This is a genomic window from Alteromonas sp. KS69, from assembly GCF_003989595.1.
GTDB lineage: Bacteria > Pseudomonadota > Gammaproteobacteria > Enterobacterales > Alteromonadaceae > Alteromonas > Alteromonas naphthalenivorans.
On the sequence record NZ_PYHU01000006.1, the window covers coordinates 1 to 115,267 of the forward strand.

Annotated in this window: 106 protein-coding genes and 1 pseudogene; 60 read left to right on the plus strand and 47 right to left on the minus strand. The window is 45.4% G+C overall.

Going from position 1 to position 115,267, the window contains the following annotated elements; translation table 11 throughout:
• Positions 1–213: 213 nt before the first annotated feature.
• Positions 214–2,541: a hypothetical protein gene (locus tag C7Y69_RS05735; protein ID WP_126872087.1), complete on the plus strand. Its 2,328-nt coding sequence runs from the start codon at positions 214–216 to the stop codon at positions 2,539–2,541.
• A 115-nt stretch (positions 2,542–2,656) separates the two neighbouring features.
• On the opposite strand, the gene C7Y69_RS05740 is transcribed toward C7Y69_RS05735, so the two are convergent.
• The 4 genes from C7Y69_RS05740 to C7Y69_RS05755 form a co-directional block, all read right to left on the minus strand.
• Positions 2,657–2,962: a hypothetical protein gene (locus tag C7Y69_RS05740; protein WP_126872088.1), complete on the minus strand. Its 306-nt coding sequence runs from the start codon at positions 2,960–2,962 to the stop codon at positions 2,657–2,659.
• A 204-nt stretch (positions 2,963–3,166) separates the two neighbouring features.
• Entirely contained in the window at positions 3,167–4,807 is a 1,641-nt protein-coding gene (gene groL, locus C7Y69_RS05745; RefSeq protein ID WP_013786600.1) for a chaperonin GroEL, read from the minus strand.
• Positions 4,808–4,847: 40 nt separating this feature from the next.
• Positions 4,848–5,138, minus strand: a complete 291-nt coding sequence (locus C7Y69_RS05750; protein ID WP_013786601.1) for a co-chaperone GroES — start codon at positions 5,136–5,138, stop codon at positions 4,848–4,850.
• 219 nt (positions 5,139–5,357) lie between these two features.
• Complete coding sequence (locus C7Y69_RS05755; protein ID WP_013786602.1) at positions 5,358–5,888, minus strand: FxsA family protein; 531 nt, start codon at positions 5,886–5,888, stop codon at positions 5,358–5,360.
• Positions 5,889–6,089: 201 nt separating this feature from the next.
• Here C7Y69_RS05755 and C7Y69_RS05760 point away from each other — a divergent pair, with 201 nt between their 5' ends.
• The 7 genes from C7Y69_RS05760 (at position 6,090) to C7Y69_RS05790 (ending at position 13,531) form a co-directional block, all read left to right on the plus strand.
• A complete protein-coding gene (locus C7Y69_RS05760) occupies positions 6,090–7,988 on the plus strand; it encodes a protein-disulfide reductase DsbD (protein WP_126872089.1) in 1,899 nt (632 codons plus the stop codon).
• Positions 7,989–8,164: 176 nt separating this feature from the next.
• Positions 8,165–8,869 carry a M23 family metallopeptidase gene (locus C7Y69_RS05765; RefSeq protein ID WP_126872090.1) on the plus strand — a complete coding sequence of 235 codons (705 nt, stop codon included), beginning with the start codon at positions 8,165–8,167 and terminating at the stop codon, positions 8,867–8,869.
• A 286-nt stretch (positions 8,870–9,155) separates the two neighbouring features.
• Positions 9,156–9,596, plus strand: coding sequence for a type II 3-dehydroquinate dehydratase (aroQ, locus tag C7Y69_RS05770; protein ID WP_013786605.1), 441 nt, complete (start codon positions 9,156–9,158; stop codon positions 9,594–9,596).
• A 14-nt stretch (positions 9,597–9,610) separates the two neighbouring features.
• Positions 9,611–10,078: an acetyl-CoA carboxylase biotin carboxyl carrier protein gene (gene accB, locus C7Y69_RS05775; RefSeq protein WP_126872091.1), complete on the plus strand. Its 468-nt coding sequence runs from the start codon at positions 9,611–9,613 to the stop codon at positions 10,076–10,078.
• Positions 10,079–10,092: 14 nt separating this feature from the next.
• Complete coding sequence (gene accC / locus C7Y69_RS05780; RefSeq protein WP_057795338.1) at positions 10,093–11,436, plus strand: acetyl-CoA carboxylase biotin carboxylase subunit; 1,344 nt, start codon at positions 10,093–10,095, stop codon at positions 11,434–11,436.
• Positions 11,437–11,997: 561 nt separating this feature from the next.
• A complete protein-coding gene (locus C7Y69_RS05785; RefSeq protein WP_260563429.1) occupies positions 11,998–12,837 on the plus strand; it encodes a hypothetical protein in 840 nt (279 codons plus the stop codon).
• A gap of 250 nt (positions 12,838–13,087) precedes the next feature.
• On the plus strand, positions 13,088–13,531 hold the full coding sequence (locus C7Y69_RS05790) for a hypothetical protein (RefSeq protein ID WP_126872093.1): 444 nt from the start codon (positions 13,088–13,090) through the stop codon (positions 13,529–13,531).
• Positions 13,532–13,547: 16 nt separating this feature from the next.
• Here the strand turns inward: C7Y69_RS05790 and C7Y69_RS21790 are convergent, their stop codons facing one another.
• Together C7Y69_RS21790 and C7Y69_RS05800 are read right to left on the minus strand one after the other, a co-directional pair.
• Positions 13,548–13,778, minus strand: a complete 231-nt coding sequence (locus C7Y69_RS21790) for a TIGR03643 family protein (protein WP_256771113.1) — start codon at positions 13,776–13,778, stop codon at positions 13,548–13,550.
• Positions 13,779–14,060: 282 nt separating this feature from the next.
• Complete coding sequence (locus C7Y69_RS05800) at positions 14,061–16,193, minus strand: exonuclease domain-containing protein (protein ID WP_126872095.1); 2,133 nt, start codon at positions 16,191–16,193, stop codon at positions 14,061–14,063.
• Positions 16,194–16,396: 203 nt separating this feature from the next.
• Here C7Y69_RS05800 and C7Y69_RS05805 point away from each other — a divergent pair, with 203 nt between their 5' ends.
• The 3 genes from C7Y69_RS05805 (at position 16,397) to C7Y69_RS05815 (ending at position 17,804) form a co-directional block, all read left to right on the plus strand.
• Positions 16,397–16,588 carry a CPXCG motif-containing cysteine-rich protein gene (locus C7Y69_RS05805; protein ID WP_126872096.1) on the plus strand — a complete coding sequence of 64 codons (192 nt, stop codon included), beginning with the start codon at positions 16,397–16,399 and terminating at the stop codon, positions 16,586–16,588.
• The gene (locus C7Y69_RS05810) at positions 16,581–17,264 is read left to right on the plus strand and encodes a flavin reductase family protein (protein ID WP_013786613.1); all 684 of its coding nucleotides are present in this window, start codon (positions 16,581–16,583) and stop codon (positions 17,262–17,264) included. The genes C7Y69_RS05805 and C7Y69_RS05810 overlap by 8 nt, the downstream gene beginning before the upstream one ends.
• Positions 17,265–17,510: 246 nt before the next feature.
• Complete coding sequence (locus C7Y69_RS05815; protein ID WP_013786614.1) at positions 17,511–17,804, plus strand: high-potential iron-sulfur protein; 294 nt, start codon at positions 17,511–17,513, stop codon at positions 17,802–17,804.
• Positions 17,805–17,888: 84 nt separating this feature from the next.
• Here the strand turns inward: C7Y69_RS05815 and C7Y69_RS05820 are convergent, their stop codons facing one another.
• On the minus strand, positions 17,889–19,538 hold the full coding sequence (locus C7Y69_RS05820) for an amidase (protein ID WP_013786615.1): 1,650 nt from the start codon (positions 19,536–19,538) through the stop codon (positions 17,889–17,891).
• Between the two features lie 754 nt (positions 19,539–20,292).
• Here C7Y69_RS05820 and C7Y69_RS05825 point away from each other — a divergent pair.
• The 5 genes from C7Y69_RS05825 (at position 20,293) to C7Y69_RS22040 (ending at position 26,090) form a co-directional block, all read left to right on the plus strand.
• The gene (locus C7Y69_RS05825) at positions 20,293–21,585 is read left to right on the plus strand and encodes a tyrosine-type recombinase/integrase (RefSeq protein ID WP_013786616.1); all 1,293 of its coding nucleotides are present in this window, start codon (positions 20,293–20,295) and stop codon (positions 21,583–21,585) included.
• Complete coding sequence (locus C7Y69_RS05830) at positions 21,572–23,323, plus strand: hypothetical protein (protein WP_013786617.1); 1,752 nt, start codon at positions 21,572–21,574, stop codon at positions 23,321–23,323. Before C7Y69_RS05825 ends, C7Y69_RS05830 begins: the two co-directional genes overlap by 14 nt.
• A complete protein-coding gene (locus C7Y69_RS05835) occupies positions 23,323–25,317 on the plus strand; it encodes a hypothetical protein (RefSeq protein ID WP_013786618.1) in 1,995 nt (664 codons plus the stop codon). The genes C7Y69_RS05830 and C7Y69_RS05835 overlap by 1 nt, the downstream gene beginning before the upstream one ends.
• Positions 25,301–25,693 (plus strand): hypothetical protein, encoded by a 393-nt coding sequence (locus tag C7Y69_RS21520; protein ID WP_013786619.1) that lies wholly within the window; start codon positions 25,301–25,303, stop codon positions 25,691–25,693. The genes C7Y69_RS05835 and C7Y69_RS21520 overlap by 17 nt, the downstream gene beginning before the upstream one ends.
• A 256-nt stretch (positions 25,694–25,949) precedes the next feature.
• Positions 25,950–26,090 (plus strand): ATP-binding cassette domain-containing protein, encoded by a 141-nt coding sequence (locus C7Y69_RS22040; protein ID WP_013786620.1) that lies wholly within the window; start codon positions 25,950–25,952, stop codon positions 26,088–26,090.
• Between the two features lie 401 nt (positions 26,091–26,491).
• On the opposite strand, the gene C7Y69_RS05850 is transcribed toward C7Y69_RS22040, so the two are convergent.
• From C7Y69_RS05850 to C7Y69_RS05870, 5 genes are all read right to left on the minus strand, one after another.
• Complete coding sequence (locus C7Y69_RS05850; RefSeq protein ID WP_007105030.1) at positions 26,492–27,598, minus strand: FUSC family protein; 1,107 nt, start codon at positions 27,596–27,598, stop codon at positions 26,492–26,494.
• Between the two features lie 130 nt (positions 27,599–27,728).
• The gene (locus C7Y69_RS05855) at positions 27,729–28,328 is read right to left on the minus strand and encodes a cytochrome b (RefSeq protein ID WP_260563430.1); all 600 of its coding nucleotides are present in this window, start codon (positions 28,326–28,328) and stop codon (positions 27,729–27,731) included.
• An 18-nt stretch (positions 28,329–28,346) separates the two neighbouring features.
• Positions 28,347–29,297 (minus strand): aldo/keto reductase, encoded by a 951-nt coding sequence (locus C7Y69_RS05860; RefSeq protein WP_007105033.1) that lies wholly within the window; start codon positions 29,295–29,297, stop codon positions 28,347–28,349.
• A gap of 63 nt (positions 29,298–29,360) precedes the next feature.
• Positions 29,361–30,158 carry an SDR family NAD(P)-dependent oxidoreductase gene (locus tag C7Y69_RS05865; RefSeq protein WP_007105034.1) on the minus strand — a complete coding sequence of 266 codons (798 nt, stop codon included), beginning with the start codon at positions 30,156–30,158 and terminating at the stop codon, positions 29,361–29,363.
• Positions 30,159–30,200: 42 nt separating this feature from the next.
• Positions 30,201–31,028, minus strand: coding sequence for a class III extradiol ring-cleavage dioxygenase (locus tag C7Y69_RS05870; protein ID WP_306305700.1), 828 nt, complete (start codon positions 31,026–31,028; stop codon positions 30,201–30,203).
• A gap of 133 nt (positions 31,029–31,161) precedes the next feature.
• Between C7Y69_RS05870 and C7Y69_RS05875 the strand changes: the two genes are divergently transcribed.
• Complete coding sequence (locus C7Y69_RS05875; RefSeq protein ID WP_232363241.1) at positions 31,162–32,052, plus strand: LysR family transcriptional regulator; 891 nt, start codon at positions 31,162–31,164, stop codon at positions 32,050–32,052.
• A gap of 693 nt (positions 32,053–32,745) precedes the next feature.
• Here C7Y69_RS05875 and C7Y69_RS05880 read toward each other — a convergent pair.
• The gene (locus tag C7Y69_RS05880) at positions 32,746–33,438 is read right to left on the minus strand and encodes a substrate-binding periplasmic protein (RefSeq protein WP_232363161.1); all 693 of its coding nucleotides are present in this window, start codon (positions 33,436–33,438) and stop codon (positions 32,746–32,748) included.
• A gap of 351 nt (positions 33,439–33,789) precedes the next feature.
• Here C7Y69_RS05880 and prmA point away from each other — a divergent pair, with 351 nt between their 5' ends.
• The 6 genes from prmA to purD all read left to right on the plus strand — a co-directional run bounded on the left by prmA (position 33,790) and on the right by purD (position 40,898).
• Positions 33,790–34,671, plus strand: a complete 882-nt coding sequence (gene prmA / locus C7Y69_RS05885; protein ID WP_013786627.1) for a 50S ribosomal protein L11 methyltransferase — start codon at positions 33,790–33,792, stop codon at positions 34,669–34,671.
• A gap of 235 nt (positions 34,672–34,906) precedes the next feature.
• Entirely contained in the window at positions 34,907–35,905 is a 999-nt protein-coding gene (gene dusB / locus C7Y69_RS05890; RefSeq protein WP_013786628.1) for a tRNA dihydrouridine synthase DusB, read from the plus strand.
• Positions 35,906–35,935: 30 nt separating this feature from the next.
• The gene (gene fis / locus C7Y69_RS05895) at positions 35,936–36,229 is read left to right on the plus strand and encodes a DNA-binding transcriptional regulator Fis (RefSeq protein ID WP_012520109.1); all 294 of its coding nucleotides are present in this window, start codon (positions 35,936–35,938) and stop codon (positions 36,227–36,229) included.
• Positions 36,230–36,310: 81 nt separating this feature from the next.
• Entirely contained in the window at positions 36,311–37,909 is a 1,599-nt protein-coding gene (purH, locus tag C7Y69_RS05900; RefSeq protein ID WP_126872097.1) for a bifunctional phosphoribosylaminoimidazolecarboxamide formyltransferase/IMP cyclohydrolase, read from the plus strand.
• A gap of 818 nt (positions 37,910–38,727) precedes the next feature.
• Positions 38,728–39,543 carry a class I SAM-dependent methyltransferase gene (locus tag C7Y69_RS05905; protein ID WP_126872098.1) on the plus strand — a complete coding sequence of 272 codons (816 nt, stop codon included), beginning with the start codon at positions 38,728–38,730 and terminating at the stop codon, positions 39,541–39,543.
• Between the two features lie 41 nt (positions 39,544–39,584).
• Positions 39,585–40,898, plus strand: a complete 1,314-nt coding sequence (gene purD / locus C7Y69_RS05910) for a phosphoribosylamine--glycine ligase (protein ID WP_013786631.1) — start codon at positions 39,585–39,587, stop codon at positions 40,896–40,898.
• A gap of 119 nt (positions 40,899–41,017) precedes the next feature.
• Here the strand turns inward: purD and C7Y69_RS05915 are convergent, their stop codons facing one another.
• Positions 41,018–41,764, minus strand: a complete 747-nt coding sequence (locus C7Y69_RS05915) for a sugar-binding protein (RefSeq protein WP_013786632.1) — start codon at positions 41,762–41,764, stop codon at positions 41,018–41,020.
• Positions 41,765–41,854: 90 nt separating this feature from the next.
• Here C7Y69_RS05915 and C7Y69_RS05920 point away from each other — a divergent pair, with 90 nt between their 5' ends.
• The 7 genes from C7Y69_RS05920 (at position 41,855) to envZ (ending at position 51,863) form a co-directional block, all read left to right on the plus strand.
• Positions 41,855–42,811, plus strand: a complete 957-nt coding sequence (locus C7Y69_RS05920) for an ion transporter (RefSeq protein WP_126872099.1) — start codon at positions 41,855–41,857, stop codon at positions 42,809–42,811.
• 106 nt (positions 42,812–42,917) lie between these two features.
• Positions 42,918–43,823, plus strand: a complete 906-nt coding sequence (locus tag C7Y69_RS05925) for a phosphoribulokinase (protein WP_013786634.1) — start codon at positions 42,918–42,920, stop codon at positions 43,821–43,823.
• A gap of 408 nt (positions 43,824–44,231) precedes the next feature.
• The gene (locus C7Y69_RS05930; RefSeq protein WP_126872100.1) at positions 44,232–45,614 is read left to right on the plus strand and encodes a nucleobase:cation symporter-2 family protein; all 1,383 of its coding nucleotides are present in this window, start codon (positions 44,232–44,234) and stop codon (positions 45,612–45,614) included.
• Positions 45,615–45,783: 169 nt separating this feature from the next.
• Entirely contained in the window at positions 45,784–48,333 is a 2,550-nt protein-coding gene (locus tag C7Y69_RS05935; RefSeq protein WP_126872101.1) for a TonB-dependent siderophore receptor, read from the plus strand.
• A 237-nt stretch (positions 48,334–48,570) separates the two neighbouring features.
• Positions 48,571–49,668, plus strand: coding sequence for a DUF2855 family protein (locus C7Y69_RS05940; protein WP_126872102.1), 1,098 nt, complete (start codon positions 48,571–48,573; stop codon positions 49,666–49,668).
• A 111-nt stretch (positions 49,669–49,779) separates the two neighbouring features.
• The gene (gene ompR / locus C7Y69_RS05945) at positions 49,780–50,502 is read left to right on the plus strand and encodes a two-component system response regulator OmpR (RefSeq protein WP_013786659.1); all 723 of its coding nucleotides are present in this window, start codon (positions 49,780–49,782) and stop codon (positions 50,500–50,502) included.
• A 44-nt stretch (positions 50,503–50,546) separates the two neighbouring features.
• Positions 50,547–51,863: a two-component system sensor histidine kinase EnvZ gene (envZ, locus tag C7Y69_RS05950; protein WP_013786660.1), complete on the plus strand. Its 1,317-nt coding sequence runs from the start codon at positions 50,547–50,549 to the stop codon at positions 51,861–51,863.
• Here the strand turns inward: envZ and C7Y69_RS05955 are convergent.
• The 4 genes from C7Y69_RS05955 to hslR all read right to left on the minus strand — a co-directional run bounded on the left by C7Y69_RS05955 (position 51,854) and on the right by hslR (position 56,517).
• Entirely contained in the window at positions 51,854–53,029 is a 1,176-nt protein-coding gene (locus tag C7Y69_RS05955; protein ID WP_126872103.1) for an MFS transporter, read from the minus strand. The genes envZ and C7Y69_RS05955 overlap by 10 nt on opposite strands.
• 315 nt (positions 53,030–53,344) lie before the next feature.
• A complete protein-coding gene (locus C7Y69_RS05960) occupies positions 53,345–54,907 on the minus strand; it encodes a phosphoenolpyruvate carboxykinase (protein WP_126872104.1) in 1,563 nt (520 codons plus the stop codon).
• A 286-nt stretch (positions 54,908–55,193) separates the two neighbouring features.
• Positions 55,194–56,093 carry an Hsp33 family molecular chaperone HslO gene (gene hslO, locus C7Y69_RS05965; RefSeq protein WP_013786663.1) on the minus strand — a complete coding sequence of 300 codons (900 nt, stop codon included), beginning with the start codon at positions 56,091–56,093 and terminating at the stop codon, positions 55,194–55,196.
• Between the two features lie 28 nt (positions 56,094–56,121).
• Positions 56,122–56,517, minus strand: coding sequence for a ribosome-associated heat shock protein Hsp15 (gene hslR, locus C7Y69_RS05970; RefSeq protein ID WP_126872105.1), 396 nt, complete (start codon positions 56,515–56,517; stop codon positions 56,122–56,124).
• Between the two features lie 136 nt (positions 56,518–56,653).
• On the opposite strand from hslR, the gene gspC reads away from it, so the two are divergent.
• From gspC to C7Y69_RS06030, 12 genes are read left to right on the plus strand one after another with little or no spacing between them, the layout of a single operon-like run.
• Positions 56,654–57,592: a type II secretion system protein GspC gene (gspC, locus tag C7Y69_RS05975; RefSeq protein ID WP_126872106.1), complete on the plus strand. Its 939-nt coding sequence runs from the start codon at positions 56,654–56,656 to the stop codon at positions 57,590–57,592.
• An 18-nt stretch (positions 57,593–57,610) separates the two neighbouring features.
• Positions 57,611–59,653 carry a type II secretion system secretin GspD gene (gene gspD, locus C7Y69_RS05980; RefSeq protein ID WP_126872107.1) on the plus strand — a complete coding sequence of 681 codons (2,043 nt, stop codon included), beginning with the start codon at positions 57,611–57,613 and terminating at the stop codon, positions 59,651–59,653.
• 1 nt (position 59,654) lies between these two features.
• On the plus strand, positions 59,655–61,220 hold the full coding sequence (gspE, locus tag C7Y69_RS05985; protein WP_013786667.1) for a type II secretion system ATPase GspE: 1,566 nt from the start codon (positions 59,655–59,657) through the stop codon (positions 61,218–61,220).
• Between the two features lies 1 nt (position 61,221).
• Complete coding sequence (gspF, locus tag C7Y69_RS05990; protein ID WP_126872108.1) at positions 61,222–62,448, plus strand: type II secretion system inner membrane protein GspF; 1,227 nt, start codon at positions 61,222–61,224, stop codon at positions 62,446–62,448.
• Entirely contained in the window at positions 62,448–62,885 is a 438-nt protein-coding gene (gene gspG / locus C7Y69_RS05995; RefSeq protein WP_013786669.1) for a type II secretion system major pseudopilin GspG, read from the plus strand. Before gspF ends, gspG begins: the two co-directional genes overlap by 1 nt.
• A gap of 8 nt (positions 62,886–62,893) precedes the next feature.
• Positions 62,894–63,523: a type II secretion system minor pseudopilin GspH gene (gene gspH, locus C7Y69_RS06000; protein ID WP_013786670.1), complete on the plus strand. Its 630-nt coding sequence runs from the start codon at positions 62,894–62,896 to the stop codon at positions 63,521–63,523.
• Positions 63,520–63,924, plus strand: a complete 405-nt coding sequence (gspI, locus tag C7Y69_RS06005) for a type II secretion system minor pseudopilin GspI (protein ID WP_260563431.1) — start codon at positions 63,520–63,522, stop codon at positions 63,922–63,924. Before gspH ends, gspI begins: the two co-directional genes overlap by 4 nt.
• Complete coding sequence (gene gspJ, locus C7Y69_RS06010) at positions 63,924–64,544, plus strand: type II secretion system minor pseudopilin GspJ (protein WP_013786672.1); 621 nt, start codon at positions 63,924–63,926, stop codon at positions 64,542–64,544. The genes gspI and gspJ overlap by 1 nt, the downstream gene beginning before the upstream one ends.
• Entirely contained in the window at positions 64,544–65,587 is a 1,044-nt protein-coding gene (gene gspK, locus C7Y69_RS06015) for a type II secretion system minor pseudopilin GspK (protein WP_126872109.1), read from the plus strand. Before gspJ ends, gspK begins: the two co-directional genes overlap by 1 nt.
• A complete protein-coding gene (gene gspL, locus C7Y69_RS06020) occupies positions 65,587–66,786 on the plus strand; it encodes a type II secretion system protein GspL (RefSeq protein WP_126872110.1) in 1,200 nt (399 codons plus the stop codon). Before gspK ends, gspL begins: the two co-directional genes overlap by 1 nt.
• Complete coding sequence (gene gspM, locus C7Y69_RS06025; RefSeq protein ID WP_013786675.1) at positions 66,783–67,262, plus strand: type II secretion system protein GspM; 480 nt, start codon at positions 66,783–66,785, stop codon at positions 67,260–67,262. Before gspL ends, gspM begins: the two co-directional genes overlap by 4 nt.
• Positions 67,259–68,017: a type II secretion system protein N gene (locus C7Y69_RS06030; protein WP_126872111.1), complete on the plus strand. Its 759-nt coding sequence runs from the start codon at positions 67,259–67,261 to the stop codon at positions 68,015–68,017. The genes gspM and C7Y69_RS06030 overlap by 4 nt, the downstream gene beginning before the upstream one ends.
• A 17-nt stretch (positions 68,018–68,034) precedes the next feature.
• Here the strand turns inward: C7Y69_RS06030 and C7Y69_RS06035 are convergent, their stop codons facing one another.
• From C7Y69_RS06035 to yrfG, 4 genes are all read right to left on the minus strand, one after another.
• Positions 68,035–69,138, minus strand: a complete 1,104-nt coding sequence (locus C7Y69_RS06035; protein WP_126872112.1) for an MBL fold metallo-hydrolase — start codon at positions 69,136–69,138, stop codon at positions 68,035–68,037.
• 69 nt (positions 69,139–69,207) lie between these two features.
• Positions 69,208–70,596 carry an NAD-dependent succinate-semialdehyde dehydrogenase gene (locus tag C7Y69_RS06040; RefSeq protein WP_126872113.1) on the minus strand — a complete coding sequence of 463 codons (1,389 nt, stop codon included), beginning with the start codon at positions 70,594–70,596 and terminating at the stop codon, positions 69,208–69,210.
• Between the two features lie 256 nt (positions 70,597–70,852).
• Complete coding sequence (yjjX, locus tag C7Y69_RS06045) at positions 70,853–71,395, minus strand: inosine/xanthosine triphosphatase (RefSeq protein WP_013786679.1); 543 nt, start codon at positions 71,393–71,395, stop codon at positions 70,853–70,855.
• Complete coding sequence (yrfG, locus tag C7Y69_RS06050) at positions 71,385–72,092, minus strand: GMP/IMP nucleotidase (protein ID WP_126872114.1); 708 nt, start codon at positions 72,090–72,092, stop codon at positions 71,385–71,387. The genes yjjX and yrfG overlap by 11 nt, the downstream gene beginning before the upstream one ends.
• A 66-nt stretch (positions 72,093–72,158) precedes the next feature.
• On the opposite strand from yrfG, the gene nudE reads away from it, so the two are divergent.
• The 3 genes from nudE (at position 72,159) to C7Y69_RS06065 (ending at position 74,235) form a co-directional block, all read left to right on the plus strand.
• Positions 72,159–72,722 (plus strand): ADP compounds hydrolase NudE, encoded by a 564-nt coding sequence (gene nudE, locus C7Y69_RS06055; RefSeq protein ID WP_126872115.1) that lies wholly within the window; start codon positions 72,159–72,161, stop codon positions 72,720–72,722.
• 3 nt (positions 72,723–72,725) lie between these two features.
• Positions 72,726–73,574 carry a 3'(2'),5'-bisphosphate nucleotidase CysQ gene (gene cysQ, locus C7Y69_RS06060; RefSeq protein ID WP_013786682.1) on the plus strand — a complete coding sequence of 283 codons (849 nt, stop codon included), beginning with the start codon at positions 72,726–72,728 and terminating at the stop codon, positions 73,572–73,574.
• Positions 73,575–73,650: 76 nt separating this feature from the next.
• Complete coding sequence (locus C7Y69_RS06065) at positions 73,651–74,235, plus strand: YceI family protein (RefSeq protein WP_126872116.1); 585 nt, start codon at positions 73,651–73,653, stop codon at positions 74,233–74,235.
• Between the two features lie 111 nt (positions 74,236–74,346).
• Here the strand turns inward: C7Y69_RS06065 and mdoH are convergent, their stop codons facing one another.
• Positions 74,347–76,299 carry a glucans biosynthesis glucosyltransferase MdoH gene (gene mdoH, locus C7Y69_RS06070; RefSeq protein WP_041452640.1) on the minus strand — a complete coding sequence of 651 codons (1,953 nt, stop codon included), beginning with the start codon at positions 76,297–76,299 and terminating at the stop codon, positions 74,347–74,349.
• Positions 76,280–77,974 (minus strand): glucan biosynthesis protein, encoded by a 1,695-nt coding sequence (locus C7Y69_RS06075; RefSeq protein WP_126872117.1) that lies wholly within the window; start codon positions 77,972–77,974, stop codon positions 76,280–76,282. The genes mdoH and C7Y69_RS06075 overlap by 20 nt, the downstream gene beginning before the upstream one ends.
• 610 nt (positions 77,975–78,584) lie before the next feature.
• Between C7Y69_RS06075 and C7Y69_RS06080 the strand changes: the two genes are divergently transcribed.
• Positions 78,585–79,136: an outer membrane beta-barrel protein gene (locus C7Y69_RS06080; RefSeq protein WP_126872118.1), complete on the plus strand. Its 552-nt coding sequence runs from the start codon at positions 78,585–78,587 to the stop codon at positions 79,134–79,136.
• Between the two features lie 109 nt (positions 79,137–79,245).
• Here C7Y69_RS06080 and C7Y69_RS06085 read toward each other — a convergent pair whose 3' ends face one another.
• From C7Y69_RS06085 to C7Y69_RS06100, 4 genes are all read right to left on the minus strand, one after another.
• Positions 79,246–79,488, minus strand: coding sequence for a YheU family protein (locus C7Y69_RS06085; RefSeq protein WP_013786688.1), 243 nt, complete (start codon positions 79,486–79,488; stop codon positions 79,246–79,248).
• Positions 79,489–79,570: 82 nt separating this feature from the next.
• Complete coding sequence (locus C7Y69_RS06090) at positions 79,571–80,599, minus strand: hydrolase (RefSeq protein WP_126872119.1); 1,029 nt, start codon at positions 80,597–80,599, stop codon at positions 79,571–79,573.
• A 19-nt stretch (positions 80,600–80,618) separates the two neighbouring features.
• Positions 80,619–81,146 (minus strand): TIGR02444 family protein, encoded by a 528-nt coding sequence (locus C7Y69_RS06095; RefSeq protein WP_126872120.1) that lies wholly within the window; start codon positions 81,144–81,146, stop codon positions 80,619–80,621.
• Positions 81,133–83,070, minus strand: a complete 1,938-nt coding sequence (locus C7Y69_RS06100) for an ATP-binding cassette domain-containing protein (RefSeq protein WP_126872121.1) — start codon at positions 83,068–83,070, stop codon at positions 81,133–81,135. The genes C7Y69_RS06095 and C7Y69_RS06100 overlap by 14 nt, the downstream gene beginning before the upstream one ends.
• Before the next feature lie 117 nt (positions 83,071–83,187).
• On the opposite strand from C7Y69_RS06100, the gene C7Y69_RS06105 reads away from it, so the two are divergent.
• Both C7Y69_RS06105 and C7Y69_RS06110 read left to right on the plus strand, forming a co-directional pair.
• Positions 83,188–83,394, plus strand: coding sequence for a YheV family putative zinc ribbon protein (locus C7Y69_RS06105; protein WP_013786692.1), 207 nt, complete (start codon positions 83,188–83,190; stop codon positions 83,392–83,394).
• A gap of 275 nt (positions 83,395–83,669) precedes the next feature.
• Positions 83,670–84,815, plus strand: a complete 1,146-nt coding sequence (locus C7Y69_RS06110; protein WP_126872122.1) for a DUF748 domain-containing protein — start codon at positions 83,670–83,672, stop codon at positions 84,813–84,815.
• Positions 84,816–84,913: 98 nt separating this feature from the next.
• Here the strand turns inward: C7Y69_RS06110 and C7Y69_RS06115 are convergent, their stop codons facing one another.
• Positions 84,914–85,174, minus strand: coding sequence for a SlyX family protein (locus C7Y69_RS06115; protein WP_013786694.1), 261 nt, complete (start codon positions 85,172–85,174; stop codon positions 84,914–84,916).
• Positions 85,175–85,182: 8 nt separating this feature from the next.
• On the minus strand, positions 85,183–86,115 hold the full coding sequence (locus C7Y69_RS06120) for a WD40 repeat domain-containing protein (RefSeq protein WP_126872146.1): 933 nt from the start codon (positions 86,113–86,115) through the stop codon (positions 85,183–85,185).
• Positions 86,116–86,311: 196 nt separating this feature from the next.
• Here C7Y69_RS06120 and fkpA point away from each other — a divergent pair, with 196 nt between their 5' ends.
• Positions 86,312–87,088 carry an FKBP-type peptidyl-prolyl cis-trans isomerase gene (fkpA, locus tag C7Y69_RS06125; protein WP_013786696.1) on the plus strand — a complete coding sequence of 259 codons (777 nt, stop codon included), beginning with the start codon at positions 86,312–86,314 and terminating at the stop codon, positions 87,086–87,088.
• Positions 87,089–87,341: 253 nt separating this feature from the next.
• On the opposite strand, the gene C7Y69_RS06130 is transcribed toward fkpA, so the two are convergent.
• Entirely contained in the window at positions 87,342–87,629 is a 288-nt protein-coding gene (locus C7Y69_RS06130; protein ID WP_013786697.1) for a hypothetical protein, read from the minus strand.
• Positions 87,630–87,803: 174 nt separating this feature from the next.
• Between C7Y69_RS06130 and greB the strand changes: the two genes are divergently transcribed.
• Both greB and C7Y69_RS06140 read left to right on the plus strand, forming a co-directional pair.
• Entirely contained in the window at positions 87,804–88,289 is a 486-nt protein-coding gene (gene greB / locus C7Y69_RS06135; protein WP_126872123.1) for a transcription elongation factor GreB, read from the plus strand.
• A 162-nt stretch (positions 88,290–88,451) separates the two neighbouring features.
• On the plus strand, positions 88,452–90,824 hold the full coding sequence (locus tag C7Y69_RS06140) for a Tex family protein (RefSeq protein WP_126872124.1): 2,373 nt from the start codon (positions 88,452–88,454) through the stop codon (positions 90,822–90,824).
• 187 nt (positions 90,825–91,011) lie between these two features.
• Here the strand turns inward: C7Y69_RS06140 and C7Y69_RS06145 are convergent, their stop codons facing one another.
• From C7Y69_RS06145 to bioH, 3 genes are all read right to left on the minus strand, one after another.
• Positions 91,012–92,097: a putative metalloprotease CJM1_0395 family protein gene (locus tag C7Y69_RS06145; RefSeq protein WP_126872125.1), complete on the minus strand. Its 1,086-nt coding sequence runs from the start codon at positions 92,095–92,097 to the stop codon at positions 91,012–91,014.
• A gap of 17 nt (positions 92,098–92,114) precedes the next feature.
• Positions 92,115–92,447: a hypothetical protein gene (locus tag C7Y69_RS06150; protein ID WP_013786715.1), complete on the minus strand. Its 333-nt coding sequence runs from the start codon at positions 92,445–92,447 to the stop codon at positions 92,115–92,117.
• A 199-nt stretch (positions 92,448–92,646) separates the two neighbouring features.
• Positions 92,647–93,468 carry a pimeloyl-ACP methyl ester esterase BioH gene (gene bioH, locus C7Y69_RS06155; protein WP_013786716.1) on the minus strand — a complete coding sequence of 274 codons (822 nt, stop codon included), beginning with the start codon at positions 93,466–93,468 and terminating at the stop codon, positions 92,647–92,649.
• A gap of 161 nt (positions 93,469–93,629) precedes the next feature.
• Here bioH and C7Y69_RS06160 point away from each other — a divergent pair, with 161 nt between their 5' ends.
• The gene (locus C7Y69_RS06160; protein WP_126872126.1) at positions 93,630–94,349 is read left to right on the plus strand and encodes a ComF family protein; all 720 of its coding nucleotides are present in this window, start codon (positions 93,630–93,632) and stop codon (positions 94,347–94,349) included.
• Positions 94,350–94,395: 46 nt separating this feature from the next.
• Here C7Y69_RS06160 and C7Y69_RS06165 read toward each other — a convergent pair whose 3' ends face one another.
• Positions 94,396–96,912 (minus strand): M14 family zinc carboxypeptidase, encoded by a 2,517-nt coding sequence (locus tag C7Y69_RS06165; protein WP_409513417.1) that lies wholly within the window; start codon positions 96,910–96,912, stop codon positions 94,396–94,398.
• A 221-nt stretch (positions 96,913–97,133) separates the two neighbouring features.
• On the opposite strand from C7Y69_RS06165, the gene nfuA reads away from it, so the two are divergent.
• From nfuA to C7Y69_RS06195, 6 genes are all read left to right on the plus strand, one after another.
• Complete coding sequence (nfuA, locus tag C7Y69_RS06170; protein WP_126872128.1) at positions 97,134–97,712, plus strand: Fe-S biogenesis protein NfuA; 579 nt, start codon at positions 97,134–97,136, stop codon at positions 97,710–97,712.
• Positions 97,713–97,729: 17 nt separating this feature from the next.
• Entirely contained in the window at positions 97,730–97,963 is a 234-nt protein-coding gene (locus C7Y69_RS06175; protein WP_126872129.1) for a hypothetical protein, read from the plus strand.
• Positions 97,964–98,154: 191 nt separating this feature from the next.
• Entirely contained in the window at positions 98,155–98,847 is a 693-nt protein-coding gene (locus C7Y69_RS06180) for an aspartate/glutamate racemase family protein (protein ID WP_126872130.1), read from the plus strand.
• A 36-nt stretch (positions 98,848–98,883) separates the two neighbouring features.
• A complete protein-coding gene (locus C7Y69_RS06185) occupies positions 98,884–99,267 on the plus strand; it encodes a VOC family protein (protein ID WP_013786722.1) in 384 nt (127 codons plus the stop codon).
• Between the two features lie 113 nt (positions 99,268–99,380).
• A complete protein-coding gene (locus C7Y69_RS06190; protein WP_126872131.1) occupies positions 99,381–100,034 on the plus strand; it encodes a class I SAM-dependent methyltransferase in 654 nt (217 codons plus the stop codon).
• 60 nt (positions 100,035–100,094) lie between these two features.
• Positions 100,095–101,087 carry a GyrI-like domain-containing protein gene (locus tag C7Y69_RS06195; RefSeq protein WP_126872132.1) on the plus strand — a complete coding sequence of 331 codons (993 nt, stop codon included), beginning with the start codon at positions 100,095–100,097 and terminating at the stop codon, positions 101,085–101,087.
• A gap of 39 nt (positions 101,088–101,126) precedes the next feature.
• Here the strand turns inward: C7Y69_RS06195 and C7Y69_RS06200 are convergent, their stop codons facing one another.
• Positions 101,127–102,395, minus strand: a complete 1,269-nt coding sequence (locus tag C7Y69_RS06200) for an MATE family efflux transporter (protein WP_260563432.1) — start codon at positions 102,393–102,395, stop codon at positions 101,127–101,129.
• Between the two features lie 23 nt (positions 102,396–102,418).
• Between C7Y69_RS06200 and C7Y69_RS06205 the strand changes: the two genes are divergently transcribed.
• Positions 102,419–103,792, plus strand: coding sequence for a polysaccharide deacetylase family protein (locus C7Y69_RS06205; RefSeq protein WP_126872134.1), 1,374 nt, complete (start codon positions 102,419–102,421; stop codon positions 103,790–103,792).
• On the opposite strand, the gene C7Y69_RS06210 is transcribed toward C7Y69_RS06205, so the two are convergent.
• From C7Y69_RS06210 to C7Y69_RS06235, 6 genes are read right to left on the minus strand one after another with little or no spacing between them, the layout of a single operon-like run.
• Complete coding sequence (locus tag C7Y69_RS06210; protein ID WP_126872135.1) at positions 103,793–104,386, minus strand: GNAT family N-acetyltransferase; 594 nt, start codon at positions 104,384–104,386, stop codon at positions 103,793–103,795.
• Positions 104,387–104,401: 15 nt separating this feature from the next.
• On the minus strand, positions 104,402–105,070 hold the full coding sequence (locus C7Y69_RS06215) for an SCO family protein (protein ID WP_126872136.1): 669 nt from the start codon (positions 105,068–105,070) through the stop codon (positions 104,402–104,404).
• Positions 105,067–106,017, minus strand: a complete 951-nt coding sequence (cyoE, locus tag C7Y69_RS06220; protein ID WP_126872137.1) for a heme o synthase — start codon at positions 106,015–106,017, stop codon at positions 105,067–105,069. The genes C7Y69_RS06215 and cyoE overlap by 4 nt, the downstream gene beginning before the upstream one ends.
• The gene (locus C7Y69_RS06225) at positions 106,010–107,077 is read right to left on the minus strand and encodes a COX15/CtaA family protein (RefSeq protein WP_126872138.1); all 1,068 of its coding nucleotides are present in this window, start codon (positions 107,075–107,077) and stop codon (positions 106,010–106,012) included. The genes cyoE and C7Y69_RS06225 overlap by 8 nt, the downstream gene beginning before the upstream one ends.
• 8 nt (positions 107,078–107,085) lie before the next feature.
• Positions 107,086–107,631 (minus strand): hypothetical protein, encoded by a 546-nt coding sequence (locus tag C7Y69_RS06230; protein WP_126872139.1) that lies wholly within the window; start codon positions 107,629–107,631, stop codon positions 107,086–107,088.
• Positions 107,624–108,331: an SURF1 family protein gene (locus C7Y69_RS06235; RefSeq protein ID WP_126872140.1), complete on the minus strand. Its 708-nt coding sequence runs from the start codon at positions 108,329–108,331 to the stop codon at positions 107,624–107,626. Before C7Y69_RS06235 ends, C7Y69_RS06230 begins: the two co-directional genes overlap by 8 nt.
• A 33-nt stretch (positions 108,332–108,364) precedes the next feature.
• On the opposite strand from C7Y69_RS06235, the pseudogene C7Y69_RS22015 reads away from it, so the two are divergent.
• Positions 108,365–108,573 (plus strand): annotated as a pseudogene (locus tag C7Y69_RS22015) (DUF2909 domain-containing protein).
• A gap of 24 nt (positions 108,574–108,597) precedes the next feature.
• On the opposite strand, the gene C7Y69_RS06245 reads toward C7Y69_RS22015, so the two are convergent.
• From C7Y69_RS06245 to lexA, 5 genes are all read right to left on the minus strand, one after another.
• A complete protein-coding gene (locus C7Y69_RS06245; protein WP_126872141.1) occupies positions 108,598–109,494 on the minus strand; it encodes a cytochrome c oxidase subunit 3 in 897 nt (298 codons plus the stop codon).
• A gap of 25 nt (positions 109,495–109,519) precedes the next feature.
• Positions 109,520–110,107 (minus strand): cytochrome c oxidase assembly protein, encoded by a 588-nt coding sequence (locus C7Y69_RS06250; RefSeq protein WP_126872142.1) that lies wholly within the window; start codon positions 110,105–110,107, stop codon positions 109,520–109,522.
• Between the two features lie 100 nt (positions 110,108–110,207).
• The gene (ctaD, locus tag C7Y69_RS06255; RefSeq protein WP_126872143.1) at positions 110,208–111,821 is read right to left on the minus strand and encodes a cytochrome c oxidase subunit I; all 1,614 of its coding nucleotides are present in this window, start codon (positions 111,819–111,821) and stop codon (positions 110,208–110,210) included.
• Positions 111,822–111,830: 9 nt separating this feature from the next.
• Complete coding sequence (gene coxB, locus C7Y69_RS06260) at positions 111,831–112,943, minus strand: cytochrome c oxidase subunit II (RefSeq protein ID WP_126872148.1); 1,113 nt, start codon at positions 112,941–112,943, stop codon at positions 111,831–111,833.
• Between the two features lie 646 nt (positions 112,944–113,589).
• Positions 113,590–114,216 carry a transcriptional repressor LexA gene (gene lexA / locus C7Y69_RS06265; protein ID WP_013786738.1) on the minus strand — a complete coding sequence of 209 codons (627 nt, stop codon included), beginning with the start codon at positions 114,214–114,216 and terminating at the stop codon, positions 113,590–113,592.
• Between the last annotated feature and the right edge of the window lie 1,051 nt (positions 114,217–115,267).

Consider the following 115,267-nt stretch of genomic DNA (forward strand, 5'->3'; position numbering starts at 1 on the left):
GATTCACCGAAATACGCAAATCACAAAGAGTTCTCAATAGAAAAAGACGACTTTTAAGAGATCATTAAAATAACGTAAGACCATATGTGACAGTGCCTCCAAGGGAGATCACATGTAACCGTACACATGTGTACACTGTGTTTCATCTAGGTGTACACAACAGGTTTAGTCATTTACGATAGTATCCTTAAGGAAATACTCGAAAGGAATGCCATGAGTAAAAAAAGTAAAGCAAGGCGTGACGCGAAGAAAAAGAAGTTAAAGAACAAAAATCATAAAGTAGATAAAAACTTCTCCCCTACTCAGGTTAAATCAGATGGAGGTCCAGTCTTAACTAGCATTGAAAACCCTCTATCCTCGTTGACTCGAGAACAACGAGAGTCTTTAATCGAAAAAATTTCTTCTGAGAGTAAAGTTAAGCTAAAAGAAGGAATCGATGACCTAAAGGAATTCCTTTGTGAGTACTGTCCGTTAACTACTTTATCAATTGTCTCTACTTATTCTTTAAGTCAGGGTGTCAGTGACGATGGGGTTGTTAATAAAGAATCTCCTATTGGGGTTGAGCAATTTCATGTGGAGTTACTACAAGCTTTAATTCTGACGATACCTAAAGATTCTTTAGGTACAAAAATGCCTACGAATAGAGATATTGAAGTTGTTTTTGAGCTAATAAAAGAAATTCAACAAAACTCAACTCAAAGTAGATATAGAACAGCAGAACTCAATCAGTCTAATGAAGAAAAAGCAATATCTACCATTCAGGAGCTGCTAAGAGGACATACTCAAATAGTCCGTAATTGGGGTTTTAACTCTCAGATTAAAACAATAATTACGGAGCTCTACACATATTTTGATTTTGAAGTTAACAACATATTTGGTTTTACAGTCACAGACACTATAAAAGTATTCTCTCATTTAGTTAGTAGTGGCGAACAAAAATTAACTGAAAGATATGAATTTTTGAGTAGCCTTTATAGAACTCATGACAAGAAAAAGCTAATAGATTTATATACTGACCATATAGGTCTCTCAGTAAATGACAAAGAAGAGCTGTTTGAGGATTTAGCTATCGATAGAACTCCCTTCAAACAGTTATTTTTCCTCATGCTTTCTCACTATGACTTATTCACTCCATACATGTATCACATAGATTGTGAAGAATTAAGTCAAGAGTTAAGCATTGCACAAGAGACTATAGTAAAAATACTAAACCATTTTTCACTCGAAAGCGGTGAACTTGCTACCCACAATCAGGATTTCATATTTCTTGATAACCCTATCTGGACAAGACCTATAGTCCAAAGAGAGTCAGAGTACTTCTGTCCACTCCCACAAGTGTTTTTTAGTTTCTCCTTGAACAGTCTAGACAATCTAATCGAAGGTTATGATAAAGACAAACTTCATGAAAGAAGAGCGTTATATCTAGAAGAAAAGATAGAAGAGATAGTAAAAACTAGGTTTCCTGGATCTCATACAATCTCCGGAATACAATGGGATTTTGAGGGAAAAACATTTGAGACAGACCTAATCACCTTCATAGATTCTCATGCACTAATAATAGAGGCCAAATCACACAATATTACCAAGCCAGCTTTGAGAGGTGCTCCGGATCGAATCAAAAAGCACTTCAAAGAAATTTATATTGATCCTAGCGTTCAGTCATTTAGGTTTGCTGAAAAGATTAAAGAATTAATCGAAAATCCGGATACGAATGACCCATTAATCGACAAACTACCAATCGACATTTCAAAAATTAACAAAGTTATTCGAGTTTCAGTTTCGCTAGAGGATTTTGCCACTTTACAAACTAATCTGAAATTATTCGAAGATACTGGCTGGCTACCAGATGGATATGAATCATGCCCTTCAACCAATCTAGCTGATTTTGAGACAATATTTGATTTGCTAGAGCACCCAGTACAAATACTCCACTATCTAGAAAGACGAAGCATAATTCAAAAGCAATATAATCTTATGGGAGACGAGCTAGATTATTTGGGGCTTTACCTATCGACGTTTTTAGCTTTAGGAAACTTTAGTGATTATGCCACAGATCACGTTATAAATATTAGCGGAATGTCTGATTCTATAGACAGTTACTATCAGGCTAAAGATGCCGGTGTATCAATCCAAAAGCCTAAACCTAAAACATCTAAATTATTCACTGAGATATTCAACCAACTCGAAAAACGCTCAACCCCAAGGTGGACGGAAATAGGTTGCATACTAAATATGTATGTACCTGAAGACCAAGTTCAATTGAGCAATATGATAAAAAGTTTGTCCCAGAGAGTGCACCACACTTGGCAACAAGTAGGTCACAAGAACATGATTATTTTATGCCCTCATGAGTCTTCTGAATATTCTCTCGCTGTCGTTTTATACAAGGATGCTAATAAACAATTAAGAGATAAATTCATCAACGAAGCATCAGTACAAGCCTTGGAACCTGATCATGTAAAGCAATGCTTATTAATTGCAAAGAACATTGATGACAACGAAATAGCATACCATTTGATTGGATTGTTTGAGTCCAGATAGCTAAAAGTCCACTTAAATAAACGACACTTTTATTAATTGTAATGATACGCTGCAATCTAAAGGGTGAGGTGCGTGCTACGTCATCCCCCCCCTGAGATTGTGGGTACGAAAATACCTAACGATGGAGTATATATAAACCTACGACATCTCTTGATGACTTACCTCTGAGGTTAGCCTTATCAGGTTGAGAAGTAGACGTACAACGTGTCCTTCTTCCTTTATTCAACACATCATCAATCATTTCTACTTCAGATACTTCAACTTCATTATTATTCCAATCGAATCCAAACTTGTTTACGTCCTTGGGCGCAGACCTAAATGAAAGATTCCCCGTTTTTTCACTTTCAACTTTTACAGGGAAAGCCCAATCGCCATTTTTCAGCAAGAAGGCTATTTCCTTTGACTCTTCACGACTACTCATAAATCCTCCCAACAAGATATATTCTGACCTGCATACAAAAAAAGCTACACACTAAAAGCAAAAAAGCCACCAAGTATTATCTTGATGGCTTTTTTAGGTCTCAATGCCGTGTTAGATCAAAAGGCTCTATTATTGTCTCTACATACGTCTCTACACATGAAAAATAAACCTTTATAAATCAACAGCAAAGGGAGGAACAGGCAATTACATCATGCCGCCCATTCCGCCCATGCCGCCCATATCAGGCATTGCAGGCGCTGCTTCGTCTTGAGGTATATCTGCAATCATGGCTTCAGTTGTAATCATAAGTGAAGCGATTGATGCTGCGAACTGTAGTGCAGAGCGCGTTACTTTAGTTGGGTCAAGAATACCCATCTCTAGCATGTCGCCGTACGTGTCGTTGCCCGCATTATAACCGTAGTTACCGTCGCCATTTTTCACTTCGTTAACCACAACAGATGCTTCTGCACCGGCGTTGCTAGCGATTTGACGTAAAGGCGCTTCCATTGCACGTAGTGCAAGCTTAATACCTACAGTTTGGTCTTCGTTTTCGCCAGTTAGGCTAGCAAGCTTAGCTGCTGCACGAACTAGCGCCACACCACCACCAGGTACTACGCCTTCTTCAACCGCGGCGCGAGTTGCATGAAGTGCATCTTCAACGCGGTCTTTCTTCTCTTTCATTTCTACTTCGGTAGCAGCACCAACTTTAATTACTGCAACACCGCCAGAAAGCTTAGCTAAACGCTCTTGAAGCTTTTCTTTGTCGTAGTCTGAAGAAGAGTCTTCAATTTGACCTTTAATTTGAGCACAACGGCCTTCAATCGCTTCTTCGTCGCCGTTACCATCAACAATAGTAGTATTGTCTTTGTTGATAACTACGCGCTTAGCGGTACCAAGGTCTTCTAGCTCTACTTTTTCAAGGTCTAGACCAATCTCTTCAGAGATAACCGTACCACCAGTAAGAATAGCGATGTCTTGAAGCATTGCTTTACGACGGTCACCAAAGCCAGGTGCTTTAACAGCAGCAACTTTAACAATACCGCGCATGTTGTTTACTACTAGTGTAGCTAAGGCTTCGCCTTCAACATCTTCAGCAATAATCATCAGTGGCTTACCTGCTTTTGCTACGCCTTCAAGGGTAGGAAGCAACTCACGGATGTTAGAAATTTTCTTATCAACCAATAGGATGAAAGGGCTGTCTAGTTCAACAGTGCCGTTCTCTTGGTTGTTAATGAAGTAAGGAGATAGGTAACCGCGGTCGAACTGCATACCTTCAACAACGTCAAGTTCGTTTTGAAGTGCTTGACCTTCTTCAACAGTAATTACGCCTTCCTTACCTACTTTTTCCATTGCTTGAGCAATGATGTCGCCAACTTCTGCATCAGAGTTTGCAGAGATAGTACCAACCTGAGCAATTGACTTGCTGTCAGCACAATCAGTAGATAGGGCTTTAAGCTCTTCAACCGCAGCAATAACTGCTTTGTCGATACCACGCTTAAGATCCATTGGGTTCATGCCTGCAGCAACAGACTTGTGACCTTCAGTGATAATAGCTTGTGCTAAAACAGTTGCAGTAGTTGTACCGTCACCCGCTTCGTCATTCGCTTTAGACGCAACTTCTTTAACCATCTGCGCGCCCATGTTCTCAAACTTGTCTTCAAGTTCGATTTCTTTGGCTACAGATACACCATCTTTAGTGATGGTAGGAGCGCCGAAAGACTTATCTAGTACTACGTTACGGCCTTTAGGACCTAGTGTAACTTTCACTGCGTTTGCTAGCGTGTTTACGCCTTTAAGCATTTTTGTACGAGCGTCGTTACCAAAACGTACTTCTTTAGCTGCCATGATTAAATTCCTCTCTTAATTCGTTTAACGTTAGTTGTAATTACTCAACAATCGCAAGAATGTCGCTTTCGCTTAGGATCAGAACTTCTTCACCATCCAGCTTTTCAGTTTTAACGCCGTAGCCTTCGCTAAAAATAACGGTGTCGCCAACTTTAACGTCTAGCGCTTTAACATCGCCATTTTCTAGGATGCGGCCGTTACCTACAGCGATAATCTCGCCACGTGTAGATTTTTCTGCTGCTGAACCAGTCAGAACGATACCGCCTGCAGATTTGCTTTCTTGCTCTGCGCGTTTAAGGATTACGCGGTCGTGTAAAGGACGAATTGCCATTTTCAAGTCTCCTGAAAATTTCACTATTCAAGTTAATGATTGTCGACACACAATTATTTGTATGTCGTATGCTTGGGTTGCTCGTTGCCGAGCAGTTAAAATCGTATCTGCGAGGATAAATGGGGGAGTAGCCATGCAAGTTCAAGGGTTTTTGAGCAAAAAAATGTAAAAAAATTGATTTTAATGCTCAAAGCTTGCACTTAAGGCCAAAAGTACACATTACTTAAGGCGTTTGTCTGGGTCATTTTGGGTTTTGTCTGAAAATTCACCTTCAAACACATCGCCATTATCTGAGCTGCCCGGTTGACCAGACTGTTGCTGATTAAATGGGTTTTCAAACGGGTTATACTGGGCACCGCCAGCTTGTTGATTAAAGCCGCCCGCTTGAGTCACTACCCGCAGTTTCATATGTTTACTTAGCTGCGAAGCAATAAGGTGGCGAGAACCTGGCAAGGCAAACATAAAGCCAAGAACGTCAGTGATTAGGCCTGGGGTAACCAATAAAATACCTGCAACTACCAGCATTAGGCCTTCTACCATCTCTTTACCTGGCAGTTCGTTGCGCTGCATTTTGGCCTGTGCGGTTTGTAATGTTGCTATACCTTCGCGCTTAACAAAATAAGCACCAATGAATGCGGTTAATATCACTAGCCCAATAGTATTCCAGCCACCAATTATCCCGCCCACCTGAACTAATAGGGCAATCTCTACTATGGGTAATATGGCAAACAATAAAAATAAAAACCGCACAACATTTCCTCTTTCATCTAGTCATAGAATAGTATTGGGGTAAAGACCATAATAACAAGCGAAGGTGCAACGCTTTGGGTTAAGTGGCAAACTCAAGCGACCGACGGTAGCTGTGTTAAACTGGGTTTGTGATAGAATAGCGTATACATCTCGGTCTTACTTTTTATAGGCCAATAGCTTTAGGATAAAGAAAGTCGTTATATGAAGTACATCACCCGTTTATTTTCTTTTGTCGCATGTTGTCTATTTTTAGCATCGCTTGCGCTGCCTGGCTATTCGCAAACTAATACACAAATTACGGCACAAACTTCGCCTCAAACCTCCGCTCCGCCTTCAAATCAGAGCCTGGGTGGGTTCGACGATGTGTTCAGCAACCAAGAAGAATTCTTAAAAGTAGACCAAGCCTTTGTATTCGACTTCAATCAGGCAGACGACACCTTAAGCCTTTCCTTTACCATTGCCGATGGCTATTACCTTTATAAAAAGCAATTCAAGTTAGTGGCTAAGCAAGCCGCCATTGGGGAACCTCATTATCCCAAAGGCGTGATCATTGAAGATGAATACTTTGGCGAATCGGAAGTATTTTATGATGAAGTCACGATAACGGTTCCTATTACACAAGCCACCAACGACGGTATAGTAAAAATACGCTACCAAGGCTGCGCCGATGCGGGCCTTTGTTACGCACCGAATATTAAAACCGTCTATTTGAATGCCCTTGCCAGCAACGCTAACGCCAGCGTCTTGAGCAACAGCGCTGATCCCATGTCGACAGATGAACAGAGTCTCTCGCAAACGAACCCGAGTAGCTCTCAAGCGTCTCAATATTCTCTGGCCGATAAGCTCATTAACAAAGAAAACCTAGCCCTCACCTTGGTGCTATTCTTTGCATTAGGCATAGGCCTTGCTTTTACCCCCTGCGTGTTCCCTATGTACCCCATTGTGTCGGGTATTGTGATTGGCCAAGGTAAACAGGCAAAAGCCAGCAACGCATTTTGGCTCACGTTTACCTACGTACAAGGCATGGCCATTACCTATTCTATATTAGGCTTAATTGTGGCGTCGGCGGGTATGCAGTTTCAGGCTGCACTTCAACATCCGCTCATTCTAGGCATTTTTATTGGCATTTTTGTTCTGCTGGCGTTAGCCATGTTTGGCCGATACGAGCTTCAACTTCCTGCAAAATGGCAAACCCGCTTAACTAATTTAAGTAACAACCAAACGCCTGGCAGCATGGCGGGTGTATTCGCTATGGGTGCGTTATCGGGGCTAATTGCCTCGCCATGCACTACGGCGCCATTAACCGGCATTTTATTGTTTATTGCACAAAGCGGCGACTTAACCCTTGGTTTTGTTTCCCTGTATGTGCTGAGCATAGGCATGGGCGTTCCCCTTATAATATTTGGAGTCACCGGTTCTAAATTGCTACCTAAAGCGGGTCAGTGGATGAACGTGGTGAAAGTATCGTTTGGATTTATGATGCTGTCGGTGGCCATCGTATTTGTAGAGCGTTTGTGGCCCAAAGCATGGTCTAGCGAATACATTAACTTGCTGTGGGCAGCCCTAGGTTTAGGGGCATTTGGTTATTATTTTGTGGTAAACGAAGCGAGCCAAAAAGGCATTTTGAAGTACGTGCGAACGTTGGTTATTGCGGCAGGTTTGTTCGCCAGTGCGCTGCTAGCCTATAACACCCTGACTTCATCTGAAGACACTGCCACGCAGCACAGCCAGCTGGCTCATCCAACATTTATTGTCGTTGAGAATTTAGATGATTTACGCCAACAAATTGCGACAGCCAATTCACAAGGCAAAACGGTGATGGTGGACTTGTACGCCGATTGGTGTGTGGCCTGTAAAGAGTTTGAAATATACACCTTCCCTGATCCTAATGTTATTAATGCGCTTAATAATACCGTGTGGATGCAAATAGATTTAACCGATACCTCTGCCAATAATACGGCCTTTCAGGATGAATTTTCTATTCTTGGGCTGCCAACTATTTTATTTTTCGATGAGAGCGGTAATGAGCTAACGCAGTCTCGGGTAACCGGATTTATGAAAGCGCCAGCCTTTGCTGAACATGTTGAAAATACGTTTTAACATTATGATTGGTGAGTGATTACTCTTCGCCGTAATTCAAGGGTGAGCTATGCCCCAAATGCCTCAGTTTTCACTCGCGCTTTTGTTCATTCTTACCTTGTGCGTGCCATCTAAAACGCTATTGGCGCAAGAGACCGTGAAGCAAAACCTGACAACCCAGGCGCTTGGTTGCTACGATGCTAATCGATTTTGTATTAGTATTTCGCCGCCCACAAATGGCAACTATGAAGTTTATGCCCAGCGAAAGATACCGCTGCCTCTTGTGCTTACGTTATCAGCCAGTGGGCTTGCGTCTACTTTACCAACCAGTGGGCTTACGCCCGGGTCGACATCCAGCGTATTTTTTAAACGACGATGACCCTATTTTAATGGGGGTAGTAAAAAGCCCGCGACGGTTTTGGCACTCAATGAAAGTAAGCTGGACTTCAGGAGTGCTGAATGCTGTGCACAATGATGAAGTGATTTATTTGCCGCCGCTGCGCCCAGCTAGTAATTACCCCGTAGTACAAGGTTTTGGTGGGGGCTGTTATGCATTAGATTTTGCGGCGCCGGTTGGCACTCCCGTGTTCGCCGCTCGCGATGGTGTGGTAATAGATACGAAAGATGATGGCCAATTAGGCGGCGCTTCTAAACGGTTTGCTAAGCACGCGAATTTTGTCGCTATTTTGCATGACGATGGCACCACAGGCGAATATTATCATTTGAAATATAAAGGTGTGGTGGTAACAAGAGAGCAAAAGGTGAAAGCTGGAGAGCTCATTGGTTATTCTGGTAATACAGGGTTTTCATCACTACCCCATTTGCACTTCGCCGTGTACACAGCCAAGTACGAAGGAAAGTACATGTCGGTGCCATTTGCGTTAAAAAATGAGCCGAATTGAACTCCACTAGTTACATAAGCAGCACATAAAAGTCACATTAGCATTACATGGTCACATTCTTATACACCGCCACGCACCTGTGATAACGCATAGACCGGGAAGAGAACTTTGCGTCGAAAACACCTGATTAGACCAGTATTTTGCTGCGAAATCTTTCACTACCTCTATAATCAACGTCTAAATGAATAAACAACCGGATTAATTGTCTTTTTTTCGTGCAACTGTCATAAAATTTTGCTGAAATAGCAAATACACTGACTTTTTACCGAAGATAGCAGCAAATTTAATGAATATTTTGTTACTGAACGGCCCTAACCTAAATATGTTAGGACAACGTGAACCCGATAAGTATGGCACACAAACGTTACAGGACATCGTTGATGATCTGAGCGCGCAGGCAAAATCGTCTGATGCCACCCTTACCCATTTTCAGTCGAACGCAGAACATGCGCTTATCGACCGTATTCATCAGTCTATGGGCAATATCGACGCAATCATCATTAACCCCGCTGCTTTCACACATACAAGCGTTGCACTTCGCGATGCATTGTTAAGTGTCAATATCCCGTTTATTGAAGTACACCTGTCGAATGTTCATGCCCGTGAATCATTTCGACATCACTCATATTTCTCAGATGTTGCGGCAGGCGTCATTGTTGGCCTTGGTGCCATTGGTTATTCACTAGCCCTGACCGCCGCCATCAATTTACCGCAATCAAAAAATTAACGTAGAGACTGAACATGGATATTAGAAAAATCAAAAAACTCATCGAATTAGTGGAAGAGTCTGGCATTGCCGAACTTGAGATCACTGAAGGCGAAGAGTCTGTTCGAATTCATCGCGGCCCAACTGGCGTTCAAGCGCCAATGAACTATAGCTTTGCTGCACCAGCTCATGCAGCACCAGCTCCGGCTCCAGCAGCACCCGTTGCGGCGGCTGAACCTGCTCAAGCAGCGGCACCTGCAGCGCCAGAAGGCCATGTGGTTAAATCACCAATGGTTGGTACTTTCTATCGCGCATCTTCACCTACAGCAAAACCGTTTGCTGAAGTGGGTCAAACGGTAAATGCTGGCGACACACTTTGTATTATTGAAGCAATGAAGATGATGAACCAAATTGAATCAGACAAATCTGGTGTGGTTAAGGCAATACTGGTAGATAACCAAGACCCAGTAGAGTTTGATCAACCCATGTTCATCATTGAATAAGCAGGCTTCGTACTATGCTAGATAAAGTACTCATTGCAAACCGTGGTGAAATTGCCCTTCGTATTTTGCGTGCCTGTAAAGAACTTGGCATCAAAACCGTTGCGGTACACTCCACGGCAGACAAAAACTTAAAGCACGTGTTGCTAGCAGACGAGTCGATTTGTATCGGTAAAGCCTCAGCAACCGAAAGCTACTTGAATATTCCTCGCATTATTGCAGCGGCGGAAGTCACTAATTCTATTGCTATTCACCCAGGGTACGGCTTTTTAGCAGAAAACGCCGACTTTGCTGAAGCAGTTGAAAAGAGTGGCTTTATCTTCATTGGCCCAACGGCAGACACCATTAACCTGATGGGTGATAAAGTGTCAGCAATTAGTGCTATGAAGAAAGCTGGCGTTCCATGTGTACCTGGCTCAGATGGCCCGCTTACTGGCGACAATGATAAGAATAAAACCATTGCTAAACGCATTGGCTATCCAATTATTGTTAAAGCAGCTGGCGGCGGCGGTGGTCGTGGTATGCGTGTGGTTCGCAGTGAAGCGGAACTTATTAGTGCTATTGAAACTACGCAAGCTGAAGCGGGCGCGGCTTTTGGTAACGCCACCGTGTACATGGAGAAATTCTTAGAAAATCCACGTCACGTGGAAATTCAAATTTTAGCCGATGGCCAAGGCAATGCTATTCACTTAGGCGAGCGTGACTGTTCTATGCAGCGCCGCCACCAAAAAGTGGTAGAAGAAGCACCAGCACCTGGTATTTCTGAGCAAATGCGTAACAAGATTGGCGATCGTTGTCGTCGTGCTTGTGTCGAAATTGGTTATCGCGGCGCAGGTACGTTCGAGTTCTTATACGAAAACGGCGAGTTCTATTTCATTGAAATGAATACCCGTATTCAGGTTGAACACCCAGTATCTGAAATGATTACCGGCGTTGACCTAATTAAAGAACAACTGCGTATTGCAGCCGGTCAGCCTCTGTCTATCGACCAATCGCAAATTCAAATTCGTGGCCATGCTATTGAATGTCGAATTAACGCAGAAGATCCTAAAACCTTTATCCCAAGCCCAGGTACGATTGATATTTTCCACTCGCCGGGCGGTTTAGGTATTCGTTGGGAATCTCATATTTATGCTGGCTACACGGTACCGCCTTTCTACGATTCCATGATTGGTAAGTTGATTACCTTTGGTGAAAGTCGTGACGAAGCCATTGCCAGAATGCGTCATGCGTTAGATGAGCTAGTTATCGAGGGAATTAAAACCAATATTCCTCTACAACGCTCTATTATGGCTGATGAAAACTTCTTTGCCGGTGGTACCAATATTCACTACCTTGAGAAGAAACTAGGCATAGCCTAACAGCATCAAAATTCAGTGCCGTGTTTTCCACGGCACTGCTTTTATCTCCTTTTTTTACTTCTGGTACACCCCTTCTTTTTCTACAACATATTTCCAAACGACTTAAATTACTCGCGCCTATCAGTATCATTTTGCTATGCGCTCTACTGCCCATGCTTAAGCAATTACTAGCTCATATAGTTCATTCTGTTTTTACGATTAGGACAATCAAGTTTTAAGGTTTTTCAAATGAACGGGGCGGGCATATACTTAACTCAGTTTCCTAGCCCTCCCTGCTATTGAAACTTTAGTTGTGTTTTATGTGTTTACCCTCATTGGAGTCCACCTCCAGTTTTTAGCCGGTGTCATTCACCGGCTTTTTTTTTCAGTTTTTTCCATCACAAATAGTTACCCTAGTCGCACTTTTTTTCGTATAAGCTGGTTAGGCTTAATTAACTTATTGATGAATTGGACTCGACTGAAATGAAAAGGGTAGATAACGCAGCTGTATTTGTTGTTCTCTTATTTTCCGTATGCGCCAATGCCTTTGCCGAGCGCTTAAGCTTTTCACAGAAGCTTGACATGCAATTTCGTTTTGACGAACGCTCAGACCGAGATCATAGAAATCAGTATAGAGTGCGATATTACCCTTCTGTTTCCCTGTCCTCTGACGATGCGTGGTCGTTAAATAGTTTTGTGGTTACCGGAGAATCTTTTGCATCAAGCCATAATACCTTTGATAGTGATACGTCAGATTACCTTTACGCTAGGCGTTTATATTTACGCTATGAATTTTCTGATGGAAAAATGGAGGCGGGGATCATCCCCACCTATAAGGGCCGAGTTTCTTCGTCAGGGCTATCTAAAGATGGATGGATTAAAGGCATGCGCAGTGTTTATGCCTTGCAAGAGGACAGCGAAATAGAATTGGTTATTGGCGAACTTGACGATACCAACGCCAACAGCGCATTTGATAGTTTCCACCAACTCAATTATGTTGAATTAGAATACTCGGCAAAAATGGGGCAAACCCATAGCTACGAAGTGAGTATCGAGCGTATGACTGACAACAACTTTATTCGGGGTGAATATCGCTTTCAATACACGCCATCCCAAACGTTGTTCATTGAAACTATTCAGCAGCTGTCATCTTCAAGCTCAAAGTTTGTTATTGGCCTGAGCGGAAGAACGAGCGTGGGAAATTACCCTTTGTCTTATTTTTCTCACTATTCTTATGTAAGTGAAGGCTTTGGCCCTAGGGGTGAGCTGACTGAAGATTTTTTGGGGACGGGTCATGGCGCTTCAGCTGAAATAAGCGGAGATATTACTCTTATTGATGACACAGAGTGGTTTATACGTGCCGATGTGGTAGACAGCGTTAGTCGGTTGCTTGCAGGTATAAAGGTGTCATTTGAGCAATAAAAAAGGCCCATCAAAATGATGGGCCAAACAGCAAGAACGCGTACGCACTTTGACAGTGCACTTTTTAATACGGTGGTTCCCCACGCGAAAGTTCAGCGCTGAATGGTTACGTTTATTTAATGATTACAACTGCTTGTGCGTACTGCCATTTACTAAAAAAACTGAGTGAAGTATGGTAGTGTCTACTAACTCAAACGCTAAGAAATAAAAGTTTTTCAATCTTTACCACTTAGGTAAAAAGGTTTACAAGGTGCCCAAACGTTACGAAGAACTAAAATCTCAACTCCCTGTTTCACGCCTGTCTATCGACGTATTGCTTGCTCTGCGCGTGCTTTACGACAAGCCCGAAAACGACGTGGAGTTATGCCAACAAATTGCTGAGCTTTCTCGCGAGCCTGGCAAGCTAGAACTAGGTTATCGTTCTGAATGGGAAGCCTATGTTTTGCGTGAATTAGTGTTAGATTTAAAGCAGCATACGCAGCGTAGTCCTGCTTCTTTTATCGATTCGGTATTAAGTCGCATGGAGAACCTTAAAGATACCAACCCTGACTATATAGCCTATAAGCAACAAGTTTCAGAAGCCATGTCTACGGATGACAGCATCGCACCGTTATTCCCCACGCCATGGCGCCAGCAACTTATGATGCTGCTATTGCCTGTCACTACCGTGAAGCCATTGAAACCAGCAGAATAGCCAGCACAATAGAAGGTTACTTATTTGCACTCTGAGGTTTATATTGAGACGGGCAGTACCCTCTTTCTACACCCGCTGGGCGTAACGTTTTGTGTTTGGTTTTACGCCCTGACACCCTTGCACGCCAATTTTTGAAGGTTTTGTGCTTTAAATTCTGGCGCATCAGTTTAATAACCTCTTTCTCAGGTAAGCCATACAAGTCTTCGATTGCCTCAAAAGGGGTTCTATCTTCCCACGCCATTTCAATGACGCGAGATTGTTCAACCTCAGTAAGACGCCCTTCAGTATGACGTTCTAAGGGATAGAGCTCTGATGGATAATCTTTTGACGAGGGCTCTTTTGAGAGATGATCATTTGAAAGCTTATCTAGAGAAAGATGGCCTTTATCAAAGTTACGCTCTTCTGTGTACTGCTCTTGTGTAAGTTGCTGTTCGGTATCTCGCATAGTTCGGGCTCTTGTTAATTAACACTACTACTACGCTAATATAGAAAAAATGTTCACCTTACCTAGCCTTACCTAACCTTACATTTATTTAATCGTTTCAGCAGACATCGTTAGAATGATATCAAGTAAAGCTGCGGCCGCTTTTGCGTCGGAGAGCGCGCGGTGATGCTGCTCCATTTTAATATCGAAATGCCGCGTAAGGTTTGCCAATGAATATGAAGGTAGCCCTGGGTTTACCTTTCGCATTTCTCTTACCGTACACAGCTTAGGCCGTTTGAAAGGAAGCTCTAACCGTGCAAATTCCTGTTTAATGAAGCCATAATCAAAATTAACGTTGTGCGCCACAAATACCGCCTCGTCGGTAAAGCTAGCAATACTTTCAGCGACTTCTACAAATAATGGGGCATCAGCCACCATATCATCAGAAATACCGGTAAGACGTGTGATGGTAGCCGGAATTCTTCGCTGCGGGTTAATCAAGGCTTGATAAGTATCTACCACTTCGCCCGCAACAATTTTCACCATGCCAATTTCAGTAATTCGATTGTAGCTGTTGTTGCCGCCTGTGGTTTCAATATCAACCACCACATAGGGCTGGTTAGGATCGCGATGCCAATTTACTGTAGTAACCGCAACTTCAAACCCAGCACGTTGCAACCTCTGAATAGACACCAATTGATTGCGTCTTAACTGATCACCCGGCGCTTTCACTTCTTCAAAGCGCAGCTTTTCATCAAACACCATAATGTCAGGGAAGCCGTCGCTTAAAGAGGCAAAATCTTCACTCATCATTCGAAGCAGGTTAACGATGGCGCTAAGCTCGCCGTGCTTGATAAGAGCATCGATAGGTTCAAGCAAGTGGCTGCTCCACATGAATAAGCTATTCACTTTGCCATAGTGGGCTGTCGCCATTTTGTGAACGTGATAACGAAATTTCTCTTTGCTATCTAACCGTTCAAATAAAGCTTCTATACTGCTACCAAAACGCGCATAAAAGTTGTTTTGTTTAAGCGACAGTGGCCGCCTGTCAAACTCAGTGACTAACGTATCTTCTTCATATAACTGTGCCCAAAAGGTTAGCCCAAACAAGCTGCACCATAATCGGTTTTCTGTACGCCACCCCGCAATTCCCAAGCGTTTATAGTGAGCTAAAACGCCGCGCTCTACCTGTTGATTCTGACTAACATCAATATCAATAGTACGGCTGGCATTTCTAAGCATATCGGTTACCGCACTGGTGCGCTTTTTGTGGTATTTCCTCGCATAGAAATCTTCAGCAAAGGCCAGCAGCGTATCGGAAGGTGGTGAGTCGATAATGTGTTCTAGTACTTCTTTAACACTATCGGTGTTGCCATCTTTATAGCTTTCTCTTATCCATTTCTCTTTCGCTTTGTCGCTTTGGGCTTGGTATAGCAAAAGAAGGGCCTGCTCTCGGTGCTCGCCTAGTAATTTTAACGCTAGTGCATAAAGAAACTGATCACGATAAAACATGGCTGATACGCCATCGCTATTGGGGAACGTCTCATGGGCTAATGCATTTGCTTGCGCTAAAGAAAGAAAAGGGAGCTTTTCTAAATGGCTGGCATAAAACCAGGCTGCTTCAGCATCTGCTTTACTGTCGAAACGGGTAATATCTGATACCGAATCGCCACGGGTACGCATGACGCCTAAGTCGCGCATAGAAAATTGATTCAGCCTGCCTTTGGTATTGCCAAAATAAAGGAATAATAAAAATTTTAGCGGTGCATCAAACAAACACACTAAGTAAGTATGCTCATTTAGCCCTTCAGGCCAGCCATGCTGATTAATGCAGGCTTCTAAGCGCGATACAAGCACGGGCTTGGTCAATGATGCCAAACCTTGAGTGGCACCGTATTCACTTAACAGCCTTAAAATAGCATCTTTAGTCAGTACGCCTGCAATATCTTGCAGCGAAGCGTGGTGCAAATCGCCAAACCACTTAGCTTCAATCAGCTCGTCAATTTGCTGTTGAGGGTTAGCTATTTCTGCATAAGAAAACTGCGACCTGTCAATTACCGCATATTTACGATTAGCCGCACGCACAATGATGCATTGTTTGTCAGCATCTAACTGGTTAAAGCTTTCTATAAAACCATGAGCGTCATCACTTAACAACGCAGCATTCGCCCCTTTAAAGAACGCTAAGAACTCAAAAAAGTGGGCTAAGTAATATCGTGGTGGCAAATCTTTTCGCATTATAAAACCAAACTATTGCATACACTAATTAGTGTATATTTATACAGCCCTATTGTTCAACCTTTTCCCTTTTTATTTCATGCGTGGGTGCACGGGCTTTTGCGTAGTGGCTTGTAAAGTCATTCTGGCTTAATTGGCAGTCAATCCAGTTTTCTACTTTACTCGTAATAACTATCACAACGTAATTCACATACGAGGAAATCATGAGCTTAACGCGATCGATGGCGTTCTCTTGCCCATATTGCATGGCAGCCAATGATGTAGAAATTGATGAGGTTAATGATGTGGGTCAGGTGCAGGTACTTGATTGCCAAGTATGTTGCCAACCTATAGAACTTGGTGTTTATCAGCAAGGCGAAGACTTAAATATTATTGCGGAGCAGGAAAATGGCTGATAGTGGTACCCATTTTTCGTTGCAGGATATCAATGCTTTGCCGCAACGATATCGCGCCAACTTTGTGAATAGTCTATCTGGCTTTAAATCTTCCTCACTGTTAGGCACCACCGATGGCCGAGTTAACAACTTAGCTATTATTAGTTCTGTGGTTCATGTAGGGGCTAACCCACCATTGCTGGGTATTATTATGCGCCCACACACTGCACAGCGAGATTCTCTGACTAATATTAAGCAGCAAGGTATGTTCACTTTAAATCATGTTCATACAAGTTGGACTGACAAAGCACATCAAACATCTGCGCGGTATGATAATGGTGTGAGTGAGTTCGATGAGGTTGGACTAACGCCTTGGTTTAGCCAGAACTTCAGCGCGCCTTATGTTAAAGAAAGCGCGATAAAGATGGGGCTTAAAGTAGAACAGCATTTTACGTTGTGTAATCAAACGGAAATGATTATAGGTGAAATCCAAGAGGTCTTTATTGCGGGCAGCAGCACTACAGGAGATGACATTGCAAAAAGTGCTATTGCCGAAGATGGGTATATAGATCTTGAATCACTACAAACCTCATGTATCTCGGGTCTGGACACTTATCATAGTACGCAAAAGATAGCCCAATATGCTTACGCAAAACCCGATGTGCCTTTAACACAGGCGAGCGTAACTAAAAAATAATTCATGTTTTGCCAGTGGCGCGCAAACTAATGTTGCGTTGATGCTATAGGACATTGATTTTGCTAGCTGTTCAGGTGAAACTCGTTAATCTAGATCAACAAATATTTATTGCTTTGTGTTAGATCCAAACGCCACGGGTTATAGTATAATTATTAACATTCAAAACCTGCCTTGCGGCAGGTTTTTGCGTTTTAGGCGCTGAGTAAAAAAGAATCATTATCGTTATTATCTCAATTGGAGAGAATTATGAAGTCTGTAAACCGTCGTGACTTTCTGAAATTGTCAGGTACATCTTTGATAGGCCTAACGTTAGGAAGCGTTGCGTTACGTGCGAATGCGCAAGAACAACTACAAGCAGATGATCCAAGCGCGAAAGCATTAAACTACACTGCGGCGTCTACTGTAGACGGTGCTAAATGTAACAACTGCATGTACATTCAAGGTGCCGACGGCGAACAACACCGCCCTTGCGCCATCTTCCCTAACAAATTGGTTAACGCCAATGGTTGGTGTAGTGCATGGGTTAAACGCCCAGGCTAGTAACTCGAATTATCAAAAAAGCCCCAGTCTCGCTCACGTGTGCTGGGGCTTTTTTATGCATTTGAGATAAGGGTCTATAACGAGTTACAGCCCCTTCACAGCGTCTAACAATGCGGGGTTATGTAGTCGGCTCGGTAACAAACCAGGCTTTATATAGGCCCCATGCTTTGCTTGAAATATACTGCCAATGCGTAGCACTTTTTCATCGTCCCATTGCTTGCCAATAAAGCTAATTCCCACCGGAAGGTTTTTCACTTCTCCTGCCGGTACAGTAAGATGCGGATAACCTGCAATGGCCGCTAAATACCCAATTCCAATAAACCCCATTGGGGAATGATCGCCATACACGCCATCAATCAGAAAAGCCGGGCTATTTGAGGGTGCCACAAGTACATCAACTTTATGTTGTGCCATTAGGGCATCAATACCCTTGTCTCTCGCAGTTTCTCTTACCAAGGCTAGAGCCGAAGCGTATTCTGGGCTATTAATGTCATCTGTATTCACTGCTTTTTCGAATATATCTTGATTAAAGAGCGCAAGTTCTCGAGAGCTTGCTTGATTGTAAGTAATAAGTTCCGACAAACTGCGCACAGGAATGTCCGCTGGACTGCCTTCTAAGTATTCGTTTAATGTGTAATGAAACTCGCTAAGTAACACTTGATAAGAGTCGGCCCAAAAACTTTCAGGTTGTTTGAAGTCGCTAATTTCCACCAGCTCAGCGCCTGCGGCAGTTAGGCTATTTAAGGCTTTTTCATAAGTAGAAAGCACATGAGGGTTATCCCCTTGACGGTAACGCACAACGCCTACGCGCACGCCTTTTAAATCGGTCGCCAACATACTTTGCTGCGGTGCATTAAGCATGTGTTTGCTAGCCTCTAGCGTTGCGCTATCTTTTGTATCTACACCTGCCATGATTGATGCCATTAACCATGCATCGTTAACGTTTGCGGTCATAGGACCTGCGGTATCTTGGGTATATGAGATAGGGACAATGTGCGTACGAGATAACAGCCCAACTGTGGGTTTAAATCCTACAATACCGTTCATTGAAGAAGGACAAATAATAGAACCATTGGTTTCAGTGCCCACGGCTAACGACGCTAAACGCAATGCCATAGCAGCACCTGAACCCGACGAAGAACCACAAGCACTACGAGATAACATATGCGGGTTTCGGGTTAACCCACCTACGGCGCTCCAACCACTAATAGAAGATTCAGACCGAAAGTTAGCCCATTCAGAGAGGTTAGTTTTACCTAACACAATGGCGCCCGCGGCTTTAAGGCGAGCTACAATGGGGGCATCTCGCTTTGTGTCATTATCAACAAGTGCCATCGCGCCTGCGGTAGTAGGTAGCTCACTGGTTTCAATATTGTCTTTCAGTAACACTGGAATACCAAACAGCGGCCCTTTACGCATTCTATTTTTACGTGCTAAATCAGCCGCTCTGGCTTCTTCAATGGCATTGGGGTTAAGTGCCAAAATACTATTTACATCACCATCAAGCTTTTCGATTCTAGCGAGATAGCCTTTTACTAACGCCTCGGATGACAACTCACCTGCTGCTATAGCCTGCGCTTGTTCTAGTGCAGATTTATCTAACCAAGCCTCAACAGCTACTGAAAAAGCCCTGTCGTCTGAACGCTCAACAGATGCATTTTTTGTGTTCGGCTTAGATGGTGCACACGCGGTGCAAAGTAAAATAACGGCAGCGTAAAGTAGCGTAGCCTTCATGTGGTTTGTCCCCAAGTTTCTAAGATATCTACATTTTAGTTTTAAATATCTTAGTAGTGGATTGAAACGATTATACATACGAATGCTAGCATATGACGAATACAAAATACTGTGGTAACTATTGACATTGGAATGAGCCTACCCTAAGTTTCTTTCCAGAAATAGACAAGGAAGTGGGCTAGCCGCTCACGGCCAGAGGGCCCTCAGGCCCGCCCCTGGTAGGAAGAATTTCCGCTCTGATTACCAATGAAAGAGGGCAAAGAGAGTGGCTGTACCTTTTACAGCGATTCGGTGAGTCACGGCTTATAAAAGCTATCAAAGATCTGCCAGGTAACAGGAAACCCTATCCCTTAAAGTAGCCCGAGTTCTTGGGGTTCAGCTCCCAAAGCCCTGTGATCTCCCCAACCTTAAGGCAAACCTCAGAGCCGATAGAGAGGTGCGATTAGGTCTTCGATCTATTCGGGGCCTGTTGGCGTCTCTTGGGAATATTCAAAACCAGAAAAGTGATGAGGCGAAATAGGGAAAATGCAAGAGGCGGACATTCGGTTGCTGTTTGATTGCGGAAATCTGAAGTCAGTAATGATCACCAGAGCGCCCCTGGTTGAAGGCTGGTGCTGCAATTTTCGCGAAAGGGTGGCGGCTGTGAGGTGCTCGACTTTCAAAGAGTAAGTCTGCGAACTTTTAAGACTCTGGATGCGACATTTCTGGCTGCAAGCCGGATTGGGTAGGCAATCGATCAACCAAGGACTTCATTATGGCGATGCTCGAAAGAGTCAGTATTACGCCTATGGCTCTCGATACCGACAAGGGTTCTCAGGAGGTTTCTTGGGTTCCGGTCAGTCGCTCAAAGCCAGTGCCAAAGGTGCCACACATATTCTTCGATGACGGAGAGCCTTGGCTCGCGGCCAATGCTTATGCACTCCACAAGTTAGACTCCGTTGTAGGAAACGATATCAAAACAGTGGCCTCAAACATGAGTCACCTAAAAGCCTACGCTTGCTGGCTAGAAGATCATGGGGTGGATTGGCGACACTTTCCGAAGAGAAAGAAAGATCGTTGTCTTTTCCAGTACCGAGGATTTCTCATTGAACAGCGGAAGGCCGGATTGGTTAGCTCCAGCACCGCCACATCGAGAATGGGCGCGATCATTCAATTCTACCGCTGGGCCCAGGTTTATGGCTGGGTTGACCGTAAGTCCATGTGGGAGGATCAGTCTAAAACGATCCAGTTCTATACCTCTGTCGGCTTCTCTCGGACGATGTCTGTGACTTCAAGCGAGTTGGCCATTCCGAATCGAAGGCGGGTTGGTGCGGCATTGGAGGATGGGCTGACCCCTCTAACGGATGAGAATCGAGCGGCGCTACTTACTTTTCTTTTCGAGCGTGGGAAAGTAGAGCTTTACCTGATGACCATGATTGGCTTCTTTACTGGGGCTCGGAGTGAGACCATTCGCACCCTGCGTCTATCAAGCATCGATAACGCCCTGGATGATCCGACAATTCCCTCAATGAAGCGCATTGCGGTGGGGCCTGGAACAGGTGTTGAAACCAAGTACGATGTGAGTGGTGCGCTGCTCTTTCCTGCCGAGCTTGTTCGTCAGCTTGAGCGATATGCTTATTCAGCGCGACGCCTTGGTCGACAGGCGAGGGCCTCCGAAGAAGATCGAACCTTGCTGTTTCTGTCTGAGCGAGGAAACGCCTACTCCGAGACGTCCTTTACAAAACTAATCAGCTACCTGCGTGAAAAGCTGGCTGAGGCAGGGCTTGATCAATTTAGGGATTTTAAATTTCACCAAACACGAGCCACTTTTGGCACCCAGTTAATGCGACTCGCAATGAGCGCCCTTCCGAGCCAGGTCGATGCCATCGTTTTTGTTAGGGATGCCATGCTCCACAAGGATGAGGCGACAACTTGGAAATATGTGAAGTTCATCGAAAAAGAGCCTGTAAAGGAGGCGCTGTCGGACGAATTTTTCAATTTGTATGTCGGCAAAGTTGGCAACGTCGAAACATTAATCGATAAGGTTACATTCAATGACGACGCCTGATTTGTTGATCCAGTATCTAGATAAGGAGAATGCGCCCCGATATGGTTCAAGGTCAGATTTAACACGGTTCCTTTATCGGGGCGGCGCGAGCTTGAGAGCGGATTTGGCGTTCAAAAAAATTGCCGTGGGAGCGCTAGGGGCGATTCGAACAGAGAGGTTGGAGCTTTTACAAGCTGTTAAAGAAGAGCTTGAGAATAGACTTTACGCTGGCCGATCGGAGAAGTCGGTGCCTCATTACCTTGCTACGTTCGTGGGATTTATGAGATTCCTGGATGAGGGCCAGCACTCGTTCAGTCTTGCAAAGCTGGAATTCAACTTCCTGGAGTACGCCGAGTATTTGTTCATTAAGTCTAGGAAGAAGGGTTCGAAGTTGAGCCCGAAGTCAGCCTACATAAAGGCTGCGACGCTGTCGTCGATTTTTGGTTCCATTCTTTCCATACCGGAAACCGTCCGCCTCATTAATAGGACTCGCCTTCGTGCCGTCAAGGAAGCGCCAAAAGCGGTCAGTCGGATTGCTGAGAAGAAAAACTTGGAGGCTACCTTCAAGCAGGGGAATTTCCTGGTCGATATCGCGGAAGGATTGTCTAAGGAAGCTGTTTATGGGCCCCTGCCCCTAGAGATCCCAATCCGAGCCGGTCTGGTTGAGGGCAATGAGGTGTTGCTCCATGCGGGATTGCAAGAGCTTGAGTTGGCAGCTACTCCCAAGCCTGGCTGGGCATATCAGAAAAAGGTCCTCTATCGGGAAGCGTTAAAGCGACGAGAGGCGGTCAGTGATATTTCTCCCCGGAGGGGCGGAGCGAAAAGGTGGCACCTGGTGAACCTGCGAGTCCAGGCAGAGTTTCTGATTTTCCTTGCTCAGACAGGCATGAATTTGACTCAGGCTAGAGAGTTGGGGCGCGGAGCCTTGAAGTATAAGCCGCTCGGCGATAGCTGGCAGGTAAGGTGTTACAAGAACAGGAGAGGAGGTGAGGTAAGCTTTCGAATTTACAAGTCTTACAAGCCCTTTCTTGAGCGATTTCGAGCCTTTGTGAACCATTTCTTTCCTGATTCTCCAAACTTTTTCCCTCAGTTTGATAATTATGGCAAGGGAGAGAGTGTGTCGAGAACGGGGCTTACTCACTTTGTGGCGTTTCGGCAGTTATTTGAAGCACATGGACTTGCTTGGGTTACACCACGAGAACTGAGAAACACCAGGGTGAATTGGCTTTTGCGCCGCTCAGGAGACCCTGAATTAACGGCAGATATGGCTCAGCATACTCGGGAGGTGTTAAAGGACCAATACGAGCGACCTAGTCAGCAGCGAGCTATGGTTGAGGTTGCCCGGTTTTGGAGCAAGCACGACCCTATCAAGCAAAAGGATCTCAAGGCGTCGGTGATTTCCAGCAGTTGCAATGGTGACCCAGAATCGGTGGCCGATAGACCTGGGGGGATAGTTGAACCTAACTGTGTCAATCCATCTGGTTGCCTGTGGTGCAAGCATCATCGCGATGTAGATAGTGAAGACTATATCTGGTCCATTTCCTCCTTTCGGCATCTCAAGACGATTGAGGCAAGCATGACGCTGAGTCGTGAAGAGGTGCCCTCTGACGTCGTAGTTGATCGGTTATCCGAAAAATTGTCGTGGTTTAAGAACTCTAGTTCCAGGCGTGCTGGCTGGGTGTCAGAAGCGCAGGAGCGGATTGAAGAGGGTGATTACCACCCTAATTGGGCCCCAATTATTGAGCTTCTGGAGCAGTAATGAACGCTGACACTTTGCGCTTTATGTCGCCATCCACGTTGGTTACGGTCGACTCGCCGTTGTATCGACCGCCATGCTTTCCGCCACCCAGAGATTGGGCGGTATCGGTCGACAGCGAAGGTGCCCCGCTGTCCCTATATGGTGATGATTTCTGGGACTTTCGGGCGTTCGAGCGCTCTGCGACCTTCAATTTTAAAAAGGACGGGATTTCTGATGAGAATGTCTTTCTTGTCAAGCAGGTTGTGCTCTTGGTGCTTTATCATCCGCGACTTTTTCCTGGGCGAATTAGGAGTTGTGTTTACTCGTTTGGAGCCCTGACAAAGATTGCAAGCGTCTGCGATAGTAAGGGAGTGCTGATCTCGGACGTTGAGAGGTTTCCGGCGATTCATCAGGAGATTGCTGATGCTCTTCAGTGCGCCAGTTTTAAGGTTTACGTCAACTTTCTACATAGATTGAGATTGCAATCAGATGTTCTTGGCTTTGAGGTATTCGGAGGGAGAGGTTTGGCGCTCCTGGCGTCGCAGATAAAAGGTCATGAGAAGGTTCAAACTCCATATATTCCACCCAGAATATGGGCGTACCAGGTTAAGAGGTTGAATGAGTGCCTGGACGATTTTTTCGAGCATGAGCAAGCGCTGGGAAGCGCATTCAGCTGGTTATCAGAAGCGTATACGTATAACGCCTCTTGCGTAAAGGATGTTAAATACCATTCACCCTTTTATGAGCCGCACGTTTACAAAAAAAGAGTGCTGTTTGCAGGAGGGTTTGAAGGATTTTCTGTGGAGTATGGACTTTCAGGGCTTTTCGAGAAATGGCTGGGCGTACCGCCTCTCATCTACAGGAGTACCCGCTTTACGGCCTATCTCAATATGGTTAAAGAGGCGGCTCTATTTTACATCATGAGCTTCTCCCTTCAGCGCCTGAATGAGGTGAACTCGCTCAGGTCTGATTGCTTTCTCATCGAGCGTGACGAGAGGTTGGGGGATATCGCAATGTTGGTTGGGGAAACCACGAAAACTGATCCTGATGATGATGCTCGATGGGTTGTGCCCAGCACCGTTAAGAAGGCTGTTGATGCGGCGAGCACCATTGCTAAATGGAGGCTGAAGTATTTCCCAGGGGGTGAGTCTGCGCCTGAATGGGATAGTTCTTCTGTGCCGCTCGCGTTGGCCGGAACGGAGCCGTGGCTTCCAGTAAAGGGTAACAACCGAAACTCCAAGAACGAACTTATAGGGCAATTAAGGCTGGGTCCCTTCATTGATCGCTATCCGCTTTTTTTCGATCCAGAAGAGATGGCAGTGACAGAAGAGGATTGGAAAATTGCGGTGTCTATGACCCCGAATATTGGCAATAGAGAAGGATTTGGCATCGGGCTTCAATGGCCTTTAGCGGCGCATCAGTTGCGACGCACCACCAACGTCAATATGTTCGCCTCCAACATGGTTTCTGATCAAAGCTTACAGTGGCTCATGAAGCATGTGAGTCAAAAAATGACGCTTTACTATGGCCGCAATTTCACTAATTTGAGACTCAACTCGGATGCTGAAACTTCCGTCATAGTCGAGTCCTACAAGGCAATTTACCGGCAGATTGCAAGTGTGGTGGAAGATAGCTTTGAGAATGTGCGCCCTCATTCTAAGCAGATGATCCCGATTAAGGTTGTCAATCTTGTAGAAGCTGGGGAGGAAAAACAGCTTACGAAGTTAATAGCCAAAGGCGATATTGGTTGTCGGCGCACACTGGCCGGATTCTGCATGAAGGCTGGGGTCTGTGAGTATGGTGGTATTGAGTCAATGGCGCAGTGTGCTGGGGCTGATGGCGGAGGCATCTGCACAGATGCGATTTTTAAGCGTGAAAATGGGCCAGCCTTGAGACGACTAAAGGCTGCTCACGAAAAGAAAATCGAGTCGCTGACCTCCGAGAGTCCACGTTTCAACGCTTTGAAAAAAGAAATCTATGCGATAGAGGTGTATCTCAGTGTCGTCAACGGTTAAGAAATCGGCAGAGCAAGAGTTCAGGGATGCATTTGATCGGCTGAAAAAAGGTAAGACAATCCGCCTTCCTTTGGGGGCAGCTGTTACCCAAAACAACGTTGCGAGAGAAGCGGGACGAGATCCCTCAGCTTTGAAAAAGGACAGGTACCCTTTGCTGATACTTGAGGTTCAAGCCTACATAACTTCTAAGTCGGAGCAAAAGAGGAGCAGCAAGCGTACTACAGACAACAGGGCAAGAACCGATAAGCAGAAGATCGCAGACTATCGCAAGCAGATTGATCGCCTGAGTTCTATTGTGGCGGCGCAGAATTCGACTATCGAAGAGCTTCTGGATGAGATTGAGCGGTTGAAGGCCGGGAGGGTGTCACGCTTTTAGCCCTCCGGTTACACGTAATATTCCGGTAAGCTCATGATATTCAATGACGCATAGCAGGTTACGCTTTTCCGATTTGCTACCCAAATGATGCTACCACAATTTGGCCGCTCGGGTCGCAAAGCGAACATTCAGGGCCGAGTCCGAGGGGTTCAATTTGAGGCTACGGTGTGTCACACGCATCGGGGTAAGTCCATTGAGGCTGAGGGGCATGTCGTGCTTAAAGGGGTAATTCTCGGATTCAGTCGGGGTTGTGAACATGTCAGAACCGATAGAGCGCCCTTTGGACGCGCTATCCGGAGGCCCGAAGCAAAGGGTCTGGATTACCATGACCGTTGTCGAGGAAACGCAATTGGTCCTTCCCGATGAACCGACCTTAGCCCTGGATCTTGGCCGCTAGGTCGAGGGGTTCGATCTTATCCGGGAACTGAGTCGCCGGGGGCAAAACCATTGCCATAGCTATCGACGATCTCGCCAACGCCTGTCGCTGTGCCAACCACATTGTAGTGATGAGGGAAGGTTGTATTTATGCTGAGATCAGCCCCAAGATGTGGTGACAAGGGAGCTTATTGAATCGGTCAACTGAAGCCGCCGTGATCTCTTTCCCGATCCAGTAACTGGCACTCCCGCTCGTATTCTTAAACCCACACTCGTATTGCGGTCTCTAATCCAAAACGCCGCGTCCGATTCATTCTCAGTGATACTCAGGGCCTATGAACTACCCATAAACTGGCTCTCTTGCATCTGGGACAGACCAAGGTTTTGATAGGCGTTCGAGAACCAACAGCCCGTGACTGCAACTTACCTTCCGCGATTTATGTGATGAGTTAGCAAATGAGCTCGGTCGTCCAGGGTCGAAAACAGAATCGCAAAACAGATCCCGACAGCGGTCCCTATGAGGGTATCTACTACCCGCTCCTGCACCATCGCCATGCCAGCAAGGTCTGGTGCCGCCAGATAGCTCATAAACAGAGCCATGGGCGTAACCAGAACCTGGCCCAGTCCATAATTCGATCCGATGATGGTCTCGGTAGCGAACGACAGTAACGCCACCAGCCCAATAATGGTCCACACAGAGGGCTGGCTTAGCAGCACCAAAGCCACAAGGAGAGCGCCGAGTACGTTGCCTATGGTGCGCTGTAGGGCTCGGCTCATACTGATATGCAAATGGCTACCCTGTAACACGGCGACAGCGCCCATGGCCGCCCAACCGGCGTGCTGACCGCCAAACGCATAAGCAACATAAGCCGCCACGGCAGAGCCCAACACCATGCGCGCGACGGCGATCAACTTGTGACTGGCGGGCCGGCTTTTGAACCAATCCTGTGCCGCCGGTGTATCGTGGCGGAACACGTCGGTGATCATCACCACTAGCCAGGCAAGAGCAGCGGCCACTGCGGTCGCAGTCGTACGTTCGAGGACAGAGGCAAAGGTATCCACTTGGCCCATTGAAACGCTGGCGGCGAATATGAAGATCAATGCACCTGGCGGACCGAAATCACCAACGGTGACGATGTAAAACAGCGTACCGCACAACAGCGCCAGAATGGCCAGCTGACCAACCATGGGCAACTCCAGCCAGGCCACCAGGGACATCACAAAAACGGTTGCGGTTTGGCAGAGCAAACAAAGGAAAACCGTAAAGCCCCGGCGTTCCGGGGCCGCAAAACGGCCAAACAAAGCCACCAATGTACCCAGCGAAGCAAATCCAATCAGGTGCGAAAAGTCGGATAGCTCGATCAGCGGAAGCACAACCAGCGCCGCGATAGCCACCTGTAGTCCGGCCAGTGCCGAGTTCCTGAAGCCAGGCTGATTAACTACGGCAAAGCACTCTTTGAACTGTGCCCGCGATAGCAGAAACCGGATTGCAGCTGATCGACTTTTTACTCTGGATAAGCGCTGATGCACTTGACCTCCGACAAAATTGGATAGCTTAAGATATAGTTAGCCTAATAACCGTTTGCCTCATTGATCTATTCGGAGTTTCCGCAATCAAGTCGCGAAATAACGAGAATTTTTGGTTTTGGAGATTGCCTCATCACACCATACGTTTAAGCGTATCGTCTCTTTTCACGAAGAGATGAATCAGTGCCATACCAATATGACCAACAATCAAAACGGTCAAAATCCATGCGATTGGCGAATGGAGCTGTCCCAGGGCTTGGGCCCAGGCAATTTCCTCGCCTTCAGCAAAAAGCTCGATACCGAAAGCCGTAATCCCGTGGCCACCACCCAGCATGACCATTACCCCGGTTATCGGCATCAGCAACAGGCCAAGATACAACGCCCCATGACCGGCCTTGACCAGCAGAGCCTGCGCCGGATCTTGCTGCGGGCGCTGATGACGCTGGCCAGCGGCCCAGGCCAAGCGTACCAGAATCAGCAGCAACATCAGCGAACCTATAGAGACATGCCAGGGCACCAGCGTTTGTCCGACCCAGTGTTCTCCGTCGAAGATTCGATCACCAAACTTGAGCAGTTGCCAGAACACCAGTAGGGCCATCGACCAGTGCAGCAGTTTGGTGAGAGCGCCATACCGCTCACGAGAATCGTGGATCATGATTGGGTTCTCCGTATTGAGGGTTTCATTACCATTGAAGGTGTTACCAAAGAGGATGAAGCCAGAATGCACACTCATTCCAGCCTCATCTTCATATCACTGCCTACTGGCGGCGTCCAGCCTGGAAAGCATCTCTTCCGGTAGTGACAATTTCACCGAAGCCAATATCTCATCCAGTTGAGACAGCGATGTTGCACTGACAATCGGTGCGGTCAGTTCTGGCTGGTGGAGCAGCCAGGCCAGTGCCACTTGGGATGGTTTTGCTGAAGCCTCCTGCGAAACGGCCATCAGGGTATCCAGAATGCGCTGACCACGATCGCTGAAATAACCGTTGAGAAAGTCAGCCCGAGGGTTGCCTTCCAGGTCTGAAAGCTGAGCGTATTTGCCAGTCAGGAATCCACTGGCCAGAGAAAAGTAGCTCACCACGCCAAGATTGTGCTCGCTGGCGACTTTCGCCAGCGACGACTCGAAATCGGCCCGGTCATGCAGGTTGTAGAGGGGCTGGATCAGCTCATAGCGCGCGAACCCATGATCACGAGACACGGCCAGCGCCTGTTCCAATCGATCGGACGAATAATTGGAGGCGCCGATGGCCCGCACCTTACCGGCCTTGATCAGCCGGTCAAACGCGCCCAATGTTTCCTCCAAGGGGACTTCCTGATCATCAATGTGGGCGAAGTATACATCGAGGTAATCGGTGCCCAGACGTGACAGGGAATCCTCAATTGCAGCTTCGATGTTGGCTGCAGATAGCCCTTTACGACGCTCCAGCATACCGACTTTGCTCATGAGAATGACGTCATCACGACGTCCCCGCTTTTTCAGCCATCGTCCGATAACTGCCTCCGACTCGCCACCTTCAAGGCCCGGTGCCCACGCAGAATATACGTCGGCCGTGTCAATGGCGCTGAAGCCCTGCTCCACAAACCGATCGAGTAGCTGAAAAGAGCGGTTATCATCGGCTGTCCAGCCAAACACGTTTCCGCCAAATACCAGTGGGGCTATCTCCAAACCGGACTTCCCAAGGGGTTTCTTCTGAAGACTCATGATGCCTCCCTCAAAAAACAACTGTCAGTGGGTGAGTCGGCCGGGTGGTCCCGGCCGGCGATTTCAGGCAATGCTTTCCACAATGCCACCTTCAACACGCAGGGCGGCGCCTGTGGTGGCACTGGCCTGGGGAGACGCAGCGTAGACACAGAGGCTGGCGACCTCTTCCGGTTCGGCAAAACGTCGGAGCAGCGTGGAAGGCCGGTTTTCGTCCAGGAACAGGGTTTCCATTGCTTCCGGGGAGACTCCCCGCTCAGCCGCCAGGTCAGCCATCATGGCTTTGGCTCCTTCAGTACGGGTCGGACCGGGAAGGATGCTGTTCACGGTCACACCGGTTCCGGCAAGAACCTTGGCGAGACCCCGGGATACACCTTGAAGCGCCGCCTTGCTCACCCCGTAGTGCACCATCTCCGATGGAATATTCAACGCCGATTCACTAGAGATGAACTGGATACGCCCCCAGCCCCGAGCCTTCATGCCAGTTGCGTAATGCCGGGCAAGTCGAACACCGCTCATCACGTTGACCTGGAAAATCTCTTCCCAGGCAGCATCGTCGATATCGAAGAATGGAACGCCGCCATAAATACCCAGGTTGTTGACCAGAACATCCACCTCGGGCAGCTGTTCGATGATGGTCCGGCAACCTTCCGCGGTACCCGGGTCCGCGATAATGCCTTTTGCATCGTCCCGACCGCTGGCATTGGCTATCTCGGCCAGCGCCTTATCCACTTTGGCCTGGTCACGACCCACTATAGTTACCGAGGCACCGGCCTCGGCCAGCCCCTGGGCAATGGCCAAACCGATGCCCGCGGTAGAGCCGGTGACCAACGACTGTTTGCCCGTGAGTTCAATTTTCATCATTTAATTCCTCTTGCCATTGATTTTTGAGGGGACGTCACCCACTCAACCAAATTGAAACGCCGATAACTGGGTTTCCATCACCCGTTCGGAATAAACCTTCTTGCCGGGCTCCTCGCCCGCTGCACCCGCTGCCACGAGCAATGGAATCAGGTGTTCCTCGTCTCCATGCGGATGACAATCGAGGGCGTGGGGTGCCTGAACCCATTTCCTCAATCGCTGATAACGAATTCCGGAGTCACCTTCGACAGTGTCCGTCAGCCAGTCATCGAACGCCTCGGAGAGCGGTGTAAACCGCTTGTCGCCGTAGCCACGCATGTTGTGGAAGCTCATGCCACTGCCGAGAATCAGCACACCTTCGTCACGCAGTGGCGCCAGAGCTCTGCCTGCCTGCAGGTGTGCTTCGGGGTCCAGGTCCTGCCGTAACGACAGCTGAACCACAGGAATGTCTGCCTCGGGGAACATCACCTTGAGCGGAATAAACATACCGTGATCAAACCCACGCCCGGAATCCTCCAGGGTGTTCTGTTGTGCCCCAACCAGTAGACGACTCACGCGATGCGCCAATGCCGGCGCTCCTGGAGCCGGATAAGTCAATTTATAGGTGTGGTCCGGAAAACCGAAATAGTCATAAATGAGATCGGGCTGGCTGCCGGCGGTCACACTAAACTCTTGAGTGCGCCAGTGGGCGGATACCAGGAGGATGGCCGTCGGCTTTTCTGGCAAACGCCCGATGACGCTTCGAAGAAAGTCGGCCATACCGTCCCACGTATTGCGGGGACTCCAGTCCATAAAGAAACAAGGGCCAGCGCCGTGGGGAATAAAAAATACCGGTTGTCTGGTAGGCACTCTTGGCTGCGTGGACATCGACATACCTCCATAGGTTTGAATAGTTCAGATATCACAATGAACAGGTTATACTGATACTCAGGAAAGGAGAACGGACTTAAAAAAGGAACTGTTTTAACTAAAGGTAGGAAATAAAATGCTGGACCGATACACAAGCATGCAGGTATTCGTTCAGGCAGCGTCCAGAGGTAGTCTGTCTGCCGCCGGCCGGGAGCTGAACATGTCGCCGGCAATGGCCACAAAACATGTGGATTCACTGGAAACCAGGCTCGGCACGAAACTGCTTCATCGCACCACTCGACAGTTATCACTGACAGATGCCGGACGGGAATACCTGCAGGCCTGTCAGCGCATTCTTCAGGATCTTGAAGAAGCGGAGTCCGAAGTATCTTCCCAGCAGCATCAGGCCATGGGTCGATTACGTCTGAATGCACCGCTATCCTTTGGCACACGCTTCATTGCACCGTTAATACCGGAATTCACCCATCGTTACCCACTGGTGGAGGTGGATCTTGGCCTGAGCGACACTCAACAGGATCTGCTGAAAGAGAGCTGGGACCTGACTGTCCGCATCGGACACCTCGCTGACAGCGACCTCAGGGCCCGCCGTCTCGGCAATTGCCCGATGCGACTTTGTGCCTCGCCTGAGTATCTGAAAAAACATGGAACCCCTAACCGTGTTGCCGAGCTCTCAAACCACAATTGCCTGAGCTACAGCCTTTCCTCAGCGCAACGCGGCGGCACCTGGGCATTCGGCCAAGATGGTAAGATCCAGGTGCCCGTAACAGGCAACCTCATGTCCAACAATGGCGACGCACTTCTTGCTGCCGCCGTTAAGGGCCAAGGGATCATATATCAGCCCAACTTTATCGTGTCCGAGGCATTGGCCAGTGGCGCTCTGGTTGCTTTCGAATTGGATCACCCTCCACTGGATCTCGGCGGCCTGCATGTGCTGTTCGCGCCGGATCGTCGGTTACCCCTCAAAGTAAGAGCGATGATCGACTATTTGGTTGAGGTTTTTGAGAATTCGCCATGTAGACCGTCGTAAATTTTATCCTTTCTTACCAAGGCCCCCTCTCTACACCTGTAAACTGTTCCAACAGTCAGGCTTAGTTCGAAGTTAGCCCGCTCCAGGCCAAAAGCTTTATGTCGGCTTCTGGATCGCGGCCACCTTCTCCTTTTCCATCTGCTTTTTTAAGATCCCGAAACCAATGGTTGTTCAAATATTGTCGTCAACAAGGAAAATCTCATTTGCGGAACCGAAATGGGATCGAGGCCATAAGTCCATTGAGTGTTTCCTTTTGTTTAGGCCCGGACATTTTATTTTCCTCGTAGCTGTCAATTGATGGTTCTAACAGGCAGTGCCTTTAGACCGCAATAGTGGGCTACGTTTTTGGGGTACGAAATACCAATCCATCAATGGCATGGACAAAAAAGTGTATGAAGAGGGCCTTATATCGACGTTCGCCATGGACACGAGGCCATATAGTGAAAGCCCTGTTATGCTCAGTTTAAAGTCATGTCCATAATTGGGTCATTCGTAGTTACAGCTTCTACGCAACATGTGAGTAACTAGGTTCAAAGTATCATTTTATTCGGCAAACACGACCCATGAAGACACAAAAAAAGCGATAAACGCTAGAAATAAGCGTTTCGGACAGAGACATTAGGTTAAAAATTTGAAGGAAAAGGGTAGTACGTTAGAAGTGGTAGGCCACAAGACTCAAAAACTCATCTTAGCTTAATTCAACTTTTTAGCCGGTTGCATGGGCTGATCTTCAATAAAATTAAATAGACCAAATTGATCAAGTAAAGACTGGTACCGGCCGTCTTTTATGAATAGCGCCAATACTTCATTAAACTGGTTTCTTAGTTTCTCGTCAGAAATAGCCGCACTGTAGGCGGAAACGGGAAACAGCTCGTGTATTGTTGTGTCGTGTTGCTTTTCGACAGGCAGCTGATGTTTAACGTATTGAAAAATGTTTCTATCCATCACAGCCACATCTACGCTGCCAAGCAGTAGCAAACTAACCTGCCGGTCTTGTTGTGCAAGCTCCATATAGTTTTTTTGATGGGCTAACGTGTCTTTAAACTCTTCACCCAATACCGATATTGCCGTTTGAAAAGCAATCACGCTATGCCCGACTAAGTCTTGTATTTCGTGAATTTCAAAGTTTCTGTCAGTGCGGCTTACTGCAACATTTTGATAATAAACGTATGCATCAGTCAGAATAGCGGGGTCAATATCGTGACCTGGATTTAAGGTTAGTCCAATATCCACCTCCCCCTTTTTCATTATGCTGGCGGTGCGTCCAAAAGGAACGTAAATCGGCGCCATGTCATGCCCCATTTCAAGCAATATTGCCCGCACGAGTTCTAACTCAAAGCCGGAATCTTGCTCTGAGATAACATAGGGAGGTTTTGTCCAGCCCACGACCACCTCAATTTGCTTTGCAAATGCGGCGTTGGAAGAGAACAAAATAATAAAAAGTACGACAATATAGTGCATAAGGTGAAATAGTAATGGAACACCTATTAACTATAAACACTTGCCAATAAATAACCATTCTCCAAAAGACTTAACCATTATATAAACCCTTTAAAAACAATGGCTAATAAAAGTTAAATGTAGACTTAAGTTTGATGAAAAAAGGCACTTTTACATAAAATTATTGTGTAAAGCGGGAAAACGAACGGGAAATTGACGGGTTGCTACCAGCATTATGATTTCGCTTTAACTAGCCAAGCGGTACAATATGGCCAAACCCTTTGAACATGTTTGAATATGGCCTGGCTACAGTTACGAATAAATACCTCCTCAGAATACGCTGAATCAATTGGCGATATGCTAAGCGCTAACGGTTCGCAAGCGGTAACCTATGTAGATGCGAAAGACACGCCTATGTACGAGCCTAAGCCTGGTGAAATTATGCTGTGGCCCGACACGCAAGTGGTGGGCTTGTTTGAAGCCACCGATGACATGAAAGCCATCATTAAACGATTAGGCAAAGCGCGCATTCTAGGTTCAGATTTTAAATACAAACTAGAGCCACTTGAAGACAAAGACTGGGAACGTGAGTGGATGGATAATTTCCACCCTATGCAATTTGGTACCCGCTTATGGATTTGCCCGAGCTGGCGTGATGTGCCAGACCCTAATGCCGTTAACGTGATGCTAGACCCAGGCCTTGCCTTTGGAACGGGTACTCACCCTACAACTGCCCTGTGCTTACGTTGGTTAGACGGTATCGACGTTGCTAATAAAGTGGTTGTGGATTTTGGTTGTGGTTCAGGCATTTTAGCCCTAGCGGCACTTAAATTAGGCGCTAAGCGAGTCGTCGCCATTGATATCGACCCACAAGCGCTTCAAGCCACACAAGAAAATGCCCGCCGTAACGGCGTTGAAGACAGGCTTGATGTTTATCTGCCGGCTGACCAACCCACGCTAGAGGCCGATGTAGTAATGGCGAATATATTATCTGGCCCACTTCTAGAGCTTCAAGATGTTATTTCATCTTACTGTAAACCGTCGGGCTTACTCGTCCTTTCCGGCATTCTTGCTGAACAAGTAACCAAAATTGAAGCTGCCTACACCCGCGATTTTGCCCTTGATGAGAGCGCGATTGATGGAGAATGGGCGCGAGTGTCTGGTAAAAAACTCGCCTAAATGTAAATTTTTTGTCTTTCAATGCCTTTCAATTCGCGGCCTTTGAGAGATTTGATTAAAATTCACTCTGCAAAACGGTGATAGATGGCTAATGTTACAGTTTTTTTTCACTGTCAAGCCCATAGAGTGAAATTTTGTGTGATTTTTAGCCTTTTCAAGTATTGCGAAAACACGTACACTTAGCGCCCCGTTTTAGCCGGGTGTATAAATTCTGTGCAGTTCTAGATGGCGAAATATGCGAATTGGTTCCTATACGTTAGATAACAATTTGATGCTGGCTCCAATGGCTGGCGTGACTGACCGTCCATTTCGTCAACTATGTAAACGTATGGGTGCGGGGCTTGTGGTGTCGGAAATGCTTTCAAGCAATCCAAAGGTATGGAATACCGCAAAATCACAAGCACGAATGAATCATGAGGGCGAAGAAGGTATTCGTTCTGTACAGATTGCAGGTGCTGATCCAGAGCTTATGGCCCAAGCGGCACAATTTAATGTTGAGAACGGTGCGCAAATCATCGATATCAACATGGGTTGTCCAGCCAAAAAGGTGAATAAGAAACTGGCAGGTTCCGCGTTGCTTCAGTACCCGAGCACGGTGGAATCAATCATTAAAGCAGTGGTTAATGCTGTAGATGTTCCTGTAACACTTAAAATTCGTACCGGCTGGAATACCGATAACCGCAATGGGGTTGAGATAGCCCGCATTGCTGAGCAAAACGGCATACAGTCACTGGCTGTTCACGGTAGAACGCGAGCTTGTATGTACAAAGGAGAGGCGGAGTTTGACACTATCCGTCGTATAAAGGAGGCAATTTCGATACCCGTAATTGCCAACGGAGATATTACCTCTCCTGAAAAAGCACAACAGGTACTGAATTGTACCGGTGCAGATGGTGTGATGATAGGTCGCGGTGCTCAAGGCAATCCTTGGATTTTTAAAGAGATCCTGCATTACCTAGAAACTGGCGAGAACCTAAAGCCACCACCATTGTCTGAACAGTATGAGATTTTGCACGAGCACGTCGCTAATGTACAAAGCTTCTACGGTGAAGTCGCCGGTGTAAGAATTGCCCGCAAGCATGTGGGCTGGTATCTCTCGGAACACGATACGGATCGTCAATTTCGTAAATCGTTCAACGCTATCGAGGATGCGTCAGCGCAACTTGAAGCACTAAACGCTTATTTTGAAGCGCTGCAGAATCGAGAAACCCGACAGATTTCTCCTGCAGCATAGTAATGACTAACTTAAGAGCAAGACAGTATTATGTTCGATCAAAACGTGACTTCACCTTTTACTACTACAGTAACTACGCCTTCTCAGACGCAAGCACAAAAGCCACTTCGTGACTCAGTAAAGCAAGCGGTTAATAAATACTTGAAGCAACTGGACAACGCCAACATCGATAATTTATACGAAATGGTACTGGCCGAAGTTGAGGCCCCGCTGCTGGAAGAAGTTATGACTTACACCCGCGGCAACCAAACCCGCGCTGCCATTATGATGGGAATCAACCGTGGCACGCTTCGCAAAAAGCTGAAGCAGTACGGCATGAACTAAAATCACCGGGCCTAGCCCACCGAAGAGCACCTACAGGTGCTCTTTTTGTTTCACCACTCTTAACTTTGAAGCTTATATTTTATGCAAACACCAAAACCCATTAAACGTGCTCTATTAAGTGTCTCTGATAAAACCGGTATCCTCGATTTCGCCACCGCGCTGCATAACGCTGGGGTGGAACTTCTGTCGACGGGCGGTACTGCTAAACTCATCGCTGAAGCTGGCTTGCCAGTAACAGAAGTGTCTGACCACACAGGTCACCCAGAAATTATGGCTGGCCGTGTAAAAACCCTTCACCCTAAAATTCATGGCGGCATTTTGGCTCGACGTGGTATTGATGAAGCGGTAATGGACGAAAACAATATTGCGCCAATCGATTTGGTGGTAGTAAACCTTTATCCATTCGCGGCAACCGTTGCTAACGATGATTGCACGTTAGAAGACGCTATCGAGAATATCGATATTGGCGGCCCTACTATGGTTCGTGCTGCGGCTAAAAACCATAAAGATGTAACCATTGTGGTTAAAGCTGCCGACTACGGTCGCGTTCTAGCTGAAATGGAAGCAAACGAAGGTTCACTGACTTACAAAACCCGCTTCGACCTAGCGATTAAAGCGTTTGAGCATACTGCTGAATACGACGGCATGATTGCTAACTACTTTGGCGCACGTATCGATACTAGCGATTGCGAAGACGACTGCGGGCATGAGCACAGCGAATTCCCACGTACATTCAACGTTCAGGTTAGCAAAAAGCAAGATTTGCGTTACGGTGAAAACAGCCATCAAAGCGCTGCGTTCTACGTTGAAAACGATATTCAAGAAGCGTCTGTTTCTACTGCTACTCAGCTTCAAGGTAAAGAATTGTCGTTCAATAACATTGCCGACACCGACTCTGCCCTAGAATGCGTTAAAGAATTCGAAGAGCCAGCTTGCGTTATTGTTAAGCACGCTAACCCTTGTGGTGTCGCTATTGGCGAAGACATTTTATCGGCCTACGACCGCGCGTTTAAAACCGACCCTACCTCTGCGTTTGGCGGCATTATTGCGTTCAACCGCGAGTTAGATGCGAAAACGGCACAAGCAATTGTAGATCGTCAGTTCGTAGAGGTGATTATTGCACCAACGGTTAGTGACGAAGCAAAAGACATTGTTAGCGCGAAGAAAAACGTACGCTTATTAGCGTGTGGCGATTGGGCTGGTCAACTTACCGACGGTTACGACTTCAAACGTGTTAATGGCGGGCTGTTAGTACAAGAGCGCGACTTCGGCATGGTTGAAATGGAAGACCTTCAAGTAGTGACCAAGCTTAAGCCTTCAGAAGACGAACTTCGTGATTTGATGTTCTGCTGGAAAGTAGCCAAATTTGTGAAATCTAACGCCATTGTATATTGCAAAGACGGTATGACAGTGGGCGTAGGCGCAGGTCAAATGAGCCGCGTGTATTCGGCTAAAATTGCAGGCATTAAAGCCGCTGATGAAAACCTTGAAGTTGCAGGTTCTGTAATGGCATCTGACGCTTTTTTCCCATTCCGCGATGGCATTGATGCTGCCGCAGAAGCAGGCATTAAAGCCGTTATTCAGCCTGGTGGCTCAATGCGCGACCAAGAAGTGATTGATGCAGCCGACGAACACGGCATCGCCATGGTGTTCACTGGCATGCGCCACTTCCGCCATTAAAATAGATGATGCAGTAAGCGAGTACGAGTTTGGAGCACGCCGTAAACCCGTCCATGGGGGCTCCGCCCTCGTACTCACTACTACATCTTGCTAGCTTATTGCGTGCCGTGCTTTGGAAACAGATAGCTGGTTAGAGATGGGTGAAGGGTTACCTATGGCATCCTTGCCGCAGAGGGTTTAGTACTGGCATTCACTTCCCCTCTTTTGATAGCTAGGCTCTACAGTTGCCATTGAATAAAAGTGCGGAACACGCTAAAACTCACAATCCAATAGGCATGACGCCGGTTGATAGGAGTGAGAGCAGAAGGCATTCAAAACCTTCACAGCATGGATGCTTTAGCAGAGCGCCCATGGATGAGTCTGCCGCGTGTTTAAATGCAAACTGATCTCGTACTTAATAAGCATGACGCCGGTTGATAGGAGTGAGAGTAGAAGGCATTCAAAACCTTCCACAGCATGGATGCTGTGGCAGAGCGCCCATGGATGGGTTTACCGCGTGTTTAAATGCAAACTGATCTCGTACTTAATAAGCATGACGCCGGTTGATAGGAGTGAGAGTAGAAGGCATTCAAAACCTTCCACAGCATGGATGCTGTGGCAGAGTGCCCATGGATGGGTTTACCGCGTGTTTTGAATGCCTTCTACTCTCACTCTCAGCTCTGAAGCAAGAAAAAGCAAAACGGCAGAGTACAGATTTAGCATGTTGGGTGTCGGGTAGGTGTCATAGTTTGTTGTTAAGCTTAATCTGAAACTGGTGTTTATCAGTATTAGCAGTTAACGTAATCGCCGTTACCCTCGATGATAATAAGGAAATAACAATGAAGAAGTTAGCCAAATTAGTACTCGCAGCCACGCTTGGCATGTCAGCAACCTATGCTAGCGCCGATGCTATATCAGATGCAGCCATGAGCGAACACCGCTCAGCACAAGCCAAAGTACGTGATGAATTCCGTAATCCTCAGCAAACATTACGATTCTTTGGCGTTAAGCCAGACATGACAGTAGTTGAAATTTCACCAGGTGGCGGCTGGTATGCCGACATTATTGCGCCTTTGGTTCAAAAAGAAGGTCAGTACATTGCTGCTCACTTCTTCGTTGACGAATCGACCAACGATTATTACCGTAAGTCGCTAGAAAACTTCAATCAAAAAGTAAAAGACAGCGCGCCTTATCAAGGTGTAAAAGTCACCGCTTTTCACCCAACCAAAGCCCTTGATATTGCAGAGCCTGGCAGTGCCGATGTGGTACTTACCTTCCGCAACATTCATAACTGGTATATGGGTCAAGGTACTGAAGGCATCGACAACGCATTTGGTGCTTTCTTTAAAGCCCTTAAACCTGGTGGCGTACTAGGTGTGGTAGAACATGAACTCCCTGAATCTGCTGACGATGCAGCGATGAAGAAAAGTGGCTATATGAAGCGTTCTTTCGTTGTTGCTGCAGCCGAGAAAGCGGGCTTTGAGCTTGAAGAAGCTAGTGACATCAATGCAAACTCTAAAGATACAGCCGACCACCCGCGCGGTGTATGGACGCTTCCTCCTAGCCTCAAATTAAAAGATCAAGATCGTGAGAAGTACCTTGCCATTGGCGAGAGTAATCGCATGACGCTTAAGTTTAAAAAGCATAGTTTATAAAACCTAAGTCGTAAAACCAAAACCTTAAAACGGAATAGTTAATGAACGTACTTGTAATTGGCGGCGGTGGCCGCGAGCATGCGCTAGCTTACAAAGCAGCGCAATCTTCTGATGTTTCAACAGTGTTTGTTGCCCCTGGTAATGCTGGAACCGCAATAGAACCTAAGCTAGAAAACGTAGCAATTGATGTAAACGATATTCTTGGTTTACTGTCTTTTGCTAAAGGTAACGATGTTGAATTAACCATTGTTGGCCCAGAAGCGCCGTTGGTTGCAGGTGTGGTAGATGCGTTCACTAACGAAGGCTTAATGATATTTGGCCCTACACAAGCTGCCGCGCAGCTTGAAGGGTCTAAAGCCTTTACTAAAGATTTTCTAGCTCGCCATAATATTCCTACCGCTGAATATCAGAACTTTACTGAAATTGACCCAGCCATCGCTTACGTGCGTGAAAAAGGCGCGCCTATTGTAATTAAGGCAGACGGCCTAGCAGCAGGTAAAGGCGTAATTGTAGCGATGACGCTACAAGAAGCAGAAGATGCCATTCGCGACATGCTAGCAGGTAATGCCTTTGGTGAAGCTGGTAGCCGCGTTGTAGTAGAAGAATTCTTAGATGGTGAAGAAGCCTCGTTTATCGTTATGGTAGACGGTAAAAGCGTGCTTCCTTTTGCCACAAGCCAAGACCATAAGCGCGCCGCAAATGGCGACAAAGGCCCTAATACAGGTGGTATGGGTGCATACTCTCCTGCCCCAGTGGTAACACAAGAAATTCACGATCGCGTGATGAAAGAAGTGATTATGCCAACGGTTGAAGGCATGGCGTCAGAAGGTAATCCTTACATGGGTTTCTTGTACGCTGGTTTAATGATTATGGCCGATGGTACGCCCAAAGTGATTGAATATAACTGCCGCTTTGGCGACCCAGAAACCCAGCCTATTATGCTGCGTTTACAATCTGATATTGTCGCTTTGTGCCAAGCGGCCTGTAAGGGCGAGCTTGATAGCCAAACGATTGAGTTTGATGAACGTGCCGCCATCGGCGTGGTTCTTGCGGCAGGTGGTTACCCTGGTAGTTATGATAAAGGCGATGAAATTACTGGCTTTGAGCATGCAGCCGAATTAGACGGCAAAGTTTTTCACGCCGGTACGTCACTAGAAGACGGCAAAGTGGTGACTAACGGTGGCCGCGTATTGTGCGCCACTGCCATGGGTAATAACGTGACTGAAGCGCAGCAAAAAGCGTATGAGCTTGTAAATGCAATTCAGTTCAAAGACGCGTATTTTCGCACCGACATTGGCTACCGTGCCATTGCCCGTGAGTCTAGTGCCGACGAAGCGCTTATAGATGCCATGTAGATGTCTTATTGAGCCTCTTATTTAATCTCTTGTTAAGAGAAACGCTGAGTAAAAGCTCATGTAAACGCCGCCTAAGCTAATTATACTTCGGCGGCGTTTTTGTTTGTATTAACCCGTGCTTACTTTAACTCAAGCACATCAAATACAGACGCATCTTTGTATCCTTGGTTTTTATCCCCGTCTATTGGGATTATAGGGTGAGACCCCATGAAGTGCTCTCTATCGCCTCCGTCGGCATCACAGTAAGCCAGCATAAAACCTAGCTTCATGCCCTTTTTAAGCGTTACAGGGGTGTTGGATTCACCGTGCACATAATCATCAGCATACACTTTTATTGCGGTTTCCCAATGCACCACAAACGGGGCGTCTGATTGGCGTTTCCACGCACTATCAACATGGTCGTTATAAAGCTGTGGCACAGCTTCACCCTTATTTTCTGTTGCCATGCTTGGGCCGATATCCGCCACTTGGTTGTCTAACGCTAAGTGGTATGCAAAAGCATTGTAGTTGTTGAAGTGGTCGCCACCTGAGCCGTCTGCATCAATGAATATCTCTAAACAATCGTCATCCCAATAACGCTCTATGGGCGAGGCATAGGTGTCAGATAAATGGTCATCTCGAATTTCAGCCAACAAATACAGGGCATCTTCGTTCCAGCGAAGTTTATACTTTCCTGTAAAATCACTGGCAGAGGGTGTATCACCAATGATCACTTCATTCATAGGATACCAATCATCCCCTTGCCAAAGTGCCTCGTTCGCTATCCCATCAATAGTGGGTGCAGCTTCGGTATGCAGTGCTTCATCTGCATTTACACTTACCGTAGCTGTACACATTACCACTGCCAGCCAATGACATGCTTTCATAGTTAATCCTTATTTTATTAACGGTGTATTTTTGCTTACCTGCCGATTCTTGGTAGAGTATTAAACTGCACCTGTAACGCAAAGGCATTTATGTCACTTCAGACCACTTGCTACAATATTTTAGCTTCTTATAAAGATGCTCAATCACATCACAAAACAAGTAAGTACTTTGATGTGATACTCGTGACTGTCATTGTGATTAATATCGCTACTATGATGCTATCTACCGTGCCGGGAACTTCTTCACAATGGGGTACAGAGTTACACATTATTGAAGTGATTTCTGTCTGCCTTTTTACCCTTGAGTACTTACTTCGCATTTGGAGTAGTGGCGCAGCACCGCCTTCGGCACTCGCATCGTCAAAAGACGTTCAATTGCATACGCCTTGGCAAAAGCGCTGGCACTATCTTAAAAGCCCTATGGCGCTGATTGATTTGCTTGCCATATTACCTTTCTACCTAAGCATGTTTATTACCCTAGATTTACGGATATTACGGGTATTCAGGGTGCTGCGAATATTAAAACTTGGCCGCTACTCGCGCTCGATGCAAACGCTAATTACTGTCATACGAAACGAGTCTCATGCATTAATTGCCGCACTCAGCGTGTTGATGTTGTTCACCGTTATTGCTGCCACCTGCATTTACTACATTGAACACACTGCGCAGCCTGAGGCTTTTAGCAGCATACCCGCTTCACTATGGTGGGCAGTGGTAACACTGACCACTGTTGGCTATGGTGATATTGTTCCCATTACGCCTGGGGGCAAAATTTTTGGCGGTTTAATCACCCTTTTAGGCATCTGCTTTTACGCCCTGCCTGCCGGTATTTTGTCGTCCAGTTTTACCGCTCAAATGCAGCTTAAACGAGACCGCTTCAAAGAGACTGTTCGCACGGTATTAGAAGATGGTAAATTCAGCGATCACGATGCTAATCACTTGGAGCGAATGCGAGCTCTACTTGATTTAGATGAAGAAGAAGCTCGACTAATCATTCGTTTACTGCAACATCACCATAAAAACGACAACCGTGAAAAAGATAACTAAAATGTGCTGGGTAATTGCTCACTCGACCCCTTACTTAAGTCTAACTCTTGATTAATGGTGTCAGTGGGCTTATAACTAGTACCCGTCATTTCTCAAACGAATTTCTATGTCTGTAAAACATCCAATTATTGCCATTACCGGTTCGTCAGGGGCAGGAACAACCACGACAACCAATGCTATACGCCACATTTTCAGAAACTTAAATGTGAACGCAGCAGTGGTTGGCGGCGACAGTTTCCACCGATTTACTCGCCCGGAAATGGAAGTGGAAATTCGCAAAGCCCAAGAACAGGGCCGACATATTAGTTACTTTGGCCCAAAGGCCAACGATTTCGAATTACTCGAAACCCTCTTTAGAGAATACGGAAGCTCAGGTTCAGGCCAGTTCCGCCAGTACCTGCACACCTTTGATGAAGCCGTGCCTTTTAATCAAATGCCTGGCACCTTTACCCCATGGCAAGATTTACCACAAAATACCGACTTACTGTTTTATGAAGGCTTACATGGCGGCGTAAAAACCGAAGAAAATGATGTAGCCAAGCATGTGGATTTATTGGTAGGCATGGTGCCTATTGTAAACCTTGAGTGGATTCAAAAAATTGTGCGTGATACCACCGACCGAGGCCATTCTCGTGAAGCGGTAATGAGTAGCATCGTGCGTGGGCTAGATGATTATTTCCAATACATCACGCCTCAGTTCTCTCAAACCCATGTTAACTTTCAACGTGTACCTACGGTAGATACTTCAAACCCATTTAGTGCCCGTGAAATACCTACGCAGGATGAAAGCTTTGTTGTGGTTCGGTTCAGGCGTGAAATGAAGCACGTTGACTACCCGTATTTACTACAAATGATTGATGGCGCGTTTATGTCGCGTATTAATACACTCGTAGTACCTGGCGGTAAAATGGGGTTGGCGATGGAGCTTATTCTTACTCCACTTCTTGAAGATATTTTAAATAGAAAGCGCCGTGCTGGCCATCAAATGGATTGGTTAAATTCTCAAGAATAATTAGTTCTAGCAGTTTTTAAATAACATTTGAAAATTTCAAAAAAAAGGCTTTCTAGGAAGCCTTTTTTATTATTTTTAGATAACACAAGAAACTAGACTGAAGTATTAACGCTTGAATTTTAAATACTATTTTTTCTTATCAACATTGCACTAAAATGGTTACTTTGAACGCACCAAATTCATTTTAATATTTATTCCTCAATCCCCATCCCCTGTCTATTTTAATTTTATATTAAAGATATACATGCTATTAAAACAATTAAATTCAAAGCGTTATTATAACTTCACTTATGTCTATTGCTGCTCAAAAATAACAAGATTAAAAAAGGATAACTTCTTGCATAGGAATTAGTGCATAAAGAAGATATGCATTAATTTCTGACAATACTTGGTTTATAAAGGGACTTAATGAAACCAAATACCGATGTCTTGTTTGCATTAAATGATATTCCAACAGTAAACCAATCCATTACTGCCGCGTTGCAACATATTCTGGCGTGCTTCGTAGGTATTATTACCCCTTCTCTGATTATTGGCACTGCTTTAGGACTTGAATCTGAAATACCCTATCTTATTAGTATGTCGCTGTTTGTTTCAGGCGTTGCGACTTTCATTCAAGCAAAAACCTTCGGGCCAGTAGGTTGCGGTTTAATTGCGGTACAAGGCACCAGCTTTGCGTTCATTAGCGCGTTATTAATAGCTGGGCTGTCTATTAAAGCTAACGGGGGCAGCAAAGAAGAAATACTCTCTACTCTGCTGGGCGTTTGCTTTATCGGGGCTTTCATCGAAATTATCGTCAGTTTGTTTATCAATAAAATTAAAAGGGTAATAACGCCATTAACCACAGGTATCGTTATTACTACTATTGGTATAAGCCTTATAAAAGTAGGTATCACAGACTTGGCTGGCGGGTTTGGCAGCCCTAATTTTGGCAGCATTGAGAACCTTGCTCTTGGTCTATTTGTACTCGTTACTATTATTGCGCTTAATGTTTCTAGTAATCCTTGGGTAAGACTTTCCGGCATCATGATAGGCATGATTTTGGGCACGGTCGTGGCCTCTATCTTAGGCTGGGTTTCATTTGCTAGTTTAGCCGAACAACCTATTGTCAGTATTCCAGTACCTTTTAAGTATGGAATCAATTTTAACCTCGATATATTCATTCCCATTGCGCTTATTTATTTTCTGACTGCACTAGAAACCTCCGGCGACCTTACTGCTAATAGCTTATTTTGTGGCTTACCGATAAAAGGCCCTAAATATATAAAAAGAATCAAAGGTGGCATTTTAGCCGACGGTGTTAATTCGGCCATCGCCGCCGTATTCAATACCTTTCCAAATACCACATTTGGGCAGAACAATGCCGTTATTCAATTAACCGGTGTAGCAAGCCGACATGTGGGCTTTTACGTGGCGGCCATGTTAGTCATTTTAGGCTTGTTCCCTATTATCGGCGGCGCACTTCAATTAATGCCTAAACCTGTACTTGGTGGTGCAACATTAGTCATGTTCGCCACCATTGCCGTTGGGGGTATTAAGATATTGGCTAGCGAACCTATAGACCGTCGTAAGTCACTTATTATCGCGACCTCGCTAGGCACTGGCTTAGGTGTGCTGATGGTACCTGATGCCATTCAAGGCTTACCTATAGCCTTTAAAAACGTGCTTTCCTCCTCGGTTACTTCTGCAGGCTTTACCGCCATTATCATGAGTATTTTGATTCCAGAGAATAAGGTTATCGAACAAGAGAATACTGATTCCTCGCTTTCAGCATCAGTAGAAAAAAATTAAACAATAATCAAATAGAAATTCGACTGCTAATACCAAAAAATTGCCTTGTTGAGCCGTGCATTACAACAACTAAACTGTTTACGCCTACTACTTAAAGCAAAAAAAGACGTGAGCTATTTAATACATAACTAAAAAGCGCGTTGCGCAACAACACACACTAGGCTGCTCAATGAAAAAATTTACGCATAAAACCCTCTATTTAACGATGCTTTCGCTCTTTGCCTCATACTCGGGTGCTACTTTGGCGCAAGAAACACCGAGTGATGAAGACATGGAAACCATTTCAATTACCGGTGTAAAAGACCTCAACTCACTGATTCCAATAGAATCGAAAAGTGCATTTGGCTTAGATAAGTCTTTGGTAGAAACACCACGCTCGGTAACCGATATTAGTTCAGACCTAATTGAAGCGTACGGATTGCGTTCTGTAGATGATCTCGTACGAATAACCCCTGGAGCCTTTACCAGTTCATTTTTTGGTATTCAAGGCGCCATGGATATTCGTGGTGAATCGGCAGATAACTACTTTCGTGGCTTTAGACGAATTGCCAACCCAGGTGCGTTTAAAACCAATATTCGTGGGGCAAAAGGGTTGGAAGTTATGCGGGGGCCGGTTAGCCCTTTATATGGAAACGGTAGTGTAGGCGGGCAATTAAATTACTCACCCAAATCGGCTAAATCAGATGCCACAAAATACTTTGATGAAGCTACCGGCGAAATCCACTTAACCCTAGGCACATACGATCAAAAAATTCTTGCTGTAGAGGGCGGTACACCTTTCATGTTTGGTGATAAACAAGCAGGCGTATACATTTTTGCTGAAGCAGAAGATTCAGGTTCCTATTACGATAATTACGAGCCAACGAATGAGATTGTGCAAGTTGCATTTGATATCGATTTAACCGAAGACACATTGATGGAATTTGGTTTCCAATACCAAACATCAGATGCCATTCAAGTACCAGGATGGAACAGGGTAACCCAAGATTTAATTGATAATGGCACCTACATCACAGGTGCACCCGTGGCAAAAAATTCAGATAACCCTATTGGGGCAGATAGACTACTGCCTCAAGAGTCGGGTTTTATCTCGCCATTTGCGCCTTACTTCATTAACTCGTCGTTTTCAGGCGTAGGTACTTTTTGCAGCCCGGGTACCGCCGATAACAGTAACTATACTTATAACGCTATGCTGCTTTCTTGTCCTGGTGTGGCTGACGGGATTGAAAATGCCTATGCACTCAGTAACCCCGGCACCGCGCAAATAGATCATAAAACGACCTTTATTGATGATATTGATTTCGCTGACTCGACAGCATTCACTGCGTACTTAGATTTTACGACCTATTTGTCGGATGATATGACGTGGAAGAACCAGTTTTATTATGATTATATGGATCATACTAAGTTTCAGAGCTGGGGCTTTACCGCAGATTACCCTGGGGCCGAAGCTATGGAATTTAGAACAAGTCTAAACTTTGAAACCTTTCATGATAGTGCCACCATTCAACACATTACCGGTATCAGTATTCGTAACGAAGACCTCGACTACAACCATGCGTACTACGACGAAACCTTCGACTTTCGAGACATTACCGTAGGGCCTACCCCTGACGATAGAATTGATTGGGCGGTAGATGACCCCTATGAAGATGCCACTATTATTTACGATGAAGACGGTAACCCTACCGGCATTGATGGCACGGTAAGAAGAAACTATAACGAAGAGCAGGTTTCCACCATGCTTAATGCGGGCTTGTTTTATATTGCCGATATCACCCTTGAGTCTTGGAGCATCTTACTTGGTGCTAGGTACGACTATTTCGATGTTGAATCAGAAGACCAGGCCATTTCCTTGTTAGGTATTCCGTTTGGCGATGGTGAGGTGCATACCGATACCGAGTCAGCGTTTAGTTACAATGTGAGCGTGTCGTACAAGATGGAGTCGGGATTTGTGCCTTACGCCACTTACGCTGAGTCGAGTTCACTAAGCACCAATCAACTTGGTGGGATTATTCCAAGTAGTGTGGATAACGGTGAGTATTTAGCAGAATCAACCTTAGCCGAGTTAGGAATTAAATACAGCAGCGACGATGAATCACTCTATGCTGCCCTCGCCATATTTGATCAGGAAAAAACCGACAGAATCGGGCAAACCTCAGCGTTAGTAGCGGTTTACAGTGAAGGGGTTGAATTTGAAGCTCGCGCTATTTTGAATGAAAGTTTCTCGCTTACTGCTACCGCTACCCATATTGAAACCACCGAGGTGAGTGATGGTGCATTAGCGGTGATCAACGGCGCTGACTTTGCTGCCCAGAATGGTCTTGAAGCGTATCAAGTATACGGAGGCCGAATTGCGGGCAACCGGTCTACCTTTGTAGGCGAAGGTGTAGAACTTGACCGTGGCGGCCTACCTGACAACACTGTGAGCTTGTTCCTGAACTATAACAAGCCTTTAGAAAGAGGCAGAGTAACAGCTAGCCTTGGTTTTGGGTGGGCGGATGAAACCTACACCGATGTATTGGAAACCATATTGCTGCCTAGTTACATGGTATGGACTGGCTCGGTGGGTTATGTAGCTGAAAACTACCGCATACTACTCAGCGTAAATAACTTATTTGAAGAGGAGTATTACACGTCTGCCGACTTGTTCGACTCTGTAGTGGTTAAGCCTTCTGAGGGCCGAACGGGCTCAGTCATGTTTAGCTATTCTTTCTAGCGGAAACATCGACCACCGCTTTCGATTTTCAGTGGTGGTCGTTTCTACTTTCTTGCGTTCGCGGTGAACACTAACCGAAAGCGAAAAATTCGCAATACTGCCGCAGCTATATCGAGAAAGCATGCCTGCGACTTAGTGTATTCGCCGCCCCTATAACAATCTATTTACAACCTAAAGTCGAAAACCCATACAAAGTACGGCATCGTAGTCTATTAAAATGAGATGAAAGGTGACGCCATGACAACCGTAACCAGTACGCAGATTTGGGTGAAACAAGACAAAATCGACGCCACCCAAGTAGTAGACAAAACCCTATCTACCAATGACTTAGCTGAAGATGAGGTTTTACTTAAAACTGACAGCTTTGGTTTTTCAGCCAATAATATTACTTATGCCGCGCTGGGCTTTACTATGGGCTACTGGGGGTTTTTCCCCGCTGATGAAGGTTACGGCATTGTACCTGTATGGGGATTTGCCACTGTGGTGGCGTCAAACCACGCTGACATTAAAGCAGGCGAGAAAGTGTTTGGTTACCTGCCTATGGCAAGCCACTGGATAATTAAAGCCGGAAAGGTCGCCCCCCATGGTTTTTCTGATATTCACGAAAATCGTAAAAGTATTAGCCCGGTGTACGACCAATATCTGCGCTGCGCCGTTGACCCTGGGTATGATGAAAGCCGTGAAGCTTGGCAGCTAAATTTCCGTCCGTTATATATGACCTCGTTTGTGCTGGATGATTTTGTAGATGAATTTAGCAAGGGTGAGTCATTATTGCTCTCTAGTGCATCTAGCAAAACTGCATTGGGCACCGCTCAACGGCTTAAAGATCAAAAAGTTCACAGACATGCTAATTATCAAGTCATTGGGTTAACCTCTGCGTCAAATGTAGACATGGTAAAAGCGTCAGGTTGCTACGACCACGTATTTAGCTACGACGATGTAGAAACACTGTCTAAAGATCAACAATACTGGTTGCTCGATTTTGCTGCCAACGGTGCTTTGATCACATCACTTGGCGACACCCTTGGTGATAAGCTTTCCAAAGTAACCCTTATTGGTGCCACCGATTGGAAAGCCGAGCAAAAACCCAATAAGAAAGCCTTAGATGCTGAAATATTTTTTGCGCCTGCACGAGTTAAGCAACGTCAGCAGGAATGGGGGCACGAGGCATTTTTAGCAAAATACGCAAAGGCCTGGAAGGGGTTTGCAGGAAAAGTTCAAGATACCTTTTTTGAGCAAGAACACACAGGCTCTCAGCAAATTGTTGCCTTATATTCCGACACCTTAAACGGCACCGCCGACACCAAAGCACTTAATGTCGTTCGCTTTGAGTAGTTGCTAACAGACACTATTTGTAACAAAGAGGGGAAGGCTTTCATGCATTCCTCTCTTTTGTATTCGCCTGCGAATAGTTATAGTGAGGAAAACTATTATTAAAGGCATGTCATGGGTCAGGAAACGTCTAAAATTCTCGTTGTCGATGACGATATGCGCCTTCGTAGCTTACTTGAACGCTATTTAGTGGAGCAAGGCTACCAGGTGCGAAGCGCTGGAAATGCAGAGCAAATGGACCGGTTGCTTGAACGCGAGAACTTTCACCTTATGGTATTAGACCTAATGCTTCCTGGCGAAGACGGCTTGTCTATTTGTCGTCGATTACGACAGATGGGCAACGAACTTCCTATCATCATGCTTACCGCAAAAGGCGATGAAGTAGACAGAATTATTGGCCTTGAAATGGGTGCCGATGACTACTTACCTAAGCCATTCAACCCCCGAGAGTTACTTGCACGTGCGAAGGCGGTATTACGTCGTCGCAATAGTGAAGCCCCAGGCGCGCCTTCTAAAGACGTTCAAGTTATCGAATTTGGCGAATACAAACTGAATTTGGCTACCCGAGAAATGACTGCGGGTACTACCCCTCTTACCCTCACAAGCGGCGAGTTTGCGGTATTGAAGTCTTTAGTTACCCACCCTAGAGAGCCATTGTCACGAGATAAGCTTATGAATCTTGCTCGCGGGCGAGACTACAGCGCGCTAGAACGCAGTATTGATGTTCAAGTATCGCGATTGCGAAGAATGCTAGAGAAAGACCCCGCCAACCCGAGGTATATTCAGACCGTTTGGGGTTTAGGCTATGTATTCGTACCCGATGGTGAGCAGGCATAAATAACCATGGGACAAATGGGTTGTTTATATAGGTTGGTGAAGTAGTGCGTCTGGTTCCTCAAAGTGCATTTGGCCAAACAGTCATGCTGATTGGCGTACTTTTGCTTATTAACCAAGTCGTTTCTTACCTGTCTGTAACCTATTATTTTATTCAGCCTAGTTATCAGCAAATCAACAGCCTACTTGCCACGCAAGTGAAATCGGTATTAGCAGAAGACTTGCTAGTCAGCAATAACGACAGCAGAGCCCGCTATTACGACAAAACCGACATTCAAATACTCGATGCCAGCAAAGCGAGAACCAAAGGTTTAGAAAGCGCGGTTTATTATGGGTTTATGTCATCGCAAGTAAGCAAACAAATTGAGCAACTTGCCGATGTTCGAATTAGTACGGTTTCGCAAAAAACCGACGCCAGCGCACCTTATACGGTATGGATCTCGTTGTCTCGCTACCCCGACACCTGGATTGCTATTCCCATAACCGGCTTAAACGAAGCCAATATTTCACCGTTAACCATGTATTTGATGGTGATAGGTATATTAAGTGTGGCGGGTGGGTGGCTATTTGTGCGGCGTATGACCATGCCACTGTCTTCTTTGCAAAAAGCCGCATTAGCGGTAGGTAAAGGAGAACACCCCGCGCCACTTAAAGAGCAAGGCAGCACGGAAATGATTCAAGTTACCCGCGCCTTCAACCGTATGAATCAAGGCATCAAGCAGCTAGAACATGACCGGACTTTAATGACGGCAGGTATATCTCACGATTTACGTACTCCGCTGACACGCATTCGTCTTGCGTCTGAAATGCTGCCTGAATCTCAAAACTGGATAAAAGATGGCATTGTTAACGATATTGAAGATATGAATGCGATTATCGATCAATTCATCGACTACGCCCGCTACGATACAGAAGAGATAAAAGAAAATACTGACCTAAACAGTCTTATTATCGAATTAGCGCAAGCGCGGCATATTGAAGAGAAGCATCATATCGCGTTGAAGCTTAATGATATTCCCTTACTTGATTTACGCCGCGTGGCAATGAAGCGGGTTATCGATAATATTATCGAGAACGCCTTTCGCTACGGCTCCGACAATATCGTGATCTCCACATTTTATAACCGTAATGAAAAACGGGTTTACTGTAAAATACGCGACTTTGGCCCTGGTATTCCCGCGGCAGAATTAGAGCATGTGTTTATGCCCTTCGCGCAAGGTGACAAAGCCCGAAGTACATCGGGCTCTGGCTTAGGTTTATCAATTATAAGACGTATTGTGGAAGCACATGATGGTGGTGTGGAGCTACGCAATCACCCGCAGCAAGGTTTAATAGCAGAGTTCTATTTACCCCTTCATGAGTAACCGTGCTGTTTCACCATTCGGCTATACGCCCACGCAGCAACCCACAACATACATCCACCCATAGGTATTACCCAAAACGCAGTGGTAAGGGGGACATAGTTTGCCCATAAGCCCGTTGAAAAAGAGGCCACTTGTACGCCGGTAGAGTTGCCAATAATACAAATGCCAGATAATACGGGGCCATTGTCACTATCAATATTCATGGCTGCTGACAACATAAGTGGAAATAACCCACCTAAGCCAAGCCCTAACAGTAAGTTACCTGCGCCCATACTGTACAGGTCAGTGGTAAGCTTAATGGCAAATACGCCGCACAACGACGCTGTAGCCAATATGACAATAAGCCGATGCACCGACATAAATCGCAGTAAGAAAGGAAAAACTAGCCTGCTTATTACCATACCTGCAGTAAAACACGCGAGTAGGTTTCGAGATTGTTCACCGGTAAACCCAATGCCGTTTTGCGCATAACTTACAAACCAATTTGCGTTACCAAACTCTACCGCGCCATAGCCAAAACTAAGCAGCGCCATAAATATAAAGATAGGCTGTTTAATTACCGCACCAAAATTGAGGGTTTTACGCTGCGCTTTTGGTTGGCCTCGGAGCAATTTGGCTTGAGAGTGCGCTGCCATAAAGGTATACGCCGACAGGGCTAGCATAAATAGTGCAAGCACTTGAATTGGTCTACGCCAGTTTTCTTCTTGAAGATAAAGCAAGGTAACAAAAAATGAAGCAGCAAATGTGCCTAGGCTGAACATAAAGTCCATCAGCCCCATCATGGTAAAGCGCTTTTCTTCGTACAAGCGGGCAATTAAGGTGTGCCCAATAGTAAAAATTGAGGAACTGACTATGCCTATAACGACGGCTACCACCAATACCCATTGCCACCCGTGTAATGACGATATAAGCAATAATAAAACAGCGTTTATACCCAACAGCGATGCTAACAATGGCATGTAATCAAAGCGACTAACGTACTTACCGCCAACTACGGCTCCCACCATCATACCCAAAGAGAAAAGCGAGAAGAACAAACCACTTACCAGCTCTGACATACGCAGGTCGGCAGCAATATCTGGCAGTAAAATACCCCATAATATAAACAACATACCCAGTAAGAAAAAACCGGAAAATATAACAACAGTAATAGGACGACGACTCATCCATGCTCCTTTACAAACAGGGTTCTAAACGAAATAGTGCAATATTTTGGTGTAGCAGGGCATGATTTGTAGTTAAGAGACTTACTACAACGTTTTTTGATTTTTTGTTTGGAGCGTATTTTAACGTGAGAACGTTATCGACTACCAAGGACGCTACAGTACGCCTTTAGTATAACTCGCGCAAGATAGGAAACGAAAAAAGCCCGCGGCTAAGCGCGGGCAAAACATCAATCACGTTGAGTGTGATGAAGGTTGGGAAGAGAAGGGTTGCCTTCCCTAACATTCAACTGCGCCCCTAAAAAAACGCAGTGTGAATTAGTTGCCAGGACCTGCCTTAACAATGGCGTCGCTAACATCGTATTTCTCAAAGTTTTGCTTAAAGCTATCTACTAGGTTCTGCGCATATTCTTCGTATTTTTCTGCATCATTCCAGGTTTGCTTCGGCACTAATAAATTATCGTCAACGCCTGATACTGCGATGGGTACATCAAGGTTTAAGCCTTCAATATGTTGGGTTTCAACATTGGCTAAATCACCCGATACAATGGCATCGATAATAGCGCGAGTAGTAGGAATGTCGAAACGCTGACCTGTACCATAAGGCCCGCCAGTCCAACCGGTATTCACCAAGTACACTTTGGCATTAAACGCTTTTACGCGTTTAATTAATAACTCGGCATAAACACCTGCTGGGCGTGGGAAGAAGGGTGCCCCAAAGCAGGTAGAGAAGGTCGATTCAATATCAGAGGTTGAACCAATTTCTGTCGAGCCCACTTTTGCCGTGTAACCACTTAAGAAATGATAGGCCGCCGCTTCTTCACTTAGTACTGATACAGGCGGTAACACACCACTTACATCACAGGTTAAAAATACGACAGAGCGAGGTTCGCCGCCACGGTTTGCTTCAACCCGCTTTTCAATGTGGCTTAATGGATAAGCCGCCCGTGAATTTTGGGTTAGCGACGTATCTTTGTAATCTGGGGTGCGAGTATCGTCTAACACAACGTTTTCTAAAATAGTGCCAAACTTAATGGCATCCCAAATAACCGGTTCGTTCTTTTGCGAAAGGTCGATACATTTTGCATAGCAGCCGCCCTCAATATTAAACACGCTGCCTTCGCCCCAACCGTGTTCATCATCGCCAATTAAAAAGCGTTTAGGATCGGCAGATAACGTGGTTTTACCTGTACCCGATAAACCAAAGAACAAAGTAACATCGCCTTGCTCGCCTACGTTGGCAGAGCAATGCATGGGTAATATGTCTTTCGCAGGTAGTAAGAAATTCTGAACCGAGAACATGGCTTTTTTCATTTCACCGGCGTATCTCATGCCGGCAATAAGCACACGTTTTTTAGCAAAATTAATGACTACCACGCCATCACTGTTGGTGCCGTCACGCTCTGGGTCACACACAAACCCAGGAACATTTAATACTTGCCACGGGCTTTCGTTATTGACGTTCCATTTGTCTGGCACGATAAAAAGATTACGCGCAAAAACGTGCTGCCACGCAGTTTGCGTTCTTACTTCTAAAGGAAGTGCATGCGCAGGATCTGAGCCCACTTGAAGGTGAGATAGAAAATGCTCTTGAGTAGTTAGGTAGGCCTCTACTTTGTTCCATAAGGCATCGAATTTAGTAGCATCAAATGGCTTATTAACCTTGCCCCAATCGATTTCATTCTCAGTGGAAGGCTCTTTAACGATAAACCTATCATTTGGTGAGCGACCCGTTCTTTCACCGGTTTCAACGACCAAAGCCCCGTTAGTGTCTAACACACCCTCGCCCCGCTTAATTGCGCGTTCGATTAATTCGGCGCTAGGCAAATCAACCAATGGAGAGATTTTTAAATCCGTTTTTAAAGACGCTGCTACACTCATAACCGTAACCCTTAATGTAATCTTTCAATAGCACTTTCAAAAAGTATCATTTAACTGAGTCTAAAGTAAATAAAGGCATAGCGTTATTTCTATAAAGAATACTGATTATTAATCTGGATCAACCTTCGAAAAAAACGTAATAAAATTACATTTTTTATTTTAAGGAGGGATACAAAACGGGATACGTGGTTTTTTATCAACTTCCCCTTACAACAAGTGCTGTAAAGGGAAATGAATTAAGAGGTTTTCTTATTTTAGGGGCGACTTAAGGGTAAGGAGTACCCCCTTATTGATTAGTATCAGGTGAGGGTGCATTACCACTGTGAATCGCCTCAATATCGATACTATCGAAACGATATTCTGCATGGCAATACTGACAATTCATCTTAATGTCGCCATCTTCTTTTACTATGGATAAAAGCTCAGCTTTATCGATGTTACGAAGCGCTTCTGCACTGCGTTCCTTGGAACATGTACACGCAAAGCTAACCGCTTTCGCTGGGTACACTTCCACTTCTTCTTGGTGGTACAAACGATAAAGAATGTCTTCTACCGACAACGAGAACATTTCTTTTTCCGTTAAGGTTTCGGTTAACGTAGCAATATGATCAAACCCTGTTGCTTGGGTTATGTCAGTCGCGCTAGCGTCTGTTGGCAATACTTGAAGCAGCATACCCGCCGCTCTGGCGTTGTTCTCATCTTGCAAGTCTGTCATTAGGTGCACGCGAGTGGCTAACTGTTCTGACTGGGCGAAGTATTCTTCTAAACACTCAGCTAATGTTGGTTTGTCTAGTGCCACAATACCTTGATAACGCTCGCCTTCATCAGGGGTAATGGTCATCACCAATACCGCTTCTGTAAGTAACTCATCAAACGCTTCTGGAAGCGTTTCAAGGCTTTCATCCCAGCGGGCAACACCACGAAACGTTTGTTCATGAGTGGCATTTATTACCGCGTAACTCACTGGCCCTTTACTTTGAATTTGCAGGGCAATTTCGCCTTTAAACTTAAGGGTAGCCGTCAGTAAAGATGTGGCCGCTGCCAACTGCCCCAACAGTCGCTGAATTTGTACGGGGTATTCATAGCTATGAACAATGTGCTTTAAGCTTTCATCTAAGCGAACCAATTCGCCACGAACATTTGCTTGGGTAAATAAAAATCGATGTAATTTGTCAAAATCACTCATAAACTTGTCCTGTTAGGCAGCATACTTTTTACTGCTGCTTAAATTTAATAATTTGTCTGCGCTGTTTTTTATCTGGCCGATGTTCCGGCTTAGGACTATGAAAAGCGTTCAATTTTCGTGCAACTTGGTTTTCTTCACGTTTTGTTACACTTGTCTCAGTTTCTTCATATAAGTCTTGAGCAAGTGCTGCACTAAGTCGTTTATCACTGAGTCCTCGAACAATAACGTCACGGCTATCCCAACCTGAGGGAACTTTTATCACTGCACCAAGCTCTACATTCTTGCCGGGCTTAGTGCGCTGTCCGTTGTAGTGAACTTTTCCTGACTGAACCATGTCTCTGGCAATGGCGCGGGTTTTGAAAAACCTTGCTGCCCATAGCCACTTGTCTAGCCTCACATTTTGTGATGTATTGTTCGTTTCCATAAGACCTTTGTAATAATTTCGTAACGGTGCGGCTTTAGTGTTGTGAGCCCCACCTCGACTAGGCTATGATGGGTCGGACAAAGCGCGGTTAACCAAATTTTCACTTTTATAATAAGCAGTACCATCAAGTGGCGACATGACATTCGATAAACTCAATCCACAGTCTCTGGTTGTTTTTGTAAACCAGAACCAAAAACAACTTCACACGTTAATTGTGGTGCTGCTGAGCCTATATTTAATAGCCTTTGCCGCCAAGCTACTATGGCGAATTATACCTGAACCTCAATTATCTGCGACTCCCGCAGTGAGTTTTGCGCCTATACCTTCTACGGCTTCAGGGCAAAGTGGGGTCAACATACGCAAAATACAACAATTAAATTTATTTGGTAATGCAGCAGCTGCGCCTGCAAAGGTAGAAGAAGCCCCTGTTACTGATGCGCCTGAAACGCGTCTTAACCTTACCCTTACCGGTGTGGTGGCAAGTTCGGATGAAGGTTCTAGCACTGCGGTTATCGAAAATCGCAATAGTCAAGCGGTGTATGGTCTGGGTGAAAAGATTGAAGGCACTAACGCCACCCTGAAGCAAGTTTTCCGAGACCGAGTTATTATTAAAAATGGGGTTAGAAACGAAACCTTGATGTTAGATGGCATTGATTACGACGAAGCGAACAAACGTCGCCAACAACAAGCTAAACGTCGTCCACAGCCTGTTCCAGATGAGCGAGACGAGCCCGATTCAAGACAGTTAAGTGAAGAAGCCATTGAAGCAACCGCTTCACTGCGAGATCGCCCAGCAAGCTTTACCGACTTCATCTCTATTTCGCCAAAAACGGAAGAAGGACAGCTAATCGGCTATCAAGTTAGCCCAGGTAAAGAACCCGCATTATTTAAGTCAGCAGGGCTTCAAGCCGGCGATGTTATTGCACAAATTAACGGATTGGATCTGACAGACATGCAGCAATCCCAAGAAGCACTATCTGAACTTCGCAATGCTCAGAATATTGAACTTACAATCATTCGTGATGGCAGTTTTACTACGCTCTATCTCGATTTACCTGAGCCATCAGCAGAATAAGAATTAAAGGAAGACAGAATGAAAAGGCGCACTAGCCAAAAATTGTTATCTCGCCTGAGCACAGCCCTGTGCACGGCCCTTCTTTGTTTCTCGGTAACCGCCGCTGAATATATGCCTAATTTTAAAGACACTGATATTAGTGAGTTCATTAATATTGTGGGCAAAAACTTAGAGCGGACCATTATTGTCGACCCCAATGTTCGCGGTAAAATCAGTGTTCGAAGCTACGATATGCTGACTGAAGATCAGTATTATCAATTCTTTTTAAACGTGCTTCAGGTTTACGACTTTGCTGTGGTTGAAATGCCGAGCGGTATTTTAAAAGTAGTACGCTCTAAAGATGCTAAAACATCAAACATTCCTGTAGTAGAAGGTTCAGCGAAAGACGGTGATGAAATGATCACCCGCGTCGTGCCTGTTTATAACGTACCGGTAAGAGAATTAGCGCCTATTCTACGTCAACTTAACGACCAAGCTGGCGGTGGTAATGTAGTAAGCCACGACCCTTCAAACGTAATGATGATTACTGGCCGCGCGGCTGTGGTGAACCGCTTAGTTGAAATTATTGAGCGTGTTGACCGTGCAGGTGATGAAGAAGTTGAGATTGTGAAGCTACGTTTCGCCTCAGCCTCTGAAATGGTGCGTATTATCGACAGCATTAACAAATCACAAGGTAAAGCTAATACCGGTGCTAAGTCAGACCCTCGAGTGGTAGCCGACGACCGTACTAACTCTGTGATTGTAAGCGGCGACATTAAAGCCCGCCAACGTTTAATTAATCTTATTGAGCGTATGGATCAGGAGTTAGAAACCAGCGGTAATACTCGCGTAATGTTTCTTAACTATGCCAAAGCCGACGATCTAGTAAAAGTACTACAAGGGGTTTCTGCCAGTATTCAAGCAGAAGAGAAAAGTGGCAGCACCAACAGCCGTGGTTCATCTAACCGTGACGTCAGCATTGATGCCCATGAAGATTCTAATGCGTTAGTAATCACTGCGGAACCTGACATGATGCGCTCACTAGAAGAAGTGGTCCGTCAGCTTGATATTCGCCGCGCACAGGTACAGGTTGAAGCCATTATTGTAGAAGTATTCGAAGGTGACGGCACTACCTTAGGTGTACAGTGGGTGTCTGAAAATGGCGGTGGTACTCAGTTTAGCAATGGTGTCATCCCAGTAGGATCGTTGGCGGTAGCGCTTAAAGAAGCGGAAGACGATACCGATACCGAAGCCTATGTGACCGATGAGGGTGCTGTAGTTGAGGTCACCACTACTGATGAAGGTGATTATACTTCTCTTGCTAGCTTGTTAGGCAGTGCGAATGGCTTAATTGCGGGTATTATTGATAACGGCTGGGGCGCGGTTGTGCAAGCAGTTAGTACCGACACTAACTCTAACGTATTGGCCACACCGCACCTTACGACCATGGACAACGAAGAAGCTTATTTCATTGTAGGGCAAGAAGTACCGATTATTACTGGTACTTCTACAGGCTCGAATAACTCGAACCCGTTCCAAACGGTCGATCGCCAAGAAGTAGGCATTAAGCTTAAAGTCACGCCTCAAATAAATGAAGGCGATGCAGTTCAGTTATTAATTGAACAAGAAGTATCTAGCGTCAGTGGTGCCACCTCGGTAGATATCTCTATTAATAAACGTGAAATTAAAACTACGGTTATTGTAGATGATGGCGGCACGATTGTATTAGGCGGCTTGATAGACGAAGACGTTCAAGAAAGCGTATCTAAAGTGCCTTTATTAGGCGATATTCCTATTATTGGTAACTTGTTTAAGTCGACGTCTACCAGCAAACGTAAACGTAACCTAATGGTGTTTTTAAAGCCAACTATCGTTCGTGATGGCGCAACCATGAACTCTATTAGCCATCGTAAGTACAACTACATTCGTGCCTTACAGCTTAAACGCCAGCAAGATGGTATTTCACTAATGCCAAACGCTGAAAGCCCTAGTATGCCTAATTGGGATGATGAACTTTCCTTGCCGCCTTCATTTGAAGAATACCTGACTGAGAAAGACAACCTTGATGAAGGTAACGAGTAATATGGCAGGTCAAGACGAGCAACTCACCCTTGCGGTAGAGGCACAGGAAGAAGCGCTCGAAGCAATGGTTGATGAAGAAGGCTTACCAGAAGCCGTGGCTGGCCCTCGCCAGCTTTCGTTCAGCTTTGCTAAGCGTAATCAGGTATTGCTTGAAACCAATGTCACTCCTGCTGTGCTGTATTTTACGGAAAACACCCCTTTTGAAGTATTTGCCGAAGTCCGCCGCTTTTATGGCGAGCCTTTTGTACCTAAAACTATCGCTGCTGATGAGTTCGAAAGCTTTCTAACCAGTGCATTCCAGCGTGATAGTTCTGCAGCAAAGCAGTTGATGGAAGACTTAGGTAACGAGAGCGATTTGTTTGCCCTTGCGGAAGATTTACCTGATACCGAAGATTTATTAGATAACGAAGACGACGCCCCTATCATCAAGCTGATTAATGCCATGTTAGGTGAAGCGATTAAAGAAGGCGCGTCGGATATTCACATTGAAACCTTTGAAAACCAGTTAGTAGTTCGGTTTCGTGTAGATGGTGTATTACGAGAGATTTTACGCCCCAATCGTAAGCTCTCTTCCATGCTGGTTTCTCGTATTAAGGTAATGGCGAAACTTGATATTGCTGAAAAACGGGTACCGCAAGATGGCCGTATTACCCTACGCATTGCAGGCCGCGCAGTAGATGTACGTGTGTCTACTATGCCGTCTAGCCATGGTGAGCGTGTGGTGCTGCGTTTATTAGATAAAAACAACGCACGGTTAAACCTAAAAGACTTAGGCATGACCCAGCAAAACCGCGACCATTTTTCTTCATTAATTAGAAAGCCTCACGGTATTATTTTGGTTACTGGCCCAACAGGTTCTGGTAAAAGTACCACCTTGTATGCAGGCCTTAGCGAAATTAACTCTCGCGACCGCAATATTTTAACCGTAGAAGATCCTATTGAATTTGACTTACCCGGCATTGGTCAAACACAGGTAAATCCTCGTGTAGATATGACCTTCGCCCGCGGCCTACGAGCAATTTTGCGACAAGATCCCGATGTGGTGATGGTGGGTGAAATTCGAGACGTTGAAACGGCACAAATTGCGGTTCAAGCCAGTTTAACCGGCCACTTAGTATTATCGACCCTTCACACCAATACCGCCGCTGGCGCTATCACCCGTTTAGAAGATATGGGTATTGAGCCCTTTTTGCTTTCTTCAAGTTTACTGGCGGTATTATCGCAGCGCTTAGTGCGCACACTGTGTAAAGAGTGTAAAACCCCTCACACACCGGATCCGCAAGAGTGTGAAGCCCTTAATATTGATGCCGATAGCAACTTTACCATTTACCAACCTCACGGCTGCGCTGCCTGTAACCAAACCGGTTACCGAGGTCGTACGGGTATTCACGAGTTATTGCTGGTGAATGAGAAAGTGCGCGAAATGATGCATGAAGGCGTGGGTGAACAGGCCATTGAAAAATATATCAGGCACTCTACCCCCAGTATTCGGGATGACGGGTGTCGTAAGGTACTTGCAGGTGTTACCTCTTTAGAAGAAGTCCTGCGTGTAACCAAGGAGGATTAGTATGGCCGCCTTCGCTTATAAAGCGGTAAATAACCGTGGCCGTAACGCAAATGGTGTACTGGAAGGCGATAATGCTCGCCAAGTGCGCCAGCAATTGCGTGAAAAAGGGCTCATTCCTTTAGAAGTAGAACAAGTTACCGAGCGCGGAAAAAGTGACGGTAAAAGTGGTGGTTTCTCGTTTTTTAAACCGAGAATTTCAGCCTCAGATCTGGCCCTGTTAACCCGTCAAATGGCCACCTTGGTAGAATCTGCCTTACCGGTAGAAGAAGCCTTACTGGCGGTTGCCGAGCAGTGTGAAAAGCCCCGTCAAAAGAATATGATGATGGCTGTTCGAAGCAAAGTGGTTGAAGGTCATGGTTTAGCCGATGCCTTGTCTGAATTTCCTAGTGTATTTGATGACTTATACCGCGCCATGGTGGCGGCAGGTGAAAAATCCGGTCACTTAGATACGGTACTTAATCGCCTTGCCGACTATACCGAACGACGCCAGCAAACTCGCAGCCAAATTACCCAAGCACTTATTTACCCATCGCTTATGCTGTTTTTCGCTTTCGGCATTGTGATGTTATTGCTGACAGTGGTTGTACCTAAAATTGTGGGTCAATTCGACCATATGGGGCAAGACCTTCCAGGTATTACCCAAGTACTTATTTCGGTAAGTACTTGGCTACAAAATTACGGCCTTATCTTGCTGGTAGTAGTGGCTATTCTGGCGGTAATTGTTCAGCGTGTGCTTCAGCAGAAAAAGATGAAGCTAAGGTTTCACAAAGTTATTTTGAAACTTCCGCTTATTGGCAAAGTGTCCCGCGGGCTTAATACCGCTCGCTTTGCACGTACCTTAAGTATATTAAGTGCCAGCGCCGTGCCTTTACTTGAATCTATGCGCATTTCTGGCGATGTACTTGAAAACCAGCATATAAAGAATCAGGTAGCCGATGCTGCCATTAATGTAAAAGAAGGGAGCAGCTTGCGCGCTGCGCTCGACAATACAAAAATTTTCCCGCCAATGATGATGCACATGATTGCATCGGGTGAAAAGTCTGGCGAATTACAGCAAATGCTTGGTCGCGCCGCCGATAACCAAGATAGGGAATTTGAAGCCCTTGTTGGTGTCTCACTAAAAGTATTTGAACCTCTACTTATCGTGTCGATGGCTGGCATAGTGCTGTTTATCGTAATGGCAATTTTGCAGCCTATTTTGGCCTTAAACAATATGGTGAATATCTGATGAAAACCTTAAAACGTAGTTCTGGATTTAGTTTGATTGAAGTAATGGTGGTGCTACTTATCATCGGCATTATGGCATCGATGGTAGCGCCGCAAATTTTGGGTAACCAAGAAGTGGCACAACTTAAAAAAGCCGCCGTTGATATCCAGCAAATGGAAAGCGCGCTTGAAATGTATAAGCTTCGAAACAATAAGTTCCCAACGACTGAGCAAGGGCTAGAAGCGTTAGTAACCGCACCAACCCTTGATCCCATTCCAAGAAACTACCCAGAAGGCGGTTTCATTAAGCGTTTGCCAGAAGATCCTTGGGGCAATCCTTATGCGTTAATTAGCCCAGGAGAATTAGGCGTAGTAGACATTTTTTCAAATGGCCCAGACGGTGAACCAGGTACCGATGACGATATTGGTAACTGGAACATTAACGAATACTTAAACTAAGTTATTTTATGCTTGGCCGCTTTCATCCTCACAACAAGCACACTGGCTTCACGCTATTAGAAGTGATGCTGGTACTGTTGCTTATGGGCTTAGCGGCTGGCTACGTGATGTTCAATGCCTTTGGCGCCAGTAAAGCAGACTTGCTAAAAAGCCAAGCCCAACGACTACAAGTACTGGTCGATATGGCAAGCGATTATGCTGTGCTAAACCAGCAGCAACTTGGCATTCGTATAGAGCAAAAAGACAACGAATACTACTTTGTTTTTTTAGATGAAAATGATGAGTGGCAACGTATTGAGGGAGAGAAATATTATGAACCTCACACATTACCTGAAGACTTCTCATTTACGCTAAATTTAGACGACTTGCCTTGGACCAAAGAAGACCAACTTTTTGACCGAGGCATATTCGACGAAACCTTAAGCGTGTCTGAAGATGGTGTTGAAATAGGCAGCGAAGAAGAAAAGAAACTGCCACCGCCGCAAATATTAATCATGTCTAGCGGCGATATTACCCCCTTCAGCCTTAGTTTTGCCTATGAAGGCGACTTTAACGACGAACCCGTTTATTTTGCGCTAAACAATGAAGAGTTTCCGCCACTAGAATTGGCTGGCCCCTTTGAGAGCCCAGATCAGTGAAAAGCCCGTTTTCGCATTCGCCCAACAATCAAAAAGGCATGACACTGCTTGAAGTCATGGTGGCACTGCTTATTTTTGCCTTAACCGGTACGGCTATTCTAAAGGCCGCAGGGGATCACTTAAATAACGTAGGGCAAATTGAAGCGGTAACCTTTGCCAGCTATGTTGCCAGTAACCGGCTTAACCAGTTACAGCTTGATGATACTTGGCCACCTAAGAACAATTTAAAAGGCAGCATGGAAATGGCTGACCGTACTTGGTATTGGCAGCAAAAAGTAACTAAAACCAACGACGATGAACTTCGCTCGGTAAGTATCAGCGTAGGCTTAGATTCAGATTATTCTGGCAGTGTCACGTCAGTAACTACCTTTGTGGCCAAGCCCACCAGCGCAGGCATTTAATGAAGCAGCGCGGATTTACTCTCATTGAAATTCTGATTGCCATGGCTATTTTTACGCTCATTGGTTTGGCATCTACAGGCCTGCTAACCACGGTAATTGATAGCAACGACTTATCTAGCGAGCGCTTTGAGAAGTTACAACAACTACAACGTGCCATGGTCATCATAGAGCGTGATATTCAACAAGCGGTGCCACGGCCAGTTCGCGCTGAAGGGGAAACCCAAACCGTAGTAATGGCTGGCGGCGAGGTAGATGATAGTGACGGCGATGGTATTGGCTTTGTGCGCGGCGGTTGGCACAACCCTCAACTCATGTTGCCCCGAAGCACCCTACAATATGTGGCATATCGCCTTGATGAAGACCGACTAGAACGCCTTTATAGCAACTACGTCGATAATGTTATTGGCTATGAACCTAAGACCCGTACCCTGCTTGAAAATATAGAAAGCTTTACCGTTGAATTCATTAGCGCTGAAAGTAGTACTGATGACAGCGACGATCTAAGTTGGAGTGAAAGTTACCAAGGTGAAGCGTTACCCACTGCGGTGGCGATTGAGTTTGTGAGTAAAGATTTTGGTTTAGTACGTCGTGAGTTTGCCTTAACAGGAGGTTCGGCGTAATGGGCATTCTTATTAAAACGGCTATCAAAGCGCCTACAAAAACACCCCGTTCGCAGCCTTCTCGCCAACAAGGCGTGGCGCTTATGATTGTGCTGATGATTGTAGCGCTGGTGTCTGTATTGGCCACTGAAATGGGTACCCGCTTGCAGTTGCAAGTTCAGCGCACCATGAATATTAAAGACAGTAATCAAGCGTACTGGTATGCCTTGGGAGCCGAGGCCTTTGCAAGAAAGTCACTTCAAACCTTGATGGAAGAGACCGGTGATAAAATTTCGCTAGACCAGCCTTGGGCACAGGAATTTATGTACCCGTTAGACAATGGCGGTTTACAAGCGAACCTTACCGACCTTCAAGCATGCTTTAACTTAAACGCTATTCTACAAGGCAGCGCTAGCGCAAACGTGAATAGTGGTGATGGCGCTACCGAAGCGATGGATGCCTTTCACACTATGCTTTTGGCGCTTGAAATTGACGATCTCAACAGCTTTACCGCTGATACCGTGCGAGACAGCTTGGCCGACTGGGTAGATGAAGATGACAACATGCGCCCTTATGGCGCAGAAGATAGCGAGTATGAGTCGAGGGAGTTTCCTTACTTAGCAGCAAACGGACTACTGGCATCGACAAGCGAATTGCGTATTATTAACGGTGTCTCTGCGGTTTGGTTGAATGAAATTCTTCCTCTGGTTTGCGTAATTCCCGACAACGACACCCTAGCCATTAATGTGAATACCATTGATGAAGAACATGCAGCGCTATTAGCCGGCTTAACGGGGTTAGATTTACAACAAGCCACTAGCTTGCTGGGTAACCGCCCACAAGATGGCTGGGAAGACGTAAGCGAATTTCTGGCCGAGCCGAGTATTGAAGCATTAAGTTTATCTGATAGCCGAAAAGAATGGTTTACGGTAACCACTGAGTATTTTATTTTGCACACTAAGACCCGTTACAATAAAGCAACGTTTCAACTTTCTACCGTATTTAACGCAAGTAGTGACGCGGGCGTAAAAATAATAAAGCGCGAGTTTGGAGGCGTAAAATAATGGAACAACTCCTGATTAGGTTAGGTGCCACCGAGGCCGACCCAATTAGCTGGCTAGTATGGTCTACAGCCGAAGAAGAAATTATCGCTTCTGGTGAACTTCCCAATGCCGACGCCCTTTCTACCTTAGCGGAGCGTGCTGGGCAGCGTGCGGTAATCGCATTGGCACCTAGCAGCGAAATATTACTTAAATGGGTAGCTTTACCGCCAAGAGCGGGTAGAAAGGTACTTTCTGCTTTGCCCTTCATGCTTGAAGATGAATTAGCCACTGATATTAGCGAACAGTTTTTTGCTATAGGTTCTAAAGTAGGCGATAGCCAAGCCGTTGCCGTCGTAAGTCATGCAAAACTTCAAATGTGGCAGCAATGGTTAGCTGATGCAGGCTTGTTCTGTAACCATCTAATTCCTGATGTACTCGCCGTACCGGTAACTGAAAAAGGTTGGTCTGTACTTACTCTAGGCGAGCAAATGTTGGTACGCCAAGATACCTTTCAAGGTATACAGGGCGAGCAAGCGTGGTTGTTACCCACCCTAGGCCATTTCACCAGTCAACAAGAAGCCCCGGTTGTCATTACCAACTATGCGGGTATTGATTTAAGTGGTGTGCCGAATATTACGGTAAATGACGCCCCTCTTGAGCTACCTATGCATGTGCTAGCCAAAGAGGCGATGTCGAGCAGTTTCAACTTGCTTCAGGGCGAGTACAAAGTAAAACGTACTCGTAATAATGCGTGGGCACAATGGCGTGTCGCGGCTGTATTAGCGGTACTGGTGTTATGTACCAGTCTGGTTGATAAAACCGTTACCCTGTACCAGCTGAAATCTGATAACGCGGCGCTCTCCAGTGAAATAGATCAAGCGGTAAAATCTGGGTTCCCCAATATTGGCGTTTATCGTAACGTGAAGCTTAAGCTGCAATATGAGCTTGATAAATTATCAAAAAGTGGCGGCGATGCCTCTATGTTAGTGATGCTAGATCAGCTTTCAGAAGCCTTTGCTAGCACACAAGTAAAACCACAAACTTTACGGTTTGATGCCACCCGCACCGAAATTCGTATTCAAGCGCAAGGTAAAAGCTTTGAGGCATTAGAGCAATTTCGCCGACAGGCGGAAGGTGCTGGATTTACCGTAGAGCAAGGGGCTATCAATAACCGTGATGACAATGTGATTGGCACGGTATCAATTAGGAGTGTGTTGTGAACGCACTAGTCAGCAAATTTAAAGCGCTTACCGAGCGTGAGCAAATACTGGTGATGATCTCTGCTGTGGTAGTGGTTATTGGTTTATTTTATTTTTTGATTTGGTCGCCCCTTAATGCAGCTTTGCATCAGCAAAAGCAATTGCTAGATAACCAACAAAGCTTGCTGGTATGGGTAAAAGACAGTGCCGTTCGCGCCCAACAACTCAGAAAAAGCAGCAACCGCGCTACGCCTTTTCGAGGTTCACTACCTCAAGCCGTTAACCGCACTACGTCAAGTCACAGCATCGCTATTTCGCGTATGCAACCGCAAGATGATGAGTTACAAGTTTGGATAGACCAAGCCCCTTTTAATGATGTGCTGGAATGGTTAAAAACCCTTGAAGGCATGGGCATTGTCATCATTCAGGCCGATATTGCTGAAGCTGATGATCCAGGTTACATCAAAGTTCGCCGTTTACAGTTAGGAAAAGCATGAAGTCTAAGTTTGGTTGGCTAGTGGGTGGCATTGTTGCCTTTCTAATTTTTGCAATTGCTTACATGCCTGCTATTCAGGTGATTGGCAGAGTAGACTTGCCAAAAGATGTATCGATTAGCGGTGTCAGTGGCACATTATGGACGGGTAAGGCGCAAACCATCGTGGTGAACGGACTCCCTATTAATAACGTTAATTGGGAGCTTAGCCCCCTTGCGTTGCTGATTGGAAAGGTAAGCGCGCATGTAAAAGCGGGTAACATTCGCGATGTAAACGACATTGCTTTTGAAGGGCCATTTAAAACCAGTTTGTTTAATACAAACAAAGTAGAAACCACAAATTTCTCAGTTTATTTACCCGTAGACCGCGTGTTGGCGCAAGTGAATTTGCCTCTGCCAGTTAACGCCAGTGGGCGATTTAAAGTGAAGCTCGACGAACTTACTTTTGGCCCTCAGTGTGTGGCGCTACAAGGTACAGGTGATTGGTTGAATGCCGCCGTTGCAGGTACACAAGGCCCAATCGACTTTGGCACTTATTCTGCCAAACTTCGCTGTGTGGGTGATGACATTGGTATTGTGGTCAGCGAGCCAAATCTACTTGGCCTTTCTATTGATGCTGTAGTTAGCCCAGACATGAAAAAAGTAAAGGTAGACGGGAAATTTAAGCCCGATGATAGCCTTCCTCAAGAAGTACATCAGGCGTCTAAATTCTTCGGACAACCCGATGCGAATGGTTATATCGCCATTAAATTACAATAGGCGCAATGCTATATAAGTTAGCGGCCTTCTTCACGAGTAAGGTCGCTAACCAATGGAATATTCATTAGGTCTTGCGCGGCAAACACCCGTCCGGGGGCAATAACCGCAATAGCCTCAGTAAGCCCATCTAGCCCTGCTTCGCTACGCTTCATTATATGAGAAAGCACAATACGCTTTGCTTCGGACTCTTTAGCAATTTCAATAATTTGCTTAGGCGTCATATGCAAATTGGTGGCAGCGCTACCCGCTCCCTTTTCAATATCTTCAATAGCATTATGCAACACGAGCACATCAGCATGCTTAGCAAAGTTGGCTAATGTTCCATCAGCATTGTTGGTGTCGCCTGAAAATACAGCAACACATTTATCAATAGTAACTTTCCACGCCAACGCCGGGATTGGCCCATGATGCACCGATATAGCCGCTATGCTGATATCATCACTAATGGATGTGGAAAAAGTGGTATCTGCAACCGTGTGTGCAGACACCTTATAATCATCTTCACCTTCTTGGGTATAAGAAGACAGGTATTTAAATGCCCCTTCTTTACCTATCAGCGCATCGAGATACGCGTGAGTACTCGGCATAAGGTCGTTACCGGCAGGGCCATACACGGTTAAATCTGTATCTCGACGTGTGAAATAACTTCCCTTGATAAAACTGGGTAGGTCGGCGGCATGATCAGTATGCAAATGAGATAATAAGATGGTGTCTACATCGGTAAAATCAGCACCCGACGCGCCAAATTGAACACTACTTCCACTCCCAGCATCTACCAACACGTTAGCTTTTTCGTCTTTCCAAAGAAGGTAGGATGCAGAAGCACGCCCATCATCGAGTTCTGGACCGCCAGAGCCAAGCACTTGTAATGAAACTCCTTCACATACGGTAGTGGCGCTTGTATCCGTTGATGCATGCTGCGGCAACGACTGCTGAACGGAATCACCAGCACTTGCTATTGGATTGGCTATTGGATTGGCTGTCGGTTTGGCCGAAGGCGCTGCACAAACAAAAAAGGCTGAGGTAAGTAACCCCAGCCCAATACTTAGTTTTGTACTTACATTAGAACAGTGCGGTTTCGCAACACGGGCTGAACTAGATTTCATGGATGTGACTAACATACTACGTACTCCTATTCAGCGCCTTGTTGCAGATTAGCCCAACACTGTGGGCTAACCGCATTGGTACGCTTAGCTGTTTTGCTGCTCTGCAATCATGATGGTTTTGATATTAACGAATTCACGCATACCATAGCCACCGTGCTCACGACCGTAACCACTGTCTTTAACACCGCCAAATGGCAAGTTAGGCTGAGCTAACGAATAGCCGTTAATGTTTACCATACCCGTATCGAACTCGTTTTTGGCAAGGGCGATAGCGTTGTCGGTATCAGTACTAAAGATACCACCACCAAGACCGTAGCGTGAATCATTTGCTACTGTCATGGCTTCCTTGTCGTCACGAACGCGAATTAGCGAAGCCACTGGGCCAAATAATTCATCGTCGTACGCCGGCATGCCTGGTGAAACATTTTCTAATACAGTGATAGGGTAAAAATAACCACTACTATCTGGTACTTCACCGCCGAGTGATAAAGTTGCCCCTGCGTCCAATGACGTTTTCACTTGCTCGTGTAATTCATCGCGTAAATCTTCACGGGCCATAGGGCCTAAGTCGGTATTTTCATCCGCTGGGTCGCCTACTTTAAGTTTCTTACACTGGGCAACAAACTTATCTCTGAACTCATCATAAATACTATCGACGATAACAAAGCGCTTGGCTGCTACACAGGTTTCACCATTGTTGATAACACGGCCTTTAATACAGGTTTCAACCGCTTGGTCGATGTCAGCATCTGCTAGCACGATGAACGCATCGTTACTGCCTAGCTCCATCACTGTCTTTTTCGACAAACTTGCTGCTTCTTTAGCAACCTGCTTGCCCACTTCGTCACTACCTGTGAAGGTTACGCCGCGAACATGCTTATGTTTAATTAAGTCACTCGCTGTACCGCCATCAATCAATAGCGACTGATAAACGTTTTTAGGGAAACCAGCATCTTCATACATTTGTTGGATAGCCACGGCCATACCAAATACGTTTTTAGCATGCTTAAGTACCGTGGTATTACCCGCCATAATGTTTGAAACACTGTAGCGAATAACCTGATAAAGGGGGAAATTCCAAGGCTGAATACCTAAGATCACGCCAATAGGCTGGTAACTGATGATGGCACGACCACCTTCAAAAATACGATGTTCATCTTCAAGAATTTCAGCGCCATGTTCTGCCGTATAACGACAGATATTTGCACATAGCTGCACTTCTTGCCTACCTTGCTCAGCTACCTTACCCATTTCTCGGGTCATCAGGCTGGTTAAGTCGTCAATACGCTCTTCCATCAAATCAGCAAGGTTATTGAATAATTGGGCACGGGCGTCAAAAGAAGTTCTGCGCCAGTTTAAGTAGGCTTCTTGCGAGCGGGTTACCGCTTGCTCTGCATCATCCGCTGACATTAAATGATAATGATCTAGCTTCTCACCCGTTGCAGGGTTATACGTGTTGATTGTATCGCTCATTGTCACACTCCTTAATCCGTTTGTGATGGGAAGTAGTGCAACTACAGCGCCAGATTAGCCAGGCTAATGTTTCTAACGAAAGATCAACAAGATAGACTAATGATTAGACATTATGAGCGATATTCGAGAAAAGCCCGATAAGAAATTATTACGGAAATTTGTCACCATTTCGGTAGGGCTTACAGAGTATTTTTGAGTAAAACACTGCGGTTTACGATGTTATTTCAAAGGCAACTAGCAGCGTATATGTTGTATATCAATCGGTATATAAATCGGGAAAATGAAACTTTGCCATGGCTAACGTAAGCGCGACTTCATAAACACTTTGTCTCGAAGCATGATTAAGGGTAAGCAAGCCGATGGCGCCCCCTTTTTGCTTCACATTAGTAGTATTGAATAACTTATCCATTACAGGGCCTAGTTCTTCGCCCCGCTGCAATGCTTGATACACACTAACCGGTAACGGCAAATTGGCACTTCGGCCTATCGACATGCGCCCGCCGTTATAAATCGCCACGTAAGCAAAGGTAGCAGGACCATCTTCGAATACATCAACACCACCTTCAATAGCCACATACCACGAATCGTTTGTCTCGTCTTTGTGCATATCAATAAGTGCTTTTACGCGGTTTACCGCGCCTAGCCGCGTTTCTTCTTCGCTCATAGGCTGCTCAGAAACTCCACTAGGTACGCCCACTTCGTAAACATCGAAATCTTGCTCTAAGGTAATGGATAACGTGATGTGCGCCGCATTTACCTTAACCGGGTTTTTAGACCCTACAAATAATTTACTCAGCATGTTTACCTCCTTCGTTGCTAGAGACAGGGTTTGCCAAAATATCATCTAACATTAAACGATAGTCGGTAACAGCAGGAAATTCGGTAATATTACGGTTCGGTAAAGTGTTGTCAGGATTATCAACCGCAAGAAGGTGCTTTATACCAAACTCTTTTGCCGCATCTAATATTCGTATTGTATCGTCTACAAACAAGGTTCTCGCTGGGTTGAAGTTTAAGCGTGCGTGTAGCTTCTGCCACAGCAACTGCGACTCTTTAGTGACACCAAACTCATGGGTGGAGATTAAGTTATCAATATGTGCGTCTAACTGCGTACGCTCTATTTTTAACGACAAACTACCAGGGTGTGCATTAGTAACTAACACCACCTCGCGACCAGACTGATGCAACGCCTCTAAGAAAGGGACGGTATCGGGACGAATTTCAATAAGGTGCGCCAACTCGCGCTTTATCGGCATAATATCGATATCCAGTGTTTCTGCCCAATAGTCGAGGCAATACCACTGAATTTGACCGTGCACTTTTTCATAATGTGAGGCCATCATGTCACGACATTCTTGTTCAGGAATACCTTTGATTTCAGCCAAACGCGTTGGCAAATGGTCTAGCCAAAACCGGTTGTCGTAGTGCAAATCCAGTAGGGTGCCGTCCATATCTAACAACACCGTATCAATTTCATTCCAGGGCAGAAAGGGCAAGCGATTTTCCTTATAATGAAGTAAGCTAGTTACAGTAGGTATGATAACAAAGTTGTAGCAAGAGACATGCGAAAAATTGACCCGAACAAGCCGTTACCGCAAATTCACAATCGGGAAATTGTTGCCCAAAGTAAGCTTTTTCGCGTAGAGCGCCTAGACTTAGAGTTTTCTAATGGCGCAACGCGAGAATTTGAACGGATGGCAGGAGGCAATCGTGGCGCCGTCATGATTGTTCCCATGATTGATAAAGATACCATGGTATTGATTCGTGAATATGCCGCAGGTACTCACTCCTATCAACTTGGCTTTCCAAAAGGCCTTATCGACCCAGGTGAAACCGCCATTGAAGCCGCCGATAGAGAATTGAAAGAAGAAGCAGGTTTTGGTGCGAATGAGCTGATTGAATTACACAAAGTTAGCATGGCACCTACCTTTTTTAATGCCAACATGACCATTGTAATAGCAAGAGATTTATACCCTGAACAACTAGAGGGTGATGAACCTGAGCCATTGGAAGTGATTCACTGGCCCCTTGCTGAAGCAGACGCGTTACTGGCTCGTGAAGATTTTGTTGAAGCCCGCTGTATCGCTGCGCTGTTACTTGCTCAAAAATGGTTGAAGGACCAATAGATTATGCCCGATGAACACCCCCACAGCGAACTATTAGAGCTCGCAAAAACCGTTGCCGTTGAAGCCGGCGAAGCTGTGCTTAAAGTGTATGATAAAGGCGATTTTGACGCTTACCAAAAAGAAGACGATTCTCCAGTTACTAGCGCCGACTACCTTGCCAACGATATTATTGTTAAACGCTTAAGCGACGCCACCCCCGACATTCCTATTCTGTCTGAAGAAAATAAGCATGCCAGCTTGGAAGAGCGAAAAGATTGGCCGCGTTATTGGCTTATCGATCCTATCGACGGCACCCAAGAGTTTATCGCCAGAAGCGGTGACTTTGCGGTGAACATCGCACTTATTGAAAATAATCAGCCTAAAATTGGTGTTATTTTCTGGCCCCCTGGGCAATCGCTGTATTTTGCCGAGAAGGGTAAAGGGGCTTATAAATCGTCACCTGACGGGGAAGAGAAAATTGCCGTCCGTAAGCTTGATGATCCTAAAAACAGTGTGGTGATGATTGCCATTAGTCGTAGGCAAAGCCGCGAAAAAGTATTAGGTCGTATGTGTGCAAAGCGGGTTTATCAAACCCTGCCATTAGGCAGCTGTTCGCTAAAAGCCTGCTTTATTGCAGAAGGTAAGGCCGATGTATTTATGCGAATTGGTGTAACGGGTGAGTGGGATACAGGTGCATCACAGTGCATAGTATCTGAAGCTGGAGGCAGTATTGCTGCTGCTAACTTCGAACCGCTTACTTATAACCAGCGTCATTCGCTAGAGAACCCAGATTTTGTAGTAATGGGCGATCAAAGAGTGCCATGGAAAGATGTTGTCCAGTATAATGATTTTGTAAACCCTCATCGTAATTAGTACGTTAGGTTATTTGGTCTATGCCATCTTCGAGTAGTCTCGAGTGGACATTATTATTATTTAAAGGAGTAATATTATGGTGACGACACGTATTCGTAAGGTAACAACTGCCTTGCTTGCATGCGGTCTTACGTTTCCTGCACTTGCTGACTGGGACCTAGATGGCGACACCAGTGTTTTGCATTTCCTTTCTACCAAGAATTCACAAATTACCGAAGTACATAAATTCGATAGTTTTGAAGGCAGTTTATCTAATGCTGGAAAATTGCGTGTTACGGTTAATTTGGCGTCGGTAAATACGTCAATCGATATTCGTAATACACGTATGCAAAACATGCTATTCAATGTGACAGAGTTTGCTGAAGCAACTTTCGATGCAACCTTACCTGAGTCAATGCTGAATTTAGCCGACGGCGAAGTGGCCAGCGGCAAAGTTGATGGCATTTTAACGTTGCATGGTATGGCGGTTCCTACTAGCTTCTCTGTAATGGCAAGCAAAGTAGACGCAGATACTTTAACGGTTTCAACTACCGCGCCTACGCTAATTAAAGCTGAGTCTTTCGGACTAACGGCAGGTATTGAAGCATTGCAAAAAATTGCAGGGCTAAAGAGTATTACTACTACGGTTCCGGTTTCTTTCTCCGTAACTTTTACCCAGTAAGTACACCTTATATAGAAAAAGCCGGGGCTTTACCTTTGAAGTAAAGCTGCCGGCTTTTTTGTGTCTGGCTGATTATGTTCAGCGCTTTAATCCACTAACGTGTACAACACGTTACGCGTTATTGACCAATGCTGGACGCATAGGCAGCGGCTTTTCACTTAATACTTGCTCAGGCATGGTTACCCACAAACTTTCAGGGAGTGCTGGCTCTTCTGCCTTGTACTGAGACAATGCGAAGTAATTCATAGCCACCCGCAAACGTTTAAGCGCGGTGCATTCATTCACTTCTTGGTCGATAACAAACACGCCCCATTTACGCATTTGTATGCCTAGATTATCACTGCTAGTAATACGAATAACCGGCGCAGCCAGTACCATTCCAATTAACACAGGTAGCAACCACATAAATAACGATGGTGTGTAATAAAATGTAGTCACACCCCAAATTACGGCTAAACAACTCATAATTTGAGTATGCTTAAAGGCCACACTCCAAGGTACTTTTTTACCTTCACGTTCTTGTGCTTCCCATTTAACAGAATGACCAACAAAAACACTGATCACAAAGAAGCTATGATAAAACATCATTAACGGTGCAATAAGAATGGCCATTGTAATTTCTAATGCAGAACTTTTCAGTAACGAAAAGGTGCCACCAAACTCTTCTCTGCGTTTGATAAGCGCCAATACTATCCCTAGTACTTTAGGTAAAAATAACAACGCAGCTGTACCCCACATTGTGACCATCATCATATCTTGACGGGCTACCTGCCAGCTTGGGAATAACTGATATTCAGAGGTAAAGAAATCTGGAACAGACGTAGCACGGATGAGTGCATCAGCTGTACCTAGCGCTAGCATACAAAACAGTATTAGTGATGAAATATAGGCAAACGCACCAAATAAGAAGTGAAGACGGTTAGCCGCTTTCAGGCCTTTCACGTTCAGCAAACCTAAATGCTGAATGTTACCTTGTACCCAACGACGATCACGAATAGCGTAATCGACAACGTTGCTAGGGACTTCTTCATAGCTGCCCGTGGTATCGGTCAGTAAATAGGCCTGCCAGCCTGCACGGCGAAGTAGCGCAGCTTCAACAAAGTCATGACTTAAAATTTCACCACCAAACGGGGCGCTGCCTTCTAATTTAGGTAAACCACAATGCTGCATAAAGGGCGCAATGCGAATAATCGCGTTATGACCCCAATAGTTGGCGCTATCGGTTTGCCAAAATGACAAACCTGTTGCCAGCATTGGGCTGTAAAGGTGCGCAGCAAATTGTACAAAGCGGCCAAAGAAGGTATTTTGACGTACCGGCATAGGGATAGTTTGTACTAATGCGGTATCTGGGTTTTGTTCAATACGGCGGGCTAAATCTAACATTCGCTCGCCAGTCATAATACTATCGGCATCTAATACAATCATAGATTCGTAGTTCGCGCCCCAGCGTTCGCAAAATTCTTTTAAGTTACCCACTTTGCGATGAAGGTTCTTTTCCCGGCGACGATAAAATACCTGCGACGCGTAGCTGCCTAAACGCTTGGTCATACGTTGCCACGCGCGAAGCTCGGCATCTGCTTTGTTTTGATCCCGTGTGTCACTTAGCATATAAAAATCGAAATGATCAGCTTGTGGCGTATTCATTAACTCACGGACACACGCTTCAAAACCCACCATAATTCGGCGCGTATCTTCATTGTATACAGGCATTACCACCGCATGGCGCTGAGTTAACTGTGTGGCTTCATCAGGCTTACTTTGCTTTTTACGTAAGCTTAAAGGGTCAATATTAAACAGTTGTAGTACAAAACCGATAATACCGGTCCAAAAGGCCATACACAGCCAAGCGAACAACATTAGGCCTAATCCAAGCTGGGCCATCTCAAGTTTAGTTAACCCATTAGGAAGAAAAATTTCATAAAGGCTCCAACCGGCCAAAGCCGTACTCGGAAGCACTAACATTGCCATTATAAATAAGCGCATGTGCTCTCCTGTCGTGATGAATCGATCACGCTTTGTTGAGGATTTAGGGGAAATGGAAGCATTACTTGGGTTGATAGACATAATTCCAAACCTCACTGATACGTTTGCCATCTAGCTCGATATAAGCACGCATATCTACCGTGCTTTTGTCTTTGGGCATAAGAAGAAAAGTGGCGCGCCATTCTTTACCTTCATTAACGGGGTAAAGGCGCTGCTGAGAAATTGCACCATTGCTACCTTGCACAATAAGCTTGGTAGTGTCTGGGTTGAAGCTTGTAGCCGTATTTTCATTAGCTGACAATTCAGGTGCTGCCAGTTCCGGCGATGAGAAGTCAGGAGAAGAGAAATCAACAATAAAGCGGCGCTGAGCCTGCTTTGTTTCATCTTTCACTTTCTCGCCAGGTAACGACGGTTTACTTTGGCGTGTACGAATAACGGTTGCTAACTCGCTAACAACGGGGTTTCGCTCTACTGTTTTTAAGGTATACGCAAAATAACGAGATTCACCGCTAAGTAATGGCGCTTCAGGCACCCAGTACGCCACAATATTGTCGTGCGTCTCTGAGTTAGTCGGTATTTCTACCACCTCTAAGCGACCTTTCTCGAACCCTTCGGTGGGCGTTACCCAAAGGCCTGGGCGAATATGATAGTTTGCTTCACCATCTAAGTAGTTACCCCACTCGCCATCGCGCTGTAACATGCCAAAACCTTTTGGCGCGCTGTCACTTAACGAAGTAATTTGTAGTTTTGCTGGGTTAGTCAATGGACGCCAAATCTCTTCATCTGCATGTGTCACCATTAATACACCGTCGCTGTCATGTACTTCAGGGCGATAGTCGTCTGAGCGCTTTTCACTGTTTTCGCCATAAAGAAACATGCTGGTAAAAGGGGCGACACCTAGCTTTTCTACATCTTCGCGGGCAAACAACCAGCTTTTCACATCTACTTGTGTATCTATGCCTGGCTCAATGACAAACTTGTACGCACCGGCCACTGACGGACTTTCCAGTCGAGCATAAATCGTAATAGGCTGGCCTTCTTTAGGCTCAATAAGCCAAAATTCAGTAAAGTGAGGAAATTCTTCCCCTTTCGTTAGGGCAGTATCAATGGCAAGCCCTCGAGCAGAAATACCATATACTTGGTTCTTACCCACTAGACGAAAATAAGAGGCCCCTAAAAATACGGCAAACTCATCTTTATAGGCTTCATTTTTCAATGGGTAATGAACCCGAAAGCCTGCAAACCCCGTTTTATCGTTGGTCAGCCCTGCTAACGGCGCAGCTTTGTCGTCATAGCGGAACATGTCACTAGAAAAGGGAATACGCTGAGCGCTATTAGATTCATCGATAGTGTGAACTGTCACAGGTAGCTCATAAAGAAAGCCAGGATGAAAAAACTGCACTTCGTAGTCGTTCTCGCCATTCCACAGGCTTTTTTCAGGATTAAAGCGGATAGCCCGATAGGTTTGATAATCAATTGATTTTAATCCGTCATCGAGACCATGATCGTTTTGCTCATAGCTTTCCTCGGCAGACGCTTTTGCGGCGTCGATAACAGATTGAAGAATAGGGGATGCATCACGAGGTTCGTTGCTATTACTCACCCCTTCAGCATTAATCACTGGCGCGACTAATAATGACAACGCACTGGTAATCACAACCGCAACGCGAGAGAAAAGTGACCTGGAGCGTCGCTTAGTTACTTTGCTGACGCTCTTCACGCCATCAAAGCGGCCTTGTTTAAACTCTTGGTGCATGTCGTAATCTCCGTGAATTAGGGCTATGCCAAAACGCGTTCAAAAAAGCCACCAGCTAACTCCGTAGATGAATGCCCAAAGGTGCTTTTTTGATAGGAACCTCGCTTACCCATAAAGGAAGAAGAACTGGGTAGCGAATTAACCGCGCTTGAACTCATTAAGAGCAGTTGCAAAGAATGATCCAACTTATCTAAAAGAGGTTGAATAACCATCAAACGTCATCTTTTCAAACATTTACAAAAGTACTTTTTGAATTTAAGCGCCATCTTTCACTGTGTAAAAACGTACCAGTCATTAGACGAAAGGATATAGTGTTGTTTTTTAGATACACATTTAGCAGATTTTGTTGTTCAGATAATCAACACTATTTGATAAATCTATTCCGGAGATAAAAAGCAGCTTTAGGTAAAAACCGCTATCTTTCTGTATGTTAAAGAAAAATCGTCTATTTAACCATCAGTTCATATCGTGATTGGCAAACCCTTTGCAAAACTAACTTCAGATTTAACGATGGAATTCGCGATACTTGTTTGCACATCACGATGCACAGGTTCGCAAAATTTGAAGCGCAGGTATTTTTTCTTTCTGCGATAAATAGGAGTTTTTTCAAATGCGCAAAGCAATCACTTTACTTACAGCACTTACCGCTACCGCAGCCTCTTTTGCAACGTTAGCCGAGTCTCCAGACTGGCGTTATGTAGAAGGCGGCTATAGCAAGATGGATTTTGACGATAACGAATCGTTCGAACCCGATGGTTTCGTACTAAGCAGCAAATATCTATTAAACAGCAACATTTACTTAAACGGTGAATACAGCAACTTTGAAGAAGGCAGCTTCGATTTCGATATGCTAACCCTAGGTGCTGGTTACAGAATGCCACTTAACGCCACTACCGATGCATATTTCGGCGCCAACTTTGAGCGTATCGATGGCGATTTCGATGATGAGACGGGCTACAGTGTGAATGCTGGCGTTCGTTCTATGGTGACTGAGCAGGTTGAGCTTCTAGGCGAAGTAGGCTACTACGACGTTGAAGATGGCGATGCCACGTTCAAAGTAGGCGCGAACTATTACATCACCCCTCAATGGGCCGTGGGTGCCAACTACAAGCTTATGGATGACTTAGACGTCATGCAGGTAACTGCACGCTACAGTTTCTAAACCTTTCTCGTTTTGGGATGCTCTCCTGATGAAAGGTAGCCGGGTCACTCGCCCGGCTTTTTTTATTCTTCAATTTACGTACAAGCTCTGTTTTAAGCAGCAGGTATACCTACTCTTCTTCAGCAGACTCACTTTGGGATGTCACATCGCCTTTTGGTCTGATATCCACGCTCTCGTGAAGCTCTGAATACACTAGCACGGCCTCACCACTTTTAAGCGCATCTAATACCTGTGTCACTTTGGTTTCCATAGTGACGTCTTCAGCGCCGTATTCTGTGCCTTCTCGCAGCACAAATGCTTCCACTAAACTATGTAGGGTTTCGGTATCAACCGCGTCGATTGGAATTATCATCTCTGCCTCCAGAAAAAAGTGAGCTCACGCTAACGATTAAGCATGAGATAAAGCCAGCTAACGTGCAAACAAGATAGGAAACTTACACGTAGGGCGTGGTGGGGTTAATGGGCAGTACATCGCTAACGTACCTTTTTACCCTTTCATGAAGCCACACTTTAGGGCTAAACACCGAACCTTGCATAAAGCCAACATGGCCACCACGCTCACTGAGTTCAAGGGTAACATTGCGTGCTAATTCTTCTTCTTTAGGCACCACTAAATGGTTCATAAAGGGGTCATCAATACTGTGTAATACAAGCGTAGGGCAATGAATAGCGCTCAAGAAGTGGTACGCACTGCACTTCTCGTAATAGTCGTTCGCGTCTTCGAAACCATGCAAGGGCGCTGTGACTTTTTCATCAAATTGCGCAAAACTGGAAATGCCATCAACATCATCACCCGTTAATTGGATAAGTTTACGATAGTCGATAAACGACATTTTCTTTCGTAGCGTGGTTTTTATGCTGTTTAAGAGGTATTTCTGATACACCCGCGAGAAACCGTGGTTAATTGATTTGGCACACTCAGACAGCTTCAACGGTGACGATATAGCAATAGCCGCATTCAGCCACTTTTGCGCGGGGTTCTCACCAAGCAGCTTTAACAGCATGTTACCACCAAGCGAAAAGCCCACAGCAACTTTAGGGAGTTGGGGGAATTTTTGGTTTAGCCAATCAAGAAAAAAGCTCGGATCGCCAGTCTCGCCAGAATGGTAGCCTCTTGGCTTTAGGTTCGGAACACCGCTACAGCCACGATAGTGCATCATCACCACTTGCCAGCCATTTACCGATAAATTGGCCATCATATCATTGGCGTAATGTGAACGAATGCTGCCTTCAAGGCCATGGAACATCACAATAATGCCCGAAGGCTCTGCGGGCTTTGGCCCCCATGCAACGTCGACAAAATCGTCATCTGGCAATGTTAGGCGTTCCATGCTGTATTTTAGCGGTAAGCGTTTTTGAATGAAGCGTGGCCATATAGTTTGAACATGACGGTTCTTTGCCCAACTTGGTACCCGAAAGCTGCTTTTTATAATCTTTCCATGCGATAACGCGATTTTGCTCATGATGTTTTCTTATTTTTTTCTACGACAATTGCTTAAGTAACTGGCTAATTAATTCACGGGCTTCCTGTTTTTCTCGTAGCTTATACCCATTAATAAGTGCAGCGATAGAGGCATTGAACACACCTGACATACTAGAGGCGCCTGAGGGCAAGGACGCTAAACCAAGGCTATTAACCGTTTCTACAATAATAGCTTGTTGCGCTTTTTCTAATTCCAGCTCGTCATCTTTTAGCTGATTGTATTTCGCTAAGGCCTGCGGGTAGTTTGCATCTTGTTTGTCTTCTGGCTTCGCTTGCTTTCGCTCAAGTCGATGTTGCTTAAGAGCGTGCTCTGATGCTTCAACGGCGTTTATCACCGCGTTTAACTGAGGCAAATTAATAATGAAGCCATGTTCAATACACCAGCATATCAACAATAGTATGTTTACGTTCACACCATGGCGGTCTTGCAACAAAATGGCAAGTGGCGCTACGTCGCCTTTGCCATAGCGACTACCTGCGTATTGCCAAAAATCTTCTGCATTTACAATCGCATTACTGTGCTTCATAGCTTGCGCGCTGCGCCTCCATTTGCTCTTGTGCATCGAGCCATTGCATCTCTTCTTCTTCAAGCTCCTGAGTGAGCTTTGCCTGTTTATCTAACAGTTGCATCAGCTCGGCTTTCTTATCATCGTTATACAAACTTGTATCTGATAACGATGCTTCAAGGGTTTTCAACTCGTCTGAACATTTGTCCATGGCCTTTTCGTGCTTCTCTAAGGCTTTTTTCAGTGGTGCGACTTGCTTTCTAAACTCTGCTTCTCGGCGCTTTTCTTCTTTACGATCGATTTTACGCTCGCTAACAGCGCTTGCGTCTTCATTTAACGCTTTCGCATCGCTGTTCGCTTTGGCTTTTTCGGCGGCTTGTTGCTTTAAAATCCAGTCGCGGTAGTCGTCTAAGTCGCCAGTGAACGCCGCCACTTCGCCGCTATCTACTAAGTAAAAGTCTTCGCATACCGATGAGAGTAAAAATCTATCGTGCGATACCAACACCATGGCACCCTCAAAGCCTTGTAGCGCAATATTCAACGCATGACGCATTTCTAAATCAAGGTGGTTGGTAGGCTCATCGAGCAATAACAAGTTTGGCTTTTGATACACAATAAGCGCTAACACTAACCGCGCTTTTTCGCCACCAGACATAGGCGCAACAGCTGAAAGCGCTTCATCGCCGTTAAAGCCAAAACCGCCTAAATAATCTCGCAATTGCTGTTCGGTAGCTTTTTCGTCTATGCGCTGTAAGTGCAAAATAGGCGTGGCGTTAGGGTCGAGAGTTTCTAATTGATGCTGAGCAAAGTAACCAATCTTGAGGCCTTTAGCAGTATCGAAAACGCCTTGTTTCGGGGCATGTACACCAGCTAACAACTTGATAAGAGTAGATTTACCTTGGCCGTTTCGCCCCAATAGACCAATACGGCTTCCTGGCACCAAGTTAAGCTTCACTTGCTGCAATACAATATGGTCATCATAACCTAACTGTACGTGCTCCATTTGCACCAGGGGGTTAGGCAGTGCAGCAGGCGGTACGAACTCAAAACTGAATGGGCTAGCCGCATGAGCTGGCAACAGCGTTTCCATTTTTTCAAGTTGCTTAATGCGGCTTTGCGCTTGCTTGGCTTTACTCGCTTTGGCCTTAAAGCGGGTAATAAAAGAGGTTAAATGCGCCACTTTTTGCTGCTGCTTTTCAAACTCTATATTTTGTAAACGAAGTCGTTCGGCACGCTGCCTTTCAAAGGCAGAATAGTTACCGGTATAGGTAATTAGCTGTTGCTGCTCAACACTAATAATTTGCGCTACCGTGTTATCAATGAACGCTTTATCGTGAGAAATGAGCAGCAAGGTACCTTCGTAGCGCTGCAGCCACTTTTCTAGCCAAATAACGGCATCTAAATCTAAGTGGTTTGTGGGCTCATCTAGCAACAATAGGTCAGAGGGGCATAGCAGTGCTTGCGCCAAGTTAAGACGCATACGCCAACCACCAGAGAAATCAGTAACCGGTGCGGTAAGCTGAACGTTGGTAAAGCCCAGCCCTGATAGAATAGTCGCGGCTCTTGCTTCTACATCGTAAGCGCCAGCTTGCTCTAGTTGGCCATGAATTTTACCAATCAATACGCCGTCTTCATCTTGCTCAGCTTGGTGAAGCTGTGCTTGTAAACGGCGAAGATTTCTATCACCATCAATAACGTACTCTATTGCACGTCTGTCGGTGGCAGGGGTTTCTTGTGCAACACTCACTATACGCCAATCAGCAGGTACTACACAGTCGCCTGCATCTACTGACATTTCGTTACGCAGTAAGGAAAACAGGGTCGATTTACCACAGCCATTGCTCCCTATAAGGGCGACTTTATGGCCTGGAAATACCTGCGCCGATGCACTTTCTAGCAGTACTTTTCTGCCACGCATTAGCGATACGTTGGTAAGCTTTATCATTCATAACCTTCGCGGGAACAATTTAGGTCGCGTATAATAGCAAATTCCTATCAAAATCTGATCAGGAAATGGCTTTTCACGGTATAATACTGAGTAAATTACGTTAAGAGAGCTGCAATGCAAAAATCGATTAAACGCCGCTTCGTTGCAGGCGCTACCTGCCCAAAATGCCAAGCGTTAGACACTATCTCGCTATATTACGAAAATAACGTAGAAAAGCTAGAGTGCGTGGCTTGTGGTTACAATGAAGCGCAAACCGAAGAACAAGTGAATGCCGCCACCCGCGAAAACGAAAACGTGATTGGCATTTTCAAACCTCACTAGTTCGCGGTTGCATCCATCACGTTTGTGTCACTTCTGATTTCACTGTTCACGCTATTACCATTAGCGCCAGTGTACTACTCATAAGCAGTAACTATTACGCATTCTGTGAAGATCCCGCCCACATTCGGCGTATCTTTACATTATGCAGTGTTAAAAAGCGCCATCTTCCATCACATTAACTCACTGATAGAAAAGAGTTATTCAACCTCACCACATTTACATTAGGCTGACTTTGGGCGGCATAAATCTTGAAATACTCTTTGAAAGGAGTATTTATGAAAACCGCAAATCGTTACTTATTTATTTCACTCGCCATTGTACTTGGGTTGCTCATTATCATTCGTATGAGCATGCCTTATGCGGCTCAGTGGTATATCAATAAAACACTCAGTCAGCCGGGTGAATACAGCGGCCGAGTAGGTGACGTAGATTTAATGCTATGGCGCGGTGCTTATAGTTTAGAGCATGTGTTGTTGTACAAGTCTAACGGACAAGTAGACAAGCCTTTGTTTCGCGCCGATAAGGTTGAGTTCACATTGAACTGGAGCCAACTTATCAAAGGGGCCGCAAGCGGTACTGTAAACCTTACTCGTCCTGAAATTAATTTTGTCGATGGTGCCACCAGTGATAACAGTCAAGCCGGTAAAAACGAAGATTGGCTCAACATTGCAAATCAACTATTCCCATTAAGTATCGATAAACTCAGTGTTTCAGATGGGAAAATTGGTTTTTATAACCCTGAAACCTCGCCTGTTATTGATATCTCGCTGCACGATATCCAAGGTGAAGTCACGAATCTAGTGAATAGCGATGCGTTATCTGACAATCGGGTGGCTAACGCTACAGTGAGCGCACAAACTGCCCAGCAAGGTACACTGAACCTTAAAGCAAAGCTTAACCCTGCCACACAAAATCCCACTTTCGATCTCAATCTTCAAGCCGACAATGTGGCACTAATTAACTTTAAGAACCTGCTGGATACCTACGCGCCATTCGACCTAGAGGCTGGCTCACTTACGCTGGCTGCCGAAGTCGCTGCCGATGATGGAAAAGTAAAGGGTTACATAAAACCCATTTTGCACCATGTGGAAGTATTTTCATGGAAGGGCGATATTGAACGAGATGGCGATGGATTTCTTGAAGGTACCGTAGAGCTATTATCGGCTTTTATTACTGAGATATTTGAGAACCAAAGTGAAGATCAAGTCGCTACTCGCATTCCGATTGAAGGGGATTTGAGTAGCCCAGATACCGATGTATTTAGTGCGCTGGGCGCCATTATCAAAAACGCTTTTATCAAAGCAATCAGCGGCGACATTGAAGAGTCGGTAGAGCTGGAAACCTTATCTGAACCCGCATTGCCTGATTCAACCAACACCACTGAATCAGACAGTCAAAGCACGTCACCTGATACGCGCTAGCTTTCTATGCCCTAGCGCTCTGCGCCCTAATACAACAAGCCTTTTCGTTACATCAAGACTCGCTAATGTTTCGAAAGCTAATATTAGGGTTCGGGTTATTAATAATGGGGAGGCGGTGTTTCTTCTGAGTCTTTGGCCATGTTCGAAGGCTCAATTGACTTAACCTTGTCGATAACGTGGCGTAACTTATAGGTAAGCTCATCTAGTTGTTGCTGCTGCGAAGACAGCGCTTCGTTTAAAGCTTCAATAGTATGCTCTTGAAACGCTATTTTCGTTTGGAGCTCTTCAATACTGTTGTTCGTACTATCGAGTTCTACCCGAAATGCGACACTGTCAGTACCGCTATTTTTATCTGTCATAATCTACTCTATTTACTGCGCTGCCATACTTCGGCAAGACCACTGCTACTTTCTGTCACAATATTACCATCGGACATAAAGCCAACGCCATAAACAACTGCAGTTGGCGGTGAAACAGTGTCTCGTGATGCAACCTGCCAAGCGTCAACTTCCTTTCCACTATTCAAATCCCATAAATACACTTGGCGTGATGGTGAGCCTGTTAGCAAATACTTACCATCATCAGAAAATACAGCATCAGTGAAGATTTTTTGTCTCGCAATAAAACTCAGCCCACTAATGGCCTCGCCAGTTTGCACGTTCCACACTTGTGATTTGCTTTGGCTATCGGCAGTAAAGGCAAAACGGCCTTTGTCGTCTAACGCCACTTTGGTTACCCGAGAAGGGTGCGTGAAGGTATGAATTATTTGCCCTGTATCTGTGCTCCATAAATACGCGATATAGTCGTTGCCACCAGTGAGCGCAAACTTGCCATTCGGGGAAATATCAATAGAGTTCACTTTTTCTTGATGCCCTAAAAACTCTAGTCTGCGCTGCGTTTTAGGCTCAAAAAACATGACCTTACCATTCGAACGAGCCACTAAGATGCCATTACCGTTATTCGAGATGGCGACATCTCGAATAGACGCTTCGTCAATACGCCAAAAGCCAATTGGGTCGCCGGTTTCAATGCTCCACAGCGCAAACGCTTCTCTGTCGGCAGTGACAACATGAGTATTGTCGGCTGATATATGTAACGAAACGACTAAATTATTGCCTTCCCCTTGATGGCTCCATTGATATAAAGGGGTGTCTTCGCCTATTTGCCATACATTGATGCCATTATTGATACCTGATACAACGGAGATAGTGCCATCCGGCGATATATCAGCTGCATAGGCCCCTTCTTCAACGTGCCGCCATTGTTTAATTGGCGTGGTCTCAGGGAAGGTACATCCTATAGATCCACTTATTAATAAGGTGAGTAACAATAATCTGGGGAACATTTGAGCCCTAAACATAATCAAATAGGTTTCGCTTTGTGAATGCTAGGTTTAACATAGCATGGATCACGCATCTTTCACTATCGTGCAGACTGCCCTGGATGCAGCAGTTTAAACATAGACGCATGATGATAAAAATTTATGGAGACGTTTTATGCAGAAGTCGCTTGTTGCCTTATCTACTATTGCTGCCCTAGGCCTTTTTGCCTGTCAGCCAAATACCTCTGATGAGGCCGCTACTACCGGCACTGACATCGCTGAAACCGCCGATGTTTCGACAGAATCAATGACAGACGTACAAAAACAAGCGTACGCTATGGGTGCAAGTATGGGCTTGTTCGTGAGCAACCGCGCACAACAGCAAGAGCAACTGGGCTTTCCGCTAGATGAAGCGGCGTTGAAAGAAGGCTTTGAAGATGGCCTTAACGATACATTGAAATTTACCCCACAAGAAATTCAGCAAATTGCTCAGCAAGGCGAAGAAGTACTTCGTGCTAAGCAACAAGAAATGGCGCAAAAGGCCGCACAAGACAATATTGAAGCCGGCGCGGCGTATTTAGAAGAGAACGCTAAAAAAGATGGCGTAACCACCACCGAGACTGGCCTTCAGTATGAAGTGTTAGAAGAAGGTGAAGGCGCAAGCCCAGCGGCTGAAGACATCGTTAAAGTTCACTACCGTGGCACATTACTAGACGGTACTGAATTCGATTCCTCATACAAGCGTGGTGAGCCAGCTCAATTCCCACTTAACCAAGTTATTCCTGGTTGGACTGAAGGCGTGCAACTTATGAAAGAAGGCGCGAAGTACCGCTTCCATATCCCTTCTGACTTAGCCTATGGCGAACGTGCTACCGGTTCAATTACACCTAACTCAACGCTAATTTTCGACGTTGAATTGCTAGAAATCGTTGAAGAAGAAGCTGCTGAGTAATATCACGCCGCGCTTTAACGCCGAGTAGCGGCTACGCAATTGCGTTTGCCGTTGCTATTAAAAGCCGATACTTGTTTAAGTGTCGGCTTTTTTAATGCGTTAACTGACTGTAGTACTGGGAAAAACGGATAGAAGTGAAGGCTGCACCATAGACATCACTGCAGATACAGCAAATGCACACCTTACGCACAAGGTGTATTAGACAGTTGGCCATTCGATAACTCGCTTATTGTGCGGCCTATCGACAACTTATTTAAGTATGACGTGGTGGCGCGCGACGCCGTTCACGCTGCACTTTAAATACCGCAAAGTGATTTAACAGATATTGCCCAACCTTATACATCAATAAGCCAATCACGAGATACCCTGCGGTTATTAGGCTGTCCATACGTACGACAATATCAAGCAAGCCGTATAGCACCAATAACGCGCCAGTTAAAAACAACATGAAGCCTGCAATAGTGCCGCCCATTGAACTGTTAGTTACAGCTCTGCGCCTGTCTACAAGCTTTTTTTCCACCTTTCGTGCATCATCTTCCATTCGAGTTCCCGCTCATTAGCCGGTTATTATTTATACTGCGACAACAACCTAAAGGTTTATGTTCAATATTTACACAAAGTGGTTTAAATGGGAGATTTCGACGCATTTGTTTATTGCGTTCTATTAATTCACCCACATACACTAGCCATAAGATTTCAATTTAGCTAAATAATTGTGAAAACACCACTGATAACACGAAAAGGATATTTAAAGTTAAAACAGGAACTTGACCACTTGTGGCGGGTAGAACGGCCTGAGACCACCCGAAAGGTAACGTGGGCTGCTAGTTTAGGTGATCGGAGTGAAAACGCAGATTACCAATATAATAAGAAAAAATTACGTGAAATCGACAGGCGCGTACGTTACTTACGTAAGTGTTTGGAAAACCTAAAAGTTGTAGATTATAGTCCCCAGCAGGAAAATAAAGTTTATTTTGGTGCTTGGGTAGAAATCGAAAACGAACAAGGGCAGGTGCTAGAACTTCGCCTTGTGGGTTACGATGAAATATTTGGCCGTCGAGATTATATTTCTATCGACTCTCCTATGGCTCGAGCCCTAGTGGGGAAAGAAGAAGATGATGATGTTACGGTAAAAACTGAAACAGATGTAAAAGAATGGTGGATAAACCGTATCTGGTACGATCCAACCGATAAACTGTAATAAAGTTAAAACGTTTTCCATGAATACTGACCATACAAACAGGCTTCTCCTGACCCGTCGCGGTGGTATAATTGCCGCCAGTTATTCCAACTAAAATGAAAGCGGTGTAAAAAGGCTAATGCTAGCCCCTACATCCTTATTTGCTATTGCCTAGAGCGTATTATGATTATTAACAAAATTGCCGAAGAACTTGCCGTACAAACTTCCCAAGTCAGTGCTGCGGTTAAGCTTCTTGATGAAGGTTCAACGGTGCCGTTTATTGCACGTTACCGTAAAGAAGCCACTCAAGGGCTAGACGACACTCAGTTACGTACGCTTCAGCAACGTCTTACTTACCTTCGTGAACTAGAAGACAGACGCCAAGTCATCTTAAAATCTATTGATGAACAAGGAAAACTGTCTGATGAGTTGAAGCGCAATATAACCGGCGCTGACAGTAAGACCACATTGGAAGACTTATACTTACCCTTTAAGCCTCGTAGACGCACCAAAGGTCAAATAGCCATTGAAGCAGGCCTTGAAGGCTTAGCAGATACCTTATTTGCTAACCCTGACCAATCTATCGACGAATTAGCTGCTGAATATGTTAATGCCGAAAAAGGCGTGGCTGATACTAAAGCCGCGCTTGAAGGCGCTCGCTTTATTTTAATGGAACGGTTTGCTGAAGATGCGGCACTGCTTGGTAAAATTCGTAACTACCTTGTTGAAAACGCACATATTAAAAGCACAGTAGCAAACGGTAAAGCGCAAGAAGCGGTTAAGTACAAAGACTATTTTGAACACAGCGAAAAATACAAAAATGCACCCTCACATCGCGCCCTTGCTATGTTTCGTGGTCGTAACGAAGGCATGTTGAATATTCAACTTGATGCCGACCCGCAGCAAGATGATGCCAGTGCGCCTTCTCACTGTGAACACCTTATTGCTAGCCACTACAATATTATGCACCGTCAACGTCCTGCCGATGATTTCTTAACGCAAGTAGTGCAGTGGGCGTGGAAAATTAAAATCGCCTTACACATGGAAACTGAGTTATTCAGTAGCCTTCGTGAACGCGCTGAAGAAGAAGCGATTGAGGTGTTTGCTAAGAACCTTAACGATTTGCTAATGGCCGCTCCTGCTGGCGCTAAGACCACCATGGGTCTTGATCCTGGTCTGCGTACGGGAGTGAAAGTCGCCATCGTTGATAAAACAGGTAAAGTTGTCGCTAAAAATACCATCTTCCCCCATGCGCCTCAGAATCAGTGGGACAAGTCACTGCGTACCCTCACCACTATATGTAAGCAACATAAAGTTGAGCTTATTAGTATAGGTAATGGTACAGGCTCCCGCGAAACCGATAAGCTTGTCGGGGAAATGCTTAAAAATAACCCAGAGCTAGGTGCACAAAAAATCGTGGTAAGCGAAGCCGGCGCCTCGGTTTATTCAGCCTCTGAATTAGCCTCAAACGAGCTACCTGATTTGGACGTGTCTATACGTGGTGCAGTTTCAATTGCTCGTCGTTTGCAAGACCCGCTAGCCGAGCTTGTAAAAATTGAACCTAAAGCCATTGGTGTAGGCCAATATCAGCATGACGTTAGCCAAAGCCAGTTAGGTAAATCTCTCGACCGCGTTATTGAAGACTGTGTAAATGCTGTGGGTGTAGATTTAAATACGGCCTCACCCGCGCTACTTAGTTATGTGTCTGGGTTAAACAAGACGCTGGCAAATAACATTGTGCATTTTAGAGATACTAATGGCGCCTTCGACAATAGAAAAGCACTAATGAAAGTCGAGCGTTTGGGGCCAAAAGCCTTCGAACAAGCCGCTGGATTCTTACGTATTGTAAATGGAAGTAACCCGCTAGATGCGTCTGCGGTTCACCCCGAAGCTTACCCTGTGGTTGATAAAATTGTGGATACGGCCGCAGTAGCGGTTAACGATCTTATCGGTAACACAGAGCTACTAAAAACCTTATCGCCTGATACCTTTACCAGTGATGCTTTCGGCTTACCCACGGTAAAAGATATTTTAAGTGAGCTTGATAAGCCAGGCCGCGATCCTCGCCCTGAGTTTAAAACTGCCACCTTTAAAGAAGGGGTAGAGACCATTAAAGATCTTACCCCGGGTATGATTTTAGAAGGCGTGGTGAGCAACGTTGCTAACTTTGGCGCATTCGTGGATGTTGGTGTACACCAAGATGGTTTAGTGCATATTTCAGCGCTAACCAACAAGTTCATTTCAGATCCACGGGATGTAGTGAAAGCAGGAGACATCGTTAAAGTTAAGGTGCTTGAGGTAGACGTACCACGTAAGCGTATATCGTTTACTATGCGTTTAGAAGATACCCCAACCTCGTCGAATCAAGCAGACAAAAGCAATAACAGCAATGGCGCTGCTAACGCAAAGTCTAATGGGAATCCACGAACTAATGGGTCTCAGCGTGGTAATCCTCGCGCAGATAAGCCCCACAAGCGTGGTGGCGGACAAAGCCAGCAGCAAAACAGTGCTATGGGTAATGCCTTTGCCGATGCGTTCGCTAAAGCAAAGAAATAACGCCTAACGCCATTGTTTACTCGCGCGATTATAATTTTAAAGCCAGCATACATGCTGGCTTTTTTGTATCTATCCAATGGAAGTTTGTATTTATGAGAGTGGTGCTGTTAAGAATACATGTTGTTGGTCGTGGGCGGTAAGCGGGGCTAAATAAGCGCTATAAGTATTAAGTGATAGGCACCAAACCCTAGGCGCTAGCGGAAAAACCTTCACGTACTGGTGTATAGGCTTGCGTGTAGAAATTTTGGATGCGGCCAATACGGGCTGAATTGGCTTGGCTTTCTTGGTCACTGCCGCTATTGGCTTCATCTTGTAAGGCTTGGTCACCAAATGCTAATGAGCGCGTATCAAAACCACCACCAATCTCATTTGAAGCTTCACTAGTACTTTGTGCTCCTTGGCTCGCGGCGCTTGGTGATCCTTGGCTTACAGCATCTTGCTCAACCGTTTGCGCTTGTAAAACAGCTTCGTCTAATGCCCTTGTAGGGCGTTCAACACCCGCATTATCGGTAATTTCATCAATATCAGGGGGCGTGATATCTGATGCGCTAGGCGATACCGATGATGTTGTAGCGTTGTCTTCAGCGATTTCGCTGCGAGCTTCAAACGATTTTTGGGTAGCTTCTGCTGCCACTTTTAAATCTTGTGCCGAAGGCTCAGCTGGGGCGAGTGCAGCAGCACGTACTTGCTGCATTTTACGAAGGGTTTCTTCAGGGCTATTTAGTTCAGAAATATCAATAGACACTTCACCATCGGTAACATAACGCTTGTTATCTGGCCCAGTGGTATATTCGTATTGCGGCGACCCAGCGTATTGTCCACCCGCAGCGGCATGCGCCTGTTCGTGAGTACGGACCTCTTGATCACGTGCCTCTAAATTACTTATCTCTTGCTGTTCTTCTGTTTGCTGTTCAGACTGTGAGGCTTGCTGTTGGCTTGATTCCCGTTGGCTTGATTCCTGTTGATCGTGGGCATTTTGTTTACCCGCGCTTTCATCAGAGCCATTGTCTTTTTGTTCGCCAAACACGCTTTCAAACGCGCTTTGCAGTTCAGTTTGGACTTGGGGGCGATCGTAGGTAACAGGCGCAGGCGTTTGTCCCGGATTTCGAGCTTTGTCACTGTCCGAACCTAGGCCTTTTTGCGATGCCCCTTTCTCTGCATCTCCCGACTGAGGGATAGTTTCACGTAATGCATTGTCTCTTCTTGCAGACTCAGTATTAACGTTTGCAGTAGGGTACGCTATGGCCGTGAGGATAGGGGTAACAATGTTCACATTACACTCCTACACTACTACGCTAACGTATCGATTATGGTGCCTATGGTGTCATTTGCCACATCAAGCACCTTGGCGGAAGCCTGAGCATTGATACTGTTGATTTTCAATGACAACAGATTAGTGGTGACATCATCTTGGGAAGAGGGAAGTATATTGCGTACATTCTGTAAGCTTTGGGTGACAGGATTGGCTAAAACTGCTTGCGGATCTCGCTCTGCGTTCGTGGTTTGCTGGGCAATATTAGACGCAGCCTGCGTAATACCATTATTGGCATTCTGCAAACCAAATTGTCCGGACAAAATCGCGGAATTTATATTGTTACTATTTACACCTGATATACCAGACATACACTACCTCTACACTCTCATGTGCAATTATTAACCAAATTGCACTAAATGAAAAGGTCTGTACCGCTCATAAGACTTAACTGGCTGTGAAAACGAGCAATATTCTTCCCTCTCGCCTAGTCTTTCACTGGCTCGACATTAAGGCGTATATACTTGCAGCCGCTATACAACACCTAAACACAATGTTGAAAGCATCGGGTCACGATGCTTTTTGTTGATATACGCTTGATGCAAAGCTAAACAGAATATCGGCGCTTTGTTGAGGGTGAGAAATAAACGGCGCATGCGCTGCGTGGGGTAACACCACCGTATCGGCTTGAGGGTGCAACTCGCAAATACGATCTATGCCACTGGTAGGCACTAGACTATCTAAGCGACCATATAGACGAAGAGTTGGCACCGTTATACGGCCAATGTCTTGGCGTAAATCTTCTGTAGAAAGAATTCTCAAGCCTTGTTTCAGTGCGTGCTGGTCAGGTTCTGGGTATTCACTGATATGCCCGCGAATGGCTTTGATATCTTGGCGGGCCGTATCGCTTCCCATCGCTTGAATAGCCAAAAAGCGCTCTAGCGTTCTATTGTAGTTACTCTCTAACTGACTTTCGAACATGGCCAGTAAATCACCTGCAATACCAGGCCAGCAAGGGCCAGCGATGAATCGAGGTGTAGAGGCTATCGTAACTAAACCTTTAAGCGCTAAACCCTTAAAATCTTTACCAATTAGGGCTAATCGTTGCGCCACCAAACCACCTAAAGACCACCCTACAACAATACTTTCTGGTGGGATATATGGCGCTATCATTTGTGCTAAAGACTCAGCGTCATAAGGGGAAGGCACGTGCTGAGCGTTTTCGCCGAAACCGGGAAGATCGATAGTGGTGACTCGAAAACTATTCGTTAAATAGGGGATAAACGAGGTAAAAGCGCCACTATTCATACCCCAACCGTGAAGGAAAACCAGATCGTTTCCTGTACCTTGAGTTCGGGTGACAAGCGGTGTGTTTGTATGCAAATCTTTCACTGTATACATCCTTTGGCTGTTGCATGAAGAAGCAAACCTAATAGGCTGCCATGTATGCATGATTACCCATTATCTCAAAAAATGCTTAAAGACACGTCATCGTACTGTCGCTACGTGCGAGAAAAAGCGACTTAACATAGGAATACAAAAATTCACGTACTATGAATCTTTCATGCTTACTATGTTATCAAGCAAGTCCTGCGCCAGTATGTCATTGGTGTGAACATGATATATTTTTTTTCTCGGCCAAAGATCACGGTAATAATTTACTATCCTTTGGGCCAGTTGGTCGGCACGTTAAGCATAGTGCGTATCAGCAACTGTCGGTACTGGCTTTACATACTTACCCAATAACCACCTTAATTCATGGCTTTAAGTTTCAACATTCACTCACTTCGGGGAAGGTATTAGCCAAGTGGTTTGTCGGTAAACAGCAACACTTAGCTCATCATACACCGCCTCTACCACACACCACGGCGCAACTTCTCTTACCAGTGCCTTTAAGCTCGTGGCGGCTGGCAACGCGGCATTATAATCAGGCTGCAGTGCTAGCTAAATCCATTGGTAGTGCACTGAATATTCCCATTTGCACCAATTGGGCGATTCGACAAGGTAGGTCTGCTCAGCATCATTTAGGGAAAGCACAAAGGCTTCAGCATGCTAAGCAGGTGTTTTCACTAACGCCACAATGTATTGATAAACTAGTCGCTTCTAACCCTGATCTTAAGCGCATTGCCATCGTGGATGATGTCATTACTACCGGTGTTACGGTAAACGCATTGGCAAGCTTATTGAGAGCTCGCTACCCACAACTTAGTATTTTAGTGTGGGCAATGACCTTTACACCGCCCCCCAAAAGCTCACTGCTGGCAGCAAGGTAATCGAAACCGCTACCACTACAATTCTTACTACCTAACAACTCTCGACTTACTTAAGAAAGCCTGACTGATAAATAGCATTACTTAGCATTTTGTTCGTGCCATACCAATAGCCTCGGAATTGCGTATTGTCGGTAAACCCAATCACTACACCTTTACCCTGCTTTGTAGTTATCACAGCAGGCGTTTCGGCAATAAGTTTCACCAGCTTTTCATCACTGAATCCTGCCAGCAACGGCGCTGAGGTATAACGCGCTGGCGTAGTAAATGGCGTGTAGTAATTGTTCACCACCATATTACTGGTTTTAAACATAGGCAGGGTGGTGTCGGTATAACCGTAAAAAAGTGGATGGGTAATATCAATTTCAGCTTCATAAACCGCGCCAGCCACCAACTTTCTTGCATATAACGCCGATTTATCGCCAAACGTTAGTTTGTCTTCATCAAACTTACTGTCTATTTCTTCTCTATCTACTATATCGACGTTTAACCATTCATTGGCTGCAAAATAACGAAGGGCAGATTTTTGTCCAATCAACACACCGCCATTTTTAACCCAAGTAGATAGTGCGTCTATCGTATCATTCGATAGCGAATAGCGACCACTGGCAAACACAATATGGGTATAACCTGACTGTAGCGCATTACCTAGCTTTTGTTGCTCCACAATACTAACCGGCAACCCCACTCGGGTGTCGAAATAATGCCACATTTCTCCCACTTCATATTCACTTACGCCCTCGCCCCCCACTAGCAATACTTTAGGCGCTGAAATGGGCTGGATTGAGCGGCTTCCTATATCACTGCCTGTAGGCGTTAACCCACTTGCCAGTGCGTAAACCGGAATTTTTAAAGCGCTAGCCTGTTCTGTCAACAGGTTAAGTAAGTTATCAGGTTGTGCTAAGTCCGTAGGAATAACAATGCTTCCCGAGGTAAACGTATGACGCTGATTATTAACCAGCTTAGCTTCAAACGCATTTTCGCTACTTCTTACACTTACCCCTGCTTCTAATAACGATTGAAGCAAGGCTGGCGCGTAGTAATCGTTCCATGAAAAGGCGTATGCATAGGCATTGGCAGGTAACGAATCGCTAAGTACAGGCATTGCTAATTGTGCATTGGCAGCCGTTTTTACGTCGCGAAAATCCCGTTTTTCAACCACCTCAAACGGTAGATTAAACGCCATCGCCATGTTCCACGATGACACGTCGTAGAAGGTGTTATTTTCAAACGAGGTTTGGGTTGAGAATATAGACGTGATGAGTCGATACTGGGCCTGCGCGGCAGGAATATAGATAGCACGATTAGCGCGAAAGGTTTGCTTGCCTATTTCAGAATCTTTGCTTACCACCTCGAACTTAATGTTGTGCTGCTTAAGCAGCGACAACATGGCGTTAAATCTGCCGCTATCATTCGATTCACCCACAATGTAACCGCTAATATCACCGTCTTTTGCTAGTGCTTGCGTGTCTTTAACAAAAGCAGACTGATAATCTAAAATAGCCGGTTTGTTGGCAAGGGCGCCTTCAAAAGTACTTAACGACGTTGTAATTTGATTTGCGATGGTGGTAGAAAATGCCAATGGCCCATTGATAGATTCTTGTAAATGTCCGCGAGAGCTCGCTTGTTCGAACAAAATACCTATGCTGCCATGTAAATCAGGGTAGGTACTGCCCTTACCGGCGTAAAAGTCGTCAAATGCCTCTTCCGAGAAATACAGCTTCCCTTGTTTATCAAAGGCTTTGGCGTGATAAGCCGCCAGCGCTTCGGTTAAGGTTACGTTCTCATCCGGCGTAATTGGGTTTTTACGCGAGCGTACACCTGGCTGAAAAAAGTAGGTACTATCGGTGCCCATTTCATGAAAGTCGGTAAGAATATGCGGGCGCCAGCGGTGAAATTGCTTTATACGCGCTTGGGACTCAGGGTGAGCCAACAACAACCAGTCGCGATTTAAGTCAAACCAATAGTGGTTTGTGCGCCCTGATGGCCAGCCTTCATCATGTTCACGGGTATTACTATCTGCAACAAGTTGCTTTCCTCTGTGCATATTCGCCCATTGCGCGAAACGAGATAACCCATCGGGGTTGAAAGATGGGTCTAACAGCACAATATTGTTGTTCAGTAACGCATCGATTCGCGTACCTTGCCCAGCGGCTAAGTAGTAAGCTAGGGCTAATGCAGCATTGGAGCCTGAAGGCTCATTACCGTGAATGCTGTAACCCATATAGAAAATAAGTGGCGCACCCGCTTTTACTTTATTGCCTGAATTCATGGCATCGATATGCGCGGTACGCATACTTTCTATGTTAGGGCGGTTCGACGGTGCAGTAATGGTAAGTAGCAATAGCTCACGATTTTCATGGGTTCTGCCGGTGACTTCTAATGAGATACGATCGGAATGATCGGCCAATACACGCATGTAGTGTGTAAGTTGATCGTGACGTACGTGCCATTGACCAATATTCGCACCCAGTACTGATTCTGGCGTCGGAATATCTGGATTATATGTCACATCGGTTGGTAAATAGGCATGAACCGGTTTACCGCCCTTATCAAGAGTGACCATATTGGCATTTGCCGAAGCACATACGCACAAGACGGTTAACACTACAAATGGCGCAAGCCATTTTTGAAAATTCGAGTTTGAGGCGGTGCGAACCAAAGTTGCGAGCATAGTGATATCCGTCTTGTCGTTATGCGGTTACATCGAAACTAGTCAATACTTGACTGTTTTAGTCAGGTAAATTTGTTATCATTAACCAAATTTTTAATTAATAGGACTTACTGATGATTACTATATCAGAAGAAGCCCAGGCTCACTTCGTAAAACTGTTGGATAAACAAGAGACTGGCACAAATATTCGTGTATTCGTCGTAAATCCGGGCACATCGAGCGCCGAGTGTGGCGTGTCCTATTGTCCGCCAGATGCCGTTGAAGAAACTGATACTCGCTTAGAGTTCAATGGTTTCAATGCAGTGGTAGATGAAGAAAGTGTTCCATTTTTACATGAAGCAGAAATTGATTATGTCACTGATCAAATGGGATCTCAGCTTACACTCAAAGCGCCTAATGCAAAAGCACGCAAAGTCGCTGATGATGCGCCTTTGGCTGAACGCATAAAGTACATGATTGAAGCTGAAATCAACCCTCAACTTGCTAGCCATGGCGGCCAAGTCATGTTGGCTGAACTTACCGAAGATGGCTTTGCTATTCTTCAGTTCGGCGGCGGCTGTAACGGTTGTTCTATGGTTGATGTCACGTTGAAAGACGGCATTGAAAAGCAAATGCTTGAGCAATTTGCTGGAGAACTAAACGGTGTTCGTGATGCTACTGAACATGAAGCCGGTGAGCATTCTTACTACTAAGATGTTGTATCTCAACTATGTTTGATGTGCACAAAAGCTGGCGACGATTTAAATTAGGCCTTGCCTTGTTCGTTGCTGGCGTTGTGCAGCTTTTCACGTTAAGTCATCTAAGCACCTTCCTTTATTATTATTCTGTTACCACCTTGCTGGTAGGCTTTGTGATTGCCATGTCTGGCTATATAGGCATTTTCATGCAGCGTTTCGCCTTTTTAAAAGACAAGAAAATCCCTTCTAGCTTTAAAGACGATTAGTCGTTTACCTTCCGTTTTTTCACTCATACGTTTTCTTACATACTTTTGCTAATGCTCACGTTCAATGACCTTGTACTGGGCCGCTGATTGCACGTAGTCTAGTATTTATAACCTTACATTGGTTGTTCTTAACGTCATGTTTGTGACGGCTTTGCATACGTTTTTTGTCGTGCTTATTAAAGGGGGCTTAGATGAAAACCATTGGGCTTATTGGTGGTATGAGTTGGGAATCAACGGTTAGCTATTACCAAGCAATTAACCGGCTGGTGAATAGCCAACTTGGGGGACTACACAGTGCAAAAATATGCCTCTACTCGGTTGATTTTGCCGAGATAGAAGCTTTCCAGCGTAGCGGTGAGTGGGATAAAGCCGCCGATGCGTTGAAGCACGCCGCCCAGTCATTAGAGGATGCCGGCGCCGACTTTCTACTTATATGTACCAACACCATGCATAAGGTCGCTGCACAAGTAGCAAGCGCAGTAGCCATTCCTTTGTTGCATATTGCCGATGCCACCGGCGTGGCCCTGTGTGAAAACTCGGTCAAAAAAGTGGGCTTGTTAGGCACCCAATTCACCATGGAACAGGCGTTTTACAGCGAACGATTAGCGCAACAGTTTGATTTAGATGTAGTCGTGCCAGATAGTGACGACAGATTAGCCGTACATAAAATTATTTATGAGGAATTATGCAAAGGGGTTATTTGTGAAAAATCCCGTGACGCGTATATTGATATTATCAACAAACTAAAGGCGCAAGGTGCACAGGCCGTTATTTTAGGCTGTACCGAAATTGCCTTGTTGATAAAGCAGTCAGACACTGATATGCCTCTTTACGACACCACAGCGCTTCATGCTGCTGAGGCTGTGAAAATGGCGCTAGAATAATCAGATAACAATATTTTGCCTATAAAAGGAAATGCTATGTTTAGTCATGTAATGATTGGCGCGAACGACATTGAAGCCTCGAAGAAATTTTACGATGCCTCTCTTGCTGTATTTGGATACGATGAAGGTGTTTACGATGAACACGGGCGTGTTTTCTACTTCACCCCGAAAGGTGTATTAGCCCTTACCAAGCCAATTAACGGCGAAGCCGCTACCCACGGGAATGGTTCAACGATTGGTCTTGCGGCGGCAAACCCTGGGCTTGTTGATGAATGGCATAAAGTGGGCGCAGCCAATGGCGGTGTTCCTTGTGAAGATCCTCCCGGTATTCGTGGTACCGAAGAACGCCAGTTGTACCTTGCGTATTTACGCGACCCTTCTGGCAACAAACTATGCGCAACTCACTTCGTTAAGAAATAGCCGAGAGTTTTTACACAGCTTTGAGCTTACAAACAGCCTTGAGCTTATAAACATCTACGATAAGCTCGTCAGTGCTACACTGGCGAGCGATTAGTCAAAATAGGTAAGCGACCATGACACCAGTAGAAACCGGGCTTGCTTACGATCAAATTACCCAGCGCTGGACTCGCCCAGAGTTTAATCGTAACAATGGTATTGCTCAGCATAAGGTCGCATTATCATTTCTTGACGTATTTACGCCAGAACATAACTCCCCCCGAGCAACCTCAAATCTTCCGGCCTTAGCCCTTGATATAGGGTGCGGATGTACAGGTAGATTTATTGATTTACTGCATGACAACGAGTTTGTTGTAGAGGGCATAGATATCTCAAGTGAGATGCTGACGTTAGCCAGAGAAAGGCACCCTAACAACACGTTTTATTTTGGTGACATTTGCACCTTCAACTTGCCCCATCAGTACCGTTTTATCAGCGCTTGGGACTGCCTGTGGCACGCACCACTTCACAGCCAAGCGGCGCTAATTACCAAACTTTGCCATGCACTACAGCCAGGTGGCGTATTGATATTTAGTTGTGGCGGTGTGGATGAACCCGGCGAACATACCAATACCATCATGGGGCCTGAAGTTTATTACGCTTCACTAGGTATCAACGGTTATGTGCGCCAAATTATCGAAGCCGACTGCTTTATTCGGCATATTGAATACGAGCAGCTGCCCGAGTTTCATACCTATTTTGTGGTGCAAAAAGCAATACCGCAAAAATAGTCGGGTATTATTTTATTCAACTTTGTATTGTTTGCTTAACTTAGATAACGCTAGTAACGAATGAACCCTTTATATCTTCGCCTTGATAAGGTTGCCGACGCCATTACAAAAGCGCCCGAGCGTGCCAGTGATCTTAGTCAACTTGCCTCCCTCGCGTGTACCTCTGAGTACCATCTTCATCGCGCATTTAACGCAAAGTTTGGTATTAACATTGGCGACTACGCTAGACAGCTTCGGTTGCAAGAAAGCGCGTATAAATTAGCGTTTCGGCCACAAAAACGCATATTGGATATTGCAATAGAAGCGGGATTTAGTTCCCATGAAGGCTATGCCAAAGCCTTTAAAAAACATTATCGCCTGACGCCTTCAAGCTTTCGAAAAACACCTAACATTGAAGCGCTACATCAAGGCACGCTCGTCACCTCGCTATTAAACGCAAACGAAAAAGGAACGTCGGTACTTATGAACGCTTCACATAACGTAAATAGCGCTTCTGAAAATCATCAACTCGATGTGTCAGTGGTTCAATTTCCAGCCCTAGAGATTGCGATGATGATGCATGTCGGCCCACCTAGCCGCATTATGAGCACGGTAGGTGAATTTATTACGTGGCGCAGAGAAAACAAGCTTCCTCCATCCACCAACCGCACTTTCAACTTACTGTATGATGACCCTGACAACACCCCACATGAGTTTTACCGGTTTGGTGTGGCGTGCCAAATTTTTGCGCCTATTACTGGGTCAATTCCTGCGCCAAGTAGCCAGCCCGCAAAAACAAGCGACCCTATCGCCACGCAGCAGTCTACAGTTACCAATCACGCTAACGTCATCACCACTACCATACCGGAAGGTTACTGCGCTAAAGTCCGCCATATTGGCACCGATGCAGCGTTAGGGGCGGTGGTGCACGGTTTATATCACCAGTGGTTGCCTGATACACAATTTGAACTAAGAGACTTTCCTATTTTTTTTGAGCGTATTCGCTTTTTCCCCGACGTAGCCGCACATGAAGCCGTTACCGATGTATTTCTGCCTATCGAGATTGCTAAGTGATGTGGCCTTTTCCTTTGGCTAGGCTTAATTTGGTTTAGATTAGTTGTCGCACAATGCATTGCGCTGACTTAGCCGTTCGAAGCTCCATCCAAGCGTAATACCACGAGCAAGTAAGAACGCCAGCAATGCATACCACAAGCTGATATTGCCGAGAGACTGAGTAAAAAACCATACAGGGAAATATACTGCGATAGCACTAATAATCATGGTGTCGCGCATAGAAGATGACTTTGTAAGGCCAACAAATACACCGTCGTACAAAAAACACCAATGTGCCAGCAGTGGCAGAATAACCATTAAAGGAAGGTAGGTTAATGCTGCGCTTACAATATTTTGATGTTCAGTTAGTAAGCTTATTATACCGTGACCGCCAAAATAGAAGATAGCACTGTAGCCTATTGCAAAAAGCGATGACCAAAATAACCCTTGGTACGTTCTGCGTTTTATTTCTGACGCATTGTTTGCGCCTTTGGCTTCACCCACCAGCGCTTCTACTGCGTAGGCGACCCCATCTAATCCTAGCGCTATTAATACGAAAAACTGCAGCAGAATAGCATTCACTGCCGCCGGCATTTCACCGAAACGTACGCCTTGTATCGTCAAAAACGCTAAGCAGGCTTGTAGCGCCAAATTACGCAATAGCATATCAGTGTTGAGTTTCATCAGTATTTTACGCGCTGCACGGTTGAACCAGCTTGCTTGTGGAGTAATACCTCTCACTTGCTTTAAGGCAACATACATCGCCATAAACGCCATGGAATATTCAGCAATAATACTGGCTAAGGCAACTCCAGCCACCGACATAGACAGCACATAAACGAAAGTAATATCTAATCCTGCATTCACGAGGTTGCCGATTATCTGGATAATCATCACCGTGCGCGTTTTTTGCTGGCCCACCAAATACCCGATAAGCGCTAAATTAAGCATAGCCGCTGGCGCGCCCCATACTCTAACCTGATAATACTCCGTCAAATGCACCGCCACTGCATCTGATGGGCTCGCCAATGCCAGTCCTGCTGTGAGTATAGGCGCTTGTAATATGAGCAAACCCAGCCCTAAAATTGAGGCGACAGCAAGGGTCTGCCAAAGCACTTTGGCAGAGGAAAGTGTTGCATCTTTATGCCCTCTTGCCTGTGCGCTTAAGCCTGTTGAAGACATGCGCAGAAAACCACACACCCAGTAAATTTGGGTAAGAATAAGCGCCCCAACTGCCGCACCGGCTAACATGGCAGGCGCCGACATATGCCCTAAAACAGCCGTATCCACCAAACCTAGTAAAGGAGTGGTAATATTGGCCAAAATCATGGGCAGCGCTAAAGTGAGTAAGCGTGTATGATCGTGCCAAAACGACTCAGATTGGTGTAGAGATTGCTTATGTTTATGCTCTTGCACTCGCTTTTGCATTAATTATAGTCTCTGCATTAGTAGAACGCCGTGCTGACACGCAGTACAAAGCACTGCTATTAAATCAACTTCAACTCGGAGAAAATATGAAGTTTATCATGCCTTTCAATATCATTTCGTGGATTAAATGTGACGCTATATTGGCGCAAATGAAAGGCAACCGACCACACTGGTTAGCACTTTTCTCTCTTGTTTGTTTTTCTGGCTATAGTCTGGCTGCTACTGATAACACTACGCAGCCAACCCGTAAAATTCTCACTCAAAACGGTGTTATTTTGCTGTATCATCATGTGTCTAACCACACGCCGAAAAGCACCAGTATATCGCCAGATATGTTTAAACAACATATGGTGTATTTAAAGCAACATCACACAGTTTTGCCTTTAGCAAAGGTCGTTGATGCTATCCAAAGTAAAACACCTCTGCCTGCCAACACTGTGGTGATAACCTTTGACGACGGGTACGAAAACATCCTCAAAAATGCCCACCCGATTATGGTTGATATGGGCTTCCCGTACACAATATTTATCAACCCGGGGGAAATTGGTACCAATAGAAGCCAACTCACGTGGGCACAAGTTGAGGCAATGCATAACGACGGCGTTACTTTCGCTAACCATACACTTGACCACTTGCATATGCTGGATGGCAGAGTTTCTTACAACGGCGCTGATAGCGGAACTAATGACGAAGCATGGCTTAATAAGGTATGGCAGAATGTTGCTGAAGCCGAGGCTATTATTGATAGCAAAATTGGCGAATCACTTAAATATCTGGCCTATCCCTTTGGTGAGTTCAATCAAAATCTAGCAGATAAGCTGGCGCAAGAGGGCTACATTGCGTTCGGACAGCACTCAGGCGCTGTAGGCCCTCACAGTAATTTTCAAGCATTACCTCGCTTTCCTGCAGCTGGCCCTTATGCCAACTTAACCACACTAAAAACTAAGCTAAACAGTATTGCTATGCCGGTCTTATCCACCAGCTTTGAGGGTGAGCATATCCCAGAGGTAAATCGAGATACGGTGCAAGGTTCTAGTGACGAATCGAGAGTCCCCCCTATAACGCTAACGATTAAGGGCGATGATGTCCGCTTAAGCCAAGTAAATTGCTTTTTTTCAGGCTCTGTGGTTGAAACCAACGTTGAAGGCAATGCGGTTACCTTCAGTATTACTCAAGCACTTCCTGTAGGCCGTTCGCGAGTAAATTGTACCGCTCCGAGTAACTCTCAATCAGGAAGATATTATTGGTATTCTCAGCCATTTTTTGTTGCAGATAAGAACGGGAATTACCCAGATTAGTTAAGCCGAAAGTGCATGAACAAAACGCACGAAGGTGCCGTTCACTGATTGCTCTTTAAAATTAACGTTTTGATAAAACCGAATGGCAGCAATATTACTAATTTGCACGTCTAGCACCAATGCCTGCTTTTTAAGTTCTATGGCGTAATCACGCATATGGGCAATCATAGCCCTGCCGATTCCGCCGCGCCGAGCAATGCTATCTACCGCCACATGACCTAGCATAAGCTCTGTTGTACTTGGCGGCGTTAAGCCTACAGCAACCGCTTGATTGCGCATTAGCACTGCCATTGCATCATCGAGATTGTAGAAGGTGGTAATACTGTCTAACGAAGCACGGTCAAATACTGGCCCCAACTTGGTATGCCACGCCGTAATGACACCTACAACAACGTCATCGACTAACGCAACCCAGTGATTATTGCAGCCATATTGCCCATACTTACCTTTCCATGCATGGGTTAAAAAATCGATAGTATGACTTGTATCGCCATTGCCAAAAACGGAAACCAATAGATCTTCAGCGGCACTTAATAATAAGGGAACCGCTTGGTCAGCATCAGACACAAGACCTTGTCGGATTTTTATATCCATGCCTACCATACCTACCTATAGTGCCGAGTTTGAACTAAATGATGATGTAATCGCTGGCATATCATTGAGAATTTGCTGTGCGTCACTAATCGACAACTTGCCAGGCTCACGTTTTGGTTTAAAACGCCCTATCACCTGTGCTTTAGGATTAATAAGCACTACCGACGCACTATGATCGACAAGATAATTAGGATTATCTGTACTTTCTGCAATCGCGTACATCATGCCCAAGTTTCGAGCGAAGGGAAACAAGGCTTTATGCTCACCGGTCGCGGCAATAAAGTTGGGGTTAAAGTAGCTAATGTATTCGTCGAGCCGAGCTATTGAGTCACGGTTAGGATCAATAGAAATAAACACGACTTTAATAGGAAATTCAGACTCAATAGCCTGCATTTGTGGGTAAATGCTGTTCAGTTCGGCCATCGTAGTCGGGCAAATATCGGGGCAAAACGTATAACCAAGAAACAACAAGCTCCACTGATTTTCTAGCGAAGCTTGGTTAAATTCATTTCCTTTGCTGTCAGTCAGCGAAAAAGGCGCAATGGCGCGAGGCTCAGGGTAAGCTTGAAAATATTCGGGAGAACTGCCATTAGACTGCCCCGTTGGCGACAAATAAATTGCCCCAAACACACCAGTCAATAATGCTAATAATGCAACAACGCCTACAAAAATCCGTCGGTTCATAAACTCAGTGGTACGTAGTGATCGAATAACAATACTACAAACAATACCATGAGATGAACAATTGAGAACTTAAAAGTTTTCATTGCGGTTTGGCTAGTGGCCGCAAATTTCAGTTTTACCGCGTAATACATAAAACCAACGTTAAGAAGTGACGAGCCAACAAGGTAAATTAAATCACTCATGCCCACCAAGTAAGGCAATAGGCACACCAAGCTAAGCAACACGGTATAAAGTAGCACCGAGGTTTTAGTAAATTCTATTCCATGGGTAACCGGCAGCATGGGCACTTTCGCTTTCGCATAATCTTTTTCGCGATGAATCGCCAACGCCCAAAAATGCGGGGGAGTCCACGTAAATACAATGAGTACTAACAACAACGCATGCGCATGAATTTCCCCGGTGACAGCAGTCCAGCCGAGAAGCGGTGGTGCAGCACCTGCGATACCACCAATCACAATATTTTGCGGCGTAGCCCGTTTTAAAAACATGGTATACACCACGGCATAGCCCACCAAGCTAGCAAGGGTAAGCCAAGCGGTAAGCATGTTCACCCATATGCTCAATACAACAAAGCCCATAACGCCAAGGGCCGCTGCAAACCAAGATGCTTTGGCGATACTCACTTTGCCTTTAGCCACAGGCCGATTGAAAGTACGTGCCATTTGGCTATCGATTTTGTGGTCGACCACATGATTAATCACTGCGGCCGATGCCGACAACATACCAATACCCAGTAATCCACACACCAACGCGGTTGCGTCTACCCAGCCCGGCGAGGCCAAGCACATCCCCACTAACGCCGTGAGTAAAAGTAGCATCACCACATTAGGTTTTGTCATTTCATAGTAGTCGCGCCAACTGATTTTTGCGTGCGAGCGGCTCTTTACTTGCGGGCTTGGCGACTGCTTACCTGCAACAGCGTTATTCAAAGGGATAGATTTAGCCATGATGACCTCCAGTAGAGTAGGAGAAAGAAGAGGTTGAAGGAGCAACTGACCACGTCAGCCATATCAATGTGAGTAATAGCATGGCGGCAACCGCATTGTGCGATACCGCGATAAACAAAGGTAAACTAAACAAAACGTTACTTAGACCAAGCGCCACTTGTACGCATAACACCCCAAGCATGAGTACACACCCTTTTTTCACCGCCGGTGACAACTTACTGCTTCGTAACCACATGAAAGCTAATACCGTAAGGTAAATAAAGGTAATTACAGCGCCGAACCGATGCACAATATGCATGGTGGCTCGCTCACCGTAATTATGTGCACCAAACTCATAGTTTTGTGCTTCGGGCACACTGTATGCGCCTTGAAAATCTAACCGCTGCTGCCAGCCCGGCTCACAAATAGGCATATCGGTACAGGCGAGGGCAGCGTAGTTGGCTGATGTCCAGCCGCCTAAGGCTATTTGCCCTACTAAAATCGCCATACCTAAAAATGCCATTGCAGTCAGCTTGTTGTTCTTACTCGGGTATTGGCCCCCCTCGCGTAACGGTAGCGCCGTATTGCTTTTAGGTTGTTGCACACTAACTGAGCTGTGCTTTCTAAGGCGTAAATAAAGTAAAAATAAACAACTTAGTACCGTAAAGCCTCCTAACAAATGCCCCATAACCACCACAGGCAATAAATTAAGGGTGACGGTCCACATGCCAAGCGCCGCTTGAAAAGTTACAAGACCGAGCAGCAACAAAGGCAGCTTAACGGGTGTGCCTTTATGGCGCTGCCTTACCGCGATAATGGCAATCGCCAAAATACATAGCCCTAACGCCCCTGCAAAATAGCGGTGAATCATTTCGTTCCATGCCTTATAAGCTTCTACTGGGCGCTCCGGAAACGCGGTATTAGCCGCAGCAACTTTCTCATCACTTAACGGCACGGTAAGGTTACCGTAGCATCCCGGCCAATCAGGGCAACCAAGGCCAGCATCAGTAAGGCGTGTGTAAGCCCCTAAAATGATGACTACTGCGGCAAGAAAAAGGCTAAACAGCACCAGTTTTTTCATAGCACCTCCTACCCAATTCGAGACAGTTTCAGAAGCTTTTTAATGTCAGCCAGCATGCTTCGGCTTTCCATTACAGCCGTGCTTCTGTCACTGTCTATTTGGTAATACAACATGGCGTTATTTAAGGTATCGACGATATACACACTTTGCTGTTTAAGGTTGGTGATAGGCGCATCGCTGACGCTCAAGGTATGCACGTTGGCGTACTCAGATAGTTGCTCTAGTGCTGTTACATCACTTTTTCCAGTGAACAAAACTAACGCTTGTGCCCTGTCAGACTCTTTGCCTAAGGCCAGCCACACTTGGTTCATGCTAAACAATGCATTTTCACAAATTGCATCACAATTTTCCGGCAAGACATACAACAAGCGCCATTTTGGCTCTGTGCCTTCTAAAAGCGATGAAACATCAATGGTAGGCTGCAGCAACGCACCTTTATTGGTAGCACCTTGGTTGAACCAGTCATTTTCTAACGCAAGCTTAGCTAAAATAACGGGTAGCACGAACACGGCGACCATAATAATTAATGTTTTCTTCGAGGCCGGATTACTCATATTGACGTCCTTTTTTCATAATTGCGAAACCGCCAATCAAGGCGGCTGCGATAGCAAGACCAAACCATTGAATGGCATAACCCAAGTGCTTTTCAGGAGGCATAACAACACGGTTATAACGCCTAACAAAAAGATCATTCTTTGCGGTAAGTACTACGACATAGGGTAATAAGTTAAGTGATAGCAATTCACTGGCGGTACTGATTGAAATTTGCTGAATACGTGCCGGAAAGCGTGATGCTGATGTAAGCGTTTCTTTTACTAACGGGTTATGACTGGGCTGACTCACCACCCCTTCAAATTGTTGTGAGTGGTGGCTAATTTTCACAGCCGGTAGCGAGCGCGATAAATCTGGTGCAGGCAACCAACCATAGTTAACCAAAACCCACCCTGCGTTGGTTTGCACTGGTGCCAGTACGTCGTACCCTACTCGTTGTTCATGTATTTGGTTATCGAGCAATAACACCTTGTTGCCGTTTGGAGTACCTTCAAAAGAAACGGTTCGATCTTCGGGCGCTTTCATTGAAAGGGCATCGATGAGCGACAAGCTTTCTTTCCCCTGTTTTTCGGTTATGCTAGCGATGCGTTGTTGCTTTTGTGCCATTCGGTCTAGTTGCCAGAACCCCAAGCCACACATCGCCATTACAGATAAACTCGTAATGACGATAGCGATTAATTTGGATGCTCTCACCTGATTCATTTGGCCAACCTGCACACTACTATTGAGGTTTATATGTTGATAAAAATAATCTTGGTTGCGTTGGTACTTTTCATGATCGTTAACCTTTTTATGGCCATGCGTGTCATGATGAAAACGATCCCAAAGACGGTCCTATGAGCAAATACATCGGTCGCAGGGTGCTCACTTCTGCCATCATTGTGATTTTAATTTTAGTGGCAATTGGCACCGGTTTAATTACGCCAAACCCTCGACCATACTAGGCTTGGCGGCGCTTTTATCTGCTTTTATAAAACGTAAACAAAGATATAAAGCATGACCCACACCACATCAACGAAGTGCCAGTACCAACTCCCAGCTTGAAAAGCAAAGTGGTTGTGCGGTGTAAAATGTCCTTTTAGCACTCTAAAAAACATGACAATAAGAATGATGGTGCCAAGGGTAACGTGCATACCGTGAAAGCCCGTCAGCATGAAAAAGGTATTGCCGTAAATGCCTGACTGTAGCGTTAGTCCCAAGTCACGGTAGGCGTGAACATACTCTTCCACCTGTAAGAATAAAAACCCAATTCCCAACAAGATAGTGATGCCTAACATGACGGTGAGTTGCTTGCGTTTGTTCTGCTCCAAACCTACATGGGCAAAATGCAATGTAATTGACGATATAAGTAAAATAACTGTATTAATGGTGGGTAAACCAACTGCACTCATTTCTTGTGTAGTGATGCCTCCAGGGGTAGATACTAGCGGCCACATGGCTTCAAATGTGGGCCATAGCACTTCGTTAGTCATCGCATTATTCGATGCACCGCCTAACCAAGGCACTGAAATGAATCGGGCGTAGTAGAGTGCCCCGAAGAAGGCGGCAAAGAACATAACTTCAGAGAAGATAAACCAACTCATGCCCTGTCGGTATGAACGTCCTAATTGGTCGCTATATAACCCTGACATAGACTCATCAATTTGGTTTTTAAACCAGCCCACAAGCATCACCATTAGCACTACAATCCCTGCTAGGAGTATGTGCCCGCCATAGCCGGACTCTCCTTTAGTGGCTTCAATCACGAAGTTGCCCGCGCCAACGGCAATTAAAAATAACGCCACCGCACCTACAATAGGCCACGGGCTTTGTGCTGGTACGTAGTATTTCTGATATTCGGGGTACTTCTGATATTCTTGCTGCATTACTCTCTCCTTATCCCAATACCTGTTATTTACCACTTTCAGGTTGAGGGACCATGTAGGGATTCGGTTTTGTTTTCATGTCACTCGCTCGCGCGGTCACATCAAACAGGGTGTATTGCACAGTAAAATAACTAATATCTTCTGGAAGCTGTGGGTCGACATAAAACTGCATCGGCATATAAGCCTCGGCACCAGCGCTTAAAGGCTGCTGGTTAAAGCAAAAGCATTCCGTTTTATTCAGATAGAGTGCTGCCATACCCGGCGACACCGACGGTATGGCTTGGGCCATCATATTGTTAGATGCAGGATTTCTTACGTAAAACGACACCGTATTAAGCTCCCCAGGGTGCACTTTCATACGACTAGTTTGCGCACGAAATTCCCACGGCATACCGGTATTAGTTCGGGTGATAAATTCCACCGTTACCTCACGGCTTTCATCTATTTCGATAGACTCATATACAGCAGCCGTATTCTCGGTTTTACCGTTAATACCGGTAACATCGCAAAATACGTCGTAAAGTGGCACTAGAGCGAACCCAAAACCAAACATGCCAAACACAATAACGACGAGTTTTATCACCATTTTGTTGTTTGCATTTGCTTGTGTCATGGTTACCTCCCGTGCCTACTTTTTGTGCTGATACATCACCACAATTTAGCGACTACAATGCCTGCTTTGCTTTCATTACCTGTGCTGCTTGTCTTATTTCCTACTTAACAACCGGCGGCGTTTCAAAGGTGTGATAGGGCGCAGGAGAGGGAATTTCCCACTCTAGTCCCTCAGCACCTTCCCACACTTGGGCAGATACTGGCTCACCCTGCTTCTTACAGGCTTTAATCAACAGTGCTAAGAAGATTAACTGCGACAGCCCAAAGGCAAAGCCGCCAAGGCTTATCCACTTATTAAAGTCGGCAAACTGTAAGGCGTAGTCAGGAATACGACGTGGCATACCAGCCAGCCCTACAAAATGCATCGGGAAGAAAAGCACGTTCACCGACACAAGTGAGCACCAGAAATGCCATTTTGCTAGCGCCGTGTCGTACATTTTCCCTGTCCACTTGGGTAACCAATAATATACCGCAGCCATAATCGAGAAGATGGCGCCGGTGACCAGTACGTAGTGGAAATGTGCGACCACGAAATAGGTATCGTGGTATTGGAAGTCCACCGGCACGATGGCCAGCATTAATCCTGACAAGCCCCCAATGGTAAACAATACGATAAACGCAATGGCAAACATCATGGGCATTTCAAAGGTTAGAGAGCCCCGCCACATAGTCGCCACCCAGTTAAAGACCTTCACGCCTGTAGGCACCGAGATAAGCATAGTGGCAAACATGAAGAACATTTCCATATACACCGGCATGCCGGTGGTAAACATATGGTGAGCCCATACCACAAAGGACAACAGCGCAATAGAGCCGGTGGCGTACACCATTGATGCGTAGCCAAACAGTTTTTTACGGGAAAACGTAGGGACAATTTGAGAGATAATACCAAAGGCCGGCAATATCATGATGTACACCTCAGGGTGCCCAAAGAACCAAAAGATATGCTGGAACATAACGGGGTCACCACCACCTGCTGCATCAAAGAAGCTGGTGCCAAAGAACTTATCTGTCAGCACCATGGTGACCGCCCCGGCTAACACTGGCATTACTGCAATAAGCAAGAAAGCAGTGATAAGCCAAGTCCACACGAATAAAGGCATTTTCATCCACGTCATGCCAGGAGCTCGCATGTTGAATATGGTCACAATGACGTTAATAGCCCCCATAATGGAGGAGATACCCATGATATGTACCGAGAACACAAACAATGCGGTTGAGTCACCACTGTAGGTGGTGGAAAGCGGGGCATAGAAGGTCCAACCAAATGCCGGACCGCCGCCCTCTAAAAATAGCGAGCTAAGCAGAATAAGAAAGGCGCCAGGTAATATCCAAAAGCTCCAGTTATTCATTCGCGGCAGAGCCATGTCTGGTGCACCTATCATCATAGGAATTAGCCAGTTTGCAAGCCCCGTAAAGGCTGGCATTACCGCACCAAATACCATGATAAGGCCGTGCACAGTCGTCATTTGATTAAAGAAGTTTGGCTCAACAATTTGTAATCCAGGCTGAAATAGCTCAGCACGGATCACCATGGCCATGGCACCACCAATCAAAAACATGATAAAGGCGAACCATAAATACAAGGTGCCTATATCTTTGTGGTTAGTGGTAAACAGCCATCGGGTTATTCCTTTTGGAATATGACTATGATAGTCATGATCTTCGTGATGCGCCGAGGTAACCGGCGCAATGACATCAGTTGCTTTACTCATTACGCACTCCTAGTTCCCATTAACGACGGCGTTAACATCTTTAGCCTGCACCATATCACCCGTGTTATTGCCCCACGCATTTCGTTCGTAGGTCACCACAGCCGCAATGTCTTTCAGGCTTAGCATTTTTCCGAACGCCTGCATGGCTGTGCCGGTTTTACCGTTTAACACAATATCGATATGTGCAGTTTGGTCTTCAAGCACCATCTCACTGCCTTTAAGCGCAGGGAAAACGCCGGGTAGCCCCTCGCCGTTAGGCATATGGCAAGCCGCACAAGTAGCGTTGTAAACCCGCTTGCCTTCATCCATAAGTTCATCCATCGACATATTCATCGACAGTAAACGCTGCTCTTCTTCTTTCGCTTGGCGAGCGGCTTCTTCTTGTTCATTCATCCAAGCATCAAATTCGGCAGGCTCTTTAGCAATGACCACAACCGGCATAAAGCCATGATCTTTTCCGCAAAGCTCGGCACACTGTCCACGATAAATACCCGGCTCGTTCACCTTTGCCCAAGACTCATTAATAAACCCTGGATTAGCATCTTTTTTCACTGCAAAGTCCGGTACCCACCACGAGTGAATAACGTCATCAGAGGTAATAAGAAAGCGCACTTTTTGCCCTGTGGGGATTACCAACGGGCGGTCGACTTCCAACAGATAGTTCGCGCCTTTTTCGAATTTATTTTCAATTTGCTCTCGCTGCGTCGCCATTAACGAATAGAACTCAACGTCTCTGTCCATATACCGGTAATGCCACTTCCACTGGGAACCAGTAACGACAACGGTAAGATCGGGTTCGCTGGTATCTTCCATCGCTATAAGGGTTTTAGCGGCAGGAATAGCCATAAGAATAAGAATGATGAAAGGCACTACTGTCCATGCAATTTCCACTTTTACATTTTCATGGAAGTGAGCGGGCTTAGCGCCTCTGGATTTACGGTGCAAGTACATTGAGGCAAACATAACCCCGAAAACCGCAACAGCGATTGCGATACAGATAAAGAACATCAACATATGCAGGTCGTATACTTGACCACTTATGTCTGTTGCGCCTCGCCGCAAATTAATGGAAGAGCCTTCGTCCGTTGCTGCATCAGCAAACGGTAGTGGCGAGGTAAGCAAAAGTGGAAGCCCGTAAAGCCACTTTGTCGCTTGTGTCGCCGCTTGTGTCGTTACTCGTTTCACTCAACACCTCCGTTATAACAGAAGCATTAACGCAATAGATGCGCTTCGCTTCTGGCAACTGATACCCGAAATCCAACTTTTAACTTAACTGCCCAGCATTAGTTGTAAAACAAAGTTACAGCTATTGTTATTATTTTGTTAAATACAGTATAAGAATTGCTCAATAAAACGCACAAGTCTAGTCTTTTCTAAGAAAAAACAATTGCAGCGTTTAATTTTTAATCAACGCGGTATGACAGAGAAGTGAATGACGTCACAGCGTATGGACGTTACACCGGTATTTAGCGAGCCTGTTTGAAACGCTCATTTTGAACGAGATGGGCAAATAGAAGCAGCCAATAAGTTGCTTATAATCAAAAGCTAGTTACGCACTTATGATTGTTTTTCAAACAAAACAGATGTCTAAAATAGCGCGAGTTAGCACTAAAAAAGGTGACATAAATAGGAGAAAATATGTGTGAGCGGTATTTGGTGGCTTTTGAGGAATTTCTTAGGCTTAAATACGATTATTGTGTAAGCAAGGTATGGTAAACATACAAAAAAGCGGCCTATAAGCCGCTTTCTTTACTAAATAGCTAAAAGGTTACATCCAATCAGCATTTCGAATAACACCAACGGCAATTCCTTCAATGGAAAAAGGCTCTGACGCTAAGTCGACTTTAATCGGTGAAAATTCATCATTTTCTGCGTGAAGTAATACTTCGCGACCACGCTTTTCAAGGCGTTTAACAGTAACGTCTTCATCAACACGTGCTACTACCACCTGCCCATTATGGACGTCCGTCGTGCGGTGCACGGCTAACAAGTCACCATCCAGTATACCAATGTCTTTCATACTCATACCGCTTACACGAAGTAAGAAGTCGGCGTGAGGCTGAAACAGGGCAGGGTCGACCTTATAATGAGACTCTATATGCTCTTGCGCTAGAATCGGCTCGCCCGCTGCCACGCGACCAATAAGAGGAAGACCTTCTTCTTCAGGGGTTTCATCTTCAAGAGGAATATTCAACTTAATACCACGAGAAGTGCCTGGAAGGATTTCGATGACGCCTTTACGGGCCAACGCTTTTAAATGTTCTTCAGCGGCATTCGCAGAGCGAAAACCTAAATGACGGGCAATTTCTGCACGGGTAGGCGGCATGCCAGTTTCGAGCATCGTTGTTTTAATAAGCTCGAGAACTTCTGTTTGTCTTGCTGTGAGTGGGCGCATAAAAGACCTGTCTGTCTATACAGTTCCTGTAAGTATATACACCTAAAAGGAAATGACAAGCATTGGATGCTATTTACATGCTTCGAACTGTGGGTTCCAGTTTAACTTATTTAAATTCCAGAGTAGTTAAATTATCAGGAAGCATATCTACTGTCCTTGTACTTTAGATAGGTCCTACCGTAGGAGCTTTAGCCGTCACCTTTAATCAGTATCTTTGTATCTATACACATCTGTTTGTAAAAAAAATTTCTTTGGCTAAACCTATCGTAAAATTTTTATGTAGCGATATTTCAAAGAATTAGCGGAGTGATTTATCTTGAGTTTCTTAGGAACAATTAGCGTGAGGGAATCTTGGTGCTTGAAAGGGCCTTTAGTTCGACCTCTACTTAATTAAAAATAGTTATTACTGTGTTGGAGCGCAGCCAAAATTTATTCGCTAAGTGGTAATCGTCATTCAAAACGAGAATCTCGTTCACTAGGTTGCAGAGCAAGGTAGGGATCGCTTGTGGGCAATAGATTTAATATTTTCTTTCGACAAGAGAATTCTTTCCAAAAATCTCATTTTCATAGACATTATATTCCTTTAACGAACCTATCAGTGAATACGAGGCGTTGCTAGAGTTTAATCGCGTACGAGGTAGTAGCTTTGAGGGAGATTTATAACTAACAAATAGGCTCAAACATAGTAAAGTTAATTTTGATTAGTGTGGCTTCAATTGAAGAGGTTAGTTATTGTACTGGCAGTGTAGGTACACTAGTTGCTGACTAATGTCTTTGGTACTAGTTAGAGTAGTAAGGGAGTATTTCGCACAATCAGGGCTAGCCAGAATTAACAGACAGTCTTGAGCTAAAAGCGGCCAGTGAATTTGAAGGAACTCAATGACTGTTGTGTACGCAGGCCGTGTGAAAACTCATATTTATGATTGCTGCTTCAAATAGAACGATATAGTAATTCTGAGGGCACTAACATTTTTGGATAAGTGTCGCCACAACTCTCATGTCTTCATTGCAGATATGAGACCGCTAACGTCCATGATATTCATCATTCTTT

Bases quoted from the DNA above. Each gene is read 5' to 3' on its own strand.
- C7Y69_RS05925 (WP_013786634.1), top strand. From the start codon at position 42,918: ATGTCTGTAAAACATCCAATTATTGCCATTACCGGTTCGTCAGGGGCA.
- C7Y69_RS05860 (WP_007105033.1), bottom strand. From the start codon at position 29,297: ATGAGTCTTCAGAAGAAACCCCTTGGGAAGTCCGGTTTGGAGATAGCC.
- C7Y69_RS05875 (WP_232363241.1), top strand. From the start codon at position 31,162: ATGCAGGTATTCGTTCAGGCAGCGTCCAGAGGTAGTCTGTCTGCCGCC.
- accB (WP_126872091.1), top strand. From the start codon at position 9,611: ATGGATATTAGAAAAATCAAAAAACTCATCGAATTAGTGGAAGAGTCT.
- lexA (WP_013786738.1), bottom strand. From the start codon at position 114,216: ATGCGCCCACTCACAGCAAGACAAACAGAAGTTCTCGAGCTTATTAAA.
- prmA (WP_013786627.1), top strand. From the start codon at position 33,790: ATGGCCTGGCTACAGTTACGAATAAATACCTCCTCAGAATACGCTGAA.
- C7Y69_RS06100 (WP_126872121.1), bottom strand. From the start codon at position 83,070: ATGATAAAGCTTACCAACGTATCGCTAATGCGTGGCAGAAAAGTACTG.
- C7Y69_RS05815 (WP_013786614.1), top strand. From the start codon at position 17,511: ATGAAGTCTGTAAACCGTCGTGACTTTCTGAAATTGTCAGGTACATCT.
- C7Y69_RS05865 (WP_007105034.1), bottom strand. From the start codon at position 30,158: ATGATGAAAATTGAACTCACGGGCAAACAGTCGTTGGTCACCGGCTCT.
- C7Y69_RS05800 (WP_126872095.1), bottom strand. From the start codon at position 16,193: ATGCGAAAAGATTTGCCACCACGATATTACTTAGCCCACTTTTTTGAG.
- C7Y69_RS06065 (WP_126872116.1), top strand. From the start codon at position 73,651: ATGGTGACGACACGTATTCGTAAGGTAACAACTGCCTTGCTTGCATGC.
- gspL (WP_126872110.1), top strand. From the start codon at position 65,587: ATGGAACAACTCCTGATTAGGTTAGGTGCCACCGAGGCCGACCCAATT.
- yjjX (WP_013786679.1), bottom strand. From the start codon at position 71,395: ATGCTGAGTAAATTATTTGTAGGGTCTAAAAACCCGGTTAAGGTAAAT.
- C7Y69_RS05750 (WP_013786601.1), bottom strand. From the start codon at position 5,138: ATGGCAATTCGTCCTTTACACGACCGCGTAATCCTTAAACGCGCAGAG.
- aroQ (WP_013786605.1), top strand. From the start codon at position 9,156: ATGAATATTTTGTTACTGAACGGCCCTAACCTAAATATGTTAGGACAA.
- C7Y69_RS05935 (WP_126872101.1), top strand. From the start codon at position 45,784: ATGAAAAAATTTACGCATAAAACCCTCTATTTAACGATGCTTTCGCTC.
- gspF (WP_126872108.1), top strand. From the start codon at position 61,222: ATGGCCGCCTTCGCTTATAAAGCGGTAAATAACCGTGGCCGTAACGCA.
- C7Y69_RS22040 (WP_013786620.1), top strand. From the start codon at position 25,950: ATGTCAGAACCGATAGAGCGCCCTTTGGACGCGCTATCCGGAGGCCCG.
- C7Y69_RS05940 (WP_126872102.1), top strand. From the start codon at position 48,571: ATGACAACCGTAACCAGTACGCAGATTTGGGTGAAACAAGACAAAATC.
- C7Y69_RS06080 (WP_126872118.1), top strand. From the start codon at position 78,585: ATGCGCAAAGCAATCACTTTACTTACAGCACTTACCGCTACCGCAGCC.
- purH (WP_126872097.1), top strand. From the start codon at position 36,311: ATGCAAACACCAAAACCCATTAAACGTGCTCTATTAAGTGTCTCTGAT.
- C7Y69_RS05740 (WP_126872088.1), bottom strand. From the start codon at position 2,962: ATGAGTAGTCGTGAAGAGTCAAAGGAAATAGCCTTCTTGCTGAAAAAT.
- C7Y69_RS06235 (WP_126872140.1), bottom strand. From the start codon at position 108,331: ATGAATCAGGTGAGAGCATCCAAATTAATCGCTATCGTCATTACGAGT.
- C7Y69_RS06090 (WP_126872119.1), bottom strand. From the start codon at position 80,599: ATGAGCAAAATCGCGTTATCGCATGGAAAGATTATAAAAAGCAGCTTT.
- gspK (WP_126872109.1), top strand. From the start codon at position 64,544: ATGGGCATTCTTATTAAAACGGCTATCAAAGCGCCTACAAAAACACCC.
- C7Y69_RS06075 (WP_126872117.1), bottom strand. From the start codon at position 77,974: ATGCACCAAGAGTTTAAACAAGGCCGCTTTGATGGCGTGAAGAGCGTC.
- C7Y69_RS06250 (WP_126872142.1), bottom strand. From the start codon at position 110,107: ATGACACAAGCAAATGCAAACAACAAAATGGTGATAAAACTCGTCGTT.
- C7Y69_RS05820 (WP_013786615.1), bottom strand. From the start codon at position 19,538: ATGAAGGCTACGCTACTTTACGCTGCCGTTATTTTACTTTGCACCGCG.
- mdoH (WP_041452640.1), bottom strand. From the start codon at position 76,299: ATGTCTATCAACCCAAGTAATGCTTCCATTTCCCCTAAATCCTCAACA.
- C7Y69_RS06190 (WP_126872131.1), top strand. From the start codon at position 99,381: ATGACACCAGTAGAAACCGGGCTTGCTTACGATCAAATTACCCAGCGC.
- C7Y69_RS06110 (WP_126872122.1), top strand. From the start codon at position 83,670: ATGAAAACCGCAAATCGTTACTTATTTATTTCACTCGCCATTGTACTT.
- C7Y69_RS06040 (WP_126872113.1), bottom strand. From the start codon at position 70,596: ATGAGCGATACAATCAACACGTATAACCCTGCAACGGGTGAGAAGCTA.
- C7Y69_RS06115 (WP_013786694.1), bottom strand. From the start codon at position 85,174: ATGACAGATAAAAATAGCGGTACTGACAGTGTCGCATTTCGGGTAGAA.
- gspE (WP_013786667.1), top strand. From the start codon at position 59,655: ATGGCAGGTCAAGACGAGCAACTCACCCTTGCGGTAGAGGCACAGGAA.
- C7Y69_RS06200 (WP_260563432.1), bottom strand. From the start codon at position 102,395: ATGATTTTGGCCAATATTACCACTCCTTTACTAGGTTTGGTGGATACG.
- C7Y69_RS05905 (WP_126872098.1), top strand. From the start codon at position 38,728: ATGAAGAAGTTAGCCAAATTAGTACTCGCAGCCACGCTTGGCATGTCA.
- dusB (WP_013786628.1), top strand. From the start codon at position 34,907: ATGCGAATTGGTTCCTATACGTTAGATAACAATTTGATGCTGGCTCCA.
- gspJ (WP_013786672.1), top strand. From the start codon at position 63,924: ATGAAGCAGCGCGGATTTACTCTCATTGAAATTCTGATTGCCATGGCT.
- C7Y69_RS05735 (WP_126872087.1), top strand. From the start codon at position 214: ATGAGTAAAAAAAGTAAAGCAAGGCGTGACGCGAAGAAAAAGAAGTTA.
- C7Y69_RS06230 (WP_126872139.1), bottom strand. From the start codon at position 107,631: ATGAGTAATCCGGCCTCGAAGAAAACATTAATTATTATGGTCGCCGTG.
- C7Y69_RS06105 (WP_013786692.1), top strand. From the start codon at position 83,188: ATGCAAAAATCGATTAAACGCCGCTTCGTTGCAGGCGCTACCTGCCCA.
- gspH (WP_013786670.1), top strand. From the start codon at position 62,894: ATGCTTGGCCGCTTTCATCCTCACAACAAGCACACTGGCTTCACGCTA.
- hslR (WP_126872105.1), bottom strand. From the start codon at position 56,517: ATGGAAACGAACAATACATCACAAAATGTGAGGCTAGACAAGTGGCTA.
- C7Y69_RS05870 (WP_306305700.1), bottom strand. From the start codon at position 31,028: ATGTCGATGTCCACGCAGCCAAGAGTGCCTACCAGACAACCGGTATTT.
- C7Y69_RS05785 (WP_260563429.1), top strand. From the start codon at position 11,998: ATGCAATTTCGTTTTGACGAACGCTCAGACCGAGATCATAGAAATCAG.
- C7Y69_RS06030 (WP_126872111.1), top strand. From the start codon at position 67,259: ATGAAGTCTAAGTTTGGTTGGCTAGTGGGTGGCATTGTTGCCTTTCTA.
- C7Y69_RS06175 (WP_126872129.1), top strand. From the start codon at position 97,730: ATGTTTGATGTGCACAAAAGCTGGCGACGATTTAAATTAGGCCTTGCC.
- C7Y69_RS05955 (WP_126872103.1), bottom strand. From the start codon at position 53,029: ATGAGTCGTCGTCCTATTACTGTTGTTATATTTTCCGGTTTTTTCTTA.
- cyoE (WP_126872137.1), bottom strand. From the start codon at position 106,017: ATGGCTAAATCTATCCCTTTGAATAACGCTGTTGCAGGTAAGCAGTCG.
- C7Y69_RS05920 (WP_126872099.1), top strand. From the start codon at position 41,855: ATGTCACTTCAGACCACTTGCTACAATATTTTAGCTTCTTATAAAGAT.
- C7Y69_RS05760 (WP_126872089.1), top strand. From the start codon at position 6,090: ATGAAGTACATCACCCGTTTATTTTCTTTTGTCGCATGTTGTCTATTT.
- C7Y69_RS06210 (WP_126872135.1), bottom strand. From the start codon at position 104,386: ATGGATATAAAAATCCGACAAGGTCTTGTGTCTGATGCTGACCAAGCG.
- cysQ (WP_013786682.1), top strand. From the start codon at position 72,726: ATGCCCGATGAACACCCCCACAGCGAACTATTAGAGCTCGCAAAAACC.
- C7Y69_RS06225 (WP_126872138.1), bottom strand. From the start codon at position 107,077: ATGAAAAAACTGGTGCTGTTTAGCCTTTTTCTTGCCGCAGTAGTCATC.
- C7Y69_RS05810 (WP_013786613.1), top strand. From the start codon at position 16,581: ATGGCTGATAGTGGTACCCATTTTTCGTTGCAGGATATCAATGCTTTG.
- ompR (WP_013786659.1), top strand. From the start codon at position 49,780: ATGGGTCAGGAAACGTCTAAAATTCTCGTTGTCGATGACGATATGCGC.
- C7Y69_RS06130 (WP_013786697.1), bottom strand. From the start codon at position 87,629: ATGGAAGATGATGCACGAAAGGTGGAAAAAAAGCTTGTAGACAGGCGC.
- C7Y69_RS06215 (WP_126872136.1), bottom strand. From the start codon at position 105,070: ATGAACCGACGGATTTTTGTAGGCGTTGTTGCATTATTAGCATTATTG.
- C7Y69_RS05915 (WP_013786632.1), bottom strand. From the start codon at position 41,764: ATGAAAGCATGTCATTGGCTGGCAGTGGTAATGTGTACAGCTACGGTA.
- purD (WP_013786631.1), top strand. From the start codon at position 39,585: ATGAACGTACTTGTAATTGGCGGCGGTGGCCGCGAGCATGCGCTAGCT.
- C7Y69_RS05835 (WP_013786618.1), top strand. From the start codon at position 23,323: ATGAACGCTGACACTTTGCGCTTTATGTCGCCATCCACGTTGGTTACG.
- gspG (WP_013786669.1), top strand. From the start codon at position 62,448: ATGAAAACCTTAAAACGTAGTTCTGGATTTAGTTTGATTGAAGTAATG.
- C7Y69_RS06180 (WP_126872130.1), top strand. From the start codon at position 98,155: ATGAAAACCATTGGGCTTATTGGTGGTATGAGTTGGGAATCAACGGTT.
- hslO (WP_013786663.1), bottom strand. From the start codon at position 56,093: ATGAGTGATTTTGACAAATTACATCGATTTTTATTTACCCAAGCAAAT.
- C7Y69_RS05930 (WP_126872100.1), top strand. From the start codon at position 44,232: ATGAAACCAAATACCGATGTCTTGTTTGCATTAAATGATATTCCAACA.
- accC (WP_057795338.1), top strand. From the start codon at position 10,093: ATGCTAGATAAAGTACTCATTGCAAACCGTGGTGAAATTGCCCTTCGT.
- C7Y69_RS05960 (WP_126872104.1), bottom strand. From the start codon at position 54,907: ATGAGTGTAGCAGCGTCTTTAAAAACGGATTTAAAAATCTCTCCATTG.
- C7Y69_RS06095 (WP_126872120.1), bottom strand. From the start codon at position 81,146: ATGAAGCACAGTAATGCGATTGTAAATGCAGAAGATTTTTGGCAATAC.
- C7Y69_RS05805 (WP_126872096.1), top strand. From the start codon at position 16,397: ATGAGCTTAACGCGATCGATGGCGTTCTCTTGCCCATATTGCATGGCA.
- C7Y69_RS06195 (WP_126872132.1), top strand. From the start codon at position 100,095: ATGAACCCTTTATATCTTCGCCTTGATAAGGTTGCCGACGCCATTACA.
- gspC (WP_126872106.1), top strand. From the start codon at position 56,654: ATGACATTCGATAAACTCAATCCACAGTCTCTGGTTGTTTTTGTAAAC.
- C7Y69_RS06185 (WP_013786722.1), top strand. From the start codon at position 98,884: ATGTTTAGTCATGTAATGATTGGCGCGAACGACATTGAAGCCTCGAAG.
- C7Y69_RS06165 (WP_409513417.1), bottom strand. From the start codon at position 96,912: ATGGTCACTCTTGATAAGGGCGGTAAACCGGTTCATGCCTATTTACCA.
- C7Y69_RS05855 (WP_260563430.1), bottom strand. From the start codon at position 28,328: ATGAGTGTGCATTCTGGCTTCATCCTCTTTGGTAACACCTTCAATGGT.
- gspD (WP_126872107.1), top strand. From the start codon at position 57,611: ATGAAAAGGCGCACTAGCCAAAAATTGTTATCTCGCCTGAGCACAGCC.
- C7Y69_RS06160 (WP_126872126.1), top strand. From the start codon at position 93,630: ATGAATCTTTCATGCTTACTATGTTATCAAGCAAGTCCTGCGCCAGTA.
- C7Y69_RS06035 (WP_126872112.1), bottom strand. From the start codon at position 69,138: ATGTTAGTCACATCCATGAAATCTAGTTCAGCCCGTGTTGCGAAACCG.
- fis (WP_012520109.1), top strand. From the start codon at position 35,936: ATGTTCGATCAAAACGTGACTTCACCTTTTACTACTACAGTAACTACG.
- C7Y69_RS05825 (WP_013786616.1), top strand. From the start codon at position 20,293: ATGGCGATGCTCGAAAGAGTCAGTATTACGCCTATGGCTCTCGATACC.
- C7Y69_RS05765 (WP_126872090.1), top strand. From the start codon at position 8,165: ATGCTAATCGATTTTGTATTAGTATTTCGCCGCCCACAAATGGCAACT.
- ctaD (WP_126872143.1), bottom strand. From the start codon at position 111,821: ATGAGTAAAGCAACTGATGTCATTGCGCCGGTTACCTCGGCGCATCAC.
- groL (WP_013786600.1), bottom strand. From the start codon at position 4,807: ATGGCAGCTAAAGAAGTACGTTTTGGTAACGACGCTCGTACAAAAATG.
- C7Y69_RS06245 (WP_126872141.1), bottom strand. From the start codon at position 109,494: ATGCAGCAAGAATATCAGAAGTACCCCGAATATCAGAAATACTACGTA.
- nudE (WP_126872115.1), top strand. From the start codon at position 72,159: ATGCGAAAAATTGACCCGAACAAGCCGTTACCGCAAATTCACAATCGG.
- C7Y69_RS06085 (WP_013786688.1), bottom strand. From the start codon at position 79,488: ATGATAATTCCAATCGACGCGGTTGATACCGAAACCCTACATAGTTTA.
- nfuA (WP_126872128.1), top strand. From the start codon at position 97,134: ATGATTACTATATCAGAAGAAGCCCAGGCTCACTTCGTAAAACTGTTG.
- fkpA (WP_013786696.1), top strand. From the start codon at position 86,312: ATGCAGAAGTCGCTTGTTGCCTTATCTACTATTGCTGCCCTAGGCCTT.
- C7Y69_RS06140 (WP_126872124.1), top strand. From the start codon at position 88,452: ATGATTATTAACAAAATTGCCGAAGAACTTGCCGTACAAACTTCCCAA.
- C7Y69_RS06150 (WP_013786715.1), bottom strand. From the start codon at position 92,447: ATGTCTGGTATATCAGGTGTAAATAGTAACAATATAAATTCCGCGATT.
- C7Y69_RS05830 (WP_013786617.1), top strand. From the start codon at position 21,572: ATGACGACGCCTGATTTGTTGATCCAGTATCTAGATAAGGAGAATGCG.